We start from the raw sequence: 112995 nt of genomic DNA on the forward strand, positions 1-112995 counted from the left end.
CGAGTTTCAGAGGCGTGGGGGGGGGGGGGGGGGGGGGGCGGGGGGGGCGGGCGCGGGGGGGGGGGGGGGGGGGGGGGGGCCCCCCCCCCCCACCAAAAGGGGTGAACGGTCGTAACTTTCCCGTGCGGGTGGCGTTCCGTCGCGCTATGGATTCAGACGGTGATCGCACGAGCGCGAAACGTTACGCCACCCGGGCGCGGGCTCCGGTGCCGGGCGTCAGGCCGGCACCGCTTCGCGCCGGGCGGCGCGGCGGCCGGCCGCCAGCTCCGGGTCGAGAGCGGGTACGGCGGCCAGGAGCTGCTTGGTGTACGGCTCGCGCGGGCTGTCGTAGACCTCGTCGGCGGGCCCGTACTCGACGAGCCGGCCGCGCCGCATCACCGCCACCCGGTCGCTGACCTGGCGGACGACGGCGAGGTCGTGCGCGATGAAGACGAGCGCCAGGCCGAGTTCCCGCTGGAGCTCGCCGAGCAGGGCGACCACCTGGGCCTGGGTCGTGACGTCGAGCGCGGAGACGGGCTCGTCGCAGACGATGACGCGCGGCTCGGCGGCGAGCGCCCGCGCGATGCCGATGCGCTGGCGCTGTCCGCCGCTGAACTCGTGCGGGTAGCGGTCGTAGTGCGCCCTGTCGAGCCCCACGCGCTCCAGCAGTTCCATCACGCGCCCCCGGATGCGCGCCTCGTCGCTCCCCCATGCTCGGCTTCGCGCGCGCGGGGAGAGCCCCGCCCCGCGTGCGCGGAGCGGGTCGGCGATGGACTCGCCCACGCTGCGGCGTGGGTTGAGGGAGGAGACGGGGTCCTGGAAGACCATCTGGACGGCCGGATTCACGCCGGTGTGCGGGCGCCCTTCATGGCGGATCTCGCCGGCGGTCGGCTCCAGCAGTCCCACGAGCATGCGGCCGAGTGTGGTCTTGCCGCTGCCGCTCTCGCCGACCACGCCGAGGGTCTCCCCGCGCCGGACGGTCACCGAGACGCCGTCCACGGCGGCGAAGGCCCGCTTGCCGCGCCCGAACTCGCGCCGTACTCCGGCGGCCTCCAGTACCACCTCGTCGGTGGCCGGGGAGCCGGTCCGGCGGGCGTCCAGGCGCGGGACGGCGTCGAGCAGCCGGCGCGTGTACGCCTCGGCGGGTGCGGCGAGGACCGCGCCGACCGGGCCGCGCTCGACGGCCCTGCCGTGCCGCATGACGAGGATGTCGTCCACGCTCTCGGCGGCCACGCCCACGTCATGGGTGACGAGCAGCAGGCCCATGCCGGTCTCCTCGCGCAGCGCGTGCAGCAGATCGAGGATCTGGGCCTGGACGGTGACGTCGAGGGCGGTGGTCGGCTCGTCGGCGATCAGCAGGTCCGGCTCGCAGGCGAGGGCCATGGCGATGAGGGCGCGCTGGCGCATGCCGCCGCTGAACTCGTGCGGGCGGGACCGGGAGCGCCGTTGAGCGTCCGGGATTCCCACCCTTTCCAGCACCTCGACGGCACGCGCGCGTGCGGCACGGCGCGACACGCGCGTGTGGACGCGGTGCACCTCGGCTATCTGGTCGCCGATCGCGTAGTACGGGTCGAGCGAGGACAGCGGGTCCTGGAAGACCATGGCGGCCTTGGCGCCGCGCAGCCCGCGCAGTTCCTCGTCGGAGGCCGCCTGGACGTCGGTGCCGGCCACCCGCACCGAGCCGCCGACCCGGGCTCCGGTGCCCCGGTGCAGGCCCAGCAGGGCACCCGCGACCGTGGACTTGCCGGAGCCGGACTCGCCGACCAGGGCGAGGGCAGCGCCCTCCGCCAGGCTGAAGGAGAGCTTGTCCACGGCGCGCAGGGCGCCGAATTCGACGGTCAGGTCCGTCACTTCCACCAGGCTCATGCGAGCACCACCCGTCGGTCGGCCACCGCGTACAGGACGTCCGCGAGGGCGTTGGCGAGGACCACGAAGAAACCGGTGACCAGGACCATGCCGACGACCACCGGCAGGTCGACGACCTTCACCGCGTGCACCAGCTCCTGGCCGATGCCCGGCAGACCGAAGAGGGTCTCGGTGAGGACGGCGCCACCGACGGCCGAGCCGAAGGTGACCGCGTTGAGCGCGATGACGGAGGCCGTCGCGCCGCGCAGCGCGTGCCGGGCGATCACCGCGCGCTCGCCGACGCCGTACGCGCGGAACGTACGGATGTGGTCCTCGGCCAGCGTCTCCAGCATCGACGCCCGGGTCAGCCGGGCGAAGTTGGCCGCCTCGATGAGGGCCAGGGAGAGCCACGGCAGCAGCAGGTTCCACGCCCACTGCTCGGGGTCGTCGGTGAAGTCCACGTACTGCGGGAAGGGCAGCAGCTGGAGTTCACCGCAGACGACGATCATCAGGACGAGGCCGATGACGAAGACGGGCGTGGCGACGCCCACCAGGGTGACCGCGGTCAGCACGCGCTCGGAGAACCGGCCCCGCCGCCAGGCGGACAGCACGCCGGTGCCGACGCCGAGCAGCAGCCAGATCACCATCGCGCCGAGCACCAGGGAGAAGCTCACCGGCAGCTTGGTCAGGATGATGTCGGTGACCTGCTGGTCGGTCTGGTACGACTGGCCGAGGCAGGGTGCCGAGCAGTGTTCGACGGAGGTGCCGGTCGAGAAGTCCTGGCCGACGAAGAGTCCCTGCAGGAAGTGCCAGTAGCGCACGTACAGCGGGTCGTCGAGGTGGAGTTGCTCGGCCACCTGGTGGACCTGGGCCGGGGAACAGCGTGGGCCGCAGGTGATCTGGGCGACGTTGCCGGGGGTGACGTAGAAGACGACGTAGATGATCACCGACAGGACGAACAGGGTGATCACGGCGCCGACGACCCGGCGCAGGACGAACCCGGTGAAGCCGTTCACGCCCGGTCCTCCTTCGCCGCCCATACGCGGTTCTCCTTCTCCGCGACGGCGGCCGCGTCCGGTTTCGGCACGGCCCTCTGCGCATCCGCACCCGGCTTCGGTACGGCCCTCTCCGCATCCGCGTCCGGCTTCGGCACCGCCCTCTGCGCATCCGCACCCGGCTTCGGTACGGCCTTCTCCGCGCGGGTCTCCCGCTTGCGGCCGGTGCCGACGTGCAGGCGGGAGGCGGCGCGCGGGTCCAGGGCGACCCGGACGCCGTCGCCGAACACGGTCATCGCGAACACGGTCGCGAACAGGGCGAGGGCGGGCAGCAGCAGGTACTGCGGAGCCGCCTGGTACCAGACGTCGGCGGAGGTGAGCATCTGGCCCCAGGAGGGCGTGGGCGGCTTCACGCCGACGCCGAGGAAGGACAGGGCCGCCTCGGCGCTGATGTTCTGCGGGATCAGCAGCGCGGCGTACGTGATGACCGGCGCGGCCAGGCCCGGGAGCAGCTCGCGTACGGCGGTCCGCCAGGTGCTCCAGCCGCTGAGCCGGGAAGCGGAGACGTAGTCGAGGTTCTTGAGGGCGAGGGTCTGCGCGCGCACCATCTTCGCCGTCGTGCTCCACCCGGAGACCAGCGAGATGATCAGCGCGACGAGTACGGGCCGCGGAAAGCCGCTGGGCACGACGGCCAGCAGCGCGAGAGCCATGATCATCAGCGGCATCGAGATGAAGATGTCGGTGATGCGGCTCAGGACCAGGTCGACCCAGCGGTTGCCCAGTCCGGCGGCAACTCCCATGACGACGCCGAAGACGACCTGCACCAGCGTGGCACCGAGCGACACGCCGAGCGAGACCCGCGCGCCGTACACCAGCCGGGCGAACATGTCGCGTCCGGTCTGCGGCTCGACACCCAGCCAGTGGTCGGCGCTCGCGCCGCCGAGGGAGCCGATGGGCACGCCCCCGCGGGCGGAGTCGATCAGGGCGGGGTGGTAGGTGGTGGGGTCCTGGCCCTCCAGGGCGGTGAGCAGCGGCGCGGCGAGCGCGACCAGGACGAGCAGTGCCACGACGGCCGCGGCGACCAGGGCGGCGCGCTGCGCCCGCAGCCGCCGCCAGAACTGACGTGCCCCCGAGACCGCCGGGACTGAGGTGTCCGTCCCGGCGGTCTCGACGGCGGCAAGTGCCTCGCTCACGGCGCTACTTCACCGCGACCTGGGAGATGTCCAGGACACCGGTCCAGTCGCTGATGACGACGTTCTTGACGTCCTCGCCGTACAGACGCTTGTAGACCGGGTGGAACAGCGGCACGACGAGGGCCTTCTCGCCGATCTTCTTGTCCAGTGCGCCCCACCGGGCGGCGGCGGCGTCAAGATCGGTCAACTTGTTGATCGCGTCAATCTCGTCATTGACCGACTTGTCGTTCAGCAGGCCCGTGTTGAAGTTCGCGCCGTCCTTGACGATCTGCCGGCCGTCGAAGATGGGCGCGAGGAACGGCCCGCCGGAGGGCCAGTCGGCACCCCAGTGGGCGAGGAAGAAGCCCGGCTCGGTCTTCACGCTGTGGATCTTGTCCCGGTAGTCGTTGTCCTCCAGGCCCTGCAGCTTGACCGTGATGCCGGCCTTCTTGAGCGCGTCCTGGATGGCGGTGGCGATCTCCGGGCTGGTCTCGAAGTTCTTGTCGTTGGAATGCGTGAGCGTGATGGTCAGCCCGTTCTTGTGACCGGCCTGCTTCAGCAGTTCCTCGGCCTTCTCCGCATTGCCGGACCTGCCGGCCGGGAACGGGTCGTACGGCGTGTGACCGAAGGACTTCTGGTCGGGCAGGAAGGTGGTGGCGGGCTCGGCGAGGGCGCTGCCGCCGGCCGCGTTGACCACGGAGGACCGGTCGAGGGCGTACGCGATGGCCTGGCGCACCTTGGGGTCGTCGAACGGCTTCACGGTCGGGTTGAACGCGATGTAGTTCGTGTAGCCGAAGTGGCCGGTGCCCACGCGTGCGGCGAGTTCCTTGTCACCGCTGACCTTGGCGAGTTCAGCCGGGCCGAGGTTGGTGTCCGTGGTGACGGCGGCGGCGTCCGTACCCTGCGACGCGGACAGCCGCTGGTTGATCACCGAGGAGTCGAGGCCGGAGCGCACGTCGATGGTGTCCGGGTACGCCTTGCGCTCGGCGTCGGTCGCGGCCGACCAGTTCGGGTTGCGCTCCAGGACGAGGTGCTCGCCGTCGTTCTCGTTCTTGACGACCTTGTAGGGACCGGAGGAGACGGGGTGCGACTCGTACTTGGTGCCCGTGTCCTTGTCCTTGGGCACCGGGGTGAACTGTGTCTGCGTGGCCAGGTACGGGAACTCGCCCTCGGACTTGTCCAGGTGGAAGACGATGGTCCGGGAGTCCGGCGTCTCGATGGACGACAGGCCCTTCTTGTCCTTGTACGGCCCCTGGTAGCCGGCGGCCCCGACCAGCCAGTCGCGCAAGTAGGGAGCGCCCCCGGAGAGTTCGGAGGCGAAGGAGCGCTCGATGCCGTACTTGACGTCGGCCGAGGTGATCGGCGTGCCGTCCTCGTACTTCAGGCCCTTCTTCAAGGTGTACGTCCACACGGTCGCGTCCTTGTTGGGGTGCCCGGTGTCGGTGGCGAGGTCCGGGACGACCTCGGCGCCGGCCGCGCCGTTCTCGCGGTTGCGCGTGGTGAGGGTGCGGAAGACGAGCGAGGGAACGTTTCCACCACCGGAGGTGTACAGGCGCGCGGGGTCGAAGTCGCTCTGCGGCTCGGAGTTCAGGACCGTGAGCGTGCCGCCCTTGTGGGGCGTGGAGTCGCCACCGGAGCCCTTGGCATCGCTGTCCTTCGGGCCGCAGGCGGCGGCGCCCGCTGCCACGACCAGGCTGACGGATGCCGCTGCCAGGCGGCGCGCTATGACGGACGGTTGACGCATCGGAAAGACGACCTCTCGGGGTGACGAGTCGGGGTTGATCGAGGGTTTCTCGATAACTGAGACATGTGGACGAGGAGTGAGACGGCTGCGGACAGACGTCGGCCCCGGCGTCGGGTCGTCGAAGAGTCCGTGACAGGGTCACGGACAAAAGGGGAAAAGGGTCGCGACGCGAACGCCGGGCAGGCGGCGTCAGCGACAGTCGATGTCGGCCACGCAGAGTGCGGTCACGCCGATGAGCGCCAGCTCGATGGCGGCGCTCGCACGGACGGCATGACTAGACCACATGGGCAGAAATATGAACGACCACACATGCTGATGTCAATGTGACATAAGCGGTCTTCGTCAACTGCCGGGATAGGGCCACGGGTTGGGTCGGCAGTGGATTCCGTCGTGGTCCAGGAACTTCGTCTGCTGCTGCATGACGGGCGCCAGCGCGCCGTCCTTCTGGCAGGTCACGTGCCCGTTCCCGAGTCGGTGCCCGACTTCATGGTTGATCAACATCTGCCGGTACGGATGGATCCGGTCACCGTACGTCGTGCTGCCTTGAGCCCACCGGTACGCATTGATCATGACGCGCTCGGTGGCGGCCGAGTCGCAGGAGACGTTGTCCTCCGTGGTGTCCAGGCCGGACTTGGCGCACCACTCGGCGGTGGTGCCGGGGCTGGCCAGGGTGATCACGAAGTCGGGTTTGCCGGAGGAGACGCGCTCGAAGGTACGGGCACCGCCGTGGGCCCAACTGCGCTTGTCGTTCAGCGTCTTCTGCACGGCTTCGGCGAACAGGGCGCCGTCCAGCCCCAGCCCCTGCTCGACATCGACGCGGTACTGGTATTTCTGCCCGGTGCCCGGCGCCTTGTCGAGGCCGGGCACGGCGTCGAACTTCCCCGACCCCGTCAGCTTGGCGTCCAGCGGGTACTTCTCGCCCATCTTCTGGTCGTACGTCAGCGTCACCGCGCTCGGCACGGCGCCGGGCGTCGGTTCACCGGAGGCCCGCGTGTCTCGGTCCTGGCCGGTGGCGGACCCTGACGGCACATCGCCGTCGGCGCGCCCCTGGGCCACCTGCCCGGCGACGACCAGCGCGAGCACGGTGGTGACGGCAGCCGCCGCGATGCCGGTGAAGGCCCACCCCTTGGTCCCGCCGCGCCGCGTGGGCACACCGACGCCGTCCACCGCGGTGACGGACGCCTGCGGCGCCTCGGCCGACTGCCCGTCGGTACGGCGCGTCCGGCCCGCGTCGGCCGCGAGTACCCCGGTGGCCCCGTTGCCCCGGGCACTCCGGGTGTCCCGGGGGCCGTCGTCGCCGCCGGCGAAGGCGTCGAGGTAGTCCTGCCGGGGGCCGGGACCGCGTCCCGGCCCGCCCGGCCCCGCCTGTCGCTGCCGCGGCAGCACCACACCGGCCCCACCGGCACCGGCCGGCCGCCCGGAGAGCTCTCCCCAGCCGCCCCCGGCTTCCCGCTGCTCGGGATGCCCGCCCCGCGCGGGAGCGCCTTCCCGGAAACCCGGCACACCGCGCGCGGGGGTGCCGTCAGAAGGCATGGGCGTGCCGCGCGCGGGGGTGCCGCCAGAAAGCCGGGGCACACCGCGCGCGGGGGTGCCGTCAGGAAGCCGGGCTGTGCCCTGCGTCGCCGGAGTGCCCTCCGGCGGCAGGGGTGTGCCGTCTCCCTGGCCGTCGGAGCCTGCGCCCCGCCGGCCCCCCTGGTTCTCCCGCCGGTTCTCCCGACTTGCGGTTATGTTTACGGAATCGCTCTTCGGAGCCGGTCCGCGGCGGCTGTGGCGTCCCACCCCGGCCCTCAGCTCCCCGCGCCCACGGCAGTGGCGGCGACACCCTCGGAGTCGGTCGCCCGCGCCAGGAGTTCCCGGAACGCGTCGGCCACCACGTCGGGGTACTCCATCATCGCCACATGCCCGGCGTCCGGCAGGGACAGCAGACGGCGGTCACGGAAGGAGCGGGCCGCCCTGCGGGCCATGCGGAAGCCCACCAGCTGGTCCCGGCCGCCGTAGATCAGCAGGGTGGGGGCCAGCACCCGCTCCGCCTGGCGCCACAGCCCGTGCTGGCCGCCGAGCGTGTAGGCGTTGACGATCCCGCGCGCGGAGCGGGCCATCGCGTCCCAGAAGTAAGGCAGTTGCAGCCGCCGCTCCAGCTCCTCCACGGCGTGCTGGAACGCCTCCGGCGAAACCCGCCCGGGGTCGCCGTAGCAGAGCGCCATGACGCCGCGCACCCGCTGCTCGGCCGTCCACTCCTTGGTGAACCGGGTGAAGAGGGCGGCGATGCCGGGCACCGCGAGCAGCCCCGTCGGCACCGCGGTGCGCTGGATGCGCAGCTCCGGCAGGGCGGGCGAGACCAGCGTGAGCGTGCGGACGAGGTCGGGGCGTACGGCGGCCACGCGTGTGGCGACCGCGCCGCCGAGCGAGTTGCCGAAGAGGTGGACCGGCCCGCGGCCGGCCGCGTCCAGATGACGGATCACCGCGCGCGCGTGCCCGGTGACGGAGTAGTCGCCGTCGTCCGGGGGCGGCGAGTCGCCGAAGCCCGGCAGGTCGAGCGCCTCGCTGTCGACGACGCCGTCCAGCTCGGCCATGAGCGACGACCAGTTCTGCGAGGAGCCGCCCAGCCCGTGGACGTACAGCGCGGGCGGCAGGCCCTCGCGCGCGGGGGGCCGGGAACGGATCGCCAGGGTGACGCCGGGAAGGCCCACGGACCGCAGCCGCTCGCCCTCGCCGACCCGGACGGGCGCCACCCGGGGAAGCACACTGGCGGCCGACAGGGAGGGCGACTCGGTCGAAGACATGCGGCAATGTTACGAGGTGATCACGTCGAGATCCGTGTGTTCGCCGTCACAGATTGAGCCGTTCGCACTGGGAGAACCGGTGAGCCGACGGGCCTGACGGCATGGCGTCCCGATCAGCTGTCTCCTAGGCTCGTACACAGGGCACCCGCATGTGGCCCCTGCCGGTTTCAGGGACGTTCGTAGGAAGGGAGCCCACCATGGCCTATGACCCCACCGAGCCCGACGCGATCGAGGACATCGCCGACCTGGCGGCCGACGCGGTGCCGGAGATCGACGTCGAGGCACCTGAGGTGGACGCCGTCGAGCAGCACGCGGACATCGCGCCGGACCGCGACGACCCGCTGACGGATGTGGATCCGGAGCGTGGGAACGAGGCCGATCTCATCGAACAGGCGCGCGTGGTCTCACTCGACGAGGACGACTACCGCTGACCTCGCGGGACCCGTCCGGCGGCCTGGGGGGCGCCGCACGGCTTTCGCCGTCGTCCGGTACGTGAAATTCTGCGCTCGCACCGCGCACACCACGGTTACCGAAAAGTACGATGGCCGCGCGGCCGACACCGCATGTGGACGACTTTGGGAGGCGGCGTGACAGCCATCGAGCAAACTGAGGCGGCACGCCCACGCGGCACCCGTCTGCCGCGCCGAGCCCGGCGGAACCAGCTGCTGGGTGCCGCTCAGGAGGTTTTCGTCGCGCAGGGCTACCACGCGGCGGCCATGGACGACATCGCCGAGCGCGCCGGCGTGAGCAAGCCGGTGCTGTACCAGCACTTCCCCGGCAAGCTCGACCTCTACCTCGCCCTGCTGGACCAGCACTGCGAGTCGCTGATCCAGGCGGTGCGCAGCGCCCTGGCGTCGACGACCGACAACAAGCAGCGCGTCCGGGCGACCATGGACGCCTACTTCGCGTACGTGGAGGACGACGGCGGAGCCTTCCGGCTGGTCTTCGAGTCCGACCTGACGAACGAGCCCGCGGTACGCGAGCGCGTGGACAAGGTCACCAACGAGTGTGCCGAGGCGATCTGCGACGTCATCGCCGAGGACACGGGCCTGTCGCGCGCGGAGTCGATGCTGCTGGCCTCCGGTCTCGGCGGACTCGCCCAGGTGGTCGCCCGCTCCTGGCTGCACAGTGACCGCAGCGTCCCGCGTGACCAGGCGGTGCAGCTGCTGACCTCGCTGGCCTGGCGCGGCATCGCCGGATTCCCGCTGCACGGCACCGAGCACCACTGACGGCCGAGCACCACTGACGGGCCGAGCGCCACCGACGCCCGCTCGCTTGCGGGTTTGTTCCCGCGCGGTGTTCGCTCCTGGCGTTCCGGCCCGCAGCGTGTACGTCCCCTCACCGGGCTAATGTGTGCGGAGTACGGCGCGATGATCGCGCACATCACTGACCGTCGGAGGGACATAGCCGTGGAGGTCAAGATCGGCGTGCAGCACGCGCCCCGCGAGATCGTTCTGGAGAGCGGTCAGAGCGTCGAGGAGGTCGAGCGCCTGGTGAACGACGCGCTGTCCGGGAAGACGCAGCTGCTGAGCCTCCAGGACGAGAAGGGTCGCAGGATCCTGGTGCCGACGGAGCGTCTGGCGTATGTGGAGATCGGCGAGCCCACCGTGCGCAAGGTGGGTTTCGGCACGCTCTGAGCCGAAGTCGTCACAAGGGCCCGGCGGCCATGTGCCGCCGGGCCCTTCCGTATGACGGTGCGCACGTACGGAGCACAACTTCTCCACAGCCGATGATTGCAATCCGCAGGTCACGGGTATGACGGGCTACGACCGTCGAACCAGAACGGCCGTGGGAGGGACCCCCGACATGATCCTGGAAGCACTCGGCTCCGCCGTGCTCGGTCTGATCCTCGCCTGGGCGGCGGCGCATCGTCTCGCCCACCGGCTGCCGACCCGCCCGCTGGTGTACGCGACGGGCGTCGCCGGAGCCCTCTTCGGCGACTTCGTCACCCACACCGCCCTGGGCCCCGGCACCGCCGTACTCAGCATCCTGGGCGCCGCTGTCATCTCGGTGGCGTCCCTGTCCCTGCTCCTCCGCCCGGCGGGCCGCCTGCGCCGACGATCGGCGACCGCGTAGGCGCCTCCCCCAGCGGGCCGGGACACGGCACCCCACAAGGGGCTGCGCAGGGGGCGGGGAACGGCGCGACCGGTCACGACGCACCCGCGGTCGTGAGCACCCCGCGTCCCGCACCCACCCGTCACCGAGCGCTAAGCGGCCAGGCCCAGCGCGGCCATCCGCTTCGTGTGCGCCTCCGTGATCCGCGAGAACATCCTTCCGACCTCGGCCAGATCGAAGCCGTCGGCCACGCCTCCCACGAGCATCGTGGACAGCGCGTCCCGGTCGGCGACGACCCGCTGCGACTGCGACAGGGCCTCGCCCATCAGCCGTCGCGCCCACAGGGCCAGCCTGCCGCCCACGCGCGGGTCGGCGTCGATGGCCGCGCGCACCTTCTCCACCGCGAACCCGGCGTGCCCCGTGTCGTCGAGCACGGCGAGCACCAGCTCGCGCGTGTCCGAGTCGAGGCGGGCCGCGACCTCACGGTAGAAGTCGCTCGCGATGGAGTCGCCGACGTATGCCTTGACCAGACCCTCCAGCCAGTCCGAGGGCGCGGTCTGCCGGTGGAAGCCGTCCAGCGCGGCCACGAACGGGTCCATCGCGGCCGTCGGCTCCTCGCCGATCTCGGCCAGCCGGCCCCGCAGCCGCTCGAAGTGGTGGAACTCGGCCGAGGCCATCTTCGCCAGCTCCGCCTTGTCCGCGAGGGTCGGCGCCAGCTTGGCGTCCTCCGCGAGCCGTTCGAACGCCGCCAGCTCCCCGTACGCGAGCGCGCCGAGCAGGTCCACGACCGCGGCACGGTACTGCGGGTCGACGGACGCCTGCGCCCAGTCCTGGGCGGCGACACCGGTGGGTTCGGCGGCTTCGGAGGACGCGTTCTCAGGCTTGTCAGAGCTAGTCATGAGGCGCACAATAGCCCGCTCAGCGCCCCCCTCACCTCCGTGGTCGATCACTGTGACCACGACTACGTGACGAATTCGGCCATCGCATGTGCGCGAATCCGGGGTATGGTGGTAAAGCGCCAGCTGAGTGCGTCGACGGTGTTCGACGTGTCCGGACAGGGCGCACGCACGAGGATGCCCGGTCGGTGGCCCGATCGGCTCCGACCTGACAGCCCTCCCTGGCCGTACGCCGCAGTACGTACGTACGGCCGGAGGGACACCCTCAGCGGTACGAGCGCTAGAGCGTCGGCAGAGGTCCCGTGTCATACGGCTTGCCCGAGTGGTTCGTCCGTACGGCAGCCGACGTCCCCCGGCACGGTCAGACATGACCCCCCGCGCGCTCGCCTCGCACCGCGCACACAGAAGAGGCAGCACCCTGACTACGACGTTCCGAGACCTCGGGATCCTCCCCGAGACCGCCGAAGCCCTTGAAGCCGTCGGCATCACCACCCCCTTCCCCATCCAGGAGATGACGCTCCCCGTCGCCCTTTGCGGCACGGACGTCATCGGCCAGGCCAAGACCGGCACCGGCAAGACGCTGGGCTTCGGCCTCCCGCTCCTGGAGCGCGTCACCGTCCCCGCCGACGTCGAGGCCGGACGCGCCACCCCCGAAGCGCTCACCGAGGCCCCGCAGGCACTGGTCGTCGTTCCCACGCGCGAGCTGTGCACCCAGGTCACCAACGACCTGCTGACGGCCGGCAAGGTCCGTAACGTGCGCGTGCTGGCGATCTACGGCGGCCGGGCCTACGAGCCCCAGGTCGAGGCCCTGAAGAAGGGCGTCGACGTGGTCGTCGGCACCCCGGGCCGCCTCCTCGACCTCGCGGGCCAGAAGAAGCTGAACCTGAAGCACGTCAAGAGCCTGGTCCTCGACGAGGCCGACGAGATGCTCGACCTGGGCTTCCTGCCCGACGTCGAGAAGATCATCAACATGCTGCCGGTCAAGCGGCAGACCATGCTGTTCTCGGCGACCATGCCGGGCGCGGTCATCGGCCTCGCCCGCCGCTACATGTCCCGGCCCACGCACATCCGCGCCACCGCGCCGGACGACGAGGGCGTGACGGTCGCGAACATCAAGCAGTTCGTCTACCGCGCGCACAACATGGACAAGCCGGAGATGGTCTCCCGGATCCTGCAGGCCGACGGCCGCGGACTGGCGATGATCTTCTGCCGCACCAAGCGCACGGCCGCCGACATCGCCGAGCAGCTGGAGCGCCGCGGCTTCGCCTCCGGCGCGGTCCACGGCGACCTCGGCCAGGGCGCCCGCGAGCAGGCGCTGCGCGCGTTCCGCAACGGCAAGGTCGACGTGCTCGTCTGCACCGACGTCGCCGCGCGCGGCATCGACGTCGAGGGCGTGACCCACGTCATCAACTACCAGTCCCCCGAGGACGAGAAGACGTACCTGCACCGGGTCGGCCGCACCGGCCGCGCGGGCGCCAAGGGTACGGCGATCACCTTCGTCGACTGGGACGACATCCCGCGCTGGCAGCTGATCAACAAGGCGCTGGAGCTGGACTTCAACGACCCGGTGGAGACGTACTCGAGCTCCCCGCACCTGTTCTCCGACCTCGGTATCCCCAAGGGCACCAAGGGCACCCTGCCGCGCTCCGAGCGGACCCGCGCCGGTCTGGGCGCGGAGGAGCTGGAGGACCTGGGCGAGACCGGCGGACGGGGCGCGCGTGGCCGTGGCCGCGGCCGTGACGACCGCGGTGACCGTGCCGAGGCGCCCCAGGCCGAGCGTGAGCGTCCGGCCCGTACGCCGCGCCGTCGCCGCCGCACCCGCGGCGGAGCGGCGGTGGACGCCTCCCCCGCCGTGTCGGCGCCGGCCGCGGAGACTGCCGGTACGGCCGAGACTGCCGGTACGGAGGACTCCCAGGCAGCGACCCGCACCCCGCGCCGTCGCCGTCGTACGCGCAACGGGGCGTCCACGCAGCCGGTGACGGCCGCCGCGGCGCCCACGACCGCCGACGAGACCAGCGCCGTCGCGACCACCGTCGAGACCACCGCCGTCGAGGCCGTGGCAACGGCGGAGGGCACGGCCGTCCTGGAGGCCCCGGAGAAGCCGCGCCGCCGCCGGACACGGAAGTCGGCGGCGACCGAGCCGGTGCTCGCGGACGCCCCGGTGACCGAGGCGGTCACGCCCGCTCCGGTGACCGAGCCGACGGAAGCGAAGTCGCCGGCGGCCGAGCCGGTGACCGAGCCCGTGCTCGCGGACGCCCCGGTTGCGGAGCCCGAGGCCGCTCCGGTCGCGGAGACCAAGCCGCGCCGCCGCACGCGGAAGGCGGCACAGCCGGTGACCGAGGCGGAAGCGGCGGCGGACACGGCCGCGCCCACCGAGGCGAAGCCGCGCCGCACCCGCAAGACCGCGGCTGCGGCCGAGGCCCCCGCGGACACCGCCGAGGCCACGGAGACCAAGCCCCGCCGCACCCGCAAGACGGCCGCGCCCACCGCGACCGCACCGGATGCAGCCGAAGCGGAAGCCGAGGCCAAGCCCCGCCGCACGCGGAAGACCGCGGCAGCCGCCGAGGCCCCCGCGGACACCGCCGAGGCCACGGAGACCAAGCCCCGCCGCACCCGCAAGACGGCCGCGCCCACCGCGACCGCACCGGATGCAGCCGAAGCGGAAGCCGAGGCCAAGCCCCGCCGCACGCGGAAGACCGCGGCAGCCGCCCAGGCCGCCGCCGACACCGCCGAGGCCACGGAGACCAAGCCCCGCCGCACGCGGAAGACCACAGCTGCGGCCGAGGCCCCCGCGGACACCGCCGAGGCCACCGAGGCCAAGCCCCGCCGCACCCGCAAGACCGCGGCAGCCGCCGAGGCCGCCGCCGACACCGCCGAGGCCGCGGAGACCAAGCCCCGCCGCACCCGCAAGACGGCCGCGACCACCGCGACCGCACCGGAAGCAGCCCAAGCGGAAGCCGAGGCCAAGCCCCGCCGCACGCGGAAGATCGCGGCAGCCGCCCAGGCCGCCGCGGACACCGCCGAAGGCACGGAGGCCAAGCCGCGCCGGACCCGCAAGGCCGCCGCGACCACGGCCGAGGCGCCCGAGGCGGAGGCCAAGCCGCGCCGCACCCGCAAGACCGCGGCTGCCGCCGTGGAGGCGGTCGACGGCGACACGGTCGTCGCTGCTCCCCAGGCACGACGGCCCCGCAAGGCCGTTGCCGAGGCGGCCGCTCCGGAGATTCCGGCGCAGGCCACCGAGGAGCCGGGGACCAAGCCGCGGCGCCGGACCCGCACGACGGCGGCTTCCGCTGCCGAGGCGTCCGGTGAGAGCGCCGAGACGACGCCCAAGCCGCGCCGGACCCGCAAGGCCACGGCGGCCGTGGAGGCCGCCGAGAGCTGATCCGGCTGCCGCACACGCGGTGGCGCAAGCCGATCCGATGGCCGGGTTCACGACAGTGGACCCGGCCATCGGCGTTCCCGGCCGAATCCGCACACGCGCCTCGCTGCGCGCCGCTCCCCTCCGCCGCACCTCGCGCGACACACCCGGGCCCCTCCCCCACCCCAGTGAGCCCCAGACCCGCCGCACCCGGGCTCCGCATGCCCGCCTCCGCCGGATAGCCTCTCCCCCATGAGCAGGCCCGCCACCTTTGTCCCGCCCGCCGGTGCGCGTGCGTACTTCCTTCGGACGGCTCGTGGGGAGTTCGCCGTGGTCGACGCTCCCGTGGCCGTCGGTGTGGAGCCCAGGGGCGTCGCGCTGCTGCTGCCGGGGTTCACCGGGAGCAAGGAGGACTTCAACCCGCTGCACGTGCCGCTCGGCGAGCGCGGATACCGCACCGTCGCCGTGGACGGGCGGGGCCAGTTCGAGTCGGACGGACCCGCGACGGACGAGTCGGCTTACGCGCAGGAGGAGTTGGCGCGGGACGTACTCGCGCAGGCGGAGGCGCTCGGCGGCCCGGTGCATCTGCTGGGGCACTCCCTCGGCGGTCAGATCACGCGCGCGGCCGTACTGCTCGACCACTCGCCCTTCCTGTCGCTCACCCTGATGTCCTCCGGCCCGGCACAGATCTCGGCGTCCCAGCAGGAACGCGTGAAACTGCTGCGGGACGCGCTCGCCGTGCTGAGCATGGCGGAGGTGTGGGAGGCGATCCAGGCGATGGAGCCGCCGGAGGAGACGGACACGCCCTCACTCGATGCCGGACTGGACGACCGGGACGACCTGCGGCGCCGCTGGCTGGCCACCAAGCCCGCCCAACTCCTCTCCACGGGGCGCCAGTTGTGCACGGAGCCGGACAGGGTGGCCGAACTGGCCGCCGTGGGGCTGCCGTTCCACGTGTTGTCGGGTGCGCAGGACGACACCTGGCCGCTGCCGCTGCTCGATGACATGGCGGTACGACTGGAGGCGCGGCGGACGGTCGTCGAGGGTGCCGAGCACTCGCCCAACACCGACCGCCCGCTGGAGACCGCCCGGGCGATCGCCGATTTCTGGGACGACGCCGCGGCAGAGCGGCGGATCAGGCCCGCGCCGTAGGACGGGTGGCTACGCCCCGGACCGGGCGGCTAGTACTGCGCCTGCAGGTGACCCCAGAACCCGTCCCTGAGGGCGCGCCGCAGGTCCGCGTGGCCGCGCAGGGAGCACTGGAGCAGGCCCTCGGCCTCGACCAGCAGGTCCTGGTCGACGGAGCCGGGCAGATAGGGGTGGCCGGGGAGCAGTTCGACGAGGGCTTCACGGCCCCGGGAGGCCAGCCACCGCGCCGCGATCTGGGCGCCGACGAAGCGCACGTCCTCGCGGGCCGGGCGGTTGGCGCCGGTGGGGTCGTACGCGGCGGCGGAGCGCCGGGAGACGTACGGCTTGAAGAACTCCAGGTCGAAGGTGCGCTGGCTGTCAACCTCCCAGAGCAGTGGCTCGGCCTGGTTTCGGCCCTCGGGCGCCTCGATGCCCCAGAGGTGGACGCGGGCGCCGTAGCCCTGGGCCGCCTCGACCGCCGAGACCAGGTCCTCATCGCCGCCGAGGAGGGCCGCGTCGCTGATCGCGCGGTGCCTCGCCAGTGACTCCAGGTCCGAGCGGATGAGCGAATCGACGCCCTTCTGCTGGTTGTTGGCGTTGAGGTTGCCGAGGCGGACCTTGACGTCGGGCAGTTCGGCGATGGACTGCTGCTCGCCGGTGTGGATGCGGCGGCGGGCGCCGTCGTACCAGTAGACGCGCAGCAGCCGGCTGTCCGCGAAGATCGTGCGTGCCCTGTCGATCAGTGCGTCGATCAGCCCCTCGGCGTCCAGGTCGAAGGCGCGGCGGTCCTCGGTTCCGGCGACCAGCCGGCCGGCGGCGGCGTACAGATACCCCGCGTCGACGAAGATCGCGTGGGTCGAGGGCGTCTTGGCCACCTCGGCGAGCATGCGTTCCAGCAGCTCGTTCGTGTGGTCGATACGGGCGCCCAGGGCGGCCAGGTCGTCGTTCATCGTCTCCATTGTCCCGGTGGTCACAGTGCGAACACAACCGGTCCCTGTGGGTTCCTCAGACGCTGCTTACCAGTCAGTAATTAGCCGTTCGAAAAATTTCTTTAGCGTAGGGAATGTTCGTAACATGGGAAGCGTTGACTACGTACGACGCTGGATACACAGACGTCACACCGAGTAGTTCTCCTTCAGGAGGATGACCAGACGAAGGGAGAAGCCCATGCGCTTCGAAATCATGCGACTCGACGAGGTCGACGGCACCACCGTGGACAGCACCGTCGTGGACGCCGCCTCCGTCAACCGGATCGTTCAGCAGGCCGCCGCCGTAGGGCAGCGCCTGTGGATCCGCCCCTTCGAGACCACGGCCTCGTAACCCGCACGCGGGCTAACGCCACTCAAGCTTTCCGGGGGAGCCGAGCCGACGAGGGCTCAGCTCCCCCGGATCACCTGAGTGACCCCGTTGATGATCTGCTGGACCGCGATCGCGGAGAGCATCATGCCCGCGAGGCGCGTCACCAGGACGACACCCCCGTCCTTGATGACCCGGATGATCAGCAGCGAGTAACGCATCACCAGCCACAGCACGACATGGATCGTGAGGATCGCGGACCACACCGAGACCTGCGTGGTCACGCTGTCGGCCTTCTGCACGGCCAGGATCACGGACACGATCGCACCGGGCCCCGCCAGCAGCGGCATACCCAGCGGCACGAGCGCCACGTTGACGTCCTTGGTCTGCTTCGGCTCGTCGGTCTTGCCGGTGAGCAGATCCAGCGCGATCAGCAGGAGCAGCAACCCGCCCGCGATCATCAGCGCGGGCACGGACACGTGCAGGTAGTCGAGGATCTGGTGGCCCAGGACGCCGAAGACGGCGATGACCCCGCCCGCCACGCAGACGGCCTGGAAGGCCATCCGCTTCTGGACCTTGGCCGGCCGTCCGGCGGTCAGGGCGAGGAAGATCGGGGTGATCCCAGGGGGATCCATGATGACAAAAAGGGTCAGGAACAGGGAGCCGAAGATGGCGATGTCGAACATGGGCGTGCTACTGGCCTTGCTGGGAGAAAAGAAGTGAAACGGGCATGAAGGCGGCGTGAGCCGGCGCGGAAACGGCCCCGAGGGCCTCAGGCTCCGCCGGTACCCGGCACCGGGAACGCCCCGGTGGCCCGCCGGGTGATCTCCCCGTACACCTCGGGGTCGGTCGTGTACGCGCCCAGCGCCACGGTCTTGCGGCTGCCGTGGTAGTCCGAGGAGCCCGTGACCAGCAGCCCCGACTCCTTCGCCAGACCCCGCAGACGGGCCCGGGCGTCGAGGTCGTGGTCCATGTGGTCCACCTCGATGCCGTCCAGACCGGCCTCGGCCATCTCGGCGATACGGGGCTCCGGCACGGTACGGCCGCGCTTGGCGGCGGCCGGATGGGCGAACACACACACCCCGCCCGCGGCCTTGACCAGCCGGATCGCCTCGAAGGGGTCGGTCTCGTGCTTCGCCACGAAGGCTCGCCCGCCGTCCGCCAGCCACTCCTCGGTGAACGCGTCACTCACGGTCGGGACGACGCCCAGCTCCACCAGCGCGGTCGCGACATGCGGACGCCCCACGGAACCCCCGGCGGCGATCCGGTCGACCTGCTCCCAGGTGACCGGCACGCCCAGCGCGTTCAGCTTGGCGATCATGCCTTTGGCGCGCGGCACCCGGTCGTCCCGGACCAGCTCGCGCTCGGCGAGCAGGGCGGGCTCCTCGGGGTCGAAGAGGTAGGCCAGCAGATGCATCGAGACGCCGTCGACGCGGCAGGACAGCTCGGCACCGGTGACCAGGGTGAGCCCCTCGGGCAGCGCGGCGATCGCCTCGGCATACCCGCGGGTGGTGTCGTGGTCGGTCAGCGCGACGACGTCCAGTCCGGCCGCGGCGGCATTGCGCACCAGCTCGGCCGGGGTGTCCGTACCGTCGGAGGCCGTGGAGTGACAGTGCAGATCGATGCGCACGACGACTCCAGGCGATGACGGCAGGAAAGGGGGACACCCAAGGATAGCGGGGTTTTCGGACCGTCCTGTCACATCCGCAACCACCCGGCAACCCCTACACAGACGCCCTGAAGGGGCACGGGGAACCGCGCGCCCGGGCCACCATGGACCCGGCCGCCGACGGACAGAACCCCGGCATCCCGAGGCGTCACGGCCGGAGCAGGCGCGGCGACAACGCCCCGCAGGGCACCAGGTCTATCTCCGCCCCCGCGTCCCGCAGGTCGGTCAGCACCAGCTCGTCGTACATGAGCAGGCCGGCCTGTTCGGGCCACATCACCGCCCACAGCCACATGCCGAGCGCCTCACCGGCGAAGACGGCGCGGTCGTCGGGGGTGCGGTAGACATGCCACAGCGGGGTCGGGCGGCCGGCGGCCAGCACCTTGGCCTGCGGCGGCTTCTCCACGTTCATGAACGAACCCGGGTCCGGGCCGTCGATGCCCGCGTAGTGCGCGCCGAGGCCGACGCCCAGTTCCTCGGCGATCAGGATCAGCTCGCCGGGACCACCGAGCGGCCCCGGGCCCGAGCAGGCCACCGCCGTCGCACGGCCGCCGCTGCGGTCGTCACCGGCGTACGCGACACCCGTGAACAGCCATCCGACCGGAAGCGGCCACGGCATCCACACCGGCACCTGCGTGCGGTGCACGACGACGTTGAGCGCCTCGACACTGGGCGGGATCACAGGCTGCAGCGGATACACCGGGCCGTGCACATCGCACTGCCACGCATCGGCGAAGAGTCCGGGAGCCCTGACCCGGCCACCGCACTTCGGGCAACTGGGTTCGCCCCTCATAGGGCTCCACGGTCCTACCCCTGCCCGCCCACGTCAAGGACGATCACCCGTCCGGACGGAAGAGCCGACCACACGCCCGATCAGCCCGAATGAATGTAGCTTGCATTATTTAGGAGTGCTAACTTAATATGTGCATAGCACAACTACCTACCTGAGGACGGGAGAAGCACATGGATCCCCTCGACGCGGGAGCCGGCGGCATCCTGCGGCAGCCCAAGGCGGTCTGGGCCACGGCCGGCGCGTCCGTCGTCGCCTTCATGGGCATCGGCCTCGTCGACCCGATCCTGCCGTCGATCGCACAGGGCCTGCACGCCACCGCCAGCCAGGTGTCGCTGCTCTTCACCTCGTACTTCCTGATCACCGCCGTCGCCATGCTGCTGACCGGGTTCGTCTCCAGCCGCGTCGGCGGCAAGAAGACCCTGCTCGCGGGGCTCGCGCTCGTCGTGGTCTTCGCGGGGCTCGCCGGGACCTCGGACTCGGTCGGGCAGCTCGTCGGGTTCCGGGCCGGCTGGGGGCTCGGCAACGCGCTCTTCGTCTCCACCGCCCTCGCGGTCATCGTGGGCGCGGCGGCCGGCGGCAGCGCCGCGGCGATCCTGCTCTACGAGTCCGCCCTCGGCCTCGGCATGGCCTGCGGGCCGCTGCTGGGCGCCCTGCTCGGCAACGCCAGCTGGCGCTACCCCTTCTTCGGCACCGCCGCCCTGATGGCGATCGGATTCCTCTGCATCACGGCGTTCCTGAAGGAGCAGCCCAGGCCGGCGCGGAAGACCTCGATCCTCGACCCGGTCAAGGCGCTCGGCCACGGCGGCCTCGCCTCGGCGGCGGTCTCGGCGTTCTTCTACAACTACACGTTCTTCACCGTGCTGGCCTTCACCCCGTTCGTGCTGAACATGACCCCGTACAAGTCGGGCGGCGTGTTCTTCGCCTGGGGTGTGCTGCTCTCCCTGTTCTCGGTGATCGTCGCGCCGCGCATGCAGGCACGCTTCGGCTCGCTGAAGGTGCTCGGCGGCTCCCTGGTGCTGCTCGCGGCGGACGTGCTCGTGCTCGGCTACGGCAACCACACCGCGGCCGTCGTCTGCACGATCCTGTCCGGCGCCTTCATCGGCGTGAACAACACCGTCTACACCGAACTCGCCCTCGGCGTGTCGGACGCCCCGCGCCCGGTGGCGAGCGCGGGATACAACTTCGTCCGCTGGTTCGCCGCCGCCGCGGCGCCCTACTTCGCACCGAAGATCGAGGAGTGGACCGACATCCACATCCCGTTCGTGGTCGCCGCGGTCACCGCGGTGCTGGGCGCGGTGGTGGTCGTCGTACGGCGCCGGGCCCTCGCTCACGAGGCGGCGGAGCTGGAGCCGAGGCACGCGACCGAGGACGGGGTCGGCGTCTTCGCCAACTGACCGGATCTCACCTTACGTTGAGGTGAGATGGGTCACTGGGCGGACGGTGCGAGTCAGTCCAGCGGGACGGATCCGCGGACCGGGTCCCTCAGGTCCGTCCCGTTCGCGAGCCAGCGCTCCTGGAGGGCCTGGGCGCCGTGCACCCGCTTCCAGGCAGCCTCGTTCGGAGTCATCGGCAGCAGCGGCAGGAACCGTACGGGGTCCATCGGGGCGTCCAGTTCCAGGTCCTCCACGAGCCCGCCGGGCTCCCCCACGAGCACGGAGGTGAAGGGGGCGCCGGGCCACAGCGCCTCGCCCAGGTCCAGGGAGGCACCCGGCGTCACCACGAGGCCCTCCACCTGCGGGGTCGCGGCCAGCACGGCCAGCGGGCGGAGCACCTTGTCGGTGTCGGCGAGACCGGCGCGTACCGACAGGACCAGTTCGGCGCGCGGCCCCTCGACCGGGTCGGCGAGCATCGCCGTGGGCTCCGCCATGGGGTGCTGGGACATGCCGAGGGTGGCGTACCGGACGACGTCCCCCTCCTGGAAGCGGAGCACCTCGATGCGGTCCGTGCCGAGGAAGGTGACCGCGGCCCGGGCGTCCGGTTCGCCGAGCGCGGTGCTCAACCGGGCCTCGACCAGAGGAAGAACATCAGCCATGCGCTGAGCATAGAACTCGTCAGTAGCGAGCAAAGCGTCGCCTTGACAGTACGGGCGGCTGGTACTCTGAGCCGGTGGTTCGGGGCAGCGCGCCTGGGGGTGCCTTGAGGCACTGAGGGAGTCGCTATCGAGTCCCGACGCCGATGAGACTCCCTTACGAGGGACCGGCCGGAGGAGGTGGGGCTGTCATGGATCGAAGTCGACCGTGCAGTACCACTCGCTCTTCCGGCTGCTGATGTAGTTACCGGCTGGCGGCCGCCTTCCCTTGCAGCTCATCGTTCGGAAGAGCACTTCGTCTCGCTTTGCCTGATCTGTCTGATCTGAATCAGTTCTGCATCAGTAGCGAAGTCGCCACCGCGACGGTGCGGTGCTCCCCGCTTTGTGGACGTGCCAAACATCCTTCCCCTGACTCAACGGGGGGAGACCCCGCAGGACGTCCCCATTCCGGGTAGTTCCACCCATTGCCGTGCGCTTTCGCTGCCCGCCCGCGAAGGAGCCTGCCCATGTCGATGATCCGCGACCTGCGTGCCGTGGTCCGCCCGTCGTCCCGCGTCTCGCTGCGCAAGGACACCAGCGCCTCGTACGACACCACGCGCGATCCCGCGACGCCCTCGGCCGTCGTCGACTGCGCCGTCTACCGCGACGGCGCCCGGGTGCCGAGCGCCAAGCCGCTGACCCCGCAGGAGGCGATGCGGCAGGTGCGCCGCGACGGCGGCTTCGTCTGGATCGGCCTGCACGAGCCGACCGAGTCGGAATTCGCCGGTATCGCGAGCGAGTTCGGGCTGCACCCGCTGGCCGTCGAGGACGCGGTGCAGGCACACCAGCGGCCCAAGCTGGAGCGGTACGACGACTCGCTGTTCACCGTCTTCAAGACCATCCACTACGTGGAGCACGACCGGCTCACCGCCAACAGTGAGGTCGTCGAGACCGGCGAGGTCATGTGTTTCACCGGCCGGGACTTCTTCATCACCGTCCGGCACGGCGGCCAGGGCTCGCTGCGCGCCCTGCGGCACCGCCTCCAGGACGACCCGGAGCTGCTCATCAAGGGCCCTTCGGCCGTGCTGCACGCCATCGCCGACCATGTCGTGGACGGCTACATCGCGGTCGCCGACGCGGTGCAGGACGACATCGACGAGGTGGAGACGGAGGTCTTCTCGCCCGGCCGCAAGGGCGGGGTCTCGCGCGGTGTGGACTCGGCGCGCATCTACCAGCTCAAGCGCGAGGTCCTGGAGTTCAAGCGCGCGGTGGCGCCCCTGCTGCGGCCCATGCAGCTGCTGAGCGAGCGGCCGATGCGGCTGATCGACCCGGACATCCAGAAGTACTTCCGGGACGTCGCCGACCACCTCGCCCGGGTCCAGGAGCAGGTGCTGGGCTTCGACGAACTCCTCAACTCCATCCTCCAGGCCAACCTCGCGCAGGCGTCCGTCGCGCAGAACGAGGACATGCGCAAGATCACGTCCTGGGCCGCGATCGTCGCCGTACCGACGATGGTGTGCGGGGTGTACGGCATGAACTTCGACTACATGCCGGAGACGCACTGGCGGTTCGGCTACCCGGTGATCATGGCCATCACCGGGGTCATCTGCCTCGGCATCCACCGCACGCTGAAGCGCAACGGCTGGTTGTGAGGGTGCGGTGTGCGTGGCCGGCCTGGATAGGCTGGGGCGCATGACAAGCGAGCTGCTCGACCGGGCCCTCATCGAGGAGGCCGTGAAGAAGTCCGGCCTCGTCTGGGTCCGGGGCGCCGCCGCACCGGCCGCGCGTGCGCTGTGGCACGTGTGGCACGAGGGTGCGGTGTGCGTGGTCGGTGACGGGCCGGGTGAGCAGCCGCTGGAGGGGCTGGCCGACGGCGGCTCCGCCGAGGTGAGCGTCCGCAGCAAGGACAAGGGCGGCCGGCTGGTGACGTTCACGGTGACCGTGTCCGAGCCGGCTTCCGGCTCCGAGGAGTGGGAGGCGACGGTCGCCGAGCTGAAAGGCAAGCGGTTGAACGCCCCCGACGGGGAGCGGATGCCGGCCCGCTGGGCCCGCGAGTGCCGGGTGCTCCGCCTGGTGCCGACGGGCGCCGTGATCCCGGTGCCGCCGGGCAACCTGGCCGAACGTCCCGTGCCGACCTCGGCGACGACTCGCCGACCGGTACCGGCGGCCCTGCCGAAACTGCTGCTCAAGCGGCGGAACCGGAAGTGACGGGCGGCGAGCCTGAATCGGGCCACGAGCGGCGAGGGCGGTGAGGGCGGCGAGCCTGAATCGGGCCACGAGCTGGGAGCGGTGAGGAGCGGGAACGGCGGCGCGCCACGCCGCAACCCGCGGAGGCACCGCACCGGAACGTCATGATCTTCGACCACGCCGATCGTCTCCGCCGCCGTGGTGAGCAGTCACCGCGGCGGTGGTCGGCGGGGTCGGACCCGGCGTGCTGCCCGGCGGGGCCCTACGACGTCGGCAGTTGCTTGCCGTAGTCCACCGTTTCCGACTTGGCCGGCTTCTCGACGGTGAAGTCCTTGCCCCAGTCGGCGAAGCTGAGCGTCCCCGCGTCGCCGCCGCGGACGAGACGGAGGGGGTACGGCCGGCCCTGGAGGGAGACGTCCAGCGTGCCGCCGGAACCCTGGTCGCCGGTGATGCGGATCGTGCGGGTACCCGACTGGTCGGTGTGGTGGCCGTCCGTCGCCAGCGTGCCGTGCAGCGTCAGCAGACCGTCGAGGAGGACGTCCTTGTCCGTGAAGCCGCTGAACTTCCTGTACGCCGGGTCCCCCTGCGGCACCTTCACGTACTTGCCGTCCAGCTTGCCCGTGGCGCCGTCGCTGCCGTCGGCGTGGTTCCAGAAGTCCGCGTCGGCCTTCAGATACAGCTCCTGTCCCACCCGCAGCAGCTTGAAGGTCGACCCCTGCGAGGTCACCGATCCGCTTCCGCCGTCGGCCTTGAGCTGCATGTCCAGCCGGTACGTACGGCCGCTGGTGACCACGGTGCCGGACAGCCGTACGGTGGAGGCCGCGTCCGCCGCGGCCCGCGTCTTCGCCTCGATCCTGTCGGCGGACAGTTTGCCCACCCCGTTCGTCCCCGCGTCCGGATCGTCGCCGCCGCACCCCGACAGCACCATCGCTCCCGTCACGGTCAGTGCGCAGGTCGCGGTCACCAACGCGGTCCGGCGGGTACGGCCCCGGGGAATCGCAGTCACAGGTGGAGCTGCCTTTCTGACGGTTCCTGAGCGGCGTACCGCAGCGTACCGGTGCCCCGGCCACCCGGCGGAGCCAGTTCGTCCGGACCCCCCACCAGGGCGTATCCGACCGGTACGGGCTAGCCTGAAGCGCACCCGAGCGGGCAATTGCGAGCAATTCCCACACAGCAGTCCCCCTCGATTCCCAGGCAAAGGAAGCAGAGCCATGGCAGCCGGCGTCCCTCGGATCTTCGTCTCGCACCTCGCCGGGGTCCCCGTCTTCGATCCGAACGGCGACCAGGCGGGCCGCGTGCGCGACGTGGTCGTCATGCTGCGGGTCGGCCGTCGGCCTCCGCGTGTACTCGGGCTGGTCGTCGAGCTGTCCACCCGGCGCCGCATCTTCCTGCCCATGACCCGGGTCAGCGGCATCGAGTCCGGCCAGGTCATCATCACCGGCGTCATGAACGTCCGCCGCTTCGAGCAGCGTCCCACCGAGCGGCTGGTCTTCGGTGAGCTGCTGGACCGGCGCGTGACGCTGGTGGAGACCGGCGAGGAGGTCACCGTCCTCGACGTGTCCGTGCAGCAGCTGCCCGCCCGCCGGGACTGGGAGGTCGACCGCGTCTTCCTCCGCAAGGGCAGGAAGGGCAGTGCCTTCCGGCGGGCCAAGGGCGAGACGCTGACCGTCGAGTGGTCGGCGGTCACCGGCTTCTCCCTGGAGGAGCACGGGCAGGGCGCCGAGAGCCTGCTCGCCACCTTCGAGCAGCTGCGCCCCGCCGACCTCGCCAACGTCCTGCACCACCTGTCCCCGAAACGGCGGGCCGAGGTCGCCGCCGCCCTGGACGACGACCGGCTCGCCGACGTGCTCGAAGAGCTGCCGGAGGACGACCAGATCGAGATCCTCGGCAAGCTGAAGGAGGAGCGCGCGGCCGACGTGCTGGAGGCGATGGACCCGGACGACGCGGCCGACCTGCTCTCCGAGCTGCCCGAGGAGGACAAGGAGCGGCTGCTGAGCCTGATGCAGCCCGCCGACGCGGCCGACATGCGCCGTCTGATGTCGTACGAGGAGCACACGGCCGGCGGTCTGATGACGACGGAGCCGATCGTGCTGCGGCCCGACGCCACCGTCGCCGACGCGCTCGCCCGGGTCCGCAACCCGGACCTCTCCCCCGCCCTCGCCGCCCAGGTCTATGTGTGCCGTCCGCCCGACGAGACCCCGACCGGCAAGTACCTGGGCACCGTCCACTTCCAGCGGCTGCTGCGCGACCCCCCGTACACCCTGGTCAGCTCGGTCCTGGACGACGATCTCCAGCCCCTGGAGCCGGACGCCACCCTGCCGGTCATCGCCGGGTTCTTCGCCACCTATGACATGGTGGCGGCACCCGTGGTGGACGAGTCCGGGGCACTGCTCGGCGCGGTGACGGTGGACGACGTACTCGACCACATGCTGCCCGACGACTGGCGGGAGACGGAGTTCCACCTGAACGAGGGGGAGGAGGCGCCCACCCATGGCTCCTGAGCGCGAGACGGCGAGCCGCGAGCGCAATCCGGTGGGCGCCACGGCCGCCACCCGGCCCCGGACGCTCCGGCTGGACCAGCCGCGCCCACCGCGCCGGCGGATCGTGCCCGAGTGGGACCCGGAGGCCTTCGGCCGGCTGTCGGAGAGGATCGCCCGGTTCCTGGGCACCGGCCGCTTCATCGTGTGGATGACGGTCGTCATCATCCTGTGGGTGCTGTGGAACATCGCCGCACCGGTGTCGCTGCGCTTCGACCAGTACCCGTTCATCTTCCTGACCCTGATGCTGTCCCTGCAGGCGTCGTACGCGGCCCCGCTGATCCTGCTCGCGCAGAACAGGCAGGACGACCGCGACCGGGTCAACCTGGAGCAGGACCGCAAGCAGAACGAGCGGTCCATCGCCGACACCGAGTACCTGACCCGGGAGGTCGCCGCGCTGCGCACGGGTCTGGGCGAGGTGGCCACCCGCGACTGGATCCGCTCGGAGCTCCAGGACCTGATGAAGGAGCTGGAGGAACACCACCGCCACGACGGGCACGGCGCTCACGTCGTATTCCCGGCAGAACGGACGGACCGCCCACCGGGACGTGACACAGACGACCGCTGAGGGGCATCCCTCAGGTCCCTCGGCGCGCCGTACCATCGTCCTTATGGCTACGGAAGACGCGGTGCGCGAGGCACTGGCGACGGTGAACGACCCCGAGATCAACCGACCGATCACCGAACTCGGGATGGTCAAATCGGTGGAGATCGGCACGGACGGAACGGTCGCGGTCACCGTGTACCTGACGGTCTCCGGCTGTCCGATGCGCGACACCATCACGCAGCGCGTCACCGAGGCGGTCTCCCGGGTCGACGGCGTCACCCGCGTCGACGTCACCCTGGACGTGATGAGCGACGAGCAGCGCAAGGAGCTGGCGGCGGCCCTGCGCGGCGGCCAGGCCGAGCGTGAGGTGCCCTTCGCCAAGCCGGGCAACCTCACCCGGGTCTACGCGGTCGCCTCCGGCAAGGGCGGAGTCGGCAAGTCCTCGGTGACGGTGAACCTGGCGGCGGCGATGGCCGCCGACGGGCTGAAGGTCGGTGTCGTGGACGCCGACATCTACGGCCACAGCGTGCCGCGCATGCTCGGCGCCGACGGCCGGCCCACCCAGGTCGAGAACATGATCATGCCGCCGTCCGCGAACGGCGTGAAGGTCATCTCCATCGGCATGTTCACCCCGGGCAACGCCCCGGTCGTCTGGCGCGGCCCGATGCTGCACCGGGCCCTCCAGCAGTTCCTCGCCGACGTCTACTGGGGCGACCTGGACGTCCTCCTGCTGGACCTCCCGCCCGGCACGGGTGACATCGCGATCTCCGTGGCCCAGCTGGTCCCGAACGCCGAGATCCTGGTCGTGACGACCCCGCAGCAGGCGGCGGCGGAGGTGGCCGAGCGCGCGGGCTCCATCGCGGTCCAGACCCACCAGAAGATCGTCGGCGTGGTCGAGAACATGTCCGGCCTGCCCTGCCCGCACTGCGGCGAGATGGTCGACGTCTTCGGCACGGGCGGCGGCCAGAGGGTCGCCGACGGCCTGACGCGCACGACCGGCGCGTCCGTCCCCGTCCTCGGCTCGATCCCGATCGACGTGCGCCTGCGCGAGGGCGGCGACGAGGGCAAGCCGGTGGTCCTGACCGACCCCGACTCCCCGGCGGGCTCGGCCCTGCGCGCCATCGCCGGAAAGCTGGGCGGCCGTCAGCGGGGCCTGTCGGGCCTGTCACTGGGGATCACGCCGAAGAACAAGTTCTGAAATCGGTCGCCTGCGATCTGCGGCTCCGCCACCGGTCAACTCTCTGACCAGCGGCGGATCCGTCGACGTTTGTCAGCGTTGATCGCTGCTGCATCCGCGACAAGTAGGCGGACCGGTGACGCTCGACGCCGGGGAGCGGCACGTGCTCCATGACGCAAGGGGCGCCGTTCTTTCATGACGGCGCCCCTTCGTCATGCTCTGCGGTCTTCGCGGGCGTCGCGGTCTTCGCGGCCGTCGCGGGCGTCTGTGCTTCCCGGGCAGAGGTCGAGCGTGGTGCAGAGCAGGATCTCCTCGCAGGGGCCTGCCCCGGACTCCGCGCCCGGCTCGCGTGCGGCGTGCGGTGTGAACCGCCATTGCGACGCCTTGGCGTGCCGCGTCTCCTCCGCCTTCTCCACCTCGACGTGGAGGGTGCGGGCTTCGGGATCGTGCGTCTCCACCAGCACCTCGTCCGCGGCGAGCGGGAAGTGGTCGTGCAGCAGGCACAGCCCGAACCGGTCCAGGTTGCCGTGCTTGGCGAGCACCGCCACCAGATCACTGACGAACTCGGCATCCCGGGGGCCCAGTCCTTCGGCCGCCTCGAAGCGCGGAAGCGGATTCCGCGAGACGCTCATCTGGGTGTCGGTCATGGGTCCTCCGTCATTCGAGTGACGGTCACCGGCCTCCATTGTCAGCCGCCGGACCTGCCCCCGCAAATGCCAATGGCACGTCCAAGCAGGTACGTGTCGGCGGCCCGCCGTGTGTCTGTGAATGACATGTACAACGCTTTGTCTAGATTCGCCGGGGACGTGGAGAGGTGTCGGTCCTATGGCGATGTATCAGTGGCGGCGGCTGCTGTCACTCCTGGTGCTGGTGGCGTGCGTGTCGGGGGGCGGCACGGCCCGGGCGCGGCAGGGTGACACCAGTGCTGACTGCCCGTCGGACGGCCTGGAGGCCAGCGCCGTCACCGCCACTTTACGGTTGGAGCAGCACAGACGCTCGGTCCCCTGGATCACTTCCGACATGACGGTGCGGGTGCCCAGGCAGTGGCCACTGGCCAGGCAACTGGCGTTCGGTGAGAAGTCTCCGCAGTACCACCAGGCGATGCGCTGCCTGCTGCTCGGGGACGAGACTCCCGGCACGCGGAACGAGTGGCGGCCCCATGACCCGGTGGTCACCGTCACCGACTCCTCGGTCCAGGTGCACTACGTCGCCTACGGCTGGATCACCACGGAGAAGCCCGTCCTCGTGGGTCCCTGGCAGATCATCCCGACGGACCGGACCTGGATGATCTACCTGTGGCCACGGACGCTGCGGACGATCCGGTGGAAGCGGATCGAAGCCGATCTGGGCGGCCTCGATTTCAACGACCTTGTGGAACAGGCGTCGTCCTCCACCGGTGACCATCTGGTGTGGACGGACGCGCTGCCCGAAAAGGTGCAGGTGGAGGTCGATCCACCCTGGCAGCGCGGACTGTCGGTGAAGCTCAGTGAGTCGCTTTGGGCCACCGCGGGAATCGCCTCGTGGTGGGTGTGCGCCTCGGTCCTGATGGCTGTGGCCGCGCTACGCGCCAGGCGCGCCGAAGCCGACGCCGAGCGGGGGGCGGACCGGCGGCCACCGGACGCCCCGGGGGCCCAGCGATCGATGGTGGACGTCTCCGACACCGACGCCAGGCGCGCCTCCAGTCTCACCGGCACGCTGCTGGAGTGGGCCGGGCTCAGCACGGGAGTCGCCCTGGCACTGCTCCTGTTCGTCCCGCAGGAGCCCATCTCCCCGCGGGCGTACGCCTTTCTCTGCATCCCCGCCGGCTTGGTCCTGGTCCTCGCCGCCCGCCCGTGGAGCCCGGACACGTCGCCGGCCTCGCCTGGCACCGTCCCCGACGAGGGGGCCCGGCCCGGAGGCATCCGGCGTCGTCAGGTGCTCGCCGTCGTGGTGACCACGTGTGCCGTCGCGGGCGTCGGTCTCCTGGTGATCCCGGCCCACGGCCTCTTCGGGCTCCCGGGAAGCCTGGGGCCGAAGACGACGACCGGCTTCGGCCGCGCCGGGCTCGCCCTGCTGGGCCTGGTGACCGTCTGGCTGTGGCTGGCCGCGATGGTGGCCTGGACCTGGCGCTTCGCGCGTGAGGGAGGACTGCTCCACGAGCGCTGGACCAATCGGTGGAACGAGACCCCCGCTCACTGCGTGGCCTTCGTCGGATGCCTGCTGGCCGCCGTCGCCGGGGCGATGCTCGGGTGCGCCTGGTGGGTGAACAACAGGCAGTGGGCGCGCGTCAACTGGCTCGCCGAGCAACATGACCTCGCGGCTCACAACGCGTCCCTGAGCAAGCTGCTGGAGGGTTTCTTCTACACCGACCTGCGGTGGCTCTTCGCCTACAGCTGGGTACTGACGGGAATCGCCCTGCTGGCCCTGCTGCGTTTTCGCAACAGGGCGCCCCGGGCGGGCGACCGCCGCAGGTACACGCGCTTCTCCCTGGGCCCGGGCAAGCCCGATCTCCTGCTGACCGTGTCCCTGTTCGCGTTCTTCGTGGGCATCCGAGCGGCGAAACTCGCAGGCGCCAGCGCGCTCTACGGCGTCTGGCTGCTGCTCAACATCTCCGCCCTGTACGGCGTCCTCGCCCTGGGGCGCCGGTGGTCGGCGCTGAGCCGGATGGGGGAGCGCTTCTGCTCGCTGCGGCTGGGCACCCAACAGCACCAGAAGGAATTGCTGGAGAAAGCTCGTCAATACCGCAACGCGAACCACCAGATGCACCTGCTGGACAAGGGGCATGCCGACGGGGTCACCTGCGAGCAGGTGGAGGAGAAGCTGCGCGAGCTGCGTCAGTGGCTGGTCACCGCATGCGACGGAAACGCTCCCCCGGAGCAGATCTCGGTGCTGGACATCGCCCTGGCCTGGGGGCCGGAGGGACACTGGTGGTCCAACGCGGTCCGCGCGGCGCGGCTGGCCTTCTGGTTCGGAACGCCGGCCACCGCACTGCTTCTCTACTACCAGGCGCACGATCCCTACGGGCGACAGCAGATCCTGTCCTCCCCCACCGGCCTCCCGGAGTTCGCCGCCAACCTGGCTCTTTATCAGCTGGCGTGGGCGGTCGCCGGTTTCACGCTCGGGGCGCTGTGGCGTCTGCTGCCCGGACGCCGGAGCCAGGCACGGGCCTGGCTCCTCACCGCCGGCTACGGCTTCCCCACGGTGCTGGCCGCCGCGCTCATCCACGTCACCGACACGGACCCTCGCCAGCTCCTCCTGTACGCCGCGCTCCTCCTCGTCGTACTGACGCTGACCAGCATCTGGATGGACATGGCGACGTTCCGGGACGATCAGCAGTACTGGCCCAGCCGTTTCGCCCTGATGCTGTCCGTCTACCAGCTCCAGGGCCTGTCCGGTCAGATCACCTGGCTCGGGGCTCAGATCGTGACCGTCATGGCGGTCTTCTCCCACCTGATCAAATGAGCGGACGGTCTGCGGCGCCCGGGAGGCTTCCCACCCGGGCCCGGCAGGTCAGGCGTACGCGGCGATGTCCTTGACCACCGCGAAGCCGAGCCCGTACGCGCTCATCCCCCGGCCGTACGCCCCCAGGTGGACCCCCGCCTCGGTGGTGCCGGCCAGCACCCACCCGAACTCCGACTCCCGGTAGTGGAAAGAGGCCGCCGCCCCGTCCACCGGGAGGGAGAGTCTGGACCACTCCGGTCCGTCCAGGTCGTCGGCCAGGGCCCACGCCGTCTCCGTCTGCTGCTCCAGCCAGTCGTCCCGCAGACTGTGGTCCATCTGCCCGGGCCAGGTGAACGACAGCAGCCCCACTCCGGCCAGCCACGCCGCGGAGGACACCGATGTCGCCTCCAGCAGTCCCGTGCCGTCGGCGCTCCGCCGGGACGGCTGCGCGGCGACCGTCACCACGACGGCGAACTTCTCCCGCGGCTCACCGGCGGCACCGGTCTCGCCCCGCACCGAGGGCTCGTCACCGTGGCCGATGGAACCGTGCTCGACGGCGCCGTCGGCCGCGGTGCCGACCTGCATCAGCCAGCGCGGTCCCGTGAACGCCTCGTCGAGCCCGTACCACGGGAAGGGCGCCCGCAGGTAACCGTCGACCGTACGCCGGGCGGAGGGGAGCTGCTGTCCGCCCTCCGCGGCCGGCGCCTGCGCGCCCACCCGACTCGTCGTCTCCATCTGCCCGGACGCCTCCTCGCTCTCGTCGGACCGGGCTGACCCGCCCCCCTTCGGGCGTACGCGTCCGGTCCGCGCAACAACTCGGCAGCATATCCACACCGCTGAGACCAGCAGGGCAGGCACTGGATGCGTGGGTCGCGCGAACGGCCTGTTCAGGTCGTGTGCGACGGGTGTGCGCTATGAAACACGTCACGTGCGCGGCGTGCGTCCGCGTGCGTGTCGGCGAGGAGCGGTGCCGGTTACGTGGCGTCCGCGTCGAACGGCGGGCGCTCGTCGTCGCCAGGAGCCTCGGGCTTCTTGGTCATGTCGATGCGACCGCCGGAGGAGGCCGAGGAGGCCGAGGAGGCCGAGGAGGCCGACGCCTCGCCGTCGCGGCTGTTCACCGCGTCCGTGACCTCGGCCATCTCCTTCTTCAGGTCGAACCCGTTGCGGATCTCCTTCAGCCCCAGATCGTCGTTGTCCAGCTGCTTGCGGATGAACGTCTTGGGGTTGAGATCCTCGAACTCGAAATCCTTGAACTCCGGACCCAGTTCGGTGCGGATGTCCTGCTTGGCGCTCTCCGAGAACTCGCGGATCTTCCGGATCGTGCGCGTCACGTCCTGGATGACCTTGGGGAGCTTGTCCGGACCGAAGACGAGCACGGCGAGCACGATGATGGTCACCAGCTCGAGTGGCCCTATGTCATTGAACACCTGACGCTCCTTGCGATGTCCTCGGTCGCTCAACGGTACCCGGCGTTCCCGTCCGACCGGTACCGTCCCAAGGTGAGACTTCCGTCAGTTCTGCTCCGACGCGCCCAGGACGAGTGACACCTCCCGCTGTGTGCCTCCGCGCTCGACCGTCAGACGCAGCCGGTCGCCGGGCCGGTGGGTACGGATCTTGACGATCAGCTCCTCACCGGTATGGACGCGCTCTCCGCCGACCTCGGTGATGAGGTCGCCCGCCTTGAGGCCGGCCCGCTCACCGGGGCCGTCCCGGGTGACGGCGGGGCCGCCGCTCGCGCTCTTGCTGTCGATACGGGCGCCGTCGCCGCCGTAGCCCATGTCGAGGGTGACGCCGATCACAGGGTGGGAGGCATGGCCTTCGTCGATCAGTTCCTCGGCGACGCGCTTGGCCTGGTTGACCGGTATGGCGAAGCCGAGACCGATGGAGCCGGCCTGGCCGCCGCCCGCGGAGCCGGAGCCGTTGCCGGCGGAGCGGATGGCGGAGTTGATACCGATGACCTCGGCCCGGGAGTCCAGCAGCGGACCGCCGGAGTTGCCCGGATTGATGGGGGCGTCGGTCTGCAGCGCGTCGACGTACGACACATCGCTGCCGTCGCTCTTCTCCCCGCCGGCCGTGATGGGCCGTTCCTTGGCGCTGATGATGCCGGAGGTGACCGTGTTGGCGAGGTCGAAGGGGGCGCCGATGGCGACGACGGGGTCGCCGACCTCGACGTCGTCGGAGTTGCCGAGGGGCAGCGGGGTGAGGCCGTGGACGCCGTGCACCTGGACGACGGCGAGGTCGTAACCGCTGTCCCGGCCGACGACCTTCGCCTTGACGGTGTCACCGCTGCTGAACGTCACGGATATCTCGCCGTCGGACCCGGCGGGCTCGACCACGTGGTTGTTGGTGAGGATGTGTCCCCGGGCGTCGAGCACGAAGCCGGTGCCGGTGCCCGCCTGGTCGGCCCCTTTGACGTGCAGGGTGACCACGCTGGGCAGCGCCCGGGCGGCGATCCCGGCCACGCTGTCCGGTGCCCGCCCGGCCGGAACGCTCCCGGCCTGCGGCAGCCGTACGCCGCCGCCGAGGCCCTCGCGCTCGACGTAGCCGCCGACGACTCCACCGATGCCCGCGGAGACGAGGGCGATGGCGAGGGCCCACACGACAATGCGGCGCTTGGCCCGCCGCAGGCGCTGCTCGTCCGTCAGCCGCCCGACGCCGGTCTGCTGCAACGGCCCCCGCGCGAGCACCTGCTCCGTGGCAGAGCCGGCCGCCCACGGGTCGTAACGCCCCCAGGGCTCCTCCCCCGACGGCACGGAGTCGACGGGCGGCACCAGGGAGGCGGGACCGGTGGCCGTGCCGGAGGCCACGGGGTCCGCGGGCACCGGCGCGGCCCCCTGTCCCGGCACGTGGGGCAAGGACCCCGAGGGGGCGGCGGCCGATACGTGAACCGCGGGCACGGGAGCCGGTGCCTGAGCCGCGGGCACGGAGGGCACAGGGGCCGGTGCGGGAGCCACGGGCGCGGGCAGGGGCGTCGGCGGGGCCGCGGGGGCGGGTGCGGCCGTCCCGAGCGCCGCTGTGGCCGCTGTGGGCGTCGTGGCCGCCGGATGCTGCACCGGTGGCGCGGGCGCCCAGGGGCCGGGTTCGCCGTACGGCGGGGTGCTGTAGGGGTCGGGGTCGTGCAGCGGCCGGTATCGCTCGGCGGGATCCACCACGGCGGTCGTACCGGCCACTCCCGTCGCCCCGGCCGCGAAGACGTCACCGGGAGCGGTGCCTGTCTGCGGAACCGACGCCGGCTTGGCCAGTTCGAAGTCGCCCTCGGCCCCCGTGACGTCCGGTACGGCACCACGGGCACCGTCAGCACCAGCACCCTCAGGACCACCGAGACCCTTGGCGCTCCCGGCGTTCTCGGCGCTCCCGGCGTTCTCGGTCCGGTCTGTCGGTGCCGCCCCCGCCGCTCCCTCCGGACCTTCCACCACCGGCGGGACACGGTTCCCCTCGTTCATGCTCTCCCCACGGCTGAGCCGTGACCGCGCGTCGGCACGGCCACGGACGTCTCGCACCGCCCCGGGGTCGTCGCCGCGGGCACGGCCTCACAGGATTCAACCAGGTTCGTGGGCCGTGGCGCAGTGGCCGGTCAGGGCGACTGCCGGGGCGGGGCGGGAGGGGCGGAGGGAGTGGGGGCGGAGTCGGGGACGGGGGCGGACAGCAGGCCGGAGCCGGTGGTCCCGGGAGGTGTGGACCAGTCGGCGAGCGGGAGGGCCACGGTCTCCTCGAGCGGGCGTATCAACGGGGAGAGGGCAGCCGCACCGGCGAACACCGGTGCGGTCACACCGCGCACCGCCTCGGTGCGGGCCTGCCCGCCGGTAGCGGGAGGCACCCCGGGCAGCAGCGGCGCGGACAGGGTCGTCGGCGCCACCGGGGCCGGTCCGAAGAGCCCGCCGCCCTGAGCGAGCAGCGGCGCCGCCGGCCGGCGGCGCTGGCTGTCCGGCGTGGCCGCGCCCCCGCCCGTGCCGGTGCCCGCCGAGCGCGTCGGGGTCACGTTGCTGCCGTTGCCGGAGCCGCCGCGGGCGTCGGCGGTCAGGCTGCCGGGGAAGGCGGTGGTGACGCCGCCGAGGGCGACCGCGGCCAGCGACACCGCGCCGGCGGCGGCGAACGCGAACCGCAGCCCGCGCGAGGCGGCGCGGCCGTCGTCCGGGCGGCCCACGGGATGGATGCGGAAGCCGCCGCCCTCGGGTCCGGCGGCACCGTCCGCGGTGGCGGGGACACAGCCGTGCGCGGGGACGTACCCGAACGGGAGGCGATCGTCGCGCCTCACCCCGAAGGCCCCGGTGTTCCCGGCGGGGTCGCCTCCGAAGAGTCCGCCCCCGGGGGACGGCGTGCCGCCGCCGTCCAGGTCACCTCCCCCGGGAAGGCCCTGGAGGCGGGCCAGGAAGCTCGCCGACGGCGGGGGCGGGGCCGCCTCCGCGAACACGTTCTTCAGCGCGCGCTGGGCGTCCGCCTCCGCCTTGCACCGGGCGCAGGTCGCCAGGTGCGCGAGGACCCGCTCACGCGTCTCATTACCGAGCTCTCCGTCCACCAGGGCGGAGAGCCGGTCTCCCAGGTGCTGCTCTGCGAGGTGCGCCTCCTCGACAGGTTTCGGCCGAGATCCACTCACGCGGTCGCGCCCCCTCCCCCCAGAGCGGGGACACGGGTCAGAAAGGAGCGCCGCTCGGCCGCGCGGGCCTCCGGGGAGCGGTGCGCGAGGGCCTTGCGGAGCTGGGACCGGCCGCGGTGGATACGGGAGCGGACCGTGCCCAGCTTCACTCCGAGGGTGGCGGCGATCTCCTCGTACGACAGTCCTTCGATGTCGCACAGGACGACGGCGGCACGGAACTCGGGCGCCAGGGTGTCGAGGGCCTGCTGGACGTCGGCGTCGAAGTGCGCGTCGTTGAAGAGCTGCTGCGGGGTGGGCTCGCGGCTGGGCAGTCGCTCGGCCGCGTCGTCGCCGAGGGCGTCGAAGCGGATGCGCTGCTTGCGCCGGACCATGTCCAGGAAGAGGTTGGTGGTGATGCGGTGCAGCCAGCCCTCGAAGGTGCCCGGCGAGTACGTGGACAAGGAGCGGAAGACGCGGACGAAGACCTCCTGGGTGAGATCCTCGGCGTCGTGCTGGTTGCCCGTCAGACGGTAGGCGAGTCGGTAGACCCGGCCACTGTGCGTGCTGACGATCTCGTCCCACGTGGGCGGAGTCCACGCCTGCGCGTCCGTGTCGGTGGCGAAGGTCGCGGTCTGGGTCTCGCCTGCGGCGAGACCCATGGCGTGGCTGTCAGCAGCGGTGTCGGTCACGGATTTCGGCCTGCCCGCCGATCCGAGGAAGCGCCGCAGCACTCCGCCCCGGTCCCCGGGCGCAGCCGCACCTCCCCTGTCGGCTCTGGTGGTGTCCAGTGGAGCCCCTACCATAGCCACCTCGCCCGTTAGCTCCGGATAAGCGGTTTTACGAGAATTTGATACCCGCTGATACGGCTCAGGCGGCTGCGTCAGCAGTTGCTCGGCGTCCTGGCGCACCTCTCGCCCCCCGTCGTATCCCCGGCCACCGTCTCATCCTTATAAACGCCCGGTCCCATCTGCGGGTTCCCGACGCCAACGGATACAGTCACGCCCAGGCAACCAGGGGACAGGAGAGGGTCATTACCGGCAACCGGCAGACGAGCTGGGCGTTCGCCGACGCCTTTGTCGCCGAGGACGAAGCGCTGAGCTGGGCCCGCGACCGGGCCCGGGAGGCAGGGCTGCGCTCGGTGACGCCCAGCACGGGCGCCGCGCTGAGACTTCTCGCCGCCTCCGTGGACGCGAAGGCGGTCGCGGAGATCGGCACGGGCTGCGGGGTGTCCGGGATACATCTGCTGCACGGGATGCGGCCGGACGGGGTGCTCACCACGGTGGACCCGGAACCGGAGCACCAGCAGTCCGCCCGGCAGGCATTCCGCATCTGCGGGTTCGCCAGCAACCGGGCCCGTTTCATCCCCGGGCGCGCCCTGGACGTACTCCCGCGTCTCGCCGACGCCGGCTACGACCTCGTCTTCTGCGACGGCGACCGGCTGGAGTACCCGGATTACCTCGATGAATCGTTGCGCCTGCTGCGGCCGGGCGGCCTGGTGGTCTTCGAGGGCGTGTTCGCGAACGGCCGTACGGTGGACTCGGGGCCGCAGCCGACCGAGGTGCTGCGGCTGCGGGAACTGCTGCGGACCGTCCGGGAGAGCCAGGAGCTCGTCCCGTCGCTGCTGCCGGTCGGCGACGGGCTGCTGTGCGCCGTCAAGCGGTGACCCCGGCCGCCACGCACCCCGGGAACGCGGCTGCCCCGGCACCTCATACGATGCCGGGGCAGCCACAAGGACAGGATCACTGGGACCTCAGACGACGACCTTCTTGAGAGCGTCGCCGAGCGCCTCGGCCTCGTCAGGGGTCAGTTCGACGACGAGTCGACCGCCGCCTTCGAGCGGAACGCGCATGACGATGCCCCGCCCCTCCTTGGTCACCTCGAGCGGGCCATCACCCGTCCGCGGCTTCATGGCCGCCATGCTCGTTCCCCTTCCTGAAACCAGCTCATCGTCTGCCGACGACCCCACGAAGGGCACCCGCCATCCAGGACGGACAGGCGACACCGGCATCGAACACATTGCTTCCCAGCCATTATCCCGCATCGCAGGACCCGATGACCAACATGAGTCGGCATCGCTTGGGCAACGCGCGCGAGCAAAACCACCCAATTCGGCGATGTGCCTGCGATACTGCGCCACCGCACGGAGCTCCGCCGGCCGACTCCGCTCCGTATTTCTTTGACGCAGGTCACATGTCCCGTCCGGCCCTTGGCCGGTGATCTCCGCCATGCTGTGCTCAGACATGGACGTACCGAGCGGTACGTCACCAGCCGTGAAACCGGAGGGATACGCCATGGCCGACACCGTTCTCTACGAGGTGAGCGACGGACTCGCGACGATCACGCTGAACCGCCCCGAGGCGATGAACGCGCTGAACATCGCGACCAAGGTCGCCCTCCGGGAGGCGGCGGAATCGGCGGCCGGCGACACCGCCGTACGGGCGATCCTGCTGACCGCCGCGGGCGACCGGGCGTTCTGTGTGGGCCAGGACCTCAAGGAGCACATCGGGCTGCTGGCCAGTGACCGGGAGAGCGGGACCGGGCAGACGATGAGCACGGTCAAGGAGCACTACAACCCCATCGTGCGGGCCCTCGCCGGGGCACCGAAGCCGGTCGTCGCGGCGGTGAACGGTGTCGCGGCCGGCGCCGGGTTCGGTTTCGCGCTCGCCGCGGACTACCGCCTGGTGGCCGACACCGCCGCGTTCAACACCTCGTTCGCGGGCGTCGCCCTGACCGCCGACTCCGGCATCTCCTGGACCCTGCCCCGGGTGATCGGCCCGAGCCGCGCCGCCGACCTGCTCCTCTTCCCGCGCAGCATCAGCGCCCAGGACGCGCTGGAGCTGGGCATCGCCAACCGGGTCGTCCCGTCCGCGCAACTGCGCGCCGAGGCCGAGAAGGTGGCCCGGGCGCTGGCCGGGGGGCCGACGGTGGCGTACGCGGCGATCAAGGAGGCGGTGGCGCACGGCCTGACGCACTCCCTCGACGAGACCCTGGAGAAGGAGGACGAGCTGCAGACGCGGGCGGGGCAGTCGGAGGACCACGCGATCGCGGTGCAGGCGTTCGTGAACAAGGAGAAGCCCAGGTATCTGGGGCGGTAGCCGCTCGGCGCGGCGGCCGCGGTCCGGTGCGGGCGGTAGGGCCCCTGCGGGGTCTGCGGTCCGGGCGCGGTAGCCGCTCCGCGTGGGGACTGTGGTCCGGCCCGGGGGCGGTAGCGCTCCGCGCGGCGGCCGCGGTCCGGTGCGGGCGAGCGCGTCGTCCACGACGCGGAGCCGCGGGTGTACCGCCTCGCGCCCCTCAGGGGGCGCTACGGGCCACGCAGGTTTCCAGGTGGTCGTTGACCAGGCCGCACGCCTGCATCAGGGCGTAGGCCGTGGTCGGGCCGACGAATCTCAGACCCCGTTTCTTCAGCGCCTTGGACAGGGCCGTGGACTGCGGGGTGACCGCCGGGACGTCGGCGAGGGTCTTGGGGACCGGGCGGGCGGCGGAGTCGGGGGCGTGGGACCAGACCAGGTCGTCCAGGTCGCCCTCGGCCCAGTCGGCGAGCACGCGCGCGTTGGCGAGCGTGGCGTCGATCTTGGCCCGGTTGCGGATGATGCCCGGGTCGGCCAGCAGGCGCTCGCGGTCGGCGTCGGTGAACGCGGCGACCTTCTCGATACGGAAGCCGGCGAAGGCCGTGCGGAAGCCCGGGCGGCGGCGCAGGATGGTGATCCAGGACAGGCCCGACTGGAACGCCTCCAGGCTGATCCGTTCGAAGAGGGCGTCGTCGCCGTGGACCGGCCGGCCCCACTCCTCGTCGTGGTACGACACGTAGTCGTCGGTGGACAGGGCCCAGGGGCAGCGCAGGGCGCCGTCCGGTCCGGCGACGGCGGCTCCGGGGATCATCGCTGGCCCTCCGCGCCCTCGCTCGTGTCCGGCTGTCCGTGCCGCTCGTGCACCGCGGCGGCTCTGGCGCCGGCCAGCGCGGACTCCAGGTCGGCGATGCGGGCGTCCCGCTCGGCCAGTTCGGCGGCGAGGCGGCCGAGCGCGTCGTCGACGTCCGCCATGCGGTAGCCGCGCGGCGTGACCGGGAAGCGCAGGCTCTCCACGTCCGCGCGGCCCACCGGGCGGTTCGCGGGCAGCGGGTCCTGGAGCCGCTCGGGCGCCACCTCGGGCAGGGGGGCGCTCTCGCCGCCGCCCACCACGGCCAGGGTCACCGCGGCGACCACGACGGCCAGCGCGACGACCAGGAACAAGAACATCACCATCGCCAGGGGTCCCCACGCTCGTTACCGGTCGCTGTGCCGGAAGCAGAATCTGTCAGGCTCCGATCGTGCCATGCGAGTCCGACAGTTAGGGTCACAGGCGGCCGTACAGCGGGACGTACTAGGAAAGGTCACAGCGGATGCTCAGGCTGGGCAGGCGGGAATTCGGGCCGCACGAGCCGGTGGTCATGGCGATCGTGAACCGGACGCCGGATTCCTTCTACGACCAAGGAGCCACCTTCCGCGACGAGCCGGCCCTGGCACGTGTGGAACAGGCGGTGGCCGAGGGCGCCGCGATCATCGACGTCGGCGGGGTCAAGGCCGGGCCCGGCGAAGAGGTCACGGCCGACGAGGAGGCGCGCCGGACGGTCGGTTTCGTCGCGGAGGTACGGCGCCGGTTCCCCGATGTGATCATCAGTGTGGACACCTGGCGGGCCGAGGTCGGCGAGGCCGTGTGCGAGGCGGGCGCGGATCTGCTGAACGACGCGTGGGGCGGGGTCGACCCGGGGCTCGCGGAGGTCGCGGCGCGCTACGGGGCGGGACTGGTGTGCACGCATGCCGGGGGCGCGGAGCCGCGGACGCGCCCGCACCGGGTGACGTACGACGATGTCGTGGCCGACATCCTCGATGTGACCCTCGGGCTGGCCGAGCGGGCGGTCTCACTGGGCGTCCCGCGGGAATCCGTGCTGATCGATCCCGGGCACGACTTCGGGAAGAACACGCGGCACAGTCTGGAGGCGACGCGGCGGCTGGACGAGATGGTGGCCACGGGGTGGCCGGTGCTGGTGTCGCTGTCCAACAAGGACTTCGTCGGTGAGACGCTGGACCGGCCGGTGAAGGAACGGCTGATCGGTACGTTGGCGACGACCGCCGTCTCCGCGTGGCTCGGGGCGCAGGTGTACCGGGTGCATGAGGTGGCCGAGACCCGGCAGGTGCTGGACATGGTGGCGTCCATCGCCGGGCACCGGGCCCCCGCCGTGGCACGCCGGGGCCTGGCCTGACCGACCGGGCGGCTCCGCCCCCTGACCGACCGGGCCACGGCCCATCCGCCGCCGGCCCACAGCCAACCCACCGCCGGCCCACGGCCAACCCGCCGCCGGCCCACGGCGAACCCACCGCCCCTCCCGGTCGGCCGAGACACGAAGGCGGTGGGCCGGGCCGGGTGGACAGGTGGGCGACGGCGTGGGGAACGGCCCCGCGCTAGCGGCCCGCCTCCTTCGACACCAGGGCCACCGCTTCCTCCACGTCGTCCGTGAGGTGGAACAGCAGCAGGTCCTTCTCCGCCGCCTTGCCCTGGGCGATGAGTGTGTCCTTGATCCAGGACACCAGGCCGCCCCAGTACTCGCTGCCGAAGAGGACGATCGGGAAGCGGGTGACCTTCTGCGTCTGGACCAGAGTCAGCGCTTCGAACAGTTCGTCCAGGGTGCCGAGGCCGCCGGGCAGGACCACGAACCCCTGGGCGTACTTCACGAACATCATCTTGCGGACGAAGAAGTACCGGAAGTTCAGCCCGATGTCGACGTACGGGTTCAGCCCCTGCTCGAAGGGAAGTTCGATGCCGAGCCCGACCGAGATGCCGCCCGCCTCGCTCGCTCCCTTGTTGGCCGCTTCCATCGCGCCCGGGCCGCCGCCCGTGATCACCGCCCAGCCGGCCTCCACCAGGCCCCGGCCGAGCCGCACGCCCGCGTCGTACTCCGGTGACTCCACCGCCGTCCGCGCCGAGCCGAACACGCTGATGGCGGGCGGGAGTTCGGCGAGGGTACCGAAGCCCTCGATGAACTCCGACTGGATGCGCAGGACCCGCCAGGGGTCGGTGTGGACCCAGTCCGAGGGCGCGCGCTCGTCCAGCAGCCGCTGATCGGTCGTGCTGGGCGTCACCTGACCACGCCGCCGGAGGACCGGTCCGAGCCGCTGCTCGTCCGGCGGCTGCTTCTTCCCCTCGGGGTTTCCGGTAGCCATGTGCGCTCCCTCCGCTTGCCGGTAGTTCGATCTCAGACTAGATCGAGCCGGGTTACGGAGGGGGGACATGCGGATGTCCGCGGTGCGTGCGCCGCACCGGCGCCGTGCGCCCTTCTCAGGCGGTGAGCCAGTTGCGCAGGCGCTCCTCGCCCGCCAGGACCTTCGCGGTCTCCACGCGCTCGTCCCGCTTGTGGGCCAAGTGCGGGTTGCCGGGGCCGTAGTTGACCGCGGGGACGCCGAGCGCGGAGAAGCGGGACACGTCCGTCCAGCCGAACTTGGGCCGAGGGGTGCCGCCCACCGCCTCGATGAAGGCCGCCGCCGCCGGGTGGGAGAGGCCGGGCAGCGCGCCGCCGCTGTGGTCGTCGACCACGAACTCCTCCACGCCGCAGTCCGCGAAGACCTCGTGGACGTGCGCGATCGCCTCTTCCTCCGTGCGGTCGGGGGCGTAGCGGAAGTTGACCGTCACCACGCACTCGTCCGGGATGACGTTGCCCGCCACTCCCCCGCTGACGGCCACCGCGTTCAGGCCCTCGTGGTACTCCAGGCCGTCGATGACCGGCCGGCGCGCCTCGTAGGAGGCCAGGCGGGCCAGGACGGGGGCCGCCGCGTGGATGGCGTTCGAGCCCATCCAGGAGCGCGCCGAGTGGGCCCGCTCGCCCTTGGTCCTCAGCAGCACCCGCAACGTGCCCTGGCAGCCGCCCTCCACCTCCCCGTCGGAGGGCTCCAGCAGGATCGCGAAGTCGCCCGCCAGCCACTCCGGGTGCGCCTCGGCGATGTGCCGGAGGCCGTTGCGCTCCGCCTCGACCTCCTCGTTGTCGTAGAAGACGAAGGTCAGGTCGCGGTTGGGGGCGGGGACCGTGGCCGCGATCCGCAGCTGCACCGCCACGCCCGACTTCATGTCACAGGTGCCGCAGCCCCACAGCACGCCGTCCTCGTCCAGCCGCGAGGGGACGTTGTCGGCGATCGGGACGGTGTCGATGTGGCCCGCCAGGATGACGCGCTCGGCGTGGCCCAGGTCGGTACGGGCGATCACGTTGTTGCCGTAGCGGTCCACCGTCAGGTGCGGCAGGGCCCGCAGGGCGGTCTCGATCGCGTCCGCGAGCGGCTTCTCGGTGCCGCTCACGGACGGGAAGTCCACGAGCCGCGCGGTGAGGGAGGCGGCGTCCAGCGTGAGATCAAGGGAGGTGTCGGCCATGGCCACGACCCTAGCGCGCCGCTCAACGGGGCCGGGCGCGGGCGCGTGTCGCGGACCCCCCGTGAGGGCCGGGCAGGGCTCCAGTACCTTGTACGCGTGTCAGACCCGTCCCCCACTCCTCCCAAGCGTCGCGGTCGCCTCTTCCGTTTCACCGCGGCCCTGCTGGTCCTGTGCGGTGTCGCCGCGTACCTCGTGGTGCAGTACATCACCGGAGGCGGCGGAGCGCGCGGCTGCAAGGTGGTCTCGGCCTCCGGCGACGGCGCGTCGTACGAGTTCACGCCCGAGCAGGCGGTGAACGCGGCCACGATCGCCGCCGTCGGCACCGGACGCGGGATGCCCGAGCGGGCCGTGACGATCGCGATCGCGACCGCCTTGCAGGAGTCGGGGCTGCGGAACATCGGGCACGGCGACCGGGATTCGCTGGGCCTGTTCCAGCAGCGGCCCTCGATGGGCTGGGGCACCGAGCGGCAGATCATGGACCCGGCGTACGCGGCGGGCATCTTCTACGCGCACCTGGACAAGGTGCCCGACTACACCGATCTGCCCCTGACGGTGGCCGCGCAGCGGGTGCAGCGCAGCGGCTACCCGGAGGCGTACGCCAAGCACGAGCCGGACGCCACACTGCTGTCGGCGGCCCTGACGGGACGGGCGGCGGCCACGCTGACGTGCGACGGGCGCCCGCAGCGCACGGCCTCGGCGACCGGTCCGGACGCGGTTCGGGCCGCGCTGGTACGGGACTTCGGGCGGGACGCGCTCCAGGAGACCGGCGCGGAGGTGGGCGGGACGCCCGTCCCGTCGCCGTCTCCGTCGCCGAGCGTGACCGCGACCGCGCACGGGCGGACGGTGACCGTTCCGGTCGCCGAGGGCACGAAGCCGGACGCGAGCGGGCGGGACGAGCGGGCGCGGGGCTGGCAGCTCGCACAGTGGGCGGTCGCCAACTCCTCGGCCCTGCACATCCAGCGGGTGTCGTACGCGGGGCGGGAGTGGACCGCGGGGAGCGGCGGCGGCGAGTGGAGGACGGCAGGCCCGGAGGGGGCCGCCGGGGCGGAGCGCTCCGCCGGGGCGAGGGGGTCCGTGGGGGCGGAGCGGTCCGTGGGGGCGGTCCGGATCATGACCGGACAGTAGTTCGGCGGATCACTCCGGCGGGTTGTGCGGTGCCGGACGGCCCGGCCGCCCTGGCGGGTGGCACACCTGTCGCGGAAACCCTTGGAAATCAAGGGCCGGAAGGATTCTGCGCAGGTGCGGGCAGACGCTCTTTGCCCGTTTTTATCCACACCTGATAATGCGATGCGTTATCCATTCTTTACCTGGAGCGTCCGCAACCTTCGCGGCCTTCGAGCGGTAGTCACGGCGTCCGAGCCGGACACCGGCCCGGACACAGACAGCGTTCTCTCCCGTCGAATGGAGCATCATGTCCCTCCCTCTGACCCGCCGGATCGCCCGTGCCGCGCTGCTCGTCGCAGCGGGAGCGGCAGCCGGGGTCGGTGCGGCCGGCTCCGCCGGTGCGGCCACGAATCTGCCGGCGGCGACCCCGAACCTGGGCGGTGTGACCGCACTGGACGGGGCGCACGTCGGCAACGCCGTCGACGGTGCCGCCCAGAACGTCACCTCGCTCGCGGGCAACGCGGGCGGCAAGGCGGTCGAGCAGACGGTGCCGGCCGCGGGCAAGACCGGCGGCGGTGCCGTGAAGAAGGCGGCGCCGGTGGCGCAGAAGGCCGCGGGGGACGCGGCCGGGACCGCCGGGGGTGTCCTCGGGGACGCCGCCGCCGGTGCGACGAAGGGTGGGCTGCCGACCAAGGGACTGCCGACGTCGTCCCTGCCGACCAAGGGCCTGCCGCTGGGCGGCTGAGCACCCGGCTTGAGGACCGGTGGGGCCCAGGATTCCTTCCTGGGCCCCACCGGCTTTTGTCGCCGCACCGGCCCCCGGACTTTTGTCGCCGCACCGGCTCCCGGGCTGTTGTCGCCGCACCGGCCGGGGCCGGGCGGTCCGGCTACGCCGTCAGGCGGGACACCGCCGCCTGGACGCGTTCGTCCGTCGCCGTGACGGCCACGCGGACGAAGTTCTCGCCCGCCTCGCCGTAGAAGTCGCCCGGGGCCACGAGGATGCCCAGGTCGGCCAGGTGGGCGACCGTGGTCCAGCAGGACTCGTCGCGGGTGGCCCACAGGTAGAGGCTCGCCTCGCTGTGTTCGATGCGGAAGCCCTTGGCGAGGAGAGCCGCCCGCAGGACCTCGCGGCGGGCCGCGTAGCGCTCGCGCTGCTCCCGGACGTGGGCGTCGTCGCCGAGGGCGGCCACGACCGCGGCCTGTGTCGGCGCCGAGGTCATCATGCCGCCGTGCTTGCGGATCTCCAGCAGCGGACCCAGGACCGCCGGGTCACCGGCGATGAAGGCCGCGCGGTAGCCGGCCAGGTTGGAGCGCTTGGAGAGGCTGTGGACGGCGACGACGCCGTCGTAGGAGCCGCCGTTGACGTCCGGGTGCAGGACCGAGACCGGGTCGGCCTCCCAGCCCAGCTCCAGGTAGCACTCGTCGGAGAACACCAGGACGCCGTGTGCGCGGGCCCAGGCGACGATCTCCGTCAGCTCCTGCTTCGACAGGACCTTACCCGTCGGGTTGGACGGGGAGTTCAGCCAGAGGAGCTTCAGGTTCGCCGGGTCCAGCTCGCGCGGGTCGTCGTAGACCTCGTAGTCGGCGCGGGCCAGTCGGGCGCCGACCTCGTAGGTGGGGTAGGCCAGGCGCGGGTGGGCGACCTTGTCGCCGGGGCCGAGGCCGAGCTGGGTCGGCAGCCAGGCCACGAGTTCCTTGGAGCCGACGACCGGCAGGACATGGCGGTGGGTGACCCCCCGGGCGCCCAGGCGGCGCTCCAGCCAGCCGGTGATCGCGTCGCGCAGGGCGGGGGTGCCCCAGACGGTCGGGTACCCCGGGGAGTCGGCCGCGTCGATCAGGGCCTTCTGGATCAGCTCGGGAACCGGGTCGACCGGTGTGCCCACGGAGAGGTCGACGATCCCGTCGGGGTGCGCGGCGGCGGTCTTCTTGTACGTCTCCAGCTTGTCCCAGGGGAAGGTGGGGAGCCGGTCGGAGACTGCGGACACGGGAATCAGGCTCACTTTCGTACGGTGCGGCAAACGCCTCGGTCCCGTACGGCGGTGATCGGGACGATCGGGCCGTACGGGACCGAGGCGGCGCTCTTCACGGGCCGCTTGGCGCTTGGACGGTCACTCGCCCTGCGGCGGCAGCGCGGCGACGAAGGGGTGGTCGCGCTCGATCAGCCCCAGCTTGCTGGCACCGCCGGGAGAGCCCAGGTCGTCGAAGAACTCGACGTTCGCCTTGTAGTAGTCCTTCCACTCCTCCGGAGTGTCGTCCTCGTAGAAGATCGCCTCGACCGGGCAGACCGGCTCACAGGCACCACAGTCGACGCATTCGTCCGGGTGGATGTACAAGGACCGCTGGCCCTCGTAGATGCAGTCGACCGGGCACTCCTCGATGCACGCCTTGTCCTTGACGTCGACACAAGGCTGCGCGATGACGTAGGTCACGCTGTCGTTCCTCCTCGATAGGGCGCTGGCGGGCCTCCTCAGGCTCCGCCGCCTGGCGCGCGGGAGCGCGGCGTCGTCGATGCCCGCCCCTAGTATCTCCGTTCCGGAGCACGATCCGAACAGGAGGGGTGAACTGACCAGTGGAAATCTCGGCGGCAGGACGCCTGGAAGTCCGAATCACCCCTGCTGACGTGGGGAAACGGGTCTCCGTAAGGCGCTTGGGCGAACCCGGTGCTGGGCCGGAGAAGTTCACTGACACGGTTGGTGTTCTCACATCATGGGACAGCGGCGTGCTCATGATCACACGTCGGGACGGGGAAAGTGTCAGAATCCCGCAATCCACGCTGGTAGCGGGGAAGGTCGTACCGACCGCTCCGGCGCGCCGCCGCGGCCCCGCCGCCTCCTACCCGGAGCTCGCGCGGATCGCCGCCCGGGCGTGGCGGCCGGTGGAGAGCGAGCGGCTCGGCGAGTGGGAGCTGCGGGCCGCCGACGGCTTCACCAGGCGGGCCAACAGCGTGCTGCCGCTCGGTGATCCCGGGCTTCCGCTCGACGCGGCCCTGGACGCCGTACGCCGCTGGTACGGCGAGCGCGGCCTGCCCGCCTACGTGCAGACCGCGACCGGCGCCGAGGGCACGCAGGAACTGCTCTGCGCGGAGCTGGAGCGGCGCGGCTGGGTGCGGGAGGTGACCGCCGAGCTGTGGACCGGCGCCCTGGCCCCGCTCGCGGACCGGGCCGGGGGCGCGGATGTGGTCCTGTCCCGGACGGCGGACGAGCCATGGCTCGCCCGGTACCAGCGCAAGGGGGTGCGCGAGGTGGCCCTGCGGGTGCTCGGGTGCCGGTCCTCCCGCGCCGGCGACGCCGGGAACGAGGCAGGCCCGTCGGTGTGGTTCGCCGCCGTGCCCGGCGCTGAGGGTGAGCCGTCGGCGGCGATCGGGCGGTGTGCCGTGGACGGGCGGTGGGCCGGGTTCGCCGCCGTCGAGGTGGACCCGGCCCGGCGGCGGCTGGGCCTGGCCACCGAGGTGATGGCCGTACTGGCCCGGCGTGCGCTGGACGAGGGTGCCTCGGCGGCCTGGCTCCAGGTGGAGGCGGACAACGAGGGCGGCCGGGCGCTGTACCGCGCGCTGGGCTTCCTGCCGCATCACGCCTACCACCACTACCGGGCTCCGGAAGGGCCGAAGACGCCCTGTGGCCCCGGACGGTCGTAGAAACCGCTGTGGAAGGGCATGAGCCTGGCATGCGCCACCCCTATCTGCCGCCCCCGTACCCGCCCCGGCCGGAGCGCTCCGCCGAGCTGCGGCAGCGCTTCACCGAGGAGGCCCGGTCCGAGCGGCCGGACCTGTCGGCGCTGTGCCTGCTGATCGGCGCGGAGATGGACGGCTCGCTGGACGAGGCCGGCATCGACGCCGCGCAGGCGGAGCTGGACCGGCTGGCGGGCGAGCTGCCGTACCGGCCGGGCGGGCCCCAGGCGTGGGCGCAGGCCGTACGCCGGCTGCTCGGCGAGCGCTACGGGTTCCACGGCACGCCGGGCGACTACCAGCGGCCGGAGTCCTCCCTGCTGCACGAGGTGCTGCGGCGGCGGCGCGGCCTGCCGATCCTGCTGTCGGTGGTGTGGCTGGAGGTCGCGCGCCGGGCGGGGGCTCCGGTGTACGGGGTCGCGCTGCCGGGGCACTTCGTCATCGGGTTCGGGACGGCGGCGGAGCGGGTGCTGGCCGATCCGTTCGACGGGGGGCGGGTGCTGACCGGGCCGGACACCGAGCTGCTCGTGGTGGGCGCCACGGGTACGCCGCTGAAGCCCTCGATGCTCGAGCCGGCGCCGCCCCTGGAAGTCGTGCAGCGCATCCTGAACAACATCAGGGCGTGGGCCGCGGCGCGGCCGGAACGCTCCGATGTCGGGTTGCGCGCCGTGGAGTTGGCGCTGCTGATCCCCTCGCACCCGGCGCGGCTGCGCTACGAGCGCGGGCAACTGCTGGTGCAGCGGGGCGAGTTCGTCGCGGGTGCCGAGGAGCTGACCGCGTACGCCGACCTGATCGAGGTGGTCGACGAGTCGGCGGCCGGCAAGGTACGTCAGGAGGCGCGCATCGCACGGGCCAAGCTCAACTGAACCGGCTCCCGCAGGCGGTCACAGCCATCCCTGGTCCCTGGCTCCGAACCGGCTCCCGCAGGCGGTTCACAGCCATCCCTTGTCCCTGGCTATCCGTACCGCCTCCGCCCGGTTGCGCACCGCCAGTTTCTGGATGGCCGTCGACAGGTAGTTGCGGACCGTGCCCTGGGAGAGGTGCAGGGACCGGGCCAGTTCGGCGTTGGTGGAGCCGTCGGCCGCCGCGCGGAGCACCTCGCGTTCGCGCTCGGTGAGCGGGTTCGCGCCCTCGGCGAGCGCGGCGGCGGCCAGGGTGGGGTCGATGACCCGCTCGCCGGCCAGCACCTTGCGGATCGCCTCGGCGAGCTGGGCGGCCGGGGCGTCCTTGACGAGGAAGGCGTCGGCACCCGCCTCCATGGCGCTGCGCAGATAGCCGGGCCGGCCGAAGGTGGTGAGGACGACCAGCTTGACCCGCGGGAACGCGCGGTGCACCCGGGCCGCGGCCTCGATGCCGGTACAGCCGGGCATCTCGATGTCGAGCAGCGCGACGTCCACGCCGTGCGCGCCGACGGCGTCGAGCACCTCGTCACCGCGCGCGACCTGGGCAACGACCTCGATGTCGTCCTCCAGGCCGAGGAGCGCGGCCAGCGCCTCGCGGACCATCGACTGGTCCTCGGCCAGCAGGACCTTGATCGTGCTCGTCATGCCCCGGATCCTACGTCGGCCGCGGGGGCCGTGGGCACGCGGGCGGCCAGCCGGAATCCATGCTTGACCCGGGCCGCCTCCAGGGTGCCGCCGGCCTTCTCCAGCCGTTCGGTCAGGCCGGTCAGGCCGTTGCCGGGTCCCTTGCCCGAGCCGCCGGATCCGTTGTCCTCGACGATGAGTTCGAGCACCGGACCGTCCAGGGTCTGGCGGTGCGTCAGCTGGACGACGCAGCGGTCGGCGCCGCTGTGCCGGACCACGTTGGTGACCGCCTCGCGCAGCGCCCAGGCGAGGGCGGACTCGGACTCCTCGGGGACCGCGGTGAGGTCGGGCTCGGCGGGCACCTCGGCCACGACGCCGGCGGCGGTCAGGGCGACCTGGGTGCCGGCGAGTTCGGCGGCGAGCCGGGGCCGCCGGTAACCGGTGACGGCCTCCCGGACGTCGACCAGGGCCTGCCGGCTGACCTGTTCGATGTCGGCGACCTGCTGGGCCGCCTTGTCGGGGTGGTCGGGCAGCATCCGGCCGGCCAGCTCGCTCTTCAGCGTGATCAGGGAGAGGGAGTGGCCGAGCAGGTCGTGCAGGTCGCGGGCGAGGCGGAGCCGTTCCTCGTTGGCGGCGAGCTGGGCGACGGTGGCCCGCGCCTTGCGCAGTTCGATGGTCGTGCGCACCAGTTGGCCGACGCCGGTCATCGCGAACCCGATGAGCACGACGAGCAGGATCAGTCCCCGGGCCTCCGCCGCCTCGCCGAAGCGCAGGGCGATCAGGTACATCACCACGCCGGAGGCGGGGACGGCCCAGTAGGCCGCGCGCAGCGGCAGGGTCGCCCCCCAGGCGACCGACAGGTAGACGAAGAGGCCCAGCCAGGCGCTGCCGAGGGTGGCGGCCAGTACGGGGGCGAGCACGCCGAGGATGCCGCCCAGGGTGAGCACGGCCCGCGGGGAGAACGACCGGCCCATGTTGCGGTAGACCAGCGTCAGGTAGACCCCGACGAAGGCGGTGAGGCCGACCGCGCCGGCCACGGTGGCGCCGGCGCTGTGTCCGCCGTTGACCAGGTCCTCGACCGGCGAGCTGAGGAAGACCAGCCAGACCCCGATCCACAGCGTCTTGACCAGCACCTGACGCCGGTTGCCCGGCGGCCAGCCCACGGGCGGGTGCTTCGGCATTCCGGTCCGGTCTTCCGTCATCGTGCTCACGCCTTCAGCGTGTCCTTCCGGTACAGCCAGGCCGCGCCGCCCGCGAAGAGGACGAAGGAGACGGCGAGGACGGCGAGGTCCTGGGTGTGCGGTGCCTGGCTCTGTTCGATCGCCCGTCCCAGGGAAGCGTACGCATGGGTGGGCAGCCACTTGGCGATGTCCTGGAGCCACTGCGGGAACGTGGTCGTCGGCATCCACAGGCCGCCCAGCATGGACAGGCCGAAGTAGATGATCATGGTGATCGGGCGGACCGCGTCCCCGCTGGCGAGGTAGCCGAGGGCGACGCCGAGCGCGGCGAAGACCAGGCTGCCGGCCCAGATCGCACCGGTGAGGCCGAGCCACTGCCAGGCGTCGAGACGGACGTCCTTCACCGCCGCGGCGACCACGAACACCACCACGATGGACGGCAGGCTCACCACGGCCGCGCTGGCGGTCTTGGCGAGGACGTACCCGCGCCCGGGCAGGGTGGTCAGCCGCAGCTGCCGTACCCACCCGCTCTCGCGTTCCTTGGCGATGCGCTCGCTGTTGCCCATCAGAACGGCGGTCAGGGCGCCGAAGGAGGCCATGGAGACCATCATGTACGTCGGCAGGGTCAGGCCCGTGCCGTCGATCTTGGTGTGGCTGTCGGCGTTGCCCGCGATCAGCAGGAACAGTCCCGAGGGGTAGATCACGGAGAAGAACAGGAACTTGCGGTTGCGCAGGGCGCGGGACACTTCCAGTTTGATCAGGCTGTTCACGACTGCTTCGCCTCCTCGGCGGCGGTGATGGCGACGAATGCCTGCTCCAGGCCGAGACCGGCGACTTCGAGATTGCGGGGGTAGACGCCGAGGCCGTACAGGGCGTGGACGGTCGCGTCGGCGTCGGCGGACTGGATGCGGACGGTCTGGCCCGAGCCCGCGGCGGAGCCGCTGTTGGACACCGTGAGGGACGTGAGGAACGGCAGGCCGCGCAGGGCCGTCTCGTCGATCTCCCCCTCCAGGTCGAAGGAGACCCGGCGGGCACCGGCCTTGGCCTTGATCTCGGCGGCCGTGCCGTCGGCGAGGAGCCGGCCGCGGTGCAGCACGAGCACCCGGTCGGCGATGGCGTCGGCCTCTTCCAGGTAGTGCGTGGCGAAGAGGACCGTACGGCCCTGGTCGGCCTGTTCCCGCATGGTGGCCCAGAAGGCGTGGCGGGCGGTGACGTCCATGCCGGTGGTCGGCTCGTCCAGGATGATCAGGTCGCTGTCGCCGGCGGTGGCGAGGGCGAACCGGACCCGCTGGGCCTGGCCGCCGGAGAGCTTGTCGACCTTGCGGTCGGCGATCTGGGCGATGCCCGCGCGCGCCAGCACATCGGACACCGGGTACGGCCGCGGGTGCAGGGAGCAGGCCAGCTTCACCAGCTCGGCGACGGTGACCCCGTCCATCAGCCCGCCGCTCTGGAGCATGGCCCCCACCCGCCCGGCGACGATCGCCTCGCGCGGGCCGGTGCCGAACAGGCTCACCGTGCCGCTGTCGGCGGGCTTGAGGCCGAGGAGCAGGTCCAGGGTGGTGGACTTGCCGGCCCCGTTCGGGCCGAGGAGGGCAACGGTCTCGCCCGGGTACAGCCGGAGCGAGAGGCCGTCCACGGCCCGCACGCTCCCATACGTCTTGGTCACCTGGTCGAACCCGACCACCGGGGTGGTGGTGGCCGGTGCCGCTGTCGTCGTCATACCGACCATGCTGGCGGCGAGGGCCGGGTGCCGGGCAGTGTCGGCGGTCCCCCGTGCCGGATGACAGATGTCATGCGGATCGGATGACGGGCGTGCCGAGGGGGCGCCCCCGGCCGGGGGCGCCCCCTGTGCGACGACGGCTAGCTCGGGTTCGTGTCGATGACCGCGACCCGGTTGGTCTTGCTCATCAGCGCCGGGCGCAGGGCGGCGTAGACGTCCTGGGGGGTGACGGGCGTCTTCTTGCCGTTGCCGCGGGTGATGAGCACCCCGTCGAACGTCTGGCCGTACAGCTGCTCGAGGGCGTTCAGGTCGGGCTTGTCGACCAGCTTGCCGTCGACGGCCGTGACCTTGAGGAACTTCCACAGCGAGTTCTGCGGACTCAGGGGGACCGCGTGGGCCGCGTCCGTCTGCACGGTCACCCGGTCCGACATCGCCGGCTTCGCGAACTCCTTCATCATCCGGTCGACCTCGGCGTTCGAGACCGTCGGCTGCTTGGTGGTGGTCGGCACGGCGACCGGGGCCGGGCTGCCCGTCTCCACCAGCGCGCGGTAGGCCCGTTCGACCGCCTGGGTGGACCGGCCGGCGTCGACGGCCTTGCCCGCCTTGCCGTAGACGGGCACGGCCTTGCCGGACGTGAACTCGATGCTGCCGTCGGTGGCCGAGCCGGAGCCGGAGCCACCGCCGGCCTGCTGGAGGGCCGCCTGGAGCTTCTCCTCGTCCACCGGCATGACCGGCTCGACCACGCGCTTCTGCCCGAACAGGGAGCCGACGACGTGGACCGGGTTGTAGTCGCTCTTGGCCGCCTCGCTCGCCGTGGCCTGGTAGTCGAACTGCAGACCCGCGTTCTCCGGCGCGAGGGCGACCGTCTTGCCGCCCACGGCCAGTTTCAGCGGCTTGTTCACCCGGCTGCCGAAGGCGTCGTCCAGCTTCTTGACGGCGTCGTCGCGGGTGCCGCCGCCGATGTCGACACCGAGCACGGTGGTGCCCTTGGGCACGTCGGTGCGGTTCATCAGCAGTCCGGCGCCGTAGGCACCGCCCGCGACGACGACCACGCCGACGCCGAGCAGCACCAGCTTGCTGCGGCCCTTCTTCTTCGGCTTGGCCGCCGCCTTGGGCGCCGCCGGCTGCGGCTTGGGCGCCGCGGACCTCGCCGGGCCGTCGGCGTGGGCGCCGAACGGGGGCTTGGCGGCGCCGGGCACGACCGGGATGCCGCTGGTGACGGTGTGTCCGGAGACGTTGTCGGCGGCCGGGGAGCGGTAGCCGGGCGTGCCCTCCGGGGCCGGCTTCTGCGGGGTGAGGATCGCGGTGTCGTCGCTCAGCCCGCCGCCGGGGCCGACGCCTGTCGGACCGCCCGCCGGGTTGGCGCCCGGCCCGCCGGGGCCGCCGAAGCCGGCGGGGCCCTCGAGGTCGGCGAGGGCGCTGCGAGCGGCCGGGGTGCCCTGGCCGCCGAAGCCGGGGACCGCGGGGCCGTCGAAGGGCTCGCCCGGCGCCATGCCGAGGCCGCCGGCGGCCGGCGGGACGAGAGTGCCGTCGCCCGTGACCGGGCCGCCGGTGGGACCGGCGGGGCCCTGCGGACCGCCCGGTCGGCCGCGGCCACCGGGCCCGTCGAAGCCGCTCACGCCGCCGGGGCCGCCGTGCCCCTGGGCACCGCCCGCGGCACCGCCGTAGCCGTCGTGCCCGTTCGGGCCCGGCGTACCGGAGCCGAAGCCGTCCTGGCCGCCGGCGCCGGCCGCACCGGAGGCGAAGCCGTCGCCGTTCTCCGGCTGGTTCTCCGAGAAGTACGGCAGGCCGTCCCGGCGGGGCTCGCCGGAGCCGGGGCGGGAGCCGCCGCCCAGCGGGCCCGCGGTGAGCACCTCGGTCACGTCGAAGGAGCCGGTGCCGCCGCCGTGTCCCGGGGCGACGGGGCCGCCGGTGGCACCGGGCAGGCCCTTGCCGTTCGTTCCGCCGGAGCGGGAGCCGCCCGGCACGCTCATGGAGCCGACCACACCGCCCGGACGGCCACCGCCGGGACGTTTGCCGCCGGGACGGCCACCGCCTGGGGGCGCGCCGGTGGTACCGGCCGTGCCGGACGCACCCGGGGCACCCGTACGGGGGCTCACCGCGCCGGCGGAAGGGGCCGAAGGGGCGGAACCGCCGGGGGTCCCGGTGCCGTTCGTGCCGCCCGCGCCAGGACTGCCCTTGGCGGCGCCGGACTTGCGGGGCGCGAACCAGTCGCTGGTCCTCTCCTCCGGCTGGGCCGCGGACTCGGCCGGGGTCTCGGCGGTGCCGGTGGAGCCGGCGGGCGTCCGGTCGGCCGCGGGCCGCGGCTCGGCGGCGGGCGTCTCGTCCCTGGTGCCCTCACCGTCCCCGACGGGCGTGCGCATGACGACCGGGGGGATGGGCCGGGAGCCGGGGATGTTGATCCGGATCCGGGTCGTCAGCGTGGTCTCGGTCTTCTTCTCCTCCGGCCGCGTGCCCGAACGGCCGGCGTCCGGGCCGTCGTCGGGAGCCATGGGGGTCCCGTACGGCGGCGTGCCGGAGGGGTATGCGGCTCCGCCGCGCCCGTTGGGCCCGGAGGACGGAGTGTCAGTTTCACGGCTCAAGGCAGGTTCTCCCGGTTGGCTCCGCCGCCCGTTTCGACCTCACTGGGGGTACCCCCTGTTCGAGCGCAGTCGAGAACTTGGGGGAGGCTCGGCGGCGCGCACCACCATACTGGCCACTTCTGGCGCTTATCCCATGACCGCCGAGGAAACCCACACGGGACTCGCACGTGCGCCGCCCGGCGAAGTGGTACGTCACTTGGCAAGTCGGGCGGCACCGACGCCGGGTCGCCGCCCGGCACCGACGGTGGCACAGATCACAGCGAGGGCCATGCCGCCGAGCAGGAAGAGATACGAGCCGCCGCCCGCCCCGAACAGGAAGTCGCCTTCCGGACGCGTGGTGGTGAGCAGGACGACGGCGACGATCCAGCCCGCCGCCGGGGCGACCGCTCCGCTCCGGCTCCCGGTGGCGTACGACCCGCCGAGGAAGAGCCCGGCGGCGCCCGCGAGGGCGAGCAGCAGCCCGCCGGGGAACCAGGCGGGCTGCACCAGGGTCCCGGCGAGGCCCGTGACCGCGCCGAGCAGGAAGAGGCCGAGGTGGGCGGCGGCCCGTCCGGGGGTGGGCGGGCGCAGTGGCTGGGCGAGCGGCGAGCCCGGTCCGCCGTCGCTCATGACGCCTCCTCGATGCCGGCGAACAGGTCGGTCTCCCCGCGCTGTCCCGTCCCGCGCACCAACTCGTAGTACTCGGTGGTGAACAGCGGCTGGGCGAGTTCGTTGGAGAGCGCGAAGTACGGCTCGGCCACCTCGATCTGGGTGGCGTGGGCGCGCATCGCGGCGGCCTTGGCGGCGGCGTGCTCGGTGCCGTCGATCGTGGTGGTGATCCGCTCGTCGTCGACCACGCCCGGTACGTCGTCCACCACAGCGCCCTTTTCGAACGGCAGTGCGGCCAACTCGTCCTGGAGGCGGGCGAAGGCGGCCTCCACGACGGAGCGCGGGACACGGTTCCAGTACACCTTGTCGACCCGGTGGCCCCGTTCGGCCGCGAGGTCGACCGCGCGCATGGCGACACGGTGGGCCTGGATGTGGTCCGGGTGGCCGTAGCCGCCGTTGTCGTCGTAGGCCACGAGGACCTGCGGGCGGACCTCCAGGATCACCTCGGCGAGCCGGCCGGCGGCCTCGTCCACGTCGGCCTGCCAGAAGCAGCCGGGGTCTTCGTTGTCGGCGAGCCCCATCATTCCGGAGTCGCCGTACCGCCCGGCGCCACCGAGCAGCCGGCCGTCGGTGACCCCGAGCGCGGCCAGGGCCGCGCCCAGCTCGCCGCGCCGGTGCGCGCCCAGCGCGGGGCCCGTCAGATGCCGCAGCTCCGGCGGAATGACCTCGCCCCGTTCACCCAGGGTGCAGGTGACCAGAGTCACATGGGCACCCTCGGCCGCGTACTTGGCCATGGTCGCGCCGTTGTTGATCGACTCGTCGTCCGGGTGCGCGTGCACCAGGAGCAGACGTCGCGCGGGCAGTTCCGTCATGGGGTCAGCCTATGAGGCGGCCGGCCGGTTCACCGAACCGCGGCCGGTCACCCCTCGTCGTCGAGTGCGTGGGCGATGGCCAGGGCGGTCCGCTCGATCCAGTCGACGGCGTCCGTCACCTCCGCCCCGCCGATCGGGCGGCGCTGTTTCAGGTCGCCGTCGATCAGGTCTGCGTCGTGCGCGATTCTGTCGCGACGCCGGGTGATCTCCGGGTACCGGCCGCGGAGTTTCTACGCGTTGAGGAAACCGGCTCTCCCGCTTCCGGATACGGCCCCTCAGGAGTCGATCTCTGCCGCGTCGTCCTGGTAGCGCGGCAGGCCGTCCGTCGGAATGGTCCACTCCGCGATGGTGACGTCCTCGCCGTAGACGAAGTCCTTCCGGGTGGCGTAGCGGGGGCCGGCCGGGGTGGAGTGGATGTCGCTGAAGACCGCGCCGGTTCCGGTACGGGGGTCGAAGATCCCGTAGACGGGGATGCCGAGCAGCGGGTAGTCGCGCGTCTTGCCCACCCAGTCGTTGTCCGGGTTGGACCTGGAGACGATCTCGATGGCGGCGATGACCGTGCGGGGGTCGATCGAGCCCTTGACCTCCAGGTCGGTCCAGGCGATCACCAGCACGTCCGGGTGCCGCATGATGCCCTGGGGTACGTCCTCCACGTCAGGCGTGCCGTTGTGGGCCAGCAGCTCGTCCGGCATGACCTTCTCCAGACGGCGGCTGACGTGTGCGGCCGTGACCTCGTGGGGGCCTCCGGGCGACATCATGTCGTGGACGATCCCTTCCTTGGTGATCTCGAACTTGCCGGGCAACGTGTCGTCCATGGACTGCGTGAAGTCGCGCATGGCCCGGTACAGGCGGGAGGCGCCCTGCTGCGCGTCGTCGGGTGCGATGGTCATGGCGCTCGCTCCTCGTCGTCTGTGCCCAGGGGCAAGGATCGTCCCGTTCATGCTAGGCGGCCTCCTGGAGTTCGGTTCGGCAGTCGCGGCAGCGGGCTTCGGGTTCCGGCGAGCGGAAGCCGCGGTCGCAGCCGTCGCAGTTCCGCATGGGGTACCGGGCCGGTTGCGGGGCGGCCGGCGCCCGGAACGGGGGCGGGGGCGGCAGCTGGGCTGCGAGGCGGTGTGCCAGAAGGGCGGCGGGGCGGCGTACGCCCTCGGGTGGCAGGTCGGCGGTCAGGGCACGGCGTACGGCGGCGGGGGCGACGTCGCGCTCCAGCCAGGCGGCGACGCCGGAGGCCAGGTGGGCCGTGTCGCGGGCGGAGAGGAGCAGCCGGGGGTCGTGGCGGTGGAGGTCCGCGAGGAGGCCGGTGGCGGCCTCCAGAAGCGCGGGGGCGGCGTACGCGGGGCTCGGCACGGCGGGGAGCGGCTTGCGGGGGCCTGGCTTCTCGCGCGTCCTGCACGGCGTGCTCTCCTCGCACGGCTCCTGCCTCTGCGGTGCCTCCGCCGCCCGGGTCCGCGGACGGCCGGGGACCTCGGTGTGATGGCGGGCCGCGGCCGGCTGGTTGCAGGAGATCGTGCGGGTGACGATGCGACCGGTGGCCGTGCGGTGGCGTTCGCGCCGCAGGTAGCCGTGGGCCTCCAGCTCGCGCAGCGCGGTGGCGATGCGGGTGGCTCCCTCGGGGAACCGGGCGGCGAGGGTCTTGATGTCGGCCGGGGCGCCCTTCGGCAGCGACTGGAGGTGCACGCCGAGCCCGATCGCGAGGAGTGACAGTTCCCTGTGCTGGGCCAGGTGGTTGCCGACCACCGTGAAGCGCATGGTGTGGCGGGTGTTGTCGTGCTGGAGGCCGCCGGTGCGGTGGGCCGTGCCGGGCCGCCGGTTCGGGTGCCTGTTGCCGGTAACGCGGGCCTGGGCGTGCGGGGGCACGCTAGGGTTTTGGGTACCCATCGGGAAGTTTCTGCCTTCCTCGGTGGTCAGGCCCTCGCACTGGGATGCCAGTCCCGGCGGGGGCCGTCTCATGTCTGCGGTTGTGGTGGTGCGTTGCGCCGAGCGTCGGGCCTCGTGGGTTGCGAGGTCCAGCCGGTCCGGGGATGTTCACCCGCCCGAGTGAGTGCGGGCCACGGGCGGGAGGGGTGGGGCTTGGTGGGGTGCTTTCCCCGGCTTTCTTTGTCTTTCAGCCGCCGACGGCACCGGAGCACGTGGGGCCGGGTTCCGGTGCGGTGAGGGCGATCTCCGCCCAGACGGTCTTGCGCGGGAAGCGCCGAGGTTGACCTTGTCGAGGGCGATCAGGTCCTCGTAGCCGAACTCCTTGAACGGCCCGTTCCCCTGACCCGCTACCCCCGGACCCCCTCGTTCCACGACTGGCACAGCTCATGAAGCCGGGGAGCGGGGCGGCGGAACGCGACAGCCGGCGACGAGATCAGTACGTCGGTCGGCCCGTCGGGTCCGTCGCCCCGCCCGCCGTCAGAACTTGATGCTGCCGATCATGCTGGCGACATTCGTCGTCAGCTCGTTGATCGTCGGGGCGACGGTCGAGGAGGCGAGATAGAAACCGAGCAGGACGCAGACGACCGCGTGGCCGCCCTTCAGCCCCGACTTCTTGACCAGCAAGAAGACGATGATCGCCAGCAGCACCACCGCCGAAATCGAGAGTGCCACGGCGGCTCACCTCCAAAGATCCCAGGGGACGCGGGTTCTAGATCAGTTGAGCAAATCCATGCAGACGCCAGCAGGTTCATACCCACAGTGCGGTAGTGATCATAACTATCCGTACTCGCGCATCGCTCGGCGCACGGCCGCACAAGGGGGCGCATGGCCAATATGGTCGGGGTATGACGACCGAGGCTGACTCCTTCCCCCGTCGGCACGCCCGGACCCAGCGGTTCACGCTCGGCGCGCCGCGTGCGTTCACCGTGGCACCCGACGGTTCGCGTGTCGCTTTCCTGCGTTCGGGCTCCGGCACCGACCGGGCCAACTCCCTGTGGCTGCTGGACCTTCCGGACGGCACCGAGCGCCTGGCGGCCGACCCGGGCGTACTCCTCCGCGGCGCCTCCGAAGAGCTCTCCGCCGAGGAGCGGGCCCGCCGGGAGCGCAGCCGTGAGGGCGGCGCCGGCATCGTCGGCTACGCCTCTGACAGCGCCCTGGAGTTGGCTTCTTTCTCCTTGTCAGGGCGGCTTTTCACGGCGGAGCTGCGGGCCGGCACGGCGCGTGAACTCCGTGTTCCGGGGCCGGTGATCGACCCGCGCCCGTCCCCCGACGGCCGGTACGTCGCGTACGTCTCGCGGGGCGCCCTGCGGGTGGTGGGCGCGGAGGGGGACGGTGACCGGGCACTGGCCGAGCCCGAGTCGGCGCGGGTCTGCTACGGCCTCGCGGAGTTCGTCGCGGCCGAGGAGATGGCACGCACCCGCGGCTTCTGGTGGGCGCCGCGGTCGGACCGGCTGCTCGTGGCGCGCGTGGACGACACGCCGGTGCGGCAGTGGTGGATCGCGGATCCGGCCCACCCCGACCGTGAGCCAAGTAACGTCAGGTACCCCGCGGCGGGCACCCCGAACGCCGACGTACGACTGTTCGTCATCGGTCTCGACGGGGAGCGCACGGAGGTCGCGTGGGACCGGACCCGCTATCCGTACCTGGCACGTGTGCACTGGTCAGAGGCGGGTGCGCCACTGCTCCTCGTCCAGGCGCGGGATCAGCGCAGCCAGCTGTTCCTGGCGGTGGATCCGGACACGGGGGCCACCCGGATGGTGCACGCGGACGAAGATCCAACTTGGCTTGAACTGTTCGCTGGTGTGCCCTGCTGGAGCCCGTCGGGGCAGCTCGTCCGGATCGCGGACGAGGGCGGCGCACGCGTGCTGGCGGTCGGTGAACGGCCGCTGACCAGCGCCCAGTTGCACGTCCGTGCGGTTCTGGACGTGGGTGCGGACGACGTACTCGTTTCCGCCTCGGCGGGCGCGGAGGCGGAGGCGGAGGCGCCGGAAATTGGCGAAGTCCATGTGTACCGGGTGAACGAGCTGGGCCTGGAGCGGCTGTCCCAGGAACCCGGTGTGCACACGGCGGTGCGCGCCGGGGGTGTGACCGTCCTCGTGTCCGCGGCCCTGGACAGGCCGGGCGCCCGTGTCCAGGTGCTGCGTGACGGAAAACCGGCGGCCGCTGTCCGCTCGTACGCTGAAGATCCCGGTTTGTCCCCACGGGTGACCCTCACCGAAGGGGGCGCACGCAAAATTCCGTGCGCCGTGCTTATGCCACGGGACTACCACGGTGACACTCCCCTGCCGGTTCTGCTGGACCCCTACGGTGGCCCGCACGGGCAGCGGGTGGTGGCCGCGCACAACGCCCATCTGACCTCCCAGTGGTTCGCCGACCAGGGCTTCGCCGTGATCGTCGCCGACGGCCGGGGCACCCCGGGCCGGTCGCCCGGCTGGGAGAAGGAGGTCCGGGACGACTTGGCGGCCGTGGTGCTCCAGGACCAGGTGGACGCGCTGCACGCGCTCGCCGGGCGGTACCCGCTGGACCTGGACCGGGTGGCGATCCGGGGCTGGTCCTTCGGCGGCTATCTGGCGGCGCTGGCGGTGCTGCGCCGGCCGGACGTCTTCCACGCGGCGGTGGTCGGCGCGCCCGTGACCGACCTGCGGCTGTACGACACCCACTACCAGGAGCGCTACCTCGGCCACCCGGACGAGCAGCCGGAGATCTACCGCCGCAACTCGCTCGTCGACGACGCAGGCCTGGTCGACCCGGCCGAGCCGCACCGCCCGATGATGCTCATCCACGGCCTGGCGGACGACAACGTGGTCGTCGCCCACTCCCTGCGCCTGTCCTCCGCCCTGCTGGCCGCCGGCCGCCCGCACGAGGTGCTGCCGCTGTCCGGGGTGACCCACATGACCCCGCAGGAGGCGGTCGCCGAGAACCTGCTCCGCCTCCAGCTGGACTTCCTCCGCCGCTCCCTCCCGGCGGCCGCGCGCCCGTGAACCGCGTTAACGCACCGGCAACTTCACGGAAGCGGCACCGATATACGGACACGGAAGCCTGAACTCCGTACGGCCGTGCGGGTGCCGTAGACGGGCCGGGGTGCGCCATGTCACCCCGGCCCGTCGCCGTTCCGCCGGGACTCCCGCGACGGGGAGGGCGTGATCGACACGGCCTCCTCCGCGAAGTGGCACGCCGAGGGGTGGGCCGCGGGGCCGGCCGCGTCGCGGAAGACGGCGGGCACCGCCAGGGCCGGCACCTCCTGCGCACAGCGCCGCTGCGCCTTCCAGCACCGGGTGCGGAAACGGCAGCCCGAGGGGATGTCCGTCGGCGAGGGCACGTCCCCGGTGAGGATGATCCGCTCCCGCCGGTCACGGGCCTCCGGGTCGGGCACGGGCACCGCGGAGAGCAGGGCCTGGGTGTAGGGGTGCGTCGGATGCTCGTAGATCTCGGCATCCCGCCCGATCTCCACGATCCGGCCCAGGTACATGACCCCGACCCGGTCCGAGATGTGCCGGACGATCGACAGGTCGTGCGCGATGAAGACGTAGCTCAGGTCGAATTCCGACTGGAGCCGGTCCAGCAGGTTGATGACCTGGGCCTGGACCGAGACGTCCAGCGCGGACACCGGTTCGTCGGCGACGATGATCTCGGGGCGCAGCGCCAGCCCCCGGGCGATGCCGATGCGCTGGCGCTGGCCCCCGGAGAACTGGTGGGGATAGCGGTTGACGTACTCCGGGTCGAGTCCGACCACGTCCAGCAGCTCCTGGACCCTGCGGCGCCGGTCGCCCTTGGGGGCCACCTCGGGGTGGATCTCGTACGGCTCCCCGACGATGTCGCCGACCGTCATCCGGGGGTTGAGCGAGGTGTACGGGTCCTGGAAGACCATCTGGATGTTGCGGCGCACGGCTTTCAGGGCCCTGCCGGACAGCCGGGTGATGTCCTCGCCCTTGAACCGGATGGCGCCCGCCGTGGGGCGCTCCAGGTTGCAGAGCAGCTTGGCGACCGTCGACTTGCCGCAGCCCGACTCGCCCACGATGCCCAGGGTCTCGCCCCGGCCGAGCGTGAAGTCGACGCCGTCGACCGCCTTCACCGCGCCGACCTGCTTCCTGAACAGGACGCCCCGGGTCAGCGGGTAGTGCTTGACGAGGCCGCCGACCTCCAGGATCGGCTCAGTGGTCGGGGCCATGCAGGCACTCCCTCCAGAAGTGACAGGCGCTGCCCCGGCCGTCGGACACCGGGTACAGCGGGGGTTCGTCGGTGCGGCACACGTCCTGGGCCATCGGGCAGCGAGGGTGGAAGGAACAGCCCGGCGGGACGCGCATGAGGTTCGGCGGGAGGCCCTTGATGGCGTACAGCTGCTGTCCCTTGCGGTCCAGGCGGGGCACGGACTCCAGCAGTCCGCGGGTGTAGGGGTGGGCCGGGGCCTTGTAGAGGTCGCGCACGGGCGCCGACTCGACGATCTTCCCGGCGTACATCACCGCGATCCGGTCGGCGACGTCCGCGACGACCCCCAGGTCGTGGGTGATCAGGATCAGCCCCATGCGGTACTCGCGCTGCAACTCCGCGAGCAGGTCCATGACCTGGGCCTGGACCGTGACGTCCAGGGCGGTGGTCGGCTCGTCGGCGATGATCAGCGCCGGTTCCAGGGCCAGCGCCATGGCGATCATGATCCGCTGGCGCATGCCGCCCGAGAACTGGTGGGGATAGTCCCGCACCCGCTGCGCCGCCGCGGGGATGCGCACCCGGTCCATCAGCTCGACGGCCCCGGCCCGCGCGTCCTTCCTGGACGCTCCCCGGTGCACGACGTACATCTCCGCCAGCTGGTCGCCCACGGAGAGCACCGGGTTGAGGGCGGACAGCGCGTCCTGGAAGATCATCGCCATTCCGGCGCCCCGGATCCTGCGCCGCTGCTGCTCCTTCAGCTGCAGCAGGTCCTGCCCCCGGAACAGGATCTGTCCGCCGGTGATCCGGCCCGGCGGCATGTCCAGGATCCCCATCACGGCCTGCGCGGTCACCGACTTGCCGGAGCCGGACTCGCCCAGGACGGCCAGGGTCTCCCCCGCGTCGACCTGGTAGCTCACCCCGTTGACGGCATGGGCGACCCCGTCCCGGGTCCGGAACTCCACGTGCAGGTCCCGCACTTCGAGCAGCACGGCACCATCACCTCAGCTTCGGGTCGAGGGCGTCGCGGACCGCGTCGCCGAGCATGATGAAGGCCAGGACCGTGAGGGCGAGGGCGCCCGCGGGCCACAGCAGGGCGTGCGGGGCGTTGCGGATGTAGGGGGAGGCGGCGGAGATGTCGATGCCCCAGGAGACGCTGGGCGGCTTGAGGCCGACTCCGAGGTAGGACAGGGTCGCCTCCAGCGCGATGTACGTGCCGAGCGCGATGGTCGCGACGACGATGACGGGGGCCACGGCGTTCGGCGCGATGTGCCGGAGCAGGATGCGGGCGTCGGAGGCGCCCAGCGCGCGGGCGGCCTGGACGTAGTCGTTCTGCTTGGCGGTGATGACGGCGCCGCGGGCGATCCGGGAGATCTGCGGCCAGCCGAGCAGCACCATGAACCCGACGACCGGCCAGACCGTATTGGAGGTCACGACGGAGAGGAGGACGAGACCGCCGAGGACGACCGGGATGGCGAAGAAGACGTCGGTGACCCGGGAGAGCACCGAGTCCCAGACACCGCCGAAGTAGCCCGCCAGGCCGCCGAGCACCGACCCGAACAGGGCCACCCCGAGCGTGGCGCACAGGCCGACCGTGGCGGACGTACGGGCGCCGTAGACGGTGCGCGTGTAGACGTTGCAGCCCTGGCCGTCGTAGCCGAAGGGGGCGCCCGGTGCCGGACCGTCCTGGGCCTTGGCCAGGTCGCACGTCAGGGGGCTGCCGGAGGCGATCGCCGAGGGCCACAGGGAGATGACGACCAGGAAGACGATGACCAGGGCGGAGAGCAGGAACACCGGGTTGCGGCGCAGGTCCCGCCAGGCGTCGGACCACAGGGAGCGCGGTCTGCCGGCCGGTCCGCCGCCCTCGGGGCCGCGCGGCGTCTTCTCCAGCGTGACGGCCTCGCTCGCGCCGAGGTCCATCGCGCCGCCCATGCCGGTGCCGGCGATCGCGCCTTCGGGCTCGTACGGCTGGTCAGGCATAGCGGATCCTCGGGTCGAGTACGGCGTAGAGCAGGTCCACGAGCAGGTTGGCGACCAGGAAGACCAGTACGAGCACGGTCACGAAACCGACCACCGTCTGGGTGTTCTGGCGCAGGATGCCCTGGTAGAGCTGATAGCCGACGCCATGGATGTTGAAGATCCGCTCGGTGACGATCGCGCCGCCCATCAGCGCGCCGATGTCGGTGCCGATGAAGGTGACCACGGGGATCAGGGAGTTGCGCAGCAGGTGCCGGGTGATGACCCGGCGCCGGGGCAGGCCCTTGGCGATCGCCGTGCGGACGTAGTCGGACCGCTTGTTCTCGGCGATGGAGGTGCGGGTCAGCCGGGTGACGTAGGCGAGCGAGACGGATGCGAGGACCAGGCCGGGCACGATCAGCTCGTCGAAGGTGCCGTAGCGGACCGAGGGTCTGATCCACCCCCACTTGATGCCGAGCAGCAGTTGCAGCAGCAGACCGGTGACGAAGGTCGGCACGGAGATCACGACCAGGGTGGCCAGGAGCACACCGGTGTCGACGGGCCGGCCGCGCCGGAGTCCGGTGAGGACGCCCAGCGTGATGCCGATGACGATCTCGAAGAGGATGGCCACGATGGTCAGCCGGACGGTGACGGGGAACGCGGTCGCCATCAGTTCGGTGACCGGCTGGCCGTTGAAGGCCGTGCCGAAGTCGCCGGTGAAGACCTTCCTCATGTAGGTGAGGTATTGCTGCCAGAGCGGCTTGTCGAGGCCGAACTCGCGTTTCAGCTGGGCGGCCGTCGCCGGGTCGCAGGCCCGTTCCCCGCACAGCCCGGCGACGGGATCGCCCATCACGTTCACCATCAGGAAGATCAGCAGCGTGGCCCCGACGAACACCGGCACCATCTGGAGCAGCCGCCGGACGACATAGCGCCCCATGGCGGCTCAGCCGACCTTGATCTCGTTGTAGACCGGGACGCTGAAGGGGTTGAGCGCCACGTGGGACAGCCGGTCGGAGTAACCGGCGTTGCCGTTCTGGTACCACAGCGGGATGGCGGCCATGTGGTCCCGGACGACCTCCTCCGCCTTCTGGAAGCCGGCGACCGCCTTGGCGGTGTCCGTCTCGGCGTTGGCCTGGTTCACGAGACGGTCGAAGGTCCTGTCGGACCACTTGCCGTCGTTGGAGGAGGCGCCCGTGTAGTAGAGCGGCTGGAGGAAGTTCTGGATGAGCGGGTAGTCCATCTGCCAGCCCGCCCGGAAGGGGCCGGTCATCTTGTGCGCTCCGAGCTGGTTGCGGAAGTCGGCGAAGGTGCCGACCGGGTTGCCGACGCATGCCTTGTCGTTGCCGAGGGCGTTGTTGATGGAGTTGCACACGGCGTCCACCCACTCCTTGTGCGAGCCCGCGTCCGCGTTGTAGGTGATCTTGACCCGGCCGCCGGGGATGCCACCGCCCTCCTCGATCAGGGCCTTCGCCCGGGCGGGGTCGTACTCGCACGCCTTGCCGCACAGGCCGGCCTTGAAGCCGCCCTGCGTGCCGAGGACCGGGGAGGTCCAGTCGGTGGCCGGGGTCCGGGTCCTGCGGAAGATCGTGCCGGTGATCTGCTCGCGGTTGATCGCCATGGACAGGCCGGTGCGGACCTTCTCCGAGCCCGGCATGTTCCACGCCTTGTCGTAGTAGGGGAAGGCGAGGGTCTGGATGATGCCCGCCGGGGTGTTGATGTAGCGGTCGCCCAGGTCGCCCTTGACGTTCTTCAACTGAGCGGCGGGGATGTCGTCGGCGAGATCGAGGTTGCCCGCCAGGAGGTCGGTGTAGGCGGTGTTGCTGTCGGTGTAGACCATCAGGGTCACGCCGTCGTTGCGGGCCTTGTCCGTACCGGGATAGCCCTCCCACTTCCTCAGGTACATCTGGGAGCCCCTCGTGTAGGACTCGATGGTGTACGGGCCGTTGCCGACCGGTTTCCTCACCCAGGCCGCGTGGTCGGTGAAGAAGGCGCGGGGCAGCGGGGCGAAGGCCGCGTAGCCGAGGGTGTCGGGGAAGCCGGAGAACTTCTGGTTCAGTTTCACGGTGAAGGTGTGGTCGTCGACCGCCTTCAGCCCGGACAGCGTGTCGGCGCTCTGGCTGCCGCTGTCGGGGTGGACCTTGTCGTACCCGTCGATGTAGCCGAAGAAGTAGGCGTTCTTCTGGTTGTTCCGCAGGCTCGCCCCGTAGTTCCAGGCGTCCACGAAGGAGCGGGCGGTCACCTTCTCGCCGTTGGAGAAGGTCCAGCCGTCCTTGATCCTGACGGTGAAGTTCCGCGAGTCCCCGGTCCGGATGGACCGGGCCAGCCAGTCCTGGGCCTTGCCGGTCCTCGGGTCGTACTTCTTCAGGCCCCGGAAGATCATGTCGAGGACCTTGCCGCCCTGCACCTCGTTGGTGTTGGCAGGCTCCAGCGGGTTCTGCGGATCGCCCCAGGAGGAGCTGAGCACGGCGCCGCCGTTGCCGCCGCCGCTCGCGCCGCCGACCCCGCAGCCCGTGGCCGCGAGCGCCGTAGCCACCGCGCCTGCGGCCCATCGGGCGTGCGTGATGCCACGCATGGCGTCCCTCCTCCATGAGCCTTGAACGCTTACCGGTCGATATCGACACATACCGCGCATAGCTCATGTGCACTGCCCGATTGGGCGGCCTTTGGGGGGAGACGTCATCCGAATGCAGGCACCGCCCGCCCGGCGTCCTGATGATCTTGAGTGTCGAGCGCAATAGATCTTCGCGTAACGATGCCGAAACGTTGGATTGGGTCGTTCCGATGTACGCATTTCGACACTCCACCGTCCGTATATCGAACTCCTTGACCGATTCGCGCAGTTAGTCCGATGTGAAGCACGGATTGATTACGGCGTGCTACCCGCGTAGCTACGGAATGGTCAAGTATGAGCAAAGAAGGTAAAGAGAAAACCAAGGCGGTCGAGAATTTATTGACCTTGAATGAATTGCGTTGAAAAAGTCCGGCGTAGCCCGTAGGGGAGCGCCCTGCGGAGCCTTGACCCACAAGGCACGGAGCATCATGACCCCCGCAACCCCTTCCCCGGCCGCCCCACTTGAGGTGACCGACGAAGACACCGCCGCAACGGCGAAGCTCGGCAGCCCGAAGGGCGCCGAAAGCCGCTCTCCGGGACGGCTGGCCTGGATCCGCTTCAAGCGGGACAGGACGGGCGTCATATCCGCCTTTGTGGTGATCTTCTTCTTCGTCGTCGGCATCCTGGCGCCGCTCATAGCCAAGCTGTACGGCAAGGACCCGTACACCACGTACGGCATGAACATCCCGGGGCTGCTGAACGAGTTCAACTACCCCATCAAGGGGAACGGCGGCATCAGCTCCGACTTCTGGTTCGGCATCGAGCCGCAGCTCGGCCGGGACGTCTTCACCTTCCTGCTCTACGGCATCCGCAACTCGCTGCTGATCGCGACCGCCGCGGCCCTGCTGACGACCCTGCTCGGCGTCGTCGTCGGCATCACCGCCGGCTACCTGGGCGGCAAGACGGACTACTTCGTCGGCCGTGTGATCGATATCCTGCTGGCGTTCCCACAGACCCTGTTCTTCATCGCCTTCTGGCCGGTGGTCGTGGCGATCTTCGTCTCGCCGGAGGAGAACACCCCGGTCTGGCTGACCGTCACCAGCCTCATCCTCGTGATGACGGCCTTCGGCTGGGCCTCCATCGCCCGTCTGCTGCGCGGCGAGGTCCTCGCCCTGCGCGAGCGGGAGTTCGTCGAGGCGGCCAAGATCACCGGGGCGTCCCCGGCGCGCATCATCTTCAAGGAACTGCTGCCCAACCTGTGGACGCCGATCCTCATCCAGGCGACGCTGCTCCTCCCGGCCTATGTGACGGCCGAGGCGGGTCTCGCCTTCGTCGGCGTCGGCCTCACGGACCCCACCCCCGACTGGGGTGTGATGATCCAGAACGGCGCCAAGGTGTACCAGGACGACATCACCTTCATGCTCTTCCCGGGTCTGACGATGGTGATCTTCGTGGTCGCCTTCAACCTCCTCGGTGACTCGGTCCGTGACGCCCTGGACCCCAAGACCAAACGCTGAGTACCACCCCCGGCCGCGGCGACGGGGCCCTGCCGGGGCTTCCAGCACCACTTCGTTCCTCCACCAGAACAGGCAGCCATGTCCTTTTCCCGCAGAAACTTCCTGATCGCAACCTCTGTCGCGGCCGCGGGCTCGACGGTGCTGTCCGCCTGCAGCAGCGGTGACTCGGGCGGTAGCGGCTCCCGGAGCACCGGCGCCACGGAGTACACCGGTGCCAAGGTCACCATCGGCACCGCGTCCGACTCCACCGGTCCGGCCCCGGAGATCCCCGGCGCGAAGACGGGCGGCACCATCTACGGCCTGGCCCCGGACGACTTCTCGCACCTCGACCCGCAGCGCATCTACTACGCGTACAACTCCACAGTCGCGCTGCTGCTGCACCGCTGCCTGACCGGCTACAAGATCGACTCCTCCGGCAAGCAGAAGCTCGTCGGCGACCTCGCCACCGACACCGGCAAGGCCTCCGACGACAACAAGACCTGGACCTTCACGCTGAAGGAGGGTCTGAAGTGGGAGGACGGCAGCGAGCTGACCGTCGACGACGTCCGCCACGGCTTCGAGCGCTCCTGGGCGACGTTCGTCACCGAGGGCGCCGACTACGCCCAGCGCGCGCTGACCGGCAAGGGCGGCAAGTGGCGTGACGGCTACCCCGGCCCGTACGGCGGCAAGCACCTGGACTCGATCGTCACCGACAAGGCGAAGCGGACGATCACCTTCAAGCTGGCCGAGTCCAAGCCGGACTTCAACTTCACCCTGGCGATGCACTCCTACGCCGCCGTGCCGGTGAAGATGGACACCAAGGAGAAGTACGACAAGAAGCCGGTCGCCTGCGGTCCCTACAAGATCAAGGCTCACACCACCGACAAGTCGATGGTGCTGATCCGGAACAAGAACTGGGACCCGAAGACCGACTCGATCCGCAACGCCTACCCGGACGGCTTCGAGTTCCACTTCGGTGTCGAGACGCTGGACGGCGTCGACCGCCTCATCGCCTCCCAGGGCAACGACGCCTACGGTGTCTCCATCTACAAGGGCGTCCCGGCCGAGCGCATCCAGAAGGTCCTCACCGACCCGGACCTGAAGAAGCGCACCTTCAACGGCCTGCTCACCGGCACGTACTTCTACTGGATCAACACCAAGCGCGTCACCGACCTGAAGGTCCGCCAGGCCCTCATCCACGCCTGGCCGCTGCAGCAGATCCGGCAGATCTACGGCGGCCCGTCCGCCGGCGACTTCGCCACCTCGGTCCTCAGCCCCGACATCATCGGCTACCAGAAGACCGACCCGTACAACAAGTCGAAGAAGCCGCAGGGCGACCCGGAGGCAGCGAAGAAGCTGCTGAAGGAGGCCGGCAAGCTCGGCCAGAAGATCGTCTACGCCTTCCCGCAGGACCCGACCTACAACAAGACCAAGGTCGTCATCGAGAACGCCCTGAAGGCGGCCGGCTTCACCCCGGTCATCAAGCCGGTCGACTCGACGTCGTACTACGACCAGGTCCAGCAGGTCGACAACAGCTACGACGTGATGTGGGGCGGCTGGTCCCCGGACTGGCCGACCGCCTACACGATGATCCAGCCGCTGCTCGACGGCGACGCCATCGGCAACGGCAAGAACAACGTCTCGCAGACCGACGTCGACTGGATCAACGAGGGCATCAAGAAGAACGCGGTCATCCCCGACCAGATGAAGGCCGGCAAGGAGTGGGCCGCGCTCGACAAGCGGATCATGGAGGAGGTCGCCCCGATGATCCCCGAGACGTACCAGCGTCGCTTCTACGTCTACGGCAACAAGGTCGGTGGCGCGCAGTTCGACCCGAACTTCTCCGCGACCCTGCTGTACAAGACCTTCGTCAAGGCCTGACGTACGGCCCCCTAGGCGGGGCGGCCCAGGCGCCGCCCCGCCGTTTCACCCCCCTACGGCATCCGTCAGGAAATCCCAACTGCCATGTTCCGCTTCCTCGTCCGCCGGATCCTCGGCGCCGCGGTGATTCTGCTGATCATCAGCGCCCTGGTGTTCGTCCTGTTCTACGCCGCTCCGCGCGACCCCGCCCGCATCGCGTGCGGCAAGGTCTGCACGCCAGAGACCCTGGCCCTGGTGAAGAAGAACCTGGCGATCTCCGACCCGCTCCCCGTGCAGTACTGGGAATGGCTCAAGGGCCTGTTCGTGGGGCGGGACTACAGTTCGTTCGGTCACTGCGACGCGCCCTGCCTGGGCTTCTCGTTCCAGAACCGCGAGCCGGTGCTGGACACCATCCTGGACCGCTTCCCCACCACGATCTCCCTGTCCCTCGGCAGCGCCGTGGTCTTCCTGATCTTCGGTGTCGGCACCGGCATGCTGGCCGCCATCAAGCAGGGCAAGGCCCTGGACAAGATCGCCAGCTCCGCCTCGCTGATCGCGTCCTCGATGCAGATCTACGTCGTCGGTGTCTTCGCCACCTACCTCTTCGTCGACCAGCTGCACCTGCTGGACCGGGCGAGCTACACGCCGTTCACGGAGAACCCGGGCCAGTGGTTCTCGGGCCTGCTGGTGCCGTGGCTGGTGCTGTCGCTGATCTTCACGGCCAACTACACGCGTATGACGCGCTCCCAGATGGTCGAGTCGCTCAGCCAGGACTACGTGCGCACCGCCCGCGCCAAGGGCCTGTCCCGCCGCACGGTGTTCTTCCGGTTCGCCTGGCGCGGTGCGATGGGACCGATCGTCACGATCTTCGGTCTCGACCTCGGTGTGCTGCTCGGCGGCGCCATCATCACCGAGTCGACCTTCAGCCTCCAGGGCCTCGGCATGCTCTCGGTGAAGGCGGTCGGCACCAACGACCTGCCCATGCTGCTGGGCGTCGTCATGGTGGCCGCCGGCGCGATCGTCGTCTTCAACATCATCGTGGACGCCGTGTACGCCATGATCGACCCGCGCGTGCGCCTCGCTTAAGGAGAGACCCATGAGCACCCCCTTCCTCTCCGTCCGCGACCTCAAGGTCCACTTCTCCACCGAGGACGGCATCGTCAAGGCCGTCGACGGGCTCTCCTTCGACCTGGAGAAGGGCAAGACCCTCGGCATCGTCGGCGAGTCCGGCTCGGGCAAGTCCGTCACGAACATGGCGATCCTGGGCCTGCACGACCCGCGCAACACCGCCCTCGACGGCGAGATCCTGCTCGACGACAAGGAGCTGATCACCGCCTCCGAGAAGGAGCTGGAGCGGCTCCGCGGCAACAAGATGTCGATGATCTTCCAGGACGCCCTGGCCTCGCTGTCGCCGTACCACACCATCGGCGCGCAGATCGCCGAGACGTACCGCAAGCACACCGGCTGCTCCAAGAAGGACGCCCGGGTGCGCGCGATCGAGATGCTCCGCAGGGTCGGCATCCCGCAGCCGGACGCGCGGGTGGACGACTACCCGCACCAGTTCTCCGGCGGTATGCGCCAGCGCGCGATGATCGCCATGGCACTGGTCTGCGACCCCGAGCTGCTGGTCGCCGACGAGCCGACCACGGCCCTCGACGTGACGGTCCAGGCGCAGATCATGGACCTCCTGAAGGACCTCCAGCAGGAGTTCGGCACCGCGATCATCTTCATCACGCACGACCTGGGCGTCATCGCCGACATCGCGGACGACGTGCTGGTGATGTACGGCGGCCGGTGCGTGGAGCGCGGGACGAAGAAGGAAGTGCTGCAGAACCCGCAGCACCCCTACACGCTGGGCCTGATGAGCTCGATGCCGAGCCTGGACGGGCCGGTCGACGTACCGCTCTCGCCGATCCCCGGTTCGCCGCCCTCCCTGCTCAACCCGCCGTCCGGCTGCCGCTTCCACCCCCGGTGCGCGTTCGCCGACAAGGCGGCCGGCGGGCGCTGCTCCAGTGAGCGGCCCGTGCTGGAGATCGTGGACGGACGGGGGGCGGCCTGCCACCTGACGCCGGAGCAGAAGAGCGAGTTGTTCTCCGACCACGCCGCCGGCCGCAGCCACTGACGGATTTCAGACGGGACTTCACCACCATGAGCAGCACCACCCCCCTCCTGGACGTCTCCGGGCTCACCAAGCACTTCCCGATCAAGGGCGGCTTCCCCATCAAGCGGACGGTCGGCGCCGTCCAGGCCGTCGACGGGCTGGACTTCCAGGTCGGCGAGGGCGAGAGCCTGGGCCTGGTCGGTGAGTCCGGCTGCGGCAAGTCCACCACGGGCCGGCTCATCACCCGCCTGCTGGAGCCGACCGCCGGCAAGATCACCTACCGTGGCCAGGACATCACGCATGCCGGCCGCAAGCAGCTGGAGCCGATCCGCTCCGAGATCCAGATGATCTTCCAGGATCCCTACGCCTCGCTGAACCCGCGGCAGACGGTCGGCAAGATCATCTCCGGGCCGATGGAGATCAACGACATCAAGCCGGAAGGCGGCCGGGAGAAGCGCGTCCGTGAGCTGCTGGAGATCGTCGGCCTGAACCCGGAGCACTACAACCGGTTCCCGCACGAGTTCTCCGGCGGCCAGCGCCAGCGCATCGGCGTCGCCCGGGCCCTCGCCCTGGAACCGAAGCTGATCGTCGCCGACGAGCCGGTCTCCGCCCTGGACGTCTCCATCCAGGCCCAGGTCGTCAACCTGCTCCAGAAGGTGCAGAGGGAACTCGGCATCGCGTTCGTCTTCATCGCCCACGACCTGGCGATCGTCCGGCACTTCTCGCAGCGCGTCGCGGTCATGTACCTGGGTAAGATCGTCGAGATCGCCGATCGCGAGGACCTGTACGACAACCCGCGCCACCCCTACACGCGGGCCCTGCTGTCCGCCGTGCCCGAGGCCACGGTGGACGAGGTGCCGCGTGAGCGCATCCGGCTGACCGGTGACGTGCCGTCGCCGATCAACCCGCCCTCCGGCTGCCGCTTCCGCACCCGCTGCTGGAAGGCGACCGAGAAGTGCGCGACGGAGGCGCCGCCGCTGGTGCAGGCTGCCGGCAACAAGCCGGGTCACCTGACCGCCTGCCACTACCCGGAGACGGCGGACACCGTTCCCGCTCCGCGCCTCTCCAAGGACCCCGAGGCGGCGGCCTGACACACCCCTTTCCGTCAGCCGCCCCCTTTAGGAACGGACTTTCTCGGCCCATTGACCCGAGCCCATGAACGTCCGCTCCGGGGACGAGGGCCCGTGCCTCCCCAGGCACGGGCCCTCCTTCGTGTCCGGACGCGGCGTCAATCTCTGCTGACGGCAAAGGACTTCGGCAAGTGCGGCGTTCCTGACGCGCCGTTCAGCATCGTGTGTCACACTGCCGCGGTGGTGGATCACGTCTTTGCCGATCTCTCGCTCGCCGAACTGTACGACGGCCTCAACCCCTGGGGCCCGGGGGACGACTTCTACCTCGGGCTGCTGCGGGAGGCCGGGGCCGTGCTGGACATCGGGTGCGGCACCGGGCGGTTACTGCGGCGGGCCCGGGCCGAGGGGCACGGAGGGCGGCTGGTGGGGCTGGATCCGGCCGCCGCCATGCTCGTCCAGGCGCGACGGGCGCGACCCGATGTCGAGTGGGTGCTCGGCGATGTGCGGGTGCGCTGCTGGCGGCCGGAGTTCGACCTGGTCGTCACGACCGGACACGCCTTCCAGGAACTGGTGAGGGACGAGGAGATCCGGGTCTGTCTGCGCGCCGCCCGCGCGGCCCTGGCCGACGGGGGACGCCTCGTCTTCGAGACCCGCAATCCCGCCGCCCGCGCCTGGGAGCGCTGGACCCCGGACCGGGTGTACGAGACCACCGCCGCCGACGGCACCCCGGTGAAGGTGTGGCACGAGGTCGGGACCGTCGCCCCGGACCTGGCCCGGGTGCACTTCACGGAGTCCTACACCGCCCCCCACTGGCCGGCCCCCCGGGTCGTCCGCAGCGTCCTCCGCTTCCTGGACGCCGACACCCTGAACACCTTCCTGACGGAGGCGGGCCTGACCGTCGTCGAACAGTACGGTGACTGGGACGGGTCCCCGCTGACCCCCACCTCCCCGGAGATCATCACGGTGGCCCGGCGGGCCCAGCGCTGACGCGGCGGGCGCCGGTCCCGGATCACTACGCGGCGGCCTTCTGCCGAGCGACCTCGCGGACGCGTTCGCCGAGTTGCCGCACGCTCCGGCTCTTGCGGGTGGCCACGTGCCTCTTCAGGGTGTCGAAATGCTCGTCTCCGCGGGAGGTCGACAGGGCCGTGTAGTCGTCCAGGAACCGATCCCACGTAGCGCACGCGGCGTCGACATGACCGAGTTCCCATTGCCTGGAGGCGAGGAGGCCGTTGGAATGGACGCGGCCCTGACGCTCGTGTGCGGGACGGACCCGGTTGGACTGTTGCATCGCCTTGATGGAGCCGGGCAGATCACCCAGGGCATACAGGACACTGCTGACGTGGAACTGGTAGGCGGCCTGGTCGTATCCGCCTACGGCATCGTTACCGCCGTCGGCTTTCGACAAGGCGTCCTCGGTCTCCCGTAGCCTGTCGAACGCCTGGTGCCGGTCACCTACCAGAGCGGCGCCGTGCGCCTGCTGTCCGCGCAGGAATGCGACCAGGCGCGGGCCGGCCGCCGGTGCCGCTTCGGCAGCGGAGTCCGCCAGTTCCAGGGCCTTCGAGGCGTGTTTCAGGCTGGCCGCCTGCAAAGCCATGCCGCGCAGCGTCCGGCAGTAGGTGATCTGGTCGCCGCCTTCCTTGGCCAGGTCGAGGGCCTGTACGAAGTAGCGTTGTCCGAGACCGTGAGACCGCTCGTACATGGCCATCCAGCCGGTCAGATAGACGAAGTCGCTGGCGGCAGCGAGCAGATCGCTCTTCACCCTGCCCTTGGCGTCGGCGTCGAGCCACGGCAGGACGGTGTTCGCTAGGAACGCCGCAGCCATGGGACGGGCGTGACCGCCGCCGAGGTCGTCCAGAATCGTTGCGATGTGGTCCGTCATCCGCTGCACCGTGACGACTTCGCCCGCGCCGACGCGCACCGTACGCCCGGCCTTCACGTCGTCTTCGGCACGGTCGAGACGGTCGCCCAGATCGGAGAAGCCCGGGACCATCAGGGCCGCCGAATAGAGTCCGGTGGCAAGCACTCCGCGTCGTGACGGGTCCATGTCGCTCCTCACGAGATCCACCAGGTCAGCAGACATGCGCGCGTCCTCGCCGGGGAACCCGGCCTCCGCGAAGGTTACGACGCGACCGACCCGCCGCGAGAGTGCTTCGAGAACAGCCGCCCGTGCTTCCTCCTTCGGAACGCTTCCCTTGAGCCAGTGCGTGACCGTGCTGGCGTCGTAGTGCAGCTCGACTCCGGCCTCGGCGGCCGTACGGTTCACCGCTCGCGCCAGCTGCCCGTTTCCCCATTCGGCCTCACGCATCAGCGCGGCGAGAGCCGTGTTCGGTGTGCGTGCCATGTCCAGCTCCCCTGGCGTTCAACGCATTCAACGGCCTTACCAGCATGGACCGTTCTCACTGCGGGCGTACCCCCGTTGGATGGATATCAGCCGCCGGCAACACGGCTGCACGATACGGCGGCAGTCCAACGGGCCGGTCGCCCCACTCCAAGGAGACGACTACGTGACCACGACCGCCACGAGACCGATGTCAAAGGGCGATCCCGGCTATACCGAGACGATGCCCTGTGAACCGCAGTCCGCTAAGCGCGCCCGGGCCCTGGTGGCCACCGTGCTGAGAACCTGGGGGATAGGGGACCTGCTGGACGCCGGAATGCTGATCGTGGACGAGCTGGTGACGAACGCCATCGACCACACCCCCTGTCGCACGGTCCGGGTTGTGATCCGGCGCGTGTCCCGGGACCGGGTACGGATCGGCGTCGCCGACAGCTCCCGCGCGGTCCCCGGCGTCGGAATTCCGGACGAGGATTCCGAGGGCGGCCGTGGCCTGGTCCTGGTCGACGTACTGAGTGACCGCTGGGGGTACGACCTACATCCCACGTGGAAGCTCGTCTGGGCCGAACTCACCCGTCCTCGAACAACACTCGCCCCATCGACAGGAGCACCAGCATGAGCACCACTCTGAGCCCCGAGCGGATCGAACTCGGGCGCTTCTTCGCTGTCGCCGCCGAGCGGTTGGCCGCCGGGCACACGGTCGTGGAGATGTTCTCCAGCGCCGTCGACGCCGAATGGCACCGCTTCCTGGACGACCCGGAATACGCCGCGTTCTGCACCGACCACGCCAGAGGTGTCCTCGGCCACGCCGCCGCGGCCGGCGCCGGTGGAATCGATCACCCCCTGCTTCCGACATCCCGTGATGAGGGAGGGCACAGTCTTGCCGGAGGTTGGTGACCCCTCAGCCGGCCGCGTCACCAACCTGCGCGTCGGCACACTCAGCCCTGGTCCTCCTCCAGCGCCGCCAGCGCCGGATCCAGCACGATGTCCTCCTCGCGGGCGGTGGTCGGCTCCTCCGGGAAGTGGCAGGCCGTCAGATGGCCCTCCCGGTTGCCGGAGATCTGGACCAGCGGGGGTTCCTCGGCGGCGCACTTGTCCTGTGCCTTCCAGCAGCGGGTGCGGAAGCGGCAGCCGGAGGGCGGGTTGATCGGCGACGGCACGTCTCCGGCGAGGCGGATGCGCTCGCGCTGGGGCGCCTCCTCCCCCGTCAGGGCCACCTCGGGGACGGCGGACAGCAGAGCGTGGGTGTAGGGGTGGCGCGGACGGGTGTAGATGGAGTCGCGGTCGCCCACCTCGATGATCTTGCCGAGGTACATGACCGCGACGCGCTGCGAGAAGTGCCGGACGATCGCGAGGTCGTGGGCGATGAAGAGGAAGGAGATGCCGAGTTCCCTCTGCACCTTCTGGAGCAGGTTGACGACCTGGGCCTGGATGGAGACGTCCAGGGCGGAGACCGGCTCGTCGGCGACGATCAGTTTCGGTTCCAGGGCGAGGGCCCGGGCGACGCCGATGCGCTGGCGCTGGCCGCCGGAGAACTCGTGCGGGAACCGGTTGTAGTGCTCCGGGTTCAGGCCGACGATCTCCAGCAGCTCACGGACGCGCTTCTCCCGGCCGCCTTCCGGCTTGATGTCGTTGATCTCCATCGGCCCGGAGATGATCTTGCCGACCGTCTGCCGCGGATTCAGCGACGAGTAGGGGTCCTGGAAGATCATCTGGATCTCTGAGCGGATGGGCGCGAGCTGCTTGCGCGTCGCGCGGCTGATGTCCCGGCCGCGATAGGTGATGGTGCCGGCGGTCGGCTCCAGCAGGCGGGTGATGAGCCGGCCCGTGGTCGACTTGCCACAGCCGGACTCACCGACCAGGCCGAAGCTCTCCCCCGCGTGCACGGTCAGGTCCAGGCCGTCGACGGCCTGGACGGCGCCGACGGTGCGGCGGATGGGAAAGCCGCCCTTGACCGGGAAGTGCTTGACCAGCCCCGAGACCGTCAGCAGCGGCTCCCCTGCCGCGTCTGCACCGGCCTCGCGGGCGGCGGGAAGGACCAGGTCCTCTTTCATGGCGGTGTGTCCTCCTAGCCGAGTCGGGGCCTGATCTCTTCGACGAAGATGGTTCGTTTCTGCTCCGCGCTGAGATGGCACGCCGAGGAGCGGTCCGGTGCCAGCGCGGGGCGCTCGGTGGCGCAGCGGTCGCCGCCGACGCGGTCCGGGAAGGTGCACCGGGGGTGGAAGCGGCAGCCGGACGGCGGGGTGAGCAGGCTCGGCGGCGTACCGGGAATGGGCGACAGCGGGGTGCCGAGGTCGGAGTCCAGCCGGGGCATGGAGTTCAGCAGACCCCAGGTGTACGGGTGTTGCGGCGACCTGAGGACCTCGTCGACGGTGCCGCGCTCCACCGCGCGCCCGGCGTACATGACCATGATGTCGTCGGCCATGTCGGCGATGACGCCGAGGTCGTGGGTGATGAAGACGATCCCCGTGCCGAACTCCCGCTGGAGGTCCTTGAGCAGATCGAGGATCTGGGCCTGCACGGTCACGTCCAGCGCCGTGGTCGGCTCGTCGGCGATCAGCAGGTCCGGGTCGCAGACCAGCGCCATGGCGATCATGGCGCGCTGGCGCATCCCGCCGGAGAACTGGTGCGGGTAGTCCCGGGCGCGCTCCTTGGGGTGGGGGATGCCGACCTTGGCGAGCATCTCCACGGCGCGCTCCCAGCCGGCCTTCTTCGAGGCGCCCGTGTGCTTCATGAACGGCTCGGCGATCTGCCGGCCGATGGTGTAGAAGGGCGACAGCGCGGTGAGGGGATCCTGGAAGATCATCGCCACCCGGTTGCCGCGCAGCCGCTCCATCTCCTTCTCGGTGGCGGTGATGAGTTCCTTGCCGTCGAGGAGGATCTCCCCGTCGACGGTCGTGAACAGCGGATCGTGCAGTCCGAGGATCGTCAGGTTGGTGACCGACTTGCCCGAACCCGACTCGCCCACGATGCCGAGGGTCTTGCCGCGGTCCAGGCCGAAGGAGAGTCCGTCGACGGCCTTGACCGGGCCGTCCTCGGTGGAGAACGTCACCTGGAGATCACGCACCGAGAGGAAACCGTCCGGCCCGGTCGGGGCCGGTGCGCCCGCGGCCTTGGTCAGTGTGGTCACAGTGGTTGGTTCTTCCTAGGAGAGCCGGATGCGGGGGTCGATCCACGCGTAGGTGATGTCGGTCAGGATGTTGATGATCAGGATGAAGAAGGCACCGAACAGCATGACCCCCATCGTCAGCGGCAGGTCCTTGTTGACCGCGCCGTCCACCGCGAGCCGGCCGATCCCCTGGAGGGAGAAGGTCAGTTCGGTGACGACGGCGCCACCCAGCATGGAGCTGACGTCGATGCCGAGCACGGTGACGATCGGGATGAGCGAGCCGCGCCAGGCGTAGCGCAGGAAGACGTACTTGCGCGACATGCCCTTCGCCCGCGCGGTGCGCACATGATCCTCGGCGAGCTGCTCGATCATCGACGAACGTGCCATACGGGTGTACTGCGCGGTGAAGATCGTGGCCATCACGCAGACCGGGATCGACATCCCGACGAACCACCCCAGCGGGTCCTGGGTGACCGGCACGTAGTGCGGGTCCTCCATCCAGCCGGTGCTGTAGACGAGGATCGTCAGCACGATCGGGCCGAGGAAGTAGATCTGGAACGAACTCAGCACCATGGACGTGCCGGTGGCGACCTTGTCCACCAGCGTCCCGCGCCGGTAGGCGGCGATCATGCCCGCGCCGACCCCGACGAGGAGGAAGACGACCGCACCCCCGGCGGTCAGGGTGAGGGTCAGCGGGAACCGGTCCAGGATGGTGCCCCAGACCATGTCCCCCGAGTAGAACGACACGCCCAGGCAGGGGGCCGAGCAGTGGCCGGCCGGGAAGTCGCGGCCCGTCACGATGCCGGACATGAAGTCCCAGAACTGCTGTGCCAGGGGCAGGTCGAGGCCCAGGGCGTCCCGGATGTCCGCCAGCCGCTGGGGCGAACAGTCCTTGCCGCAGGCCAGGGAGGCGTAGTCGGAGGGTGCGGCCACGAAGAGGAAGAACGTCGCCGCCCCGATGAGGAAGAGCGTGACGAAGGCGCCGAGCGTGCGCCGGATGATGAACTGAAGCATGGCGGGCTGGCTGCTCTCTGCGGAGACGGTGGGTAGGGGGCGCTCGGAGCCGGGGGCGCGCTCGCGGTGCCACGCGCCCCCGTGGTCAGCCGCGGATCACGACTTCAGGTAGAGCCGGTTGATGTCGATGAGGCTGGACACCGAGCCGTAGCGGGCACCGCCCACGTTGGAGCCGGAGAGCTGGAACTGCTTCGTGTACCACAGCGGAGCCGCCGGGATGACGTTCTCCAGCAGGTAGTGCTGTGCTTCCTTCCAGGTGTTGGCGGCCTCGGCCGGCTCCTGGGTCATTGCCTTCTTGATGAGGGCGTCGACCTTCGGGTCCTTGACGTGCGAGTAGTTCGAGGAGCCGTCGAAGACCTGCGAGCCGTCGTAGATCGGCGTGACGACCGTGCCCGGGGACGGCCAGTCCTGGCCCCAGCCGGAGATGTAGATGTCGTACGGGTTCTTGAGCTTGCCGATCTGCTCGTAGTAGCTCGCCGCGTCGACCTCCTTGGCGACGATGTCGAACCCGACCTTGGTGAGCGCGTCCTCGATGGCGACCTTGCGCTTCTGGCCGGCCTCGCTGTTGGCGTAGGCGAAGACGAGCTTCTTCTCGGACGCCGGGAGGCTCTTGAGGATCTCCTTGGCCTTGGCGATGTTGCCCTGCGGGGTCTTCAGGCGGCCGTAGGGGTCGTAGGTCGGCTCGTAGCCGGGCAGCGTCGGCGCGAAGTAGTTCGGCGCGACGTCACCGCCGTAGGCACCGCCCTCGCCGGCGATGAGGGACTTGGAGTTGACCGCGTAGGTGACGGCCTGGCGGATCTTGATGTCCTTGACCCGGTCGAGGTTGAAGGTCAGCTGCATGACGTAGGGCTGGTAGCCCTTGACCGTGCGCTTGCTGGCCTCGGGGTTGTTGATGACGTCCTGGATCTGGGTGGCCTCGACACCGTTGGTGAGCTGGATGGCGTTCCTGTTGTCGCCCTGGTCCGCGATCAGGCGCTTGGTCTGGGTGGACTCGGTGACTCCGAACTGGATGGTGAAACCGTCGGCGTACTGATGGCGCACGGAGTCCGTCTTCGGGTCCCAGTTGGTGTTCTTCACCAGCTTCAGCAGCTTGCCGGCCTTGTTCTCGGCGATCTTGTACGGGCCGGTGGCGACCGGCTTCTTCTCGTACTTCTCCTTGGTGTCGCCCTTGGCCGGGACGACGGCGTAGCCGGCCATGGCGAGCGTCTGCGGCAGGTCCGGACGCGGCTGGTCGAAGTGGAAGACCACCGTCTTGGCGTCCGGGGTGTCCAGCACCGAGGCCGGCAGGTGCTTGCCGTCGAAGCCGCCGCCGGGCAGGGCCTTGCGGTAGTCGGCGCCGCTCAGCCAGGTCTGGAGGTAGGTCGGGCCGTCGAAGATGAACTTCGCGTACTGGCGCTCGATGCTGTGCCGGACGTCGGACGAGGTGATGGCGTTGCCGTTCTCGTCCTTGATGCCGTCCTTCAGCGTGAAGGTCCAGGTCTTGCCGCCGTCGGAGGACTTGCCGGAGTCGGTGGCGAGGTCACCGGCGACCGACACGTCGCCCTTGTCGTCCTCCTGGAACTGGGTCAGGCGGCGGAAGAGCAGGTTGGCGACCTGGCCGGCGTCGGAGACGTAGATCTGACCGGGGTCCAGGTGGGAGAGGCCCGCCTCCTGGTACACGGTGATCGTGCCGCCGGGCTTGGCGCCGGGCACCTCCTTGGCGGGTCCGGTCGATCCGGCGGCGTCGACGTAGGTGACCGCCTTCGACTGGACCGCCGCCTCCTTCTGATCCTTCTTGGAGTCCTTGCCCGACTTGCCGCCCTCGTTCTTCGAGCAGCCGGTGAGAGCAAGGGAGCCGGCCGCGACGGCGATCACAACGGCACGCGCTGCGCGGGCGCGATGAGACATCATGTGGCGAATCCACCTACCTGTCGTTTGTTATCCGTGAGATCTGCCGGGCGCCGGCCGGACGGGCCGGCGGGGGCGGCAGTCACCCCCACCCAACGGACGCTCTATCGCCCGGACTTGGGGTCGAACGCGTCCCGTACGGAGTCCCCCAGGAGGTTGAAGCACAGGACGAAGATCACCAGTGCCGTCCCGGGGAAGAACATGAATGCCGGGTCCTGCTCGGCGTACCGGGCGCCGGCCGCGAAAAGACGTCCCCAGTCGGGTGTCGGCTCGACGAACCCGACACCCGCGAAGGACAGGAAGGCGATGCTGAGGATGGTGCTGGGCAGTTGATACGTGAACTGCACCAGGATCGGGGTGACGACGTTGGGCAGGATCTCCTTGCGCACGATCCGCCAGGGCGATGCGCCCGAGACCTTGGCGGCCTCCACGAACTCCCGTTCGCGCAGGGACAGTACGGTGGACCGCACCAGTCGGGCCATGCCCATCCAGCCCAGCAGCCACAGCACGATCAGCATGGCGAGGGCGCGGAAGTAGGTCGGCGTCTCCTCGCGGGGATCCACGAAGAACGACGTCACGACGGGCATGAAGGCGATGAAGAAGAGCTGCTGCGGGAAGGAGAGGAAGAAGTCGGTGCCGCGGCCGATCCAGTAGTCCGTACGGCCTCCGAAGTATCCGCCGATCAGGCCGATCACGACACCGGTGAGCATGACCAGGACGGTGATGCCGAGCGCCATGTACAGGGAGGTGCGCATGCCGTACACCAGCATGGCGAAGAGGTCACGGCCGTACTGCGGTTCGACGCCGAACCAGTGGTCGCCCGAGACACCCCCCAAGTAGCCGAGCGGAAGCCCGAATTCATCGAGGATGGGCTTGTCGGCGTAGGTGGGGTCCTGGCCGTACAGGGTGTACGGATCGGTGCCCGACAGCTTCACGAGCAGCGGCGCGAGGAGAGCGACGGCGAAGTAGCCGATCACCACTACGGCGCAGATCACGCCCGTGCGATCGCGCTTGAAGCGCAGCCACATCAGCTGGCCGGGGGACCGGCCCGCGAGCTTGACGGTCTCGGTCTTCGTTTCCGGCTCTGGTTCGCCGTCGACGACGACCGACGCCCCGCCGCCCTCGATATCGATAGGACTTGTCACGGTTCGTCCGTTTCACAGATATAAGTGTGAGAGGTGCCCGGGTACTCCTAGGGCGCGCGAAACCGCAGTCGGACGCGCGTAGTTCTACAGCCGAATCACACTGCTGGAAGTGACGAACCGACCCACCTGGTGTGCGTGACACCGCGCATGGGCGTTCCTCCTCATGACTCCACGTGTTCACCAACAGGAGAGGGTTACCGTCTTCCCTCCGACACCCCTGACGGAGGGTCAGACACCCCCTGGTGCTCGTGAGTCGGCGCTGTCCCCACAGCGCGAGACCCATTGACCCGAGCGCTACGCGGCTAACTATCTGCCATGAGTCAGGTGTCGACCACTGTCTTTAAATCTCAATTCAGTCACAGCTGGCGCGAACAACTTCCAAAAAGTGGACAAACTGTTCGCCGGGTGAAGGCCGCGAAACGGACGTGTTACATGGCTATCGGTCGGACATCTCCGCAATCCGGACACTTGACCTCGGAGAGTCGACCGCCGGTCACCGGAAAACGGGTTGCAAAAAGCCCGGGCATCCCCATCATGGGGATGCCCGGGCTCAACCGGCCGGGAATCAGCCGTGCTTGGCGCGGCTCGCGGCGCGGGCGCGCTCGCGGGCGTCCAGGTTCACCTTGCGGATGCGAACGGCCTCCGGGGTCACCTCGACGCACTCGTCGTCGCGGCAGAACTCCAGCGACTGCTCCAGCGACAGCTTGCGCGGCGGAACGATCGCCTCGAAGGAGTCGGCCGAGGACGACCGCATGTTGGTGAGCTTCTTCTCCTTGGTGATGTTGACGTCCATGTCGTCGGAGCGGGAGTTCTCACCGACGATCATGCCCTCGTACACCTCGGTGCCCGGCTCCACGAACAGCACACCGCGCTCCTGGAGGTTCGTCATCGCGAAGGCGGTGACGGCACCGGAGCGGTCGGCGACCAGCGAACCGTTGTTACGGGTCGTCAGGGTGCCGAACCAGGGCTCGAAGCCCTCGTGGATGGAGTGGCCGATGCCCGTACCGCGGGTCTGGGTCAGGAACTCCGTGCGGAAGCCGATGAGACCACGCGAGGGCACGACGAACTCCATGCGCACCCAGCCGGAGCCGTGGTTCGACATGTTGTCCATCCGGCCCTTGCGGACGCCCATGAGCTGGGTGACGGCACCCATGTGCTCCTCGGGCACGTCGATCGTCATGCGCTCGACCGGCTCGTAGGTCTTGCCGTCGACGTCCTTGGTGACCACCTGCGGCTTGCCGACGGTCAGCTCGTAGCCCTCACGGCGCATCTGCTCGACCAGGATGGCGAGCGCCAGCTCACCACGGCCCTGGACCTCCCAGGCGTCCGGACGCTCGGTGTCCAGGACGCGGAGGGAGACGTTACCGATCAGCTCGCGGTCCAGGCGGTCCTTGACCTGGCGGGCGGTGACCTTGCGGTCCTTCACGGCCGCCTTCGCGTCGGCGCCCTTGCCGGTGCCGCCGCGGCCGACCAGCGGCGAGGTGTTCGTGCCGATCGTCATCGAGATCGCCGGCTCGTCGACCGTGATCAGCGGCAGCGGGATCGGGTTCTCGGTGTCGGCGAGGGTCTCACCGATCATGATGTCCGGGATACCGGCGACCGCGCAGATGTCACCGGGGCCGGCCTTCTCCGCGGGCTTGCGGGTGAGCGCCTCGGTCATCATCAGCTCGCTGATGCGCACGTTGCTGACCGAGCCGTCGCGCTTGATCCAGGCGACGGTCTGCCCCTTGCGCAGCTCGCCCTGCTCGACGCGGAGCAGCGCGATACGGCCGAGGAAGTTGTCGGCGTCGAGGTTGGTGACGTGGGCCTGGAGCGGCGCGTCCTCCTCGTACGTGGGGGCCGGGATGTGCTGCAGGATGGTGGAGAAGAACGGCTCCAGGCTGGTGGAGTCGGCCGGGACCGTGCCGTTGTCCGGCTTGGTCAGCGAGGCGATGCCGTCACGGCCGCAGGCGTAGACGATCGGGAACTCGATCTGCTCCTCGTCCGCGTCCAGGTCGAGGAAGAGGTCGTAGGTCTCGTTGACGACCTCGTCGATCCGGGCGTCCGGGCGGTCCGTCTTGTTGATGCACAGGATGACGGGGAGCCGGGCCTGGAGCGCCTTGCGGAGCACGAAGCGGGTCTGCGGCAGCGGGCCCTCGGAGGCGTCCACGAGCAGGACGACGCCGTCCACCATCGACAGACCGCGCTCGACCTCGCCGCCGAAGTCGGCGTGGCCGGGGGTGTCGATGATGTTGATCGTGATCGGGTCCCCGCCGTCCTTGGGGTGATACTTCACCGCCGTGTTCTTGGCGAGGATCGTGATGCCCTTCTCACGTTCCAGGTCGTTGGAGTCCATCATGCGGTCGTCGACGGAGTCGAGCTGGTGGGCCGCGAACGCGCCGGCCTGCTTCAGCATGCCGTCGACGATGGTGGTCTTGCCGTGGTCGACGTGAGCGACGATGGCAACATTGCGAATGTCGTGGCGCGTGGCCATGGTGTGGCGTACTCCCGGTGTGTGGACTGCCCTGCGCGTACGTCCGTGTCGCGCGGGCCCTGCCGGGCTGGACACGCCACGGCCTCACCCCATGGTACGTGGCCTTCGCGGTAGGGGCTCGCCGGGCCGCCCTACCCCTTGCTCGGGCTCGCCGAGACCTTCGCGCCCTTCTTCAGGAAGCCCATGTCCTCGTAGACCGGTGTCTGGAACCCGAAAGCCCCGGCATTGACCACGTTCTTCCGTACTCCCACCAGCTGCGGGCGCTGGTAGAGCGGGATCGATCCGGCGGCGGCCCAGATGCGGGAGTCGGCCTTTCTGATCAGGTCCCGCGCCTCGTCCTCGTCCAGCGTGGTCGCGGCCTCGTCGAAGAGCTGGTCGACCAGGTCCGTGCCGACCCGCGTGTAGTTCTGTTCGACGTTCACCGAGCCGTCCGCGGCCGGGACCGGCTTGGCGTACACGGGCCGGGCGTCGGTCGCCGGGAAGGCGGAGGAGGGCCAGGAGTACAGGGCGAGGTCGTAGTCGCCGGCGGCGACGTGGTCCTTGAAGTAGCTCTCGTCCGAGACCTTGGTGATCACCGCCCGGATGCCGACCTGCTCCAGCATCGCGGAGATCCGCTCGGCGACCGAGTTCAGGGTGTCCGAGCCGGGCCCGGAGGGCAGGACGAAGCGCAGCGCGAGCGGCTTGCCGTCCTTGGCGAGCGGTCCGGCCGGCGCGGCGGCCGGGGCGGCCGTGCCCTTGGGGGCGTACGCGCCGGGCGCGCCGCCGTGCTTGCCCTCCTGCGCGAGGTGGTCGCCGGGGCTCTCGTGGTGCTTGCCCTTGCCGTCGCCGTGCCCGCCGTCGCGGTCCTTGTCGTCCTCCCCGACGACGTACTCGCCGTCGTCGCCGCCGTCCGAGACGTCCTTGTCGTGGTTCTCGGAGCCGGCCGCCTTCTCGTTCTTCTTCTGCTCCTTGAGCGGGCCGCCGCGCACCCAGCCGGCGTCGGCGAGCAGCGCCTGCGCCTCCTGGGCGTTCTGGTCGCCGAGCGCGCCGCTGTTGTCGGCGTAGGCGTCCTGCCCGGACAGGGCGAGGTGGCTGCCGACCGGGACGGCGGGCAGCCCCAGCGGGGTGAGCACCAGCCGCGCCAGTTCGGCGCGGTCCAGGGCGCGGGCGACGGCCCGGCGGACCCGCTCGTCGGCGAGGGGGCCCGTGGAGCCGTTGAGGGCGAGCTGGGTGTAGGCGGGCTCCAGGGACTTGCGGACCTCGACCTCACGCAGCGCCTGCTGCTGCTCCAGGTAGCGGGTGACGGCCTTGCTGAGCTTCTCCTTGCCGGCGTGCGCCTCGTCCGAGTCGAAGCCGTGCGCGAGCGCCCAGGAGCGCAGCTTCTTCACGGACGTCCTGCCGCCGCCCTGGAGCGGGGTGCCGGTGCCCTTCTCGCGGTGGGCGAGCCCGATGCGCTGGACGTCGGAGGAGGCGATCTCGGCGAGGTCCGCGCTGCCGTCGGCGAGCGCGGCGGCCCGCTTGTCGCGGGGTACGGCGTGCAGCACGATCTCGGTCAGCTTGGCGGGCTCGCCCCACCAGCGCGTGTTGCGGGTGAGCACCACGTCCTTCTTGGTGGTGTCGACCTTCTGCACCTTGAAGGGCCCCGCGGTGACCGTCAGCTTGCGGCGGGCGCCGTCGTTGAAGGCGTCGGGGGTGCCCATGACGTCCTTCGGGTACAGCGGGGAGAACAGCGACCTCCAGTCGGCGTAGGGGCGGGAGAAGGTGACCCGGACCTGGAGGTCGTTGTCGCCGCGCTCGATCTTCGCGATGCGGTCGTAGCCGGCGTTTCGGGCGGTCCAGTACGCGGTGTTCCTACCGGACAGGGCGCGCCACTGGGCGACGAAGTCGGCGGCGCCGATCTCCCGGCCGTCGCTCCAGACCGCCTGCTGGTTCAGCTTGTACAGCACGACCTGGCGCGGCTCGGTCTCGATGACCTTGGCCGACTCCAGGTAGGCGGGATTGGCCACGGGCCGGCCGTTCGCGTCGAGCCGGAACATCGAGGGCAGCACGGCCTGGGCGATCCGGCCGGTGCCGGCGTCGGCGTCCGCCTGGAAGGTGTTCAGGGTCTCCGGCAGGGCGTCCACCGCCCACTTCAGGGTGCCGCCGTCGGCGACCAGGTCCCGGGCGACCGGGGCGATGTCCTGCCGGGCGAGGGGGCTGCTGGACTCGTCGTCGGAACCGCAGCCGGTGAGCAGCGGAACGGCGAGCGCGCCGGCGGTGAGGAAGGTGAGATTCCGCCGGAACCGCCGCGGTCGGGGGTGCCCCGATGCGCCGTCGTGCGTCCGCGGGCACGTCGTGGCCGGTCGCGCCCCGAGGCCAGGCCGCTCGTCGATGCGGTCCCGCACCCCTTCGGGGCGCTGCCCCGCCGCGACCCCATCGGGGCCGACGCCGTCGTAGGACATCTCTGCTACCTCCGGGGAGCCACGGGCCTTATGCTCGCTTTTGTCGGTATATGGAGCTGATCACGTTTGGCGGTATATGGAGCTGATCAGATCTATGCGGCCACTGAAGAGGAAAGGATCCGGCAACAGTGGGCGACACGGCGATGACGGCCGGTAACCCCACCCGTGCGGCGCAACGCACCGGGCGATGCACCGGTACGCCCCGGCCAATCGCTGCACATCCCTTCACACAGGCAGGCGTGAGGCGCAACACTCCAAGGCGCATGAACGTTGCTGTCCATGGCCCGCCGGACCCGCGGAAGCGAGGGCAAGTCATGTCCGTGCACGACGACCTCAACGCTGTCCAGCGCTGTCTCGACGACCTCCATCAGTCGCTGGGCCGCCTGGAGCACCAGATCGGCAGCGGCGGCCTGGAGATACGCCGGGTCCGACTGGACGCCGACCATCTGCGCGAGAGCGTGGCACTGCTGCGGGAGGCCGCCGCCACCCCGGCCGCGCCACTGAGGCCCGACCTCGTCACCATCTCCGACGCGCCCTACGACATCACCCTGTGGACGGACTCGGACGACGAGGGCCTGGGCGCCCGCGACCGCCGCGCCCCCTGAAACCCCCCTACCGACCGGAGTCCCCTTTGGCTACTGGTACGGAACCCCAACAGAACACCGGCGGCGTCCGCAGCGCTACGCGCGCCGCGATCGCCGCCCCGCATCTGCGCACCGACCGCTGGTGGCTGGCGCCCGCCGTCACCGCGGCCGGCCTGTTCGCCTTCGTCGTGTACTCGACCTGGCGGGCGTTCGCCAACGCGCACTACTACGCGGCGCCGTACGTATCGCCGTTCTACTCGCCGTGCCTGGCGGACAACTGCCGGACCATGCGGTCCGGGCCCAACGCCGACCTGTTCGGCGGCTGGTGGGGCATCTCGCCCGCGATCATCATCCTGATCTTCCCGCTCGGCTTCCGCCTGACCTGCTACTACTACCGCAAGGCGTACTACCGCGCCTTCTGGGCGTCCCCGCCCGCCTGCGCGGTCGCCGAACCGCACCGCACGTACACCGGTGAGACCCGCTTCCCGCTGATCCTGCAGAACGTCCACCGGTACTTCTTCTACGCCGCCCTGCTGGTGGCCGGCGTGCTGACGTACGACACCGTGCTGGCCTTCCGGGACCCGCACTACCGGTGGGGGCACATGGGCCTCGGCACCCTGGTCTTCCTGGCCAACATCGTGCTGATCTGGGCGTACACCCTCTCCTGCCACTCCTGCCGGCACATCGTCGGCGGCAAGCTCAAGCATTTCTCCAAACACCCCGTGCGCTATCGGGCATGGCAGTTCGTCGGCAGGCTCAACGCCCGGCACATGCAGCTGGCCTGGGCCTCGCTGCTGAGCGTGGCGCTCGCCGACTTCTACGTGTATCTCGTCGCGTCCGGGGTCTTCGACGATCCGCGCTTCTTCTAGTGATCTAGTGAAGAGGGACTGATAGATGTCCGTGGTCGACCGGCAGGAGTGGGACGTCGTCGTGGTCGGTGCCGGGGGCGCCGGGCTGCGCGCCGCCATCGAGGCACGCGAGCGGGGCGCGCGTACGGCGGTGATCTGCAAGTCGCTGTTCGGCAAGGCGCACACGGTGATGGCCGAGGGCGGCATCGCGGCGGCCATGGCCAACTCCAACGAGCACGACAGCTGGCAGGTCCACTTCCGCGACACCATGCGCGGCGGCAAGTTCCTGAACCAGTGGCGGATGGCCGAGCTGCACGCCCAGGAGGCCCCCGACCGGGTGTGGGAGCTGGAGACCTGGGGCGCGCTGTTCGACCGTACGAAGGACGGCCGGATCTCGCAGCGGAACTTCGGCGGCCACGAGTACCCGCGCCTCGCGCACGTCGGCGACCGCACGGGCCTGGAACTGATCCGCACCCTCCAGCAGAAGATCGTCGCCCTCCAGCAGGAGGACTTCAAGGAGACCGGGGACTACGAGTCCCGGCTGAAGGTCTTCCAGGAGTGCACGGTCACCCGGGTCCTGAAGGACGGCGGGCGAAGCGGGACGGGGGGCGCCCCGTCCGAAGGCCGGGGAAGGGTCTGCGGGGTCTTCGCCTACGAGCGCGAGAGCGGGCGCTTCTTCGTCCTGGAGGCGCCCGCCGTGGTCCTCGCGACCGGCGGCATCGGCAAGTCCTTCAAGGTCACCTCCAACTCGTGGGAGTACACCGGCGACGGCCACGCGCTGGCGCTGCTGGCGGGCGCGCCGCTGCTCAACATGGAGTTCGTGCAGTTCCACCCGACGGGCATGGTCTGGCCGCCGTCGGTGAAGGGCATCCTCGTCACCGAATCGGTACGCGGAGACGGCGGCGTGCTGCGCAACTCCGACGGCAAGCGGTTCATGTTCGACTACATCCCGGACGTCTTCAAGGAGAAGTACGCCGAGTCGGAGGAGGAGGCCGACCGGTGGTACGAGGACCCCGAGGACAACCGCCGGCCGCCGGAGCTGCTCCCCCGCGACGAGGTGGCCCGCGCGATCAACGCCGAGGTGAAGGCGGGCCGGGGCTCGCCGCACGGCGGTGTCTTCCTCGACGTCTCCACCCGTATGCCCGCCGAGGTGATCCGGCGCCGGCTGCCGTCCATGTACCACCAGTTCAAGGAGCTGGCGGACGTCGACATCACGGCGGAGGCGATGGAGGTCGGGCCGACCTGCCACTACGTGATGGGCGGCGTCGCGGTCGACTCGGACACGGCGGCGGCCCGTGGGGTGCCGGGGCTGTACGCGGCCGGTGAGGTGGCCGGCGGCATGCACGGCTCCAACCGGCTCGGCGGCAACTCCCTCTCCGACCTGCTGGTCTTCGGCCGGCGCGCGGGCCGGCACGCCGCCGAGTACGCGCAGGGCCTGGCGCTCCGGCGACCGGCGGTGGACGACGCCCAGGTCAACACGGCCGCGGCGGAGGCGCTGCGCCCCTTCTCCGCGGAGACCGAGGGCGAGGCGGGGCCGCCGGAGAACCCCTACACCCTGCACCAGGAACTCCAGCAGGCGATGAACGACCTGGTCGGCATCATCCGCCGCGAGGGCGAGATGGAGCGGGCACTGCAGAAGCTGGCCGAGCTGCGCACCCGGGCCCGGCGGGCCGGGGTGGAGGGGCACCGCCAGTTCAACCCCGGCTGGCATCTCGCCCTGGACCTCAGGAACATGCTGCTGGTCAGCGAGTGCGTGGCCCGGGCCGCGCTGGAGCGCACCGAGTCGCGCGGCGGGCACACCCGCGAGGACCACCCGACGATGGACCGCGCCTGGCGCAACGTGAACCTGCTCTGCGCTCTCGCCGACCCCGCCGGCGGTGTCGCGGCGACCGACCCCGCCCGGGGTCAGATCCGGCTCACCCGCGAGACCACCGATCCCGTCCGCCCGGACCTGCTCGCCCTCTTCGAGAAGGAGGAGCTGGTCAAGTACCTCGCCGAAGAGGAGCTGTACGAGTGAGCAGCTACGAAGCCCGCTTCAAGGTGTGGCGGGGCGACGAACAGGGCGGTGGCCTCGAGGACTTCACGGTCGAGGTGAACGACGGCGAGGTGGTCCTCGACATCGTCCACCGCCTCCAGGCCACCCAGGCGCCCGACCTGGCCGTGCGCTGGAACTGCAAGGCGGGCAAGTGCGGTTCGTGCTCCGCGGAGATCAACGGCCGCCCCCGCCTGTTGTGCATGACCCGCATGTCGGTCTTCGACCGCGCCGAGACCATCACGATCACTCCGCTGCGCGCCTTCCCGGTGGTCCGGGACCTGGTGACGGACGTCGGCTTCAACTACCGCAAGGCGCGGGAAGTCCCGGCTTTCGTGCCGCCCGCCGGTCTGGGCCCCGGCGAGTACCGCATGATGCAGGAGGACGTGGACCGTTCGCAGGAGTTCCGCAAGTGCATCGAGTGCTTCCTGTGCCAGGACACCTGCCATGTGGTGCGCGACCACGAGGAGAACAAGCAGGCGTTCGCGGGCCCGCGTTTCCTGATGCGTGTCGCGGAACTGGACATGCATCCGCTGGACGCGGCCGGCGAGACGGGTCTGGACCGGGGACGCACGGCCCAGGACGAACACGGCCTCGGCTACTGCAACATCACCAAGTGCTGCACGGAGGTCTGCCCCGAGGGCATCAAGATCACCGACAACGCCCTGATCCCCCTGAAGGAACGGGCGGTCGACCGCAAGTACGACCCACTGGTGTGGCTGGGTTCGAAGATCAGGAGGCGGACGCCGTGAGGGACGGCGCCTGAGCCAGGTGGTACTCCGCGACGCCGCGCGGGAACCCCGCCTGGGGAAAGTCCCCGTCGAGCAGCCGCAGCGGACCGGCGACGAGGCCGCGCCGAGGTGCGAGGTCAACGGCCCCCGTCTGGCGCAACGGCCCGGCTCAGCGGACCCAGTTCCCCCGGTACGCCCGCCAGTCCGCCTCCGTGGCCGCGAAGTCGACGTACAGGGCGACGCCGAAGCGGGCGCGGTCGGCGTCCGTGCGGGACAGACCCAGGCGGACGCCGCGTACGGCGGCCGGGACCGTCTCGGCGCGCGCCCAGTGGCCGAACCGGTTCTCGTGGTAGAAGGGCAGGCCCATCAGCAGGTCGGTGCTGTCCGGGGTGACCTCCAGGGCGAGGCTGGTCTGCTGGGCGACGTAGCCGCCGTACAGGCTCTGCAGCGGTTGCATGGTGTCGTACGACATGACGGCGATCTGGTCCACGCGGCGGGCCACCTGCCCGAAGTACGCCTGCGACCACCACTTGGGGTGGCCGGTGGTCGTGCCCCAGAAGGAGTGGAAGGCGGGCAGCGGGTCGATCTGGTGGGCGGCGACGGAGAGCACCGCGCCCCGGGCGTGGGTGAGTTCGCGCAGGTCGTCGAGGAGGCCGAGGTAGTCGCGGTCACCCGAGTGCAGAGGCTCGAGGTCGAAGTGCGCGCCCTGGAAGCCGGTGGCGAGGACGGCGCGGGTGGAAGCGAGGATCGCGGTGCGGGTGGCCGGACGGCCGAGGCGCAGCCCGGCGGGGCTCTCGCTGGCCAGCTTGTCCCCGAGCCATGCCTGGACGCGGACGTCCGGCAGCTCCCGGTGGACGGCCGCGGTCAGCCAACGCGCCTTCGGGTACGACGACTCCGGGAGGGTGCCGTCGTGTTCCAGGGGGCCCGAGTGGACGTAGAGGTCCCGGATGCCGGTGTCGCGCAGGCGGCGGGCGAGCGCCTTGACGTCCCGGTCGGTCTTCCGGCCGTCCACCCAGGCGTGGCCCAGCCAGAGGGCGTCCTGGTGCCGGGTGCGGGTGCCGGGGGCCGGGTCGCCGGTGTAGTTGAGGCGCAGGGCCGTCTCGGCGGTGAGCAGCGGGAGCAGGAGGAGGGCGAGGACGACGGCGGCGAGCCGGAGGATCCGCCGCCTGAGGGAGCGGGGCCGCGACGGCGGAGCGGGACGGCCGGTGTCCGGGGCGGCGCCGTCCGGCTGGGTATCCGCTTCTCCTACAGCCTGCGCCTGCCGCGTGGCGACCGACCGACTCCCCTGGGTCCGACTTCCCCCGGTCCCGCTTCCCCCGGACCGGCTTCCCCCGGACCGGCTCCCCCCGGTCCCGCTTCCCCCGGACCGGCTTCCCCCGGACCGGCTTCCCTCGGTCCGGCTTTCGTCCGTCGGGTTCTCGTCCGTCGGGTTCTCGTCGGGCTGCGTTCCTTCGGGTCGGCTCTCGTCTGTCGGGTTCCCGTCGGCCTGCCTTCCTTCGGGTCGGCTCTCGTCCGTCCGGTTCTCGTCGGGCTGCCTTCCCTTGGCCCGGCTCTCGTCCGTCGGGTTCTCGTCCATTCCGCCCCCCTGTGCGCCTGGTCCCCCACCCGTATCCATCCCGCTCGCGAAGGCGTCTACCGGCCCATACGCTCCGAAATGTGACGTCCTCCCTGCGGGGCCGACCCCGGCGTGCCACGGCGCACATATGGATGCGGGTGACGCATGCCGTGCTGGGCACCCTGGCGGGAGCCGGGTGGCTGGTGTTGCCGGTGATGACGGTCGATGCCCATGATCCGGTTCCCGTGGCTCCGGTCGGCGCGGTGGCGAGCGCCGCCGCCCCTGACCAGGACGGGACGTCGGCGGCCGACCTCGTGCTGCCGCTGGTCGCCGGGGTCGCCGCCGTGGCCCTGGCCGGATACGGCTATGCGCGACGCACCCGGCGTGCCCGCACCCGGACGACTCCGGGGACTGTCCCGGCGCACCCGCCCGCGCCCACCCCGGCCGATTCCGAACGGCAGGCCCGGGCCGCACTGCGCATGGCCGACGACTGCGTGCGCACCAGCCGGGAGGAACTGTCCTTCGTCAGCGAGCGGTTCGGGGAGAAGCAGACCGAGCCGTTCGCGCACGCGCTGCGGGCCGCTGAGGCGGAGCTGTCGGCGGCGTTCGCGATCTGGCGGCGGTACGAGGAGGGCGTCCCGGAGGAGCCGAGCGCCCGGCGCCAGGCGCTGGTCGGGGTGATCGGCCGGTGCGCGGAGGCGGGGCGCCGACTGGACGCGGAGGCGGTGGCGCTGGATCAGGTGCGGGGGTTCGCCGCGACGGAGGAGATGACCGGAGGAGGGGCCGGCGCGGCACGAGACGTGGCTGAGGGGGCGGCCGACACAGCACACGACATGACCGAGGGGGCGGCCGGCACAGCACAGAACGTGCTCGACGGAACGGCCGGCGCGGCGCAGGACGTGCACGACGGAACGGCCCGCGCGGCGCAGGACGTGGACGGCGGTGGAGTGCGCGCGGCGCTGGAGGTGGCTGAGGGGCGGTTTCGGGAGCTGGCGGGGCGGGTGGTGGCCGCGCAGCACACCCTGGTGGCTCTCCAGGAGCGGTACCTCCCCTCGGCCACCGGGTCGGTCACGGGGTACGTCGAACAGGCCAAGGACCGGTTGTGGTTCGCCACCGCAAGGCTCAACGAGGCCCGACAGGCCGCCGACGCGGGCGACTCGCGGCGGGCCGCGCGGCAGCTGCGCGCCGGCGAGGGTGCGGTGGCCCAGGCCGGGGTGCTGGTGGGCGGGGTGGAGCGGCTCGCGGCGCAGCTGCGACAGGCGGCCGAACTGGTGCCGATGGTCTTGGCCGGTGCGGAGGCGAGGCCGTCCGGGGCGCGGCGCGGGACCCAGGGCAGCTCACTGACCCCGGGTGAGGTGCACGCCCGTCTGGCCCACGCCGACGGGGTGCTGGCCGCGGTGCGCGAGGAGCTGAGCGGCGGGCCTTACGACCCGATGGACGCGCTGCGCCGGATCAGCCGGGCCGTCGAGCGGCTGGACGGGGCGGTCCCCGGGGCGCGGGACACGGCGGCGCTGCTCGTGGCGCGGAGTTCGGTGGCGGGGGCGGAGGAGTTCGTCGTGGTGCACCGGGGCGCGGTGGGCACGGAAGCGCGGGCCCGGCTGGCGGAGTCGGTACGGGAGCTGGCGGCGGGGAACGCCGGCCGGGCGGACGTCGTGGCCGGGGAGGCGCGGGAGCTGGCCGAGCGGGACGTGCGGGCGCACGGCACCCCCTACGCCGGTGCGGAAGGGGACACGGCCGGGCTCGCCGGCGCGGTACTCGGCGGCATCCTGCTGACCGAGGACCTGGACGGCGGCCCCCCGGCCACCTTCGGCGGCCCGCGAACCCGCTCCCGCCATCACGCCTGACCGACGCATCCGCCCGTTCGCTCCCCTTCCCCGGGCCACCTCACACGCCCGGGCCCACCAGCCTCCCCGGATCACCTGACACGCCCGGGCCCACCAGCCTCCCCGGATCACCTGACACGCCCGGGCCCACCAGCCTCCCCGGGCCACCTCACACGCCCCGGCCCACCAGCCTCCCCGGACGCGGGAAGGAGTCTGACGCGCACTCGCCCACCACCCTCCCCCGGGCGCCGGAAGGCATCAGACGCACCATGGCCCAGCAGCCTCTCCCGGCCACGGGAAGGCATCAGACGCACCGTGGCCCTGCAGCCTCCCCCGGGCACGGGAAGGGGTCTGGTGCACCATGACCCACCACCTCCCCCGGGCGCGGGAAAGGATCAGAACAGGCTCAGTAGGGCTTCCGCCGGGTCGGTGAGGCCGCCTTCTCCGCCGGGGAGGGGCAGTTCGAACCACACCGTCTTGCCGCGAGGCGTCCGGCGTGAGCCCCAGGCCGCGCTGAGCAGTCCGACCAACTGCAGTCCCCGGCCCCCCTCGTCGGTGTCCCTGGCCCGTCGGCGCCGGGGCTGGACCAGCCCGGAGTCCCAGACCTCGCAGACCAGCGTGCGGTCCAGCAGCAGCCGTAGCCGGATCTCCCCCTCGCCGTACCGCAGCGCGTTCGTCACCAGCTCGCTGACCAGCAGTTCCGCCGTGTCGACCAGCGGCTCCAGGTCCCAGGAAAGCAGTCGGCCGCGCGCGTACTCACGGGCCCGGCCCACACTGCGCGGCTCGCGGGGCAGGGTCCAGTCGCCCACGGAGTCGGCGGGCAGGCCCTGCACCCGGGCCATCAACAGGGCGATGTCGTCCTCGCCGTGGTGGGTGTCGAGGGTGTTGAGGACGTGGTCGCAGACGTCCTCCAGGGGCCGGGCGGGGTCCGTCAGCGCGCCCACGAATGCCTGGAGACCCTCGTCCAGGGGATGGTCGCGGGACTCGACCAGGCCGTCCGTGTAGAGGGCCAGCAGCGCGCCCTCCGGCAGTTCGACCTCGACCTCCTCGAACGGCTCGCCGCCCACGCCGAGCGGCATGCCGGGCGGCACGTCCAGCATCAGCGCCGCCTCACCGGGCTCGACCAGGACCGGCGGCAGATGGCCGGCGTTGGCGAACGTGCAGCGCCTGGTGACGGAGTCGTAGACGGCGTACACGCACGTCGCCAGGTACACCTCGGAGAGGTCGGCGTCCCGGGGCTGCCGGGCGGTGCGGGTGGCCTGCTGGACACCGCCCGGCGTGCCGAGTCCCCGCGCGATCTCGTCCAGTGCCGAGAGCACCTCGGCCGGTTCGAGGTCGAGCAGCGCCAAGGTGCGCACCGCCGTGCGGAGTTCGCCCATCGCCACGGCCGCGCGCAGGCCCCGGCCCATCACGTCCCCGACGACCAGCGCCGTACGGTGGCCGGGCAGCTCGATGACGTCGAACCAGTCGCCGCCCACCTCCGTCGCCGCGTTGCCCGGCAGGTAGCGGCAGGCGATGTCCAGGCCGGACGCCTCCGGGTCACCCGGCGGGAGCAGGGACCGCTGCAGTATCAACGCCCGTTCGTGCTCCCGGCGGTACAGGCGCGCGTTGTCGATGCAGACGGCGGCACGCGCGGCCAGTTCGACCGCGAGGTCCCGGTCCCGCTCGCCGAACGGCTCGCTGCCCTTCGCGCGGGAGAACTGCGCGAGTCCCACCACTGTGTCGTGGGCGACCATCGGCACGGCCAGGATGGACTGCACGAGGCCGCCCTCCTCGGCGGGCACGTACTGCGGGCGGGCGGTGCGCAGGGCGTCCGCGCACGGTGAGTTGAACGGGAAGTGGTGCACCGCGCCGACCTCGACGGGCTGCCCGGAGCTGTGGAAGGGGGCACCGGAGACGGCGCTGGCGAAGGCGACGCGGCGCAGTTCGGCGCTGCCGTCGGCGAGGCCGGGCGGCGTCTCGTCGCCGGCCAGCAGGCCCTGGTAGAGGTCGACGGTGGCGAGGTCGCAGAACCCGGGGACGACCACGTCGAGGAGCTCGCGGGCCGTGGTCTCCAGGTCGAGCGAGTTCCCTATGCGGGCGCCGGCCTCGTTGAGCAGCGCGAGGTTGCGCCGGGCGGCGGCGGCCTCGCGTGCGGCGGCCCGGCGGGCGGTGATGTCGGTACCGAGCCAGGCGACGCCGATGGGCCGGCCGCTGCCGCTGTGCACGCGGTAGAGGTTGACGGACCAGTGCCGGCGCTCCTCGGAGCCCGGGACGTAGCCGGTCACGTGCATGTCGGTGATGGACTCGCCGGACTCCAGCACCCGTCGCAGGGTGGCCGAGACCCGCTCGGCCTCGCCGCGCGGCAGATAGTCGTGAACTCCGTTGCCCCGGTGGTCGTCCGGGGTCCCGCCGAAGATGGAGGCGAAGCGCATGTTGGCCCGGCGGACCCGCAGATCGGTGTCGATCAGCAGGAATCCGAAAGGGGATTGGCCGAAAATCGCCTGCGAGGCGGCGAGATCGGTCTCGATGCTGCGCAGCGTGCGGACGTCCACGACGATACAGACGGCGGCCTTGTCCCCCTCCGCGGTGCGCGTCGGCATGACGTAGACCTCGGCCAGCCCCTCCTCGCCACGCGCGCCGTCGAGACCGTCCGGCATCCGGAACGGCACCACTCCGGTCCACTCGCGCCCGTCGAGGATTTCGGCCATCTTCCGCTGGCCGCGGTCGCGCAGGTCGGGATCGACGAAAGCCTCTATGGGGTCCATGCCGACGGCGCGGGCGGCGGGGATGCCGAAGAGCTGCTCGGCGCGCAGGCTCCACTGGTCGATGAGCCCGCCGGGGCTGATGGAGAAGGACGCGACCTTGATGTAGTCATAGATCGAACCGGGCGGACTGCTCTGCCACATGGCGTCGCCAGGTGCCGCGGCAGCCTCCGCGGCCTGACTCCTCGCGCCGTCCGACGGGTCCTCGGACTCCGTGGCCTTCGCTGGTATCTCGCTCACGCGAACCGTCCCCTCCAGCTCACCGCGCCCGGCACCGGTCACCAGGGGCGGCTGCCCGCAGTATCCAGCACTACGGCGCCGCACGACACGGTGTTCACGATCACAGCTCGGTCCAGGTGCTTTTCGGACCGGTCCGTGACAACACTTCCACTCTTCTAACCAGGGAACACACCGCCGAATCCCGCTCCGCCGGACTGCGTGCGCCCCCGGCGCGCACGATGGCGGCACACCGACGGCCGTACACCCCCGTGCCCCCCGCGGGGTTCGGGCCTCACCCGGGCACCGCCAGCTCGAACCAGACGGTCTTTCCGGTGGCGCCGGGCCGGGTGCCCCAGCGGCGCGAGGAGCCCGCGACCAGCTGGAGGCCCCGCCCGCTCTCGTCCTCGGGGTGCGCCACACGTTCGCGCGGCGGGTCCGGCAGCGGGTCGGAGACCTCCACCCGCAGCGTGTCGTCGAGCCCGGCGGGGCGGACCAGCCGTACGCCGATGGGGCCGGTGGCGTGCCGCAGCGAGTTGGTGACCAGCTCGCTGACCAGCAGCGCGGTGAGATCGGCGACGCAGTCCAGGTCCCAGCCGTGCAACTGCCCCCGGACCGCCGAGCGGGCGGCGCGCACGGCGCCCGGCTCCGCCGGAAACGTCCACTCGGCGCACTCACCATCGGTGTCGATCACGCCGATCACTTCCCAGGCCAGCGGAGCCCACCCATGTCCGTTTTCATGGGGTTAATGGCCACATACCCGATATCCGGTGGGCAGTACCGCACGAGAGGGCGCACTGTGGCACGAACGGCGTACGAGGCGCTCGGCCGAGTCGGCGCGAGCCTCACAAACCCCCGGTCGTGCCCATCCACCACCCGCCTCGGCCACCCGGGACGTGCCCCCGCCGGTCGGATCGGTCGCGCGTAGGCGGCCCGCGTCAGCCGGACAAGTCTGCCGGGACGCCGCCCCGTCAGTCGGGTAGGTCGCGTGGAAGGCGGCCCGCGTCAGTCGGATCGCCGCGTCCGGGACGCGGTCCGGTGCCGCGCTAGGCCGAGAACGCGGTCAGCTTCTCGATCTCGCGCACCGCCGCCGTGTCCTGGTCCAGCCATGCCACGTGCCACAGCTCCGCCGGTGTCAGCCAGCGCAGGTCGTCATGGTCCTGGAGGGGCCGGGGCGCGGATGAGCCGGGGCGCAGGCGGGCGGTCCACACCTGAAGGACATACGGCGTCCGCAGCGGCCATTCCCCCGGCACGCGCCCTACCGGCTCGGCGTCGATGCCCAGTTCCTCACGCAGTTCGCGCACCAGGGCGTCCTCGGGCCGCTCACCGGCTTCGACCTTGCCGCCGGGCAGCTCCCAGCGCCCGGCGAGGTCGGCGGGCGCGCTGCGGCGCGCGGCGAGCAGCCGGCCGCCGTCGAGCAGGGCAGCTCCCACCACCACGATCGGTTCCGCTTGAGGAGTCATGCGCGTCATGCAGCGGAGCCTACGGGAGCTCGCGGACGGTCAGTTCCGCGCGCCGTCCCCGTTCTGGCCGATGCGCTCGACCCAGTAGAGCTGCTGGTGCCCCCGGTCGTCGAAGCTGTCGGCGATCTTCTGTGCCTCCGCACGGGTCGCGTAGCGGCCGACGCGGTAGCGATTGCCGCTGTCGTCCTGCCGTATCACGATCCAGGGCAGCAAGACCGTGCCCTCACTCATGGCCCCCACCGCCCGCGCCCCTTCTTGCACCGCCCCACCCGCTTCCCCCACCTAAGGAAACCGCAATCCGCATATGCCCGAGCGTACGCCCAACCTTTACGCTGCGAATACGACTTTTCACAAAGAGGTACGCAACCAGCCAGAACGCCGGGGGCGCACGGGACCGAATGCGCCGTCGGAAACTCCGCTGCCTCGGGTCGGGGCCATGCCGGGGCAGCCGGGGTCACCTGGGAGAACGGCCGGATTGCTGCGGGCCCCGGACACGGGCGGCGGCCTGAAGGCAGGGCGCGGGCCCAAAAGGCGCGTCAGGGTGTGCGCTACCTCATGTGAAGGGGCGCACAGAGTCGCGTCCGGCCCGCCCACCGGCCTGTCGGGACGGTCATTTGACGGGCAGGTGGAAGGCGACCCGGTAACGGTCGGCCGGGATCACCACGTCGGCGGTCTCGACCGGGCGACCGGAGGCGAAGTACGTGCGCTGGACGACCAGGACCACATGACCGGGGACGCCACCGAGCAGGTGCAGTTCCTCGGCGAGGCCGGGGCGGGCGCCGACCTCCTCGGTGACGTTGTCCACGATGACGTCGATCGCCCGCATGCGCTCGACCACGCCCATCCCGCCGAGGGGGCCCTCCTCGGGGAGCATCACCGGGGTGCGGCCCGTGACGACGAGGGGCTCCCAGGAGGTGGAGAGCATCATCGGCTCGCCGTTCTCCCGGAAGAGGTACTTGGTGCGCATGACCCGGTCGCCGGTGTGGATCGCGAGCCGCTCGGCGGTGGCGGCGCCGGCCTCCGTCTGCTCGCTGCTGGACTCCCAGGTGCCGCGCACCGTGGCGTCGGCCTGCTCCTGCCGGAAGGGCGTGGCGCCACCGGCCGGGCGGTATCCGGAGCGGGCCACCCGCCGGGGCACGGGCCGCTCACGCACATACGTCCCCGAGCCGGAGCGGCCCTCGACCAGCCCCTCGGCCATCAGCACCTTCCGGGCCTCCAGCGCGACCGTGTCCGAGACGCCGTACTCCTCGCGGATGCGGGCCTGGGAGGGGAGCCGGGTGTGGGGCGGCAGTGAACCGTCGGCGATCTTCTTGCGGAGATCCCCCGCGACACGCAGGTACGCCGGCTGCTCACCGAAAGTCACTGGCCGCTCCCATCAGGTTGTACAGACAGCAACAGCCTGGCAACCGTGGGTTGTGCCATGCAAGCAAAGGCCAGAGAATCACTCGATGTGATGACAAGGGGCCGGGGAGGGCTTTACCCAGGCACATTCTCTCCCGTATAGGGGTGCTCGCCGAAAGGCGGGCTCACACCTGGGTGGGGGCGTCGGTCCGGACCGGCGCCGGAGCGATGCCCGGCCTCTCCGCGGGTCGGCCCGCCGAGGATCGGCCCGCGCCGACCGGGCCGGCTGGAACGGCCCTTCTGGCTGGTGGGGGCCGGGAGGCGGGTTGAGGTCACCGGTACCGTGCTCCTGGACCGGGCGACGGCAAGGACCGGCGGCCGGTCCGGCGGCTGGACCGAGGTACGGCTGGCCGCGTGTCGAACGGGGCGGGACGGGGGCGGAATGCGCGGGGAGACTCAGGCGGGCGGCCGGGCGAGCAGTCCGGTGGGCGGGCCGGTGGGCGGTGCGGCGGTCCGGGCGGTGAACGGGCTCACCGCCCGGTGGGCGGCGACCGTCCGCGACGGCACGGTCTTCTCCGCCGCCGGGGTCTGGCCCCTGCTGGCCTTCCTCGCCGACGGCGCGGACGGCCCGGCGCGCGCGGAACTGGCCGGTGCCCTGGGCGTGCCGGCCGAGCAGGCGGCCGGTGCCGCGCGGGAACTGCTGACGGGGGTGGCGTCGGTGTCCGGCCTGGACGCGGCGCTCGGCCTGTGGACGCACCACGGGCTGCCCCTGCGGGAGGAGTGGCGGGCCCAGCTCCCCGCCGGGACCCACGGGGTCTTCGGGGACGACCTCGTCACCGCCCAGGAGCGGCTGGACGCCTGGGCGGCCGAGCGGAGCGGCGGGCTGGTGGAGCGCATGCCGGTGACGCTGACCCGGGAGGCGCGGATGGTGCTGGCCAGTGCGCTCGCGCTGCGTACGACCTGGCGGCAGCCGTTCACGGAGCTGCCGCTGCGGCCCGATTCCGGCCCCTGGCAGGCCCGTACCCTGCGCGGCCTGCACCGGCGCAGCGTGCGGCCGGACCGGGTGGGGGTGGCGGGCACCCCGGACGGCTTCGTCACCGCGCTGACGGTGCCCGGGGACAAGGGCGTCGACGTCCATCTGGTCCTCGGCGAGGAGCGGATGACACCGGGTCAGGTGCTCGCGGCCGGCGTCGCCATCGTGGAGCGCGGCCTGCCGCTGACCGGGGGCGGCGCCCTGCCGCACGGGCATGTCGGGCCCGGCCTGCGGGTGGAGCAGCAGCCGGCCGCCACGCCGGAGCCGAGGACGCTGGACGTGCGGACGGTGGCGTACGAGGTACGGGCCGACCACGATCTGCTCGCCCTGTCCGGTCTCTTCGGTCTCACGGCGGCGACGGACGCCCGCGCCGGCCACTTCCCGGGGGTGAGCGCCCACCCGCTGGCCGTCGGAGAGGCCCGCCAGTCGGCGGTGGCCCAGTTCGGCGCGCTCGGCTTCCGGGCGGCGGCGGTGACGGCGGTCATGGCGGCGCCGGGCGGGGTGCCGCAGTACCGCTACGAGACCACGGTCGTCCGCGTCGCCTTCGACCGCCCCTTCGGCTTCCTGGCGGCCGACCGCGACTCCCGCCTGATCCTGGCGGCGGGCTGGGTGACGGATCCGGCACCCTATCCGGTGACGGGATTCGGGTCCCCCGCGGCGCCACCGCTGTGACAGGGGAGCCGGGCCGGGAGCCGGCACTCGGGCGGCGAGACATCGGCCCCGGAGGGAAACCGCAGCGCCCGGAAGGGAACCGCAGCGGCCGGAGCGAAGCCACAGCGCCCCAAAAGAACCGCAGCGGCCGAAAAGGAACCGCGGCGCCCCGAAGGGAACCGCAGCGGCCGGAGGGGGACCGCGGCGCCCCGGAGGGAACCGCGGTGCCCCCGGGGTCGGGTCGTCAGCGCTCGGGGGCCGTGGTCTCGGGTTCGGTGCGGGGGCTGTCCGCCAGGCCGAGGCGGGCCTGCTCCTCCTCGACGATCAGGCGCGCCAGCTCGGTGTCCGAGACATCGACGGCGGCCGGGGTTGATTCGGCCACCTCGCTGCGGCGGGCGTACGCGTCGAACAGCCGCGTCTTGCGCTCCAGCATCCGCACCAGGTGCTCGTCCACCCCGCCGGTGGCCAGCAGGCGGTGCACCTGGACCGGTCGCAGCCGGCCCATGCGATGAGCCCGGGCCACCGCCTGGTGCTCCAGCGTCGGCTTGATCTGGGGCTCGCAGATGACGACGACGGACGCGGCCTGGATGTTGAGGCCGACACCGGCCGCCTGGATCTGGGCGAGCAGCACCGCCGGCCCCCGCACGGCCGCGAACTCGTCGACCACGTTCTGCCGCCGCCGGGGCGGCACGTCTCCGGTGAGCGGACCCAACACCGGGACGCGGTGGCCTCCTTCACCCTGGAGTGCGTCGCGCACCACGCCCAGTACGTCGCGGAAGGCGGAGAAGACGAGCGTCTTCTGGCCGTTCTCACCGGCCTCCCGGACGATCTCCCGGAGCCGGCCGAGTTTGGCCGACCGGTCCGGGTTCCGGTAGGCGGCCCTGCGCATCGCCATGAAGTTCCCCGCGCGCACGGCCTCCCGGTAGGCCGCCTCGTCCGAGGCGCTCAGTTCCTCCCACGCGTCCGTGTGCTGGAGAGGGGGCAGTTCGGTCAGCACGTCCTTCTGGTTGCGGCGCAGGTAGACCGGCGCGACCGCCTTCCGGAAGGCCACGGACCCGGCCAGGACGTCACGGTCCTCGAGGCGTTCGGCCACGTCCTCGTCGAGCATGCGCACCAGGCTGCGGAACTCGGCGACCCGGTTCTCCATCGGTGTGCCGGTCATGAACAGGACCCGTCCGCAGTGTCCGGCCCACTGGGCGACGGCCTGGGAGCGCAGTGCCTGGGGGTTCTTGACGGAGTGCGCCTCGTCCACCACCAGCATCCCGATCTCTCCTCCGCCCGGGACCGGGAACCCGCGCAGCGCGTCGTAGGTCGTCACGCCGACCCCGCCCCGCCCCTTCCAGTCGGCGAAGGCGTCCTGCCGGTCGGGGCCGTGCAGCGGCAGGGCACGCAGAGTGCTGCGCGCCTCGACCTCCCGGGTCCAGTTGACCAGGACGCTCGCCGGGCAGACCACCATGAAGTGGGTGTCCCCGGCGGCGGCGAGATGCGCGAGCGCGGCGATGGCCTGGATGGTCTTGCCGAGCCCCATCTCGTCGCCGAGGATCACCCTGCGCTGGGCGAGGGCGAACCGGGCGCCGAACGCCTGGTAGCCGCGCAGCGACACCCGCCGCCGGGAGTCGTCCAGTCGCTGGGCCCGCACCCGCTCGGAGATGTCCTCGGGCAGGAACCCCTCGGCGGCGGCCGTGTCGGGAGCGCACCCGGAGATGTCGGCGAGCAGGCCGTAGTACTCGGCGGGGCGCAGCTCGAAGTCCACCCAGGCCGCGATGTCGTCCGACGGCCCGCGCAACAGGTCGACCGACGCCTGCGCGTACGACTCCGGGGTGCCGGCTCGTTCCGCCTCCGCGAGGATCACCCGGAGCTGCTCGACGGCCTCCCGGGCGCGGGCCCGTCCGGCCCGCCCGGCGACCAGCATGCTCAACCGTCGGGCCGCCGGCCTGGCCTCCGTCAGCACGGGGCCGAGCCGCCGCGCCAGCTCGGTGGCCCCGCCGACCGCGCGCCGTGCGTCCGGACCCGCCTCCACCAGCACGTGCAGCGCCCTGACGAGCGCGGTCGTGCGCGGCTCCGGCCGGTCGACGTCGAGGTGCACGGCGATGGTCTCGTGCACCGCCTCGGACAACCGCTGTGCGGCGGCGACGATCTGGTCGACGGTCCGCTGCCCCACCCCGGGGATCTGCCGCAACCGGTAGGGGCCGGCGTCGAGGACCTGACGGACCGTGCGCAGGCCGCTCTTCTCGACGTTCCCCAGCCTCAGCCGCCCCTCGGTGGCATCCTGGAGCCGGGCCACGGGGATGGCGTCGAGCGCCTGCTCCACCGCCGTGTCCTGGATCGGCTTCAGCGCCGCCCGCACCGCCTCGACGGCCCTGTCGTGATCGCCGACCACGGCCTGAGCGGCCTCACACAACCGTATCCCGCGTGCGACCGCGTCCCGCTCGGCCCGCCCCATGCGCCCCCCTGCCCGACTCGTTCCGGCCATCCTCCCAGCAGCCGGTAGGGCGAAGGGGCCGGGCCGCAAAGGACTCGCTCCCTTGGTACGGGCCGTTCGCGAGGGAGCGCGTGAGGTCCGGAACCGGGCCGGGCCAGGACGTCTGCCGCGCCGGTCACGTCTCCCGGGGCAGGTGGAAGGGGACGGTGTTCCAGGGGCTGTCCGGGTGGGTGGTCAGGGTCTGGTGGGCGGTGAGCATCTCCTGGTACCAGCCGCCGTACTCCTCCTCGTCGAAGTGCAGGCAGCGGCCCAGCACATAGCCGGCGGAGAAGTCCTGCCAGGAGGTGTGTGCGGACTGTGCGGCGCCGCTCGCCTCGACGACGGCCTCGCGCATCTCCGCGCGGGTGGCGAAGCGAGCGCCGTAGCCCCAGCGGGCCATCATCGAGGCGCGGCCGATGTCCCAGGCGGCGACCGAGCGCACCACGGCGTCCGCCGTGAGCACGCCGTCGGCGCGGAACCGGGCCTCGTAGCGCAGCACCTTGCCGACCAGGCCGACCACGTGGGCGACGAACTCCTCCCAGTCCGGCCCGATCTCGCCCGGCGGCAGTTCGGCGGCGCGCTCGCGCAGCGTCAGCTCGACGCGTTCGCGCCACGCGGCGGCGTCGACGGTCCGCGGCCGGCCGTCCGGGGACGGGTGGGCGAGGGCGTTGCGCGCGTCGAGGACGAACTCCCAGTACCAGGGGGTGAGCTCGCGGGCGAGGAGCCGCCGTTGGATCTCCTGCCACTGCGCCCGGTCGGTGACGTCCCACCACGCGGCGAGCCGCTGGTGCTCCATGGACAGGCCGAGGCCGTGGTAGTGCGGGTTGTTCCAGGTCTCGCCGTTGACGAAGCACATCTGGGCACCGAGGGCCAGGCCGTGCAGGAGCGGACCGAGGGGCGGTGCGCCGGTGCGCAGGGTGACGAGCCGGTCGGCGCGGCCGTCGGCCTCCCAGTGCTCCTGGTGCAGTGCGCGCCACACCCGGCGCTCCTCGGCGTCGGCCGACATGAGCATCGCGCACGGCGTCCGGTTGTTGACGGCGATGCCCGCGACGTCGTCGGGCAGGCCGTCGGCCAGGTCACGCAGGGTGTAGGACTCGAAGACCAGGTGCGGGTGCGGGCGGGGCAGCAGACCGTGGGTGTAGACGGCGACGAGCCGGCCGACCTCGGTGTCGTGGACGTGGAAGGTGCGCCCGCCGGGGTCGGGTGAGGTCTCCTCGCGGCGGAACGGCACGTACACGCCGTCACCGGCGAGTGCCTCCAGGTAGGCGAGTTGCGTGTCCTCCCGGGCCTCCTCCTCGGCGTCCGCGTCCGCCCACTCGGTGGTGGCATGGCGGGTCAGCAGCTCGTACAGGTGCTGCTCCAGCTCGGCGGGCGCCTGCCAGGTGCCGGGTTCGGGCACCGGGACGTCCGGCAGCGCCTCGTCGTGATCGTCCAGTTCACCGACGACGTAGGGCTCGGCCAACTGCCGCTCCCACCGGCTCTGTTCCCGCCGAGCCGCTCGCTTCCGGCTGCCGAACACCCCGTACCCCCACTTTCGCGATCATGACCGCGGCCACTCTACGACCCACGGCGGCACCGGTCGCGAAGGGGCCGCCGGCACCCGGAAGGGCGCCGCTCCCCCCTGTGGCCACAGGCCCGGCGGTGCGATCGGCAGCCGGTGGCGGCGCGCTGACTCCGCGAAGCTGCCGCTCCGACCGCCGGTCCCGGTCCGGCTCCGCCCCTACGGTCAAGTCCCGTATCGGTCGGCAGAGTTGGGAAGGGGCACAGATGAACAAGGGTCTTCGTACAGCGGCCGCCGCGGCGGCGCTGGTCACCGGGCTGGTCACGGCGGCCGCCGCGCCGGCGGCGGCGGCCGCCCGGCCCGAGCGGATCACCTCGCAGGAGCAGCTGGCGGCGAGCATCGCCAAGGCCGTCGCGGCCGAGCAGGAGAACGGCGCCGTCACCGACGGCGTCGTCGGCGGCATCGTCGCCGACAGCGGCAAGCCGGGCGTCCGCGCGGCCGCCTGCTAGGGGCGCGGAGGTGAGCACCGTGGACGGTTCCGCGGGGCGACGGCCCCTCAACTGGTGTCCCTCCGGCGACGCGAGCCGCCCGGAGAGCGTGGTGCTCGGCGTCCGCTCCGGGGACCGCGGCGAGGTCGTCTACCTCGCCGATCCGGTACCGGCGGCCGAGGTCCTGGGCAGCATCCCGGAGGGCATCGCCGCCAACCGGGTGCTGCGGTTCGCCTCGCACTGCGTGTCGGACTGCGCGAACCGGGTGGGCGAGGCGTGCGGTCTGATCGAACGCATCCGGGCCGTGCCGGCGAAGACCGAGGCCGGATCCGCGGCCGTACCACGGTGCCACCTGCGTCCGCACTGCAAGTGGTGGAACCAGGTCGGCGTCGAGGGCTGCCACCGCTGCCCCGCCGTCGTCACGCTCAACCCGCACGACGACGAGCTGAACGTGCTCGTCGCCAACCCCGAGACGACCTTGGAACAGCTGGAGAGCTGGATGGCCGCGGCGGAGTGATCCGGCCGGCGCGGACGCGGGAGACAGGGCCCCGGGCCGGGCGAACCGGCACGGGGCCCGGCCCGTTTCAGGTACTTCAGGAGAAGAGAGAGGGACTTTCATGGACGGCTGGATACGGCGCTTCCACCCCGCCCCCGACGCCCCCGCCCGGCTGCTGTGCTTCCCGCACGCGGGCGGCGCGGCCGCCGCCTACCACGCCCTGTCGGCCGCGGTCGCCGGTCCGCTGGAGCCCCTGGTGGTGCAGTACCCGGGCCGGCACGACCGCCTCGCGGAGCCGTTCGCCGAGCGGATCGACCAGGTCGTGGACGCCGTCCTGGACGCGCTGCCCGCGGAGACGGCGAGCAGGCCGCTCGCCTTGTTCGGGCACAGCATGGGCGCGCTCGCGGCGTTCGAGACGGCCAGGGCGCTGCGGGCGCGGGGCCGGGCGCCCGCCGCGCTGTTCGTGTCGGGGCGCGGCGGCCCCTCGCTGCCGGTCGTGACGCGGTGGGAGGGGGTGCCCACGGACAAGGACCTGCTGGCGGAGCTGCGGCTGCTGGCCGGTACGGACGACAGTCTGCTGACCGACCCGATGCTGCTGGAGGTCGCGCTGCCCGCCCTGCGCGCGGACTACGCGATGCTGTCCGCCTACTCCTACCGTCCCGGCCCCCGGCTGCGCTGCCCGGTGGTGGCGCTGACCGGGGATGCCGATCCGAGGGTGCCGGTGGCGGAGGTGCCGGCCTGGCGGCAGGAGACGGAGGGACCGTTCACGACGCACGTGCTGCCCGGCGGGCACTTCTACCTGGACGGCCATCTGCCCGCTGTGGCCCGCGTGCTGACGTCGGTCCTCGTTCACGCGTGAGGCACGGGAAAGGGGCCGGTGGCGACCACCGGCCCCTTTCCCGTGCGCTCATGCCTCACGCGTTCTCGAACTCGCTGAGCAGCGCGTCCAGCGCGTCGTCCGGTTCCCGGGCCTCGACGATCCGCCGGGCCAGTTCGTCGAGTGTCAGCTCTTCCAGGAACAGGGTGAGCGGCACGTCGATGCCGAAGTCGTCGCGCAGGCAGCCGACCAGGTGGACGGCGGCGAGGGAGTCGCCGCCGGCGGCGAAGTACGTCATGCTCAGGTCGCCGTCGTCCAGACCGAGCGTCTCGGCGAGGAGGGCGCGGACGGACGTGTCCAGCCCGGCGCCCGCCTCCGGCGCCTGCGACCGCGGCTCCTGGGAAGCCTGTTCCTGGGAAGCCTGTTCCTGGGGCGCCTGTTCCCGTGCGGCCGGTGCCGCCCCCAGGCCGAGCTGCCCGTAGCTCTCCCCGCCGAACGGGTACGTCGGCAGTGAGACCCGGCGGCCCCGCCGCGGCCACGGCAGCTTCTCGTCCCGCAGCCACGCCTCCCCGATCGCGCGCAGGTCGTCCGCGGCGGCCGGGGCCGATGCCGGGCGGCCCGTCGCGAGTTCGCCGAGGCGGATCGCGGCCTCCTCGCGGTCGGCGGCCAGGACGTAGGCGCGGACGGCGAGGGGGGCGCGGCCGAAGCGGAGGGTGTGGGCGGTGTCGGCGAGGGTGGGGGCGTCCGGGGCGCGCAGGGCGGTGGCCAGGCGGCCGGCGAGGGCCTTGAGGGCGTCCTCGGTGTGAGCGGACAGAAGCAGCACCTCCGGGCCCGAGGATCCGGTGTCCCGGGGGCGGGACGGGGCCTGTTCCAGGACGACGTGGACGTTGGTGCCGCCGATGCCGACGGAGCTGACCCCGGCCCGGCGGCGGCCGTACTCGGGCTCGGGCCAGTCTTCGGCCTCGGTGACGACGTGGAACGGCGAGTCGTCCAGCGCGAGTTCGGGGTGCGGGTGGCCGGCTCCGGCGGTCGGGGCGATGACGGCGTGCTCCAGCATCAGCACGGTCTTGATGACCCCGGCCACGCCCGCGGCCGCGTCCAGGTGGCCGATGTTCGCCTTCACCGAGCCCAGGCCGATGGAGCCGGTGCCGAGGGCGCCCTTGAACGCGGCGGTCGCGGCGGTCGCCTCGATGCGGTCGCCCAGCTCGGTGGCCGTGCCGTGGGCCTCCAGGTACTGGGCGTCGGCCGGGTCGAGGCCCGCCGTCGTCCATGCCTCCACGATGGCGGCGGTCTGCTGGTCGACACCGGGGGCGGTGAAGCCGACGCGGGCGGCGCCGTCGTTGGTGACGGCGCTGCCGCGGATGACCGCGCGGACGGGGTCTCCGTCGGCGAGCGCGTCGGCGAGACGGCGCAGCACGACCACACCGACGCCGTTGCCGGGCACGGTGCCGCCGGACGCCTCGTCGAAGGGGCGGCAGCGGCCGTCGGACGAGAAGATCCCGCCCTGGTAGTGGACGTATCCGCGGCTGCGGACGGTGTCGACGGCGACGCCTCCGGCGAGCGCGGTGTCGCAGTCGCCGAGGAGCAGTGCCTGGCAGGCGAGGTGGATCGCGGTCAGGGAGGTGGAGCAGGCGGTCTGGACGGTGAGGCTCGGGCCGTCGAGGCCGAGCCGGTAGGAGATCCAGGGGGCGAGGAACTCGCGGTCGGTGAGGATGCGCACCTGGAGCGCGCCGATCTGCGCGGCCAGCCTGGGGTCGGTCTGGGCGGCCAGCATGTGTTCGGTGACGCCGCCGCCGACGTAGACGCCGGTGCGGCGCGGTGCGCCGAGGGGGTCGTGGCCGGCGTCCTCCAGGGCGGACCAGGCGGTCTGCAGGAGCAGCCGGTGCTGCGGGTCGAGGGCGGCGGCCTCGGTGCGGTTGAAGCCGAAGAGGGCGGCCTCGAAGCGGTCGGCGTCGGCGAGGACGCCTTTGGACGGCACGTAGTCGCGGCCACGGATCTCGTCCGGGTCCGCGCCGTCGGCGAGGAGTTCCTCCTCGGTGAAGTCGGTGATGGAGGTGACGCCGCCGAGGAGGTTCTTCCAGTACGTGTCGAGGTCGGGGGCGCCGGGGAAGCGACCGCTCATGCCGATGACGGCGATGGCGGAGTCGAGGGCGTCGGGAGCTGTGGTGTCGGTCATCGGAGTGTGCCTTTCCGGGAGCGGAGTCGTCGGGCGGCGGTGCGCCGGTGGTGTCGTTCACGGCCGCGGGCGGCGGAGTCGGTGGGGTCCGCCACGCGGGCCTGGTCGAGGCGGGCGGCGAGGGAGGCGACGGTGGGGTGGCGGAACAGGTCGACCAGGGTGAGCCCGCCGTCCGCGGTGGCCTCGCGCAGGGCGGCCAGCACACGCATCAGGCGGACCGAGTTGCCGCCCAGGTCGAAGAAGTTGTCGTGGGCGTCGACCCGGTCCATGGTCAGGACGCGGGCCCAGATGTCCGCGACCAGCCGCTCGGTCGCGGTGCCGGCGGCCGTGCCGCCCGGGTCCGGGGCGTGGCGGGTGACGTCCGGCTCGGGCAGCCGGGAGCGGTCGATCTTGCCGTTGCCGCTGAGCGGCAGTTCCGCGAGGCGGACGAACACCTCGGGGACCATGAAGGCCGGCAGCCGCTCGGCGAGGTGGGCGCGCAGGGCGCCGTCGGCGGGTGGCACGGCTCCGTCGCGGCAGACCAGGTAGGCGGCGAGCCGCTGTTCCTCGCCGGTGCCGCGCACGGTCGCCGCGGCGATCCGCACGTCCGGGTGGGCGGCCAGCAGCGACTCGATCTCACCCAGTTCGATGCGTACCCCGCGCAGCTTGACCTGGAGATCGCTGCGGCCCTGGTAGGTCAGCACCCCGTGCGCGTCGACGCGTCCGAGGTCCCCGCTGCGGTACATCCGGGTGCCGGGGGCGCCGTAGGGGTCGGCGACGAACCGCTCGGCGGTCAGGCCGGGTCGCTCGATGTAGCCGCGGGCGAGTCCGGCGCCGGTGATGTAGATCTCGCCGGTGACGCCGACGGGGACGGGGCGCAGCCACTCGTCCAGGACGTAGCAGCGGCTGCCCGCCACCGAGCGGCCGAGCACCACCGGGTCGCCGGGCGTCAGGTCGGCCGTGTGGGAGTAGACGGAGACCTCGCTCGGTCCGTAGGCGTTCACGATCCGCCGGCCGGGCTCGTGCAGCCGCTCGACGAGTTCGGCGGGGCAGGACTCGCCGCCGACCGCGATGGTGCGCAGGTCGGGCAGCTTTCCCTTGACGTCGGGCAGCAGCATGGCGGCGGACGGCGGCAGGAACACATAGGTGATGCGGGAGTCGCGCAGCCGGTGCAGCAGGCCCTCGCCGAACCGTTCGTCCTCGGTCGGGACGTGCAGTTCGGCACCCGCGACCCAGGGGAAGAACAGGTCGGAGACGGCGACGTCGAAGCCGAACGCGACGAACTGCAGCACCCGGTCGCCGGCCGTCACCGGGAAGGAGTGGCGGACGGCCGTGGTCAGGTTGACCAGGGAGCGGTGCTCGACGGCCACGCCCTTGGGGCGGCCGGTGGAGCCGGAGGTGAACAGCACGTAGGCGAGGTCGCGGGCACCGGGTGCCGGGCCGTCGGCGACGGGCGGCGGCTCGGCCGGGTCGGTGCGGTCGACGCGCAGAGCGGGCACGCCGAGTGCCGCGGCCCGCTCGGCGGTGGCCTCGGAGGTCAGCAGCAGGCCGGTGCCGGAGCAGTCGAGCATGTAGCGCAGGCGGTCGTCGGGATGGGCCCGGTCCAGCGGCACGTAGGCGCCGCCGGCCCGCAGCACCGCGAGCGCGGCGATGCCCTGGTGCGCCGAGCGGGGCAGGAGCAGTCCGACACGGCTGCCGGGGCGTACGCCGGCGGCCCGCAACCGGGCCGCCAGCGCGTCGGCGCGCTCCAGCAGCGCGCGGTAGGTGAGCCGTTCCCCGCCGTGCACGAGCGCGGTG

General features: G+C 71.4%; 99 protein-coding genes (1 of these 99 only partly in view). 39 read left to right on the forward strand and 60 right to left on the reverse strand.

The genetic code is table 11. The features are described 5' to 3' along the window. Positions 1-216: 216 nt before the first annotated feature. From ACIGYR_RS20140 to ACIGYR_RS20170, 7 genes are all read right to left on the reverse strand, one after another. Positions 217-1845 carry a dipeptide ABC transporter ATP-binding protein gene (locus tag ACIGYR_RS20140; RefSeq protein WP_399597688.1) on the reverse strand — a complete coding sequence of 543 codons (1629 nt, stop codon included), beginning with the start codon at positions 1843-1845 and terminating at the stop codon, positions 217-219. After that, positions 1842-2840, reverse strand: coding sequence for an ABC transporter permease (locus tag ACIGYR_RS20145; RefSeq protein WP_391840537.1), 999 nt, complete (start codon positions 2838-2840; stop codon positions 1842-1844). Before ACIGYR_RS20145 ends, ACIGYR_RS20140 begins: the two co-directional genes overlap by 4 nt. Further along, positions 2837-4012: an ABC transporter permease subunit gene (locus ACIGYR_RS20150; RefSeq protein WP_399597685.1), complete on the reverse strand. Its 1176-nt coding sequence runs from the start codon at positions 4010-4012 to the stop codon at positions 2837-2839. The genes ACIGYR_RS20145 and ACIGYR_RS20150 overlap by 4 nt, the downstream gene beginning before the upstream one ends. Before the next feature lie 4 nt (positions 4013-4016). After that, positions 4017-5735, reverse strand: coding sequence for an ABC transporter substrate-binding protein (locus tag ACIGYR_RS20155; RefSeq protein ID WP_399597682.1), 1719 nt, complete (start codon positions 5733-5735; stop codon positions 4017-4019). Positions 5736-5924: 189 nt separating this feature from the next. Further along, a complete protein-coding gene (locus ACIGYR_RS20160) occupies positions 5925-6020 on the reverse strand; it encodes an Ms4533A family Cys-rich leader peptide (RefSeq protein ID WP_391840533.1) in 96 nt (31 codons plus the stop codon). A 57-nt stretch (positions 6021-6077) separates the two neighbouring features. After that, complete coding sequence (locus ACIGYR_RS20165) at positions 6078-7514, reverse strand: DUF3152 domain-containing protein (protein ID WP_399597678.1); 1437 nt, start codon at positions 7512-7514, stop codon at positions 6078-6080. Between the two features lie 8 nt (positions 7515-7522). Beyond that, positions 7523-8518 (reverse strand): alpha/beta fold hydrolase, encoded by a 996-nt coding sequence (locus ACIGYR_RS20170; protein ID WP_391840530.1) that lies wholly within the window; start codon positions 8516-8518, stop codon positions 7523-7525. 197 nt (positions 8519-8715) lie between these two features. Here ACIGYR_RS20170 and ACIGYR_RS20175 point away from each other — a divergent pair, with 197 nt between their 5' ends. The 4 genes from ACIGYR_RS20175 to ACIGYR_RS20190 all read left to right on the forward strand — a co-directional run bounded on the left by ACIGYR_RS20175 (position 8716) and on the right by ACIGYR_RS20190 (position 10594). Beyond that, positions 8716-8949 carry a hypothetical protein gene (locus tag ACIGYR_RS20175; protein ID WP_391840528.1) on the forward strand — a complete coding sequence of 78 codons (234 nt, stop codon included), beginning with the start codon at positions 8716-8718 and terminating at the stop codon, positions 8947-8949. Between the two features lie 156 nt (positions 8950-9105). Beyond that, positions 9106-9747, forward strand: a complete 642-nt coding sequence (locus ACIGYR_RS20180; RefSeq protein WP_030346233.1) for a TetR/AcrR family transcriptional regulator — start codon at positions 9106-9108, stop codon at positions 9745-9747. A 180-nt stretch (positions 9748-9927) separates the two neighbouring features. Then, positions 9928-10155 (forward strand): DUF3107 domain-containing protein, encoded by a 228-nt coding sequence (locus ACIGYR_RS20185; protein ID WP_391840526.1) that lies wholly within the window; start codon positions 9928-9930, stop codon positions 10153-10155. 169 nt (positions 10156-10324) lie between these two features. Beyond that, positions 10325-10594, forward strand: a complete 270-nt coding sequence (locus tag ACIGYR_RS20190) for a hypothetical protein (protein ID WP_391840524.1) — start codon at positions 10325-10327, stop codon at positions 10592-10594. Positions 10595-10725: 131 nt separating this feature from the next. Here ACIGYR_RS20190 and ACIGYR_RS20195 read toward each other — a convergent pair whose 3' ends face one another. Then, the gene (locus tag ACIGYR_RS20195) at positions 10726-11472 is read right to left on the reverse strand and encodes a ferritin-like fold-containing protein (RefSeq protein WP_399597673.1); all 747 of its coding nucleotides are present in this window, start codon (positions 11470-11472) and stop codon (positions 10726-10728) included. A gap of 508 nt (positions 11473-11980) precedes the next feature. On the opposite strand from ACIGYR_RS20195, the gene ACIGYR_RS20200 reads away from it, so the two are divergent. Together ACIGYR_RS20200 and ACIGYR_RS20205 are read left to right on the forward strand one after the other, a co-directional pair. Beyond that, complete coding sequence (locus ACIGYR_RS20200) at positions 11981-14851, forward strand: DEAD/DEAH box helicase (protein WP_399598635.1); 2871 nt, start codon at positions 11981-11983, stop codon at positions 14849-14851. A gap of 228 nt (positions 14852-15079) precedes the next feature. Further along, positions 15080-15979, forward strand: a complete 900-nt coding sequence (locus ACIGYR_RS20205; protein WP_399597671.1) for an alpha/beta fold hydrolase — start codon at positions 15080-15082, stop codon at positions 15977-15979. Between the two features lie 29 nt (positions 15980-16008). Here the strand turns inward: ACIGYR_RS20205 and ACIGYR_RS20210 are convergent, their stop codons facing one another. After that, entirely contained in the window at positions 16009-16914 is a 906-nt protein-coding gene (locus tag ACIGYR_RS20210; RefSeq protein WP_391841028.1) for an NYN domain-containing protein, read from the reverse strand. Between the two features lie 208 nt (positions 16915-17122). Here ACIGYR_RS20210 and ACIGYR_RS20215 point away from each other — a divergent pair, with 208 nt between their 5' ends. Further along, positions 17123-17275 carry a hypothetical protein gene (locus tag ACIGYR_RS20215; RefSeq protein WP_399597668.1) on the forward strand — a complete coding sequence of 51 codons (153 nt, stop codon included), beginning with the start codon at positions 17123-17125 and terminating at the stop codon, positions 17273-17275. A 56-nt stretch (positions 17276-17331) separates the two neighbouring features. On the opposite strand, the gene ACIGYR_RS20220 is transcribed toward ACIGYR_RS20215, so the two are convergent. The 3 genes from ACIGYR_RS20220 to ACIGYR_RS20230 all read right to left on the reverse strand — a co-directional run bounded on the left by ACIGYR_RS20220 (position 17332) and on the right by ACIGYR_RS20230 (position 19710). Beyond that, on the reverse strand, positions 17332-17937 hold the full coding sequence (locus tag ACIGYR_RS20220; RefSeq protein WP_399597665.1) for a MarC family protein: 606 nt from the start codon (positions 17935-17937) through the stop codon (positions 17332-17334). An 86-nt stretch (positions 17938-18023) separates the two neighbouring features. Further along, entirely contained in the window at positions 18024-18881 is an 858-nt protein-coding gene (locus ACIGYR_RS20225) for a PHP domain-containing protein (RefSeq protein ID WP_391840510.1), read from the reverse strand. A gap of 187 nt (positions 18882-19068) precedes the next feature. Next, positions 19069-19710, reverse strand: a complete 642-nt coding sequence (locus tag ACIGYR_RS20230) for a DUF6758 family protein (protein ID WP_391840509.1) — start codon at positions 19708-19710, stop codon at positions 19069-19071. Positions 19711-19880: 170 nt separating this feature from the next. Here ACIGYR_RS20230 and ACIGYR_RS20235 point away from each other — a divergent pair, with 170 nt between their 5' ends. Beyond that, a complete protein-coding gene (locus ACIGYR_RS20235) occupies positions 19881-21104 on the forward strand; it encodes an MFS transporter (protein WP_391840507.1) in 1224 nt (407 codons plus the stop codon). 53 nt (positions 21105-21157) lie between these two features. Here the strand turns inward: ACIGYR_RS20235 and ACIGYR_RS20240 are convergent, their stop codons facing one another. Continuing rightward, a complete protein-coding gene (locus ACIGYR_RS20240; protein WP_399597661.1) occupies positions 21158-21742 on the reverse strand; it encodes a suppressor of fused domain protein in 585 nt (194 codons plus the stop codon). A 503-nt stretch (positions 21743-22245) separates the two neighbouring features. On the opposite strand from ACIGYR_RS20240, the gene ACIGYR_RS20245 reads away from it, so the two are divergent. Continuing rightward, the gene (locus ACIGYR_RS20245; protein WP_391840503.1) at positions 22246-23370 is read left to right on the forward strand and encodes a magnesium and cobalt transport protein CorA; all 1125 of its coding nucleotides are present in this window, start codon (positions 22246-22248) and stop codon (positions 23368-23370) included. Positions 23371-23410: 40 nt separating this feature from the next. Continuing rightward, complete coding sequence (locus ACIGYR_RS20250; protein ID WP_399597658.1) at positions 23411-23926, forward strand: hypothetical protein; 516 nt, start codon at positions 23411-23413, stop codon at positions 23924-23926. A 241-nt stretch (positions 23927-24167) separates the two neighbouring features. Here the strand turns inward: ACIGYR_RS20250 and ACIGYR_RS20255 are convergent, their stop codons facing one another. After that, the gene (locus ACIGYR_RS20255; protein ID WP_399597655.1) at positions 24168-24911 is read right to left on the reverse strand and encodes a hypothetical protein; all 744 of its coding nucleotides are present in this window, start codon (positions 24909-24911) and stop codon (positions 24168-24170) included. 205 nt (positions 24912-25116) lie between these two features. Here ACIGYR_RS20255 and ACIGYR_RS20260 point away from each other — a divergent pair, with 205 nt between their 5' ends. The 3 genes from ACIGYR_RS20260 to ACIGYR_RS20270 are packed head-to-tail and all read left to right on the forward strand — an operon-like array spanning position 25117 to position 28187. Beyond that, the gene (locus ACIGYR_RS20260; protein WP_391840499.1) at positions 25117-26406 is read left to right on the forward strand and encodes a magnesium transporter MgtE N-terminal domain-containing protein; all 1290 of its coding nucleotides are present in this window, start codon (positions 25117-25119) and stop codon (positions 26404-26406) included. Continuing rightward, complete coding sequence (locus ACIGYR_RS20265; protein ID WP_399597652.1) at positions 26396-27010, forward strand: DUF1003 domain-containing protein; 615 nt, start codon at positions 26396-26398, stop codon at positions 27008-27010. The genes ACIGYR_RS20260 and ACIGYR_RS20265 overlap by 11 nt, the downstream gene beginning before the upstream one ends. Positions 27011-27053: 43 nt before the next feature. After that, positions 27054-28187: an Mrp/NBP35 family ATP-binding protein gene (locus tag ACIGYR_RS20270; RefSeq protein WP_391840495.1), complete on the forward strand. Its 1134-nt coding sequence runs from the start codon at positions 27054-27056 to the stop codon at positions 28185-28187. Between the two features lie 191 nt (positions 28188-28378). Here ACIGYR_RS20270 and ACIGYR_RS20275 read toward each other — a convergent pair whose 3' ends face one another. Continuing rightward, entirely contained in the window at positions 28379-28813 is a 435-nt protein-coding gene (locus ACIGYR_RS20275; RefSeq protein ID WP_399597648.1) for a hypothetical protein, read from the reverse strand. Positions 28814-28991: 178 nt separating this feature from the next. On the opposite strand from ACIGYR_RS20275, the gene ACIGYR_RS20280 reads away from it, so the two are divergent. Then, on the forward strand, positions 28992-31607 hold the full coding sequence (locus ACIGYR_RS20280; RefSeq protein ID WP_399597646.1) for a DUF6185 family protein: 2616 nt from the start codon (positions 28992-28994) through the stop codon (positions 31605-31607). A gap of 48 nt (positions 31608-31655) precedes the next feature. Here ACIGYR_RS20280 and ACIGYR_RS20285 read toward each other — a convergent pair whose 3' ends face one another. The 5 genes from ACIGYR_RS20285 to sigE form a co-directional block, all read right to left on the reverse strand. Further along, positions 31656-32321 (reverse strand): hypothetical protein, encoded by a 666-nt coding sequence (locus ACIGYR_RS20285; RefSeq protein ID WP_399597643.1) that lies wholly within the window; start codon positions 32319-32321, stop codon positions 31656-31658. Between the two features lie 239 nt (positions 32322-32560). Continuing rightward, on the reverse strand, positions 32561-33013 hold the full coding sequence (locus tag ACIGYR_RS20290) for a sec-independent translocase (RefSeq protein WP_399597640.1): 453 nt from the start codon (positions 33011-33013) through the stop codon (positions 32561-32563). Positions 33014-33097: 84 nt separating this feature from the next. Continuing rightward, the gene (locus ACIGYR_RS20295; RefSeq protein WP_399597638.1) at positions 33098-35029 is read right to left on the reverse strand and encodes a S1C family serine protease; all 1932 of its coding nucleotides are present in this window, start codon (positions 35027-35029) and stop codon (positions 33098-33100) included. 131 nt (positions 35030-35160) lie between these two features. After that, positions 35161-36180: a zf-HC2 domain-containing protein gene (locus ACIGYR_RS20300; protein ID WP_399597636.1), complete on the reverse strand. Its 1020-nt coding sequence runs from the start codon at positions 36178-36180 to the stop codon at positions 35161-35163. After that, positions 36177-36890, reverse strand: a complete 714-nt coding sequence (sigE, locus tag ACIGYR_RS20305) for an RNA polymerase sigma factor SigE (RefSeq protein ID WP_391840480.1) — start codon at positions 36888-36890, stop codon at positions 36177-36179. The genes ACIGYR_RS20300 and sigE overlap by 4 nt, the downstream gene beginning before the upstream one ends. A gap of 236 nt (positions 36891-37126) precedes the next feature. Here sigE and ACIGYR_RS20310 point away from each other — a divergent pair, with 236 nt between their 5' ends. Next, positions 37127-37822 carry an O-methyltransferase gene (locus ACIGYR_RS20310; protein WP_399598631.1) on the forward strand — a complete coding sequence of 232 codons (696 nt, stop codon included), beginning with the start codon at positions 37127-37129 and terminating at the stop codon, positions 37820-37822. 87 nt (positions 37823-37909) lie between these two features. On the opposite strand, the gene ACIGYR_RS20315 is transcribed toward ACIGYR_RS20310, so the two are convergent. Beyond that, positions 37910-38077 carry a DUF3117 domain-containing protein gene (locus ACIGYR_RS20315; protein ID WP_018544333.1) on the reverse strand — a complete coding sequence of 56 codons (168 nt, stop codon included), beginning with the start codon at positions 38075-38077 and terminating at the stop codon, positions 37910-37912. 373 nt (positions 38078-38450) lie between these two features. Between ACIGYR_RS20315 and ACIGYR_RS20320 the strand changes: the two genes are divergently transcribed. After that, positions 38451-39254, forward strand: a complete 804-nt coding sequence (locus ACIGYR_RS20320) for an enoyl-CoA hydratase/isomerase family protein (RefSeq protein WP_391840478.1) — start codon at positions 38451-38453, stop codon at positions 39252-39254. 196 nt (positions 39255-39450) lie between these two features. Here ACIGYR_RS20320 and ACIGYR_RS20325 read toward each other — a convergent pair whose 3' ends face one another. Together ACIGYR_RS20325 and ACIGYR_RS20330 are read right to left on the reverse strand one after the other, a co-directional pair. Further along, complete coding sequence (locus ACIGYR_RS20325) at positions 39451-40038, reverse strand: DNA-3-methyladenine glycosylase I (RefSeq protein WP_399597632.1); 588 nt, start codon at positions 40036-40038, stop codon at positions 39451-39453. After that, on the reverse strand, positions 40035-40400 hold the full coding sequence (locus tag ACIGYR_RS20330) for a DivIVA domain-containing protein (RefSeq protein ID WP_399597630.1): 366 nt from the start codon (positions 40398-40400) through the stop codon (positions 40035-40037). The genes ACIGYR_RS20325 and ACIGYR_RS20330 overlap by 4 nt, the downstream gene beginning before the upstream one ends. Before the next feature lie 137 nt (positions 40401-40537). Between ACIGYR_RS20330 and folP the strand changes: the two genes are divergently transcribed. Next, the gene (gene folP / locus ACIGYR_RS20335) at positions 40538-41398 is read left to right on the forward strand and encodes a dihydropteroate synthase (RefSeq protein WP_391840473.1); all 861 of its coding nucleotides are present in this window, start codon (positions 40538-40540) and stop codon (positions 41396-41398) included. Between the two features lie 199 nt (positions 41399-41597). Here the strand turns inward: folP and ACIGYR_RS20340 are convergent, their stop codons facing one another. Together ACIGYR_RS20340 and dapE are read right to left on the reverse strand one after the other, a co-directional pair. Further along, complete coding sequence (locus ACIGYR_RS20340) at positions 41598-42356, reverse strand: TIGR00730 family Rossman fold protein (RefSeq protein ID WP_391840471.1); 759 nt, start codon at positions 42354-42356, stop codon at positions 41598-41600. Positions 42357-42471: 115 nt separating this feature from the next. Further along, positions 42472-43551, reverse strand: a complete 1080-nt coding sequence (gene dapE, locus ACIGYR_RS20345) for a succinyl-diaminopimelate desuccinylase (RefSeq protein WP_391840469.1) — start codon at positions 43549-43551, stop codon at positions 42472-42474. 96 nt (positions 43552-43647) lie between these two features. On the opposite strand from dapE, the gene ACIGYR_RS20350 reads away from it, so the two are divergent. After that, positions 43648-44676, forward strand: coding sequence for a heavy metal transporter (locus ACIGYR_RS20350; protein WP_399597626.1), 1029 nt, complete (start codon positions 43648-43650; stop codon positions 44674-44676). Positions 44677-44962: 286 nt separating this feature from the next. After that, the gene (locus ACIGYR_RS20355) at positions 44963-45400 is read left to right on the forward strand and encodes an ATP-binding protein (RefSeq protein ID WP_399597623.1); all 438 of its coding nucleotides are present in this window, start codon (positions 44963-44965) and stop codon (positions 45398-45400) included. Positions 45401-45542: 142 nt separating this feature from the next. On the opposite strand, the gene ACIGYR_RS20360 is transcribed toward ACIGYR_RS20355, so the two are convergent. Together ACIGYR_RS20360 and fdxA are read right to left on the reverse strand one after the other, a co-directional pair. Continuing rightward, a complete protein-coding gene (locus ACIGYR_RS20360; protein ID WP_399597620.1) occupies positions 45543-46640 on the reverse strand; it encodes a bifunctional succinyldiaminopimelate transaminase/glutamate-prephenate aminotransferase in 1098 nt (365 codons plus the stop codon). A gap of 123 nt (positions 46641-46763) precedes the next feature. Next, the gene (gene fdxA, locus ACIGYR_RS20365) at positions 46764-47084 is read right to left on the reverse strand and encodes a ferredoxin (RefSeq protein WP_121787075.1); all 321 of its coding nucleotides are present in this window, start codon (positions 47082-47084) and stop codon (positions 46764-46766) included. Positions 47085-47224: 140 nt separating this feature from the next. On the opposite strand from fdxA, the gene ACIGYR_RS20370 reads away from it, so the two are divergent. Continuing rightward, complete coding sequence (locus ACIGYR_RS20370; RefSeq protein WP_399597618.1) at positions 47225-48289, forward strand: GNAT family N-acetyltransferase; 1065 nt, start codon at positions 47225-47227, stop codon at positions 48287-48289. A gap of 29 nt (positions 48290-48318) precedes the next feature. Further along, positions 48319-49185, forward strand: a complete 867-nt coding sequence (locus ACIGYR_RS20375; protein ID WP_391840461.1) for a tetratricopeptide repeat protein — start codon at positions 48319-48321, stop codon at positions 49183-49185. A 66-nt stretch (positions 49186-49251) separates the two neighbouring features. Here the strand turns inward: ACIGYR_RS20375 and ACIGYR_RS20380 are convergent, their stop codons facing one another. From ACIGYR_RS20380 to ACIGYR_RS20425, 10 genes are all read right to left on the reverse strand, one after another. Further along, positions 49252-49866: a response regulator transcription factor gene (locus ACIGYR_RS20380; protein WP_399597616.1), complete on the reverse strand. Its 615-nt coding sequence runs from the start codon at positions 49864-49866 to the stop codon at positions 49252-49254. Further along, positions 49863-51047 (reverse strand): sensor histidine kinase, encoded by a 1185-nt coding sequence (locus ACIGYR_RS20385; protein WP_399598628.1) that lies wholly within the window; start codon positions 51045-51047, stop codon positions 49863-49865. Before ACIGYR_RS20385 ends, ACIGYR_RS20380 begins: the two co-directional genes overlap by 4 nt. A 5-nt stretch (positions 51048-51052) precedes the next feature. Beyond that, positions 51053-51793 carry an ABC transporter permease gene (locus tag ACIGYR_RS20390; protein WP_399597614.1) on the reverse strand — a complete coding sequence of 247 codons (741 nt, stop codon included), beginning with the start codon at positions 51791-51793 and terminating at the stop codon, positions 51053-51055. Next, positions 51790-52743, reverse strand: coding sequence for an ABC transporter ATP-binding protein (locus ACIGYR_RS20395; RefSeq protein ID WP_391840455.1), 954 nt, complete (start codon positions 52741-52743; stop codon positions 51790-51792). Before ACIGYR_RS20395 ends, ACIGYR_RS20390 begins: the two co-directional genes overlap by 4 nt. A 140-nt stretch (positions 52744-52883) precedes the next feature. After that, entirely contained in the window at positions 52884-55325 is a 2442-nt protein-coding gene (locus ACIGYR_RS20400; protein ID WP_399597611.1) for a hypothetical protein, read from the reverse strand. A 192-nt stretch (positions 55326-55517) separates the two neighbouring features. Continuing rightward, positions 55518-55934: a DUF6113 family protein gene (locus tag ACIGYR_RS20405; RefSeq protein WP_399597609.1), complete on the reverse strand. Its 417-nt coding sequence runs from the start codon at positions 55932-55934 to the stop codon at positions 55518-55520. Next, positions 55931-56785 (reverse strand): N-acetyl-1-D-myo-inositol-2-amino-2-deoxy-alpha-D-glucopyranoside deacetylase, encoded by an 855-nt coding sequence (gene mshB, locus ACIGYR_RS20410; RefSeq protein WP_399597606.1) that lies wholly within the window; start codon positions 56783-56785, stop codon positions 55931-55933. Before mshB ends, ACIGYR_RS20405 begins: the two co-directional genes overlap by 4 nt. 275 nt (positions 56786-57060) lie before the next feature. After that, the gene (locus ACIGYR_RS20415; protein WP_399597604.1) at positions 57061-57675 is read right to left on the reverse strand and encodes a Uma2 family endonuclease; all 615 of its coding nucleotides are present in this window, start codon (positions 57673-57675) and stop codon (positions 57061-57063) included. 52 nt (positions 57676-57727) lie between these two features. After that, positions 57728-58660 carry a helix-turn-helix domain-containing protein gene (locus ACIGYR_RS20420; protein WP_399597601.1) on the reverse strand — a complete coding sequence of 311 codons (933 nt, stop codon included), beginning with the start codon at positions 58658-58660 and terminating at the stop codon, positions 57728-57730. 516 nt (positions 58661-59176) lie between these two features. Continuing rightward, complete coding sequence (locus ACIGYR_RS20425; RefSeq protein ID WP_391840431.1) at positions 59177-59371, reverse strand: hypothetical protein; 195 nt, start codon at positions 59369-59371, stop codon at positions 59177-59179. Positions 59372-59544: 173 nt separating this feature from the next. Between ACIGYR_RS20425 and ACIGYR_RS20430 the strand changes: the two genes are divergently transcribed. Continuing rightward, positions 59545-61680 (forward strand): prolyl oligopeptidase family serine peptidase, encoded by a 2136-nt coding sequence (locus ACIGYR_RS20430; protein ID WP_399597599.1) that lies wholly within the window; start codon positions 59545-59547, stop codon positions 61678-61680. Positions 61681-61790: 110 nt separating this feature from the next. On the opposite strand, the gene ACIGYR_RS20435 is transcribed toward ACIGYR_RS20430, so the two are convergent. From ACIGYR_RS20435 to ACIGYR_RS20455, 5 genes are read right to left on the reverse strand one after another with little or no spacing between them, the layout of a single operon-like run. After that, positions 61791-62867 (reverse strand): ABC transporter ATP-binding protein, encoded by a 1077-nt coding sequence (locus tag ACIGYR_RS20435; protein WP_399597596.1) that lies wholly within the window; start codon positions 62865-62867, stop codon positions 61791-61793. Next, positions 62851-63834 carry an ABC transporter ATP-binding protein gene (locus ACIGYR_RS20440; protein ID WP_391840426.1) on the reverse strand — a complete coding sequence of 328 codons (984 nt, stop codon included), beginning with the start codon at positions 63832-63834 and terminating at the stop codon, positions 62851-62853. Before ACIGYR_RS20440 ends, ACIGYR_RS20435 begins: the two co-directional genes overlap by 17 nt. A 7-nt stretch (positions 63835-63841) precedes the next feature. Then, the gene (locus ACIGYR_RS20445) at positions 63842-64822 is read right to left on the reverse strand and encodes an ABC transporter permease (protein WP_391840424.1); all 981 of its coding nucleotides are present in this window, start codon (positions 64820-64822) and stop codon (positions 63842-63844) included. Continuing rightward, positions 64815-65735, reverse strand: coding sequence for an ABC transporter permease (locus ACIGYR_RS20450; protein ID WP_391840422.1), 921 nt, complete (start codon positions 65733-65735; stop codon positions 64815-64817). The genes ACIGYR_RS20445 and ACIGYR_RS20450 overlap by 8 nt, the downstream gene beginning before the upstream one ends. A 6-nt stretch (positions 65736-65741) precedes the next feature. Further along, on the reverse strand, positions 65742-67370 hold the full coding sequence (locus ACIGYR_RS20455; protein ID WP_399597592.1) for an ABC transporter substrate-binding protein: 1629 nt from the start codon (positions 67368-67370) through the stop codon (positions 65742-65744). A 467-nt stretch (positions 67371-67837) separates the two neighbouring features. Here ACIGYR_RS20455 and ACIGYR_RS20460 point away from each other — a divergent pair, with 467 nt between their 5' ends. The 6 genes from ACIGYR_RS20460 to ACIGYR_RS20485 all read left to right on the forward strand — a co-directional run bounded on the left by ACIGYR_RS20460 (position 67838) and on the right by ACIGYR_RS20485 (position 74863). Beyond that, positions 67838-68866: an ABC transporter permease gene (locus ACIGYR_RS20460; protein ID WP_399597589.1), complete on the forward strand. Its 1029-nt coding sequence runs from the start codon at positions 67838-67840 to the stop codon at positions 68864-68866. Positions 68867-68944: 78 nt separating this feature from the next. Beyond that, positions 68945-70726 (forward strand): ABC transporter substrate-binding protein, encoded by a 1782-nt coding sequence (locus ACIGYR_RS20465; RefSeq protein WP_391840417.1) that lies wholly within the window; start codon positions 68945-68947, stop codon positions 70724-70726. An 84-nt stretch (positions 70727-70810) separates the two neighbouring features. Further along, positions 70811-71791, forward strand: a complete 981-nt coding sequence (locus ACIGYR_RS20470) for an ABC transporter permease (protein WP_399597586.1) — start codon at positions 70811-70813, stop codon at positions 71789-71791. A gap of 10 nt (positions 71792-71801) precedes the next feature. Continuing rightward, positions 71802-72827 (forward strand): ABC transporter ATP-binding protein, encoded by a 1026-nt coding sequence (locus ACIGYR_RS20475; RefSeq protein ID WP_391840414.1) that lies wholly within the window; start codon positions 71802-71804, stop codon positions 72825-72827. Between the two features lie 26 nt (positions 72828-72853). Beyond that, positions 72854-73897, forward strand: coding sequence for an ABC transporter ATP-binding protein (locus ACIGYR_RS20480; RefSeq protein WP_399597584.1), 1044 nt, complete (start codon positions 72854-72856; stop codon positions 73895-73897). Between the two features lie 219 nt (positions 73898-74116). Then, positions 74117-74863, forward strand: coding sequence for a class I SAM-dependent methyltransferase (locus ACIGYR_RS20485; RefSeq protein ID WP_399597581.1), 747 nt, complete (start codon positions 74117-74119; stop codon positions 74861-74863). 25 nt (positions 74864-74888) lie between these two features. On the opposite strand, the gene ACIGYR_RS20490 is transcribed toward ACIGYR_RS20485, so the two are convergent. After that, positions 74889-76217: a hypothetical protein gene (locus tag ACIGYR_RS20490; protein WP_399597580.1), complete on the reverse strand. Its 1329-nt coding sequence runs from the start codon at positions 76215-76217 to the stop codon at positions 74889-74891. A gap of 220 nt (positions 76218-76437) precedes the next feature. On the opposite strand from ACIGYR_RS20490, the gene ACIGYR_RS20495 reads away from it, so the two are divergent. Both ACIGYR_RS20495 and ACIGYR_RS20500 read left to right on the forward strand, forming a co-directional pair. After that, entirely contained in the window at positions 76438-76830 is a 393-nt protein-coding gene (locus ACIGYR_RS20495) for an ATP-binding protein (RefSeq protein ID WP_399597578.1), read from the forward strand. Beyond that, positions 76827-77108 carry a hypothetical protein gene (locus tag ACIGYR_RS20500; RefSeq protein ID WP_399597576.1) on the forward strand — a complete coding sequence of 94 codons (282 nt, stop codon included), beginning with the start codon at positions 76827-76829 and terminating at the stop codon, positions 77106-77108. The genes ACIGYR_RS20495 and ACIGYR_RS20500 overlap by 4 nt, the downstream gene beginning before the upstream one ends. A gap of 41 nt (positions 77109-77149) precedes the next feature. On the opposite strand, the gene ACIGYR_RS20505 is transcribed toward ACIGYR_RS20500, so the two are convergent. The 7 genes from ACIGYR_RS20505 to ACIGYR_RS20535 all read right to left on the reverse strand — a co-directional run bounded on the left by ACIGYR_RS20505 (position 77150) and on the right by ACIGYR_RS20535 (position 88259). Next, a complete protein-coding gene (locus tag ACIGYR_RS20505) occupies positions 77150-78265 on the reverse strand; it encodes an ABC transporter ATP-binding protein (protein ID WP_399597574.1) in 1116 nt (371 codons plus the stop codon). Positions 78266-78279: 14 nt separating this feature from the next. After that, entirely contained in the window at positions 78280-79341 is a 1062-nt protein-coding gene (locus tag ACIGYR_RS20510) for an ABC transporter ATP-binding protein (RefSeq protein ID WP_391840406.1), read from the reverse strand. Positions 79342-79356: 15 nt separating this feature from the next. Continuing rightward, a complete protein-coding gene (locus ACIGYR_RS20515; RefSeq protein ID WP_391840404.1) occupies positions 79357-80334 on the reverse strand; it encodes an ABC transporter permease in 978 nt (325 codons plus the stop codon). A gap of 96 nt (positions 80335-80430) precedes the next feature. After that, the gene (locus ACIGYR_RS20520) at positions 80431-82224 is read right to left on the reverse strand and encodes an ABC transporter substrate-binding protein (protein ID WP_399597571.1); all 1794 of its coding nucleotides are present in this window, start codon (positions 82222-82224) and stop codon (positions 80431-80433) included. A 101-nt stretch (positions 82225-82325) separates the two neighbouring features. Continuing rightward, on the reverse strand, positions 82326-83366 hold the full coding sequence (locus tag ACIGYR_RS20525; RefSeq protein ID WP_391840400.1) for an ABC transporter permease: 1041 nt from the start codon (positions 83364-83366) through the stop codon (positions 82326-82328). Between the two features lie 565 nt (positions 83367-83931). Next, positions 83932-85839 carry a translational GTPase TypA gene (gene typA / locus ACIGYR_RS20530; protein WP_391840398.1) on the reverse strand — a complete coding sequence of 636 codons (1908 nt, stop codon included), beginning with the start codon at positions 85837-85839 and terminating at the stop codon, positions 83932-83934. Positions 85840-85970: 131 nt separating this feature from the next. Continuing rightward, positions 85971-88259 carry an ABC transporter family substrate-binding protein gene (locus ACIGYR_RS20535; protein ID WP_399597567.1) on the reverse strand — a complete coding sequence of 763 codons (2289 nt, stop codon included), beginning with the start codon at positions 88257-88259 and terminating at the stop codon, positions 85971-85973. Positions 88260-88573: 314 nt separating this feature from the next. On the opposite strand from ACIGYR_RS20535, the gene ACIGYR_RS20540 reads away from it, so the two are divergent. From ACIGYR_RS20540 to ACIGYR_RS20555, 4 genes are read left to right on the forward strand one after another with little or no spacing between them, the layout of a single operon-like run. Then, positions 88574-88864 (forward strand): hypothetical protein, encoded by a 291-nt coding sequence (locus ACIGYR_RS20540; protein WP_391840394.1) that lies wholly within the window; start codon positions 88574-88576, stop codon positions 88862-88864. Between the two features lie 26 nt (positions 88865-88890). Then, positions 88891-89712: a hypothetical protein gene (locus ACIGYR_RS20545; RefSeq protein WP_399597564.1), complete on the forward strand. Its 822-nt coding sequence runs from the start codon at positions 88891-88893 to the stop codon at positions 89710-89712. Between the two features lie 25 nt (positions 89713-89737). Next, positions 89738-91708 (forward strand): fumarate reductase/succinate dehydrogenase flavoprotein subunit, encoded by a 1971-nt coding sequence (locus tag ACIGYR_RS20550; protein WP_391840391.1) that lies wholly within the window; start codon positions 89738-89740, stop codon positions 91706-91708. Then, complete coding sequence (locus tag ACIGYR_RS20555) at positions 91705-92475, forward strand: succinate dehydrogenase/fumarate reductase iron-sulfur subunit (protein ID WP_399597562.1); 771 nt, start codon at positions 91705-91707, stop codon at positions 92473-92475. Before ACIGYR_RS20550 ends, ACIGYR_RS20555 begins: the two co-directional genes overlap by 4 nt. A 148-nt stretch (positions 92476-92623) precedes the next feature. Here ACIGYR_RS20555 and ACIGYR_RS20560 read toward each other — a convergent pair whose 3' ends face one another. Further along, positions 92624-94030, reverse strand: coding sequence for a hypothetical protein (locus tag ACIGYR_RS20560; protein ID WP_399597560.1), 1407 nt, complete (start codon positions 94028-94030; stop codon positions 92624-92626). Between the two features lie 80 nt (positions 94031-94110). Here ACIGYR_RS20560 and ACIGYR_RS20565 point away from each other — a divergent pair, with 80 nt between their 5' ends. Further along, positions 94111-95853 carry a hypothetical protein gene (locus ACIGYR_RS20565; protein WP_399597556.1) on the forward strand — a complete coding sequence of 581 codons (1743 nt, stop codon included), beginning with the start codon at positions 94111-94113 and terminating at the stop codon, positions 95851-95853. A gap of 374 nt (positions 95854-96227) precedes the next feature. Here the strand turns inward: ACIGYR_RS20565 and ACIGYR_RS20570 are convergent, their stop codons facing one another. The 5 genes from ACIGYR_RS20570 to ACIGYR_RS20590 form a co-directional block, all read right to left on the reverse strand. Then, positions 96228-98816, reverse strand: a complete 2589-nt coding sequence (locus tag ACIGYR_RS20570; protein ID WP_399597553.1) for a SpoIIE family protein phosphatase — start codon at positions 98814-98816, stop codon at positions 96228-96230. A 271-nt stretch (positions 98817-99087) separates the two neighbouring features. Next, positions 99088-99486, reverse strand: coding sequence for an ATP-binding protein (locus ACIGYR_RS20575; RefSeq protein ID WP_391840382.1), 399 nt, complete (start codon positions 99484-99486; stop codon positions 99088-99090). A 352-nt stretch (positions 99487-99838) separates the two neighbouring features. Then, complete coding sequence (locus ACIGYR_RS20580; RefSeq protein WP_399597550.1) at positions 99839-100264, reverse strand: (deoxy)nucleoside triphosphate pyrophosphohydrolase; 426 nt, start codon at positions 100262-100264, stop codon at positions 99839-99841. A 30-nt stretch (positions 100265-100294) separates the two neighbouring features. After that, entirely contained in the window at positions 100295-100486 is a 192-nt protein-coding gene (locus ACIGYR_RS20585) for an SPOR domain-containing protein (protein ID WP_399597548.1), read from the reverse strand. Positions 100487-100865: 379 nt separating this feature from the next. Next, the gene (locus ACIGYR_RS20590) at positions 100866-101618 is read right to left on the reverse strand and encodes a GntR family transcriptional regulator (RefSeq protein WP_399597546.1); all 753 of its coding nucleotides are present in this window, start codon (positions 101616-101618) and stop codon (positions 100866-100868) included. 420 nt (positions 101619-102038) lie between these two features. Between ACIGYR_RS20590 and ACIGYR_RS20595 the strand changes: the two genes are divergently transcribed. After that, a complete protein-coding gene (locus ACIGYR_RS20595; RefSeq protein WP_399597544.1) occupies positions 102039-103301 on the forward strand; it encodes a serpin family protein in 1263 nt (420 codons plus the stop codon). Positions 103302-103524: 223 nt separating this feature from the next. Here ACIGYR_RS20595 and ACIGYR_RS20600 read toward each other — a convergent pair whose 3' ends face one another. Together ACIGYR_RS20600 and ACIGYR_RS20605 are read right to left on the reverse strand one after the other, a co-directional pair. Beyond that, entirely contained in the window at positions 103525-105723 is a 2199-nt protein-coding gene (locus ACIGYR_RS20600; RefSeq protein ID WP_399597541.1) for a DEAD/DEAH box helicase, read from the reverse strand. Positions 105724-105877: 154 nt separating this feature from the next. Continuing rightward, positions 105878-107203: a DUF1266 domain-containing protein gene (locus tag ACIGYR_RS20605; RefSeq protein ID WP_399597539.1), complete on the reverse strand. Its 1326-nt coding sequence runs from the start codon at positions 107201-107203 to the stop codon at positions 105878-105880. Positions 107204-107508: 305 nt separating this feature from the next. Between ACIGYR_RS20605 and ACIGYR_RS20610 the strand changes: the two genes are divergently transcribed. From ACIGYR_RS20610 to ACIGYR_RS20620, 3 genes are all read left to right on the forward strand, one after another. After that, positions 107509-107751: a hypothetical protein gene (locus ACIGYR_RS20610; RefSeq protein WP_391840370.1), complete on the forward strand. Its 243-nt coding sequence runs from the start codon at positions 107509-107511 to the stop codon at positions 107749-107751. Positions 107752-107761: 10 nt separating this feature from the next. Then, positions 107762-108247 carry a hypothetical protein gene (locus ACIGYR_RS20615; protein ID WP_400014272.1) on the forward strand — a complete coding sequence of 162 codons (486 nt, stop codon included), beginning with the start codon at positions 107762-107764 and terminating at the stop codon, positions 108245-108247. Between the two features lie 100 nt (positions 108248-108347). Then, positions 108348-109085: a thioesterase II family protein gene (locus ACIGYR_RS20620; protein WP_399597535.1), complete on the forward strand. Its 738-nt coding sequence runs from the start codon at positions 108348-108350 to the stop codon at positions 109083-109085. 55 nt (positions 109086-109140) lie between these two features. Here the strand turns inward: ACIGYR_RS20620 and ACIGYR_RS20625 are convergent, their stop codons facing one another. Beyond that, complete coding sequence (locus ACIGYR_RS20625; protein WP_399597532.1) at positions 109141-111219, reverse strand: beta-ketoacyl synthase N-terminal-like domain-containing protein; 2079 nt, start codon at positions 111217-111219, stop codon at positions 109141-109143. Next, positions 111216-112995, reverse strand: partial view of an amino acid adenylation domain-containing protein gene (locus ACIGYR_RS20630; protein WP_399597530.1) — the 3' portion only. Its footprint extends 1463 nt past the window's final position; 1780 of the gene's 3243 nt are visible here — the last part of the coding sequence; its start codon lies beyond the right edge, outside the window; the stop codon is at positions 111216-111218. The genes ACIGYR_RS20625 and ACIGYR_RS20630 overlap by 4 nt, the downstream gene beginning before the upstream one ends.

Source organism: Streptomyces sp. NPDC053076 (genome assembly GCF_044546845.1).
GTDB lineage: Bacteria > Actinomycetota > Actinomycetes > Streptomycetales > Streptomycetaceae > Streptomyces.

What these genes read in the sequence shown, in the direction of transcription:
- ACIGYR_RS20140 (WP_399597688.1), bottom strand. Translation starts at nt 1,845, where the DNA reads ATGAGCCTGGTGGAAGTGACGGACCTGACCGTCGAATTCGGCGCCCTG.
- ACIGYR_RS20155 (WP_399597682.1), bottom strand. Translation starts at nt 5,735, where the DNA reads ATGCGTCAACCGTCCGTCATAGCGCGCCGCCTGGCAGCGGCATCCGTC.
- ACIGYR_RS20160 (WP_391840533.1), bottom strand. Translation starts at nt 6,020, where the DNA reads ATGTGGTCTAGTCATGCCGTCCGTGCGAGCGCCGCCATCGAGCTGGCG.
- ACIGYR_RS20170 (WP_391840530.1), bottom strand. Translation starts at nt 8,518, where the DNA reads ATGTCTTCGACCGAGTCGCCCTCCCTGTCGGCCGCCAGTGTGCTTCCC.
- ACIGYR_RS20175 (WP_391840528.1), top strand. Translation starts at nt 8,716, where the DNA reads ATGGCCTATGACCCCACCGAGCCCGACGCGATCGAGGACATCGCCGAC.
- ACIGYR_RS20190 (WP_391840524.1), top strand. Translation starts at nt 10,325, where the DNA reads ATGATCCTGGAAGCACTCGGCTCCGCCGTGCTCGGTCTGATCCTCGCC.
- ACIGYR_RS20195 (WP_399597673.1), bottom strand. Translation starts at nt 11,472, where the DNA reads ATGACTAGCTCTGACAAGCCTGAGAACGCGTCCTCCGAAGCCGCCGAA.
- ACIGYR_RS20200 (WP_399598635.1), top strand. Translation starts at nt 11,981, where the DNA reads ATGACGCTCCCCGTCGCCCTTTGCGGCACGGACGTCATCGGCCAGGCC.
- ACIGYR_RS20205 (WP_399597671.1), top strand. Translation starts at nt 15,080, where the DNA reads ATGAGCAGGCCCGCCACCTTTGTCCCGCCCGCCGGTGCGCGTGCGTAC.
- ACIGYR_RS20210 (WP_391841028.1), bottom strand. Translation starts at nt 16,914, where the DNA reads ATGGAGACGATGAACGACGACCTGGCCGCCCTGGGCGCCCGTATCGAC.
- ACIGYR_RS20215 (WP_399597668.1), top strand. Translation starts at nt 17,123, where the DNA reads ATGCGCTTCGAAATCATGCGACTCGACGAGGTCGACGGCACCACCGTG.
- ACIGYR_RS20220 (WP_399597665.1), bottom strand. Translation starts at nt 17,937, where the DNA reads ATGTTCGACATCGCCATCTTCGGCTCCCTGTTCCTGACCCTTTTTGTC.
- ACIGYR_RS20230 (WP_391840509.1), bottom strand. Translation starts at nt 19,710, where the DNA reads ATGAGGGGCGAACCCAGTTGCCCGAAGTGCGGTGGCCGGGTCAGGGCT.
- ACIGYR_RS20235 (WP_391840507.1), top strand. Translation starts at nt 19,881, where the DNA reads ATGGATCCCCTCGACGCGGGAGCCGGCGGCATCCTGCGGCAGCCCAAG.
- ACIGYR_RS20240 (WP_399597661.1), bottom strand. Translation starts at nt 21,742, where the DNA reads ATGGCTGATGTTCTTCCTCTGGTCGAGGCCCGGTTGAGCACCGCGCTC.
- ACIGYR_RS20245 (WP_391840503.1), top strand. Translation starts at nt 22,246, where the DNA reads ATGTCGATGATCCGCGACCTGCGTGCCGTGGTCCGCCCGTCGTCCCGC.
- ACIGYR_RS20250 (WP_399597658.1), top strand. Translation starts at nt 23,411, where the DNA reads ATGACAAGCGAGCTGCTCGACCGGGCCCTCATCGAGGAGGCCGTGAAG.
- ACIGYR_RS20260 (WP_391840499.1), top strand. Translation starts at nt 25,117, where the DNA reads ATGGCAGCCGGCGTCCCTCGGATCTTCGTCTCGCACCTCGCCGGGGTC.
- ACIGYR_RS20265 (WP_399597652.1), top strand. Translation starts at nt 26,396, where the DNA reads ATGGCTCCTGAGCGCGAGACGGCGAGCCGCGAGCGCAATCCGGTGGGC.
- ACIGYR_RS20270 (WP_391840495.1), top strand. Translation starts at nt 27,054, where the DNA reads ATGGCTACGGAAGACGCGGTGCGCGAGGCACTGGCGACGGTGAACGAC.
- ACIGYR_RS20275 (WP_399597648.1), bottom strand. Translation starts at nt 28,813, where the DNA reads ATGACCGACACCCAGATGAGCGTCTCGCGGAATCCGCTTCCGCGCTTC.
- ACIGYR_RS20280 (WP_399597646.1), top strand. Translation starts at nt 28,992, where the DNA reads ATGGCGATGTATCAGTGGCGGCGGCTGCTGTCACTCCTGGTGCTGGTG.
- ACIGYR_RS20285 (WP_399597643.1), bottom strand. Translation starts at nt 32,321, where the DNA reads ATGGAGACGACGAGTCGGGTGGGCGCGCAGGCGCCGGCCGCGGAGGGC.
- ACIGYR_RS20295 (WP_399597638.1), bottom strand. Translation starts at nt 35,029, where the DNA reads ATGAACGAGGGGAACCGTGTCCCGCCGGTGGTGGAAGGTCCGGAGGGA.
- ACIGYR_RS20315 (WP_018544333.1), bottom strand. Translation starts at nt 38,077, where the DNA reads ATGGCGGCCATGAAGCCGCGGACGGGTGATGGCCCGCTCGAGGTGACC.
- ACIGYR_RS20320 (WP_391840478.1), top strand. Translation starts at nt 38,451, where the DNA reads ATGGCCGACACCGTTCTCTACGAGGTGAGCGACGGACTCGCGACGATC.
- ACIGYR_RS20325 (WP_399597632.1), bottom strand. Translation starts at nt 40,038, where the DNA reads ATGATCCCCGGAGCCGCCGTCGCCGGACCGGACGGCGCCCTGCGCTGC.
- ACIGYR_RS20330 (WP_399597630.1), bottom strand. Translation starts at nt 40,400, where the DNA reads ATGGTGATGTTCTTGTTCCTGGTCGTCGCGCTGGCCGTCGTGGTCGCC.
- folP (WP_391840473.1), top strand. Translation starts at nt 40,538, where the DNA reads ATGCTCAGGCTGGGCAGGCGGGAATTCGGGCCGCACGAGCCGGTGGTC.
- ACIGYR_RS20340 (WP_391840471.1), bottom strand. Translation starts at nt 42,356, where the DNA reads ATGGCTACCGGAAACCCCGAGGGGAAGAAGCAGCCGCCGGACGAGCAG.
- dapE (WP_391840469.1), bottom strand. Translation starts at nt 43,551, where the DNA reads ATGGCCGACACCTCCCTTGATCTCACGCTGGACGCCGCCTCCCTCACC.
- ACIGYR_RS20355 (WP_399597623.1), top strand. Translation starts at nt 44,963, where the DNA reads ATGTCCCTCCCTCTGACCCGCCGGATCGCCCGTGCCGCGCTGCTCGTC.
- ACIGYR_RS20375 (WP_391840461.1), top strand. Translation starts at nt 48,319, where the DNA reads ATGCGCCACCCCTATCTGCCGCCCCCGTACCCGCCCCGGCCGGAGCGC.
- ACIGYR_RS20380 (WP_399597616.1), bottom strand. Translation starts at nt 49,866, where the DNA reads ATGACGAGCACGATCAAGGTCCTGCTGGCCGAGGACCAGTCGATGGTC.
- ACIGYR_RS20385 (WP_399598628.1), bottom strand. Translation starts at nt 51,047, where the DNA reads ATGACGGAAGACCGGACCGGAATGCCGAAGCACCCGCCCGTGGGCTGG.
- ACIGYR_RS20395 (WP_391840455.1), bottom strand. Translation starts at nt 52,743, where the DNA reads ATGACGACGACAGCGGCACCGGCCACCACCACCCCGGTGGTCGGGTTC.
- ACIGYR_RS20405 (WP_399597609.1), bottom strand. Translation starts at nt 55,934, where the DNA reads ATGAGCGACGGCGGACCGGGCTCGCCGCTCGCCCAGCCACTGCGCCCG.
- mshB (WP_399597606.1), bottom strand. Translation starts at nt 56,785, where the DNA reads ATGACGGAACTGCCCGCGCGACGTCTGCTCCTGGTGCACGCGCACCCG.
- ACIGYR_RS20415 (WP_399597604.1), bottom strand. Translation starts at nt 57,675, where the DNA reads ATGACCATCGCACCCGACGACGCGCAGCAGGGCGCCTCCCGCCTGTAC.
- ACIGYR_RS20420 (WP_399597601.1), bottom strand. Translation starts at nt 58,660, where the DNA reads ATGGGTACCCAAAACCCTAGCGTGCCCCCGCACGCCCAGGCCCGCGTT.
- ACIGYR_RS20430 (WP_399597599.1), top strand. Translation starts at nt 59,545, where the DNA reads ATGACGACCGAGGCTGACTCCTTCCCCCGTCGGCACGCCCGGACCCAG.
- ACIGYR_RS20435 (WP_399597596.1), bottom strand. Translation starts at nt 62,867, where the DNA reads ATGGCCCCGACCACTGAGCCGATCCTGGAGGTCGGCGGCCTCGTCAAG.
- ACIGYR_RS20445 (WP_391840424.1), bottom strand. Translation starts at nt 64,822, where the DNA reads ATGCCTGACCAGCCGTACGAGCCCGAAGGCGCGATCGCCGGCACCGGC.
- ACIGYR_RS20450 (WP_391840422.1), bottom strand. Translation starts at nt 65,735, where the DNA reads ATGGGGCGCTATGTCGTCCGGCGGCTGCTCCAGATGGTGCCGGTGTTC.
- ACIGYR_RS20455 (WP_399597592.1), bottom strand. Translation starts at nt 67,370, where the DNA reads ATGCGTGGCATCACGCACGCCCGATGGGCCGCAGGCGCGGTGGCTACG.
- ACIGYR_RS20460 (WP_399597589.1), top strand. Translation starts at nt 67,838, where the DNA reads ATGACCCCCGCAACCCCTTCCCCGGCCGCCCCACTTGAGGTGACCGAC.
- ACIGYR_RS20465 (WP_391840417.1), top strand. Translation starts at nt 68,945, where the DNA reads ATGTCCTTTTCCCGCAGAAACTTCCTGATCGCAACCTCTGTCGCGGCC.
- ACIGYR_RS20470 (WP_399597586.1), top strand. Translation starts at nt 70,811, where the DNA reads ATGTTCCGCTTCCTCGTCCGCCGGATCCTCGGCGCCGCGGTGATTCTG.
- ACIGYR_RS20475 (WP_391840414.1), top strand. Translation starts at nt 71,802, where the DNA reads ATGAGCACCCCCTTCCTCTCCGTCCGCGACCTCAAGGTCCACTTCTCC.
- ACIGYR_RS20480 (WP_399597584.1), top strand. Translation starts at nt 72,854, where the DNA reads ATGAGCAGCACCACCCCCCTCCTGGACGTCTCCGGGCTCACCAAGCAC.
- ACIGYR_RS20490 (WP_399597580.1), bottom strand. Translation starts at nt 76,217, where the DNA reads ATGGCACGCACACCGAACACGGCTCTCGCCGCGCTGATGCGTGAGGCC.
- ACIGYR_RS20495 (WP_399597578.1), top strand. Translation starts at nt 76,438, where the DNA reads ATGCCCTGTGAACCGCAGTCCGCTAAGCGCGCCCGGGCCCTGGTGGCC.
- ACIGYR_RS20500 (WP_399597576.1), top strand. Translation starts at nt 76,827, where the DNA reads ATGAGCACCACTCTGAGCCCCGAGCGGATCGAACTCGGGCGCTTCTTC.
- ACIGYR_RS20505 (WP_399597574.1), bottom strand. Translation starts at nt 78,265, where the DNA reads ATGAAAGAGGACCTGGTCCTTCCCGCCGCCCGCGAGGCCGGTGCAGAC.
- ACIGYR_RS20515 (WP_391840404.1), bottom strand. Translation starts at nt 80,334, where the DNA reads ATGCTTCAGTTCATCATCCGGCGCACGCTCGGCGCCTTCGTCACGCTC.
- ACIGYR_RS20520 (WP_399597571.1), bottom strand. Translation starts at nt 82,224, where the DNA reads ATGATGTCTCATCGCGCCCGCGCAGCGCGTGCCGTTGTGATCGCCGTC.
- typA (WP_391840398.1), bottom strand. Translation starts at nt 85,839, where the DNA reads ATGGCCACGCGCCACGACATTCGCAATGTTGCCATCGTCGCTCACGTC.
- ACIGYR_RS20535 (WP_399597567.1), bottom strand. Translation starts at nt 88,259, where the DNA reads ATGTCCTACGACGGCGTCGGCCCCGATGGGGTCGCGGCGGGGCAGCGC.
- ACIGYR_RS20540 (WP_391840394.1), top strand. Translation starts at nt 88,574, where the DNA reads ATGTCCGTGCACGACGACCTCAACGCTGTCCAGCGCTGTCTCGACGAC.
- ACIGYR_RS20550 (WP_391840391.1), top strand. Translation starts at nt 89,738, where the DNA reads ATGTCCGTGGTCGACCGGCAGGAGTGGGACGTCGTCGTGGTCGGTGCC.
- ACIGYR_RS20560 (WP_399597560.1), bottom strand. Translation starts at nt 94,030, where the DNA reads ATGGACGAGAACCCGACGGACGAGAGCCGGGCCAAGGGAAGGCAGCCC.
- ACIGYR_RS20580 (WP_399597550.1), bottom strand. Translation starts at nt 100,264, where the DNA reads ATGACGCGCATGACTCCTCAAGCGGAACCGATCGTGGTGGTGGGAGCT.
- ACIGYR_RS20585 (WP_399597548.1), bottom strand. Translation starts at nt 100,486, where the DNA reads ATGAGTGAGGGCACGGTCTTGCTGCCCTGGATCGTGATACGGCAGGAC.
- ACIGYR_RS20595 (WP_399597544.1), top strand. Translation starts at nt 102,039, where the DNA reads ATGCGCGGGGAGACTCAGGCGGGCGGCCGGGCGAGCAGTCCGGTGGGC.
- ACIGYR_RS20600 (WP_399597541.1), bottom strand. Translation starts at nt 105,723, where the DNA reads ATGGGGCGGGCCGAGCGGGACGCGGTCGCACGCGGGATACGGTTGTGT.
- ACIGYR_RS20610 (WP_391840370.1), top strand. Translation starts at nt 107,509, where the DNA reads ATGAACAAGGGTCTTCGTACAGCGGCCGCCGCGGCGGCGCTGGTCACC.
- ACIGYR_RS20620 (WP_399597535.1), top strand. Translation starts at nt 108,348, where the DNA reads ATGGACGGCTGGATACGGCGCTTCCACCCCGCCCCCGACGCCCCCGCC.
- ACIGYR_RS20625 (WP_399597532.1), bottom strand. Translation starts at nt 111,219, where the DNA reads ATGACCGACACCACAGCTCCCGACGCCCTCGACTCCGCCATCGCCGTC.